This window comes from Bradyrhizobium sp. WYCCWR15520 (assembly GCF_056174665.1).
Genome location: NZ_JBWBWM010000015.1, coordinates 110,778 through 209,337 on the forward strand (window position 1 = coordinate 110,778; position 98,560 = coordinate 209,337).

General features: G+C 63.0%; 84 protein-coding genes and 1 pseudogene (1 of these 85 running past the window's edge). 39 read left to right on the plus strand and 46 right to left on the minus strand.

Going from position 1 to position 98,560, the window contains the following annotated elements:
- The 4 genes from AC0QUY_RS18845 to AC0QUY_RS18860 all read right to left on the minus strand — a co-directional run.
- Positions 1 to 329, minus strand: partial view of an HlyD family type I secretion periplasmic adaptor subunit gene (locus tag AC0QUY_RS18845; protein WP_475387969.1) — the beginning only. The gene continues 1,045 nt to the left of window position 1, outside the view; only the first 329 of its 1,374 coding nucleotides appear in the window; its start codon is at positions 327 to 329; its stop codon lies off the left edge, out of view.
- A gap of 176 nt (positions 330 to 505) precedes the next feature.
- Positions 506 to 2,302, minus strand: a complete 1,797-nt coding sequence (locus AC0QUY_RS18850; RefSeq protein ID WP_475387904.1) for a type I secretion system permease/ATPase — start codon at positions 2,300 to 2,302, stop codon at positions 506 to 508.
- Between the two features lie 118 nt (positions 2,303 to 2,420).
- The gene (locus AC0QUY_RS18855) at positions 2,421 to 2,933 is read right to left on the minus strand and encodes a hypothetical protein (protein ID WP_475387905.1); all 513 of its coding nucleotides are present in this window, start codon (positions 2,931 to 2,933) and stop codon (positions 2,421 to 2,423) included.
- 299 nt (positions 2,934 to 3,232) lie between these two features.
- A complete protein-coding gene (locus tag AC0QUY_RS18860; RefSeq protein ID WP_475387906.1) occupies positions 3,233 to 4,474 on the minus strand; it encodes a hypothetical protein in 1,242 nt (413 codons plus the stop codon).
- Between the two features lie 372 nt (positions 4,475 to 4,846).
- On the opposite strand from AC0QUY_RS18860, the gene AC0QUY_RS18865 reads away from it, so the two are divergent.
- From AC0QUY_RS18865 to AC0QUY_RS18875, 3 genes are read left to right on the plus strand one after another with little or no spacing between them, the layout of a single operon-like run.
- Positions 4,847 to 5,842: an NAD(P)H-dependent flavin oxidoreductase gene (locus tag AC0QUY_RS18865; protein ID WP_475387907.1), complete on the plus strand. Its 996-nt coding sequence runs from the start codon at positions 4,847 to 4,849 to the stop codon at positions 5,840 to 5,842.
- 33 nt (positions 5,843 to 5,875) lie between these two features.
- A complete protein-coding gene (locus AC0QUY_RS18870; protein ID WP_475387908.1) occupies positions 5,876 to 6,844 on the plus strand; it encodes a quinone oxidoreductase family protein in 969 nt (322 codons plus the stop codon).
- A gap of 3 nt (positions 6,845 to 6,847) precedes the next feature.
- A complete protein-coding gene (locus tag AC0QUY_RS18875; RefSeq protein ID WP_475387909.1) occupies positions 6,848 to 7,690 on the plus strand; it encodes an SMP-30/gluconolactonase/LRE family protein in 843 nt (280 codons plus the stop codon).
- A gap of 86 nt (positions 7,691 to 7,776) precedes the next feature.
- On the opposite strand, the gene AC0QUY_RS18880 is transcribed toward AC0QUY_RS18875, so the two are convergent.
- The 4 genes from AC0QUY_RS18880 to AC0QUY_RS18895 form a co-directional block, all read right to left on the minus strand.
- Positions 7,777 to 8,775, minus strand: a complete 999-nt coding sequence (locus tag AC0QUY_RS18880) for an aldo/keto reductase (RefSeq protein WP_475387910.1) — start codon at positions 8,773 to 8,775, stop codon at positions 7,777 to 7,779.
- 107 nt (positions 8,776 to 8,882) lie between these two features.
- Positions 8,883 to 9,701, minus strand: a complete 819-nt coding sequence (locus tag AC0QUY_RS18885) for a substrate-binding periplasmic protein (RefSeq protein WP_475387911.1) — start codon at positions 9,699 to 9,701, stop codon at positions 8,883 to 8,885.
- Complete coding sequence (locus AC0QUY_RS18890) at positions 9,694 to 10,053, minus strand: c-type cytochrome (RefSeq protein WP_475387912.1); 360 nt, start codon at positions 10,051 to 10,053, stop codon at positions 9,694 to 9,696. The genes AC0QUY_RS18885 and AC0QUY_RS18890 overlap by 8 nt, the downstream gene beginning before the upstream one ends.
- A 106-nt stretch (positions 10,054 to 10,159) precedes the next feature.
- The gene (locus AC0QUY_RS18895) at positions 10,160 to 11,899 is read right to left on the minus strand and encodes an outer membrane protein assembly factor BamB family protein (RefSeq protein WP_475387913.1); all 1,740 of its coding nucleotides are present in this window, start codon (positions 11,897 to 11,899) and stop codon (positions 10,160 to 10,162) included.
- Between the two features lie 614 nt (positions 11,900 to 12,513).
- On the opposite strand from AC0QUY_RS18895, the gene AC0QUY_RS18900 reads away from it, so the two are divergent.
- The 5 genes from AC0QUY_RS18900 (at position 12,514) to AC0QUY_RS18920 (ending at position 17,986) form a co-directional block, all read left to right on the plus strand.
- On the plus strand, positions 12,514 to 14,109 hold the full coding sequence (locus tag AC0QUY_RS18900) for an ABC transporter substrate-binding protein (protein WP_475387914.1): 1,596 nt from the start codon (positions 12,514 to 12,516) through the stop codon (positions 14,107 to 14,109).
- Positions 14,110 to 14,169: 60 nt separating this feature from the next.
- Positions 14,170 to 15,105, plus strand: coding sequence for an ABC transporter permease (locus AC0QUY_RS18905; protein WP_475387915.1), 936 nt, complete (start codon positions 14,170 to 14,172; stop codon positions 15,103 to 15,105).
- Positions 15,106 to 15,172: 67 nt separating this feature from the next.
- Complete coding sequence (locus AC0QUY_RS18910) at positions 15,173 to 15,994, plus strand: ABC transporter permease (protein WP_475387916.1); 822 nt, start codon at positions 15,173 to 15,175, stop codon at positions 15,992 to 15,994.
- Positions 15,991 to 16,971, plus strand: a complete 981-nt coding sequence (locus AC0QUY_RS18915; RefSeq protein WP_475387917.1) for an ABC transporter ATP-binding protein — start codon at positions 15,991 to 15,993, stop codon at positions 16,969 to 16,971. Before AC0QUY_RS18910 ends, AC0QUY_RS18915 begins: the two co-directional genes overlap by 4 nt.
- Complete coding sequence (locus AC0QUY_RS18920) at positions 16,964 to 17,986, plus strand: ABC transporter ATP-binding protein (RefSeq protein ID WP_475387918.1); 1,023 nt, start codon at positions 16,964 to 16,966, stop codon at positions 17,984 to 17,986. Before AC0QUY_RS18915 ends, AC0QUY_RS18920 begins: the two co-directional genes overlap by 8 nt.
- On the opposite strand, the gene AC0QUY_RS18925 is transcribed toward AC0QUY_RS18920, so the two are convergent.
- The 4 genes from AC0QUY_RS18925 to AC0QUY_RS18940 form a co-directional block, all read right to left on the minus strand.
- Positions 17,983 to 18,822, minus strand: a complete 840-nt coding sequence (locus tag AC0QUY_RS18925) for an amidohydrolase family protein (RefSeq protein WP_475387919.1) — start codon at positions 18,820 to 18,822, stop codon at positions 17,983 to 17,985. The two genes, AC0QUY_RS18920 and AC0QUY_RS18925, sit on opposite strands and share 4 nt — an antisense overlap.
- A gap of 204 nt (positions 18,823 to 19,026) precedes the next feature.
- Complete coding sequence (locus AC0QUY_RS18930; protein WP_475387920.1) at positions 19,027 to 19,872, minus strand: DnaJ domain-containing protein; 846 nt, start codon at positions 19,870 to 19,872, stop codon at positions 19,027 to 19,029.
- Between the two features lie 269 nt (positions 19,873 to 20,141).
- Complete coding sequence (locus AC0QUY_RS18935; protein WP_475387921.1) at positions 20,142 to 20,636, minus strand: hypothetical protein; 495 nt, start codon at positions 20,634 to 20,636, stop codon at positions 20,142 to 20,144.
- Positions 20,637 to 20,809: 173 nt separating this feature from the next.
- Positions 20,810 to 24,148 carry an AAA family ATPase gene (locus AC0QUY_RS18940; protein WP_475387970.1) on the minus strand — a complete coding sequence of 1,113 codons (3,339 nt, stop codon included), beginning with the start codon at positions 24,146 to 24,148 and terminating at the stop codon, positions 20,810 to 20,812.
- Between the two features lie 472 nt (positions 24,149 to 24,620).
- Here AC0QUY_RS18940 and AC0QUY_RS18945 point away from each other — a divergent pair, with 472 nt between their 5' ends.
- The 5 genes from AC0QUY_RS18945 to AC0QUY_RS18965 all read left to right on the plus strand — a co-directional run bounded on the left by AC0QUY_RS18945 (position 24,621) and on the right by AC0QUY_RS18965 (position 31,683).
- Positions 24,621 to 24,845, plus strand: coding sequence for a hypothetical protein (locus tag AC0QUY_RS18945; RefSeq protein ID WP_161853109.1), 225 nt, complete (start codon positions 24,621 to 24,623; stop codon positions 24,843 to 24,845).
- 697 nt (positions 24,846 to 25,542) lie between these two features.
- On the plus strand, positions 25,543 to 25,911 hold the full coding sequence (locus AC0QUY_RS18950; RefSeq protein ID WP_161853108.1) for a hypothetical protein: 369 nt from the start codon (positions 25,543 to 25,545) through the stop codon (positions 25,909 to 25,911).
- A 361-nt stretch (positions 25,912 to 26,272) separates the two neighbouring features.
- Positions 26,273 to 26,788: a Spy/CpxP family protein refolding chaperone gene (locus AC0QUY_RS18955; protein WP_161853107.1), complete on the plus strand. Its 516-nt coding sequence runs from the start codon at positions 26,273 to 26,275 to the stop codon at positions 26,786 to 26,788.
- A gap of 1,021 nt (positions 26,789 to 27,809) precedes the next feature.
- Complete coding sequence (locus AC0QUY_RS18960; protein WP_475387922.1) at positions 27,810 to 29,186, plus strand: cation diffusion facilitator family transporter; 1,377 nt, start codon at positions 27,810 to 27,812, stop codon at positions 29,184 to 29,186.
- Between the two features lie 193 nt (positions 29,187 to 29,379).
- Positions 29,380 to 31,683, plus strand: coding sequence for a sensor histidine kinase (locus AC0QUY_RS18965; protein WP_475387923.1), 2,304 nt, complete (start codon positions 29,380 to 29,382; stop codon positions 31,681 to 31,683).
- 6 nt (positions 31,684 to 31,689) lie between these two features.
- On the opposite strand, the gene AC0QUY_RS18970 is transcribed toward AC0QUY_RS18965, so the two are convergent.
- The 6 genes from AC0QUY_RS18970 to AC0QUY_RS18995 are packed head-to-tail and all read right to left on the minus strand — an operon-like array spanning position 31,690 to position 37,683.
- Positions 31,690 to 32,475: an ABC transporter permease gene (locus AC0QUY_RS18970; RefSeq protein WP_475387924.1), complete on the minus strand. Its 786-nt coding sequence runs from the start codon at positions 32,473 to 32,475 to the stop codon at positions 31,690 to 31,692.
- Positions 32,472 to 33,341: an ABC transporter permease gene (locus AC0QUY_RS18975; RefSeq protein WP_475387925.1), complete on the minus strand. Its 870-nt coding sequence runs from the start codon at positions 33,339 to 33,341 to the stop codon at positions 32,472 to 32,474. The genes AC0QUY_RS18970 and AC0QUY_RS18975 overlap by 4 nt, the downstream gene beginning before the upstream one ends.
- A 59-nt stretch (positions 33,342 to 33,400) precedes the next feature.
- Entirely contained in the window at positions 33,401 to 34,471 is a 1,071-nt protein-coding gene (locus tag AC0QUY_RS18980; protein WP_475387926.1) for an ABC transporter substrate-binding protein, read from the minus strand.
- Between the two features lie 37 nt (positions 34,472 to 34,508).
- Entirely contained in the window at positions 34,509 to 35,816 is a 1,308-nt protein-coding gene (locus tag AC0QUY_RS18985; RefSeq protein WP_475387927.1) for an NAD(P)/FAD-dependent oxidoreductase, read from the minus strand.
- Between the two features lie 19 nt (positions 35,817 to 35,835).
- A complete protein-coding gene (locus AC0QUY_RS18990; RefSeq protein WP_475387928.1) occupies positions 35,836 to 36,534 on the minus strand; it encodes an HAD family hydrolase in 699 nt (232 codons plus the stop codon).
- A 54-nt stretch (positions 36,535 to 36,588) separates the two neighbouring features.
- The gene (locus AC0QUY_RS18995; RefSeq protein WP_475387929.1) at positions 36,589 to 37,683 is read right to left on the minus strand and encodes an ABC transporter ATP-binding protein; all 1,095 of its coding nucleotides are present in this window, start codon (positions 37,681 to 37,683) and stop codon (positions 36,589 to 36,591) included.
- Between the two features lie 252 nt (positions 37,684 to 37,935).
- Between AC0QUY_RS18995 and AC0QUY_RS19000 the strand changes: the two genes are divergently transcribed.
- Positions 37,936 to 38,883 carry a LysR family transcriptional regulator gene (locus AC0QUY_RS19000; protein ID WP_475387930.1) on the plus strand — a complete coding sequence of 316 codons (948 nt, stop codon included), beginning with the start codon at positions 37,936 to 37,938 and terminating at the stop codon, positions 38,881 to 38,883.
- Between the two features lie 12 nt (positions 38,884 to 38,895).
- On the opposite strand, the gene AC0QUY_RS19005 is transcribed toward AC0QUY_RS19000, so the two are convergent.
- From AC0QUY_RS19005 to AC0QUY_RS19015, 3 genes are all read right to left on the minus strand, one after another.
- On the minus strand, positions 38,896 to 39,786 hold the full coding sequence (locus AC0QUY_RS19005; protein ID WP_475387931.1) for a LysR family transcriptional regulator: 891 nt from the start codon (positions 39,784 to 39,786) through the stop codon (positions 38,896 to 38,898).
- A 228-nt stretch (positions 39,787 to 40,014) separates the two neighbouring features.
- Positions 40,015 to 41,772 (minus strand): adenylate/guanylate cyclase domain-containing protein, encoded by a 1,758-nt coding sequence (locus AC0QUY_RS19010; RefSeq protein ID WP_475387932.1) that lies wholly within the window; start codon positions 41,770 to 41,772, stop codon positions 40,015 to 40,017.
- A gap of 52 nt (positions 41,773 to 41,824) precedes the next feature.
- Positions 41,825 to 42,772 carry an ABC transporter substrate-binding protein gene (locus tag AC0QUY_RS19015; RefSeq protein ID WP_475387933.1) on the minus strand — a complete coding sequence of 316 codons (948 nt, stop codon included), beginning with the start codon at positions 42,770 to 42,772 and terminating at the stop codon, positions 41,825 to 41,827.
- A 289-nt stretch (positions 42,773 to 43,061) separates the two neighbouring features.
- On the opposite strand from AC0QUY_RS19015, the gene AC0QUY_RS19020 reads away from it, so the two are divergent.
- Positions 43,062 to 43,910, plus strand: a complete 849-nt coding sequence (locus tag AC0QUY_RS19020; RefSeq protein WP_475387934.1) for a metal-dependent phosphohydrolase — start codon at positions 43,062 to 43,064, stop codon at positions 43,908 to 43,910.
- 33 nt (positions 43,911 to 43,943) lie between these two features.
- Here AC0QUY_RS19020 and AC0QUY_RS19025 read toward each other — a convergent pair whose 3' ends face one another.
- A complete protein-coding gene (locus tag AC0QUY_RS19025; RefSeq protein WP_475387935.1) occupies positions 43,944 to 45,593 on the minus strand; it encodes a winged helix-turn-helix domain-containing tetratricopeptide repeat protein in 1,650 nt (549 codons plus the stop codon).
- A gap of 173 nt (positions 45,594 to 45,766) precedes the next feature.
- Between AC0QUY_RS19025 and AC0QUY_RS19030 the strand changes: the two genes are divergently transcribed.
- Together AC0QUY_RS19030 and mddA are read left to right on the plus strand one after the other, a co-directional pair.
- The gene (locus AC0QUY_RS19030; RefSeq protein WP_161853100.1) at positions 45,767 to 46,090 is read left to right on the plus strand and encodes a hypothetical protein; all 324 of its coding nucleotides are present in this window, start codon (positions 45,767 to 45,769) and stop codon (positions 46,088 to 46,090) included.
- 47 nt (positions 46,091 to 46,137) lie between these two features.
- A complete protein-coding gene (gene mddA, locus AC0QUY_RS19035; RefSeq protein ID WP_475387936.1) occupies positions 46,138 to 46,920 on the plus strand; it encodes a methanethiol S-methyltransferase in 783 nt (260 codons plus the stop codon).
- Positions 46,921 to 47,223: 303 nt separating this feature from the next.
- On the opposite strand, the gene AC0QUY_RS19040 is transcribed toward mddA, so the two are convergent.
- A complete protein-coding gene (locus tag AC0QUY_RS19040) occupies positions 47,224 to 48,000 on the minus strand; it encodes a DUF4394 domain-containing protein (protein WP_161853099.1) in 777 nt (258 codons plus the stop codon).
- Between the two features lie 154 nt (positions 48,001 to 48,154).
- Between AC0QUY_RS19040 and AC0QUY_RS19045 the strand changes: the two genes are divergently transcribed.
- From AC0QUY_RS19045 to AC0QUY_RS19055, 3 genes are all read left to right on the plus strand, one after another.
- Positions 48,155 to 48,733, plus strand: coding sequence for a sigma-70 family RNA polymerase sigma factor (locus AC0QUY_RS19045; protein WP_161853098.1), 579 nt, complete (start codon positions 48,155 to 48,157; stop codon positions 48,731 to 48,733).
- Positions 48,730 to 49,482, plus strand: coding sequence for an anti-sigma factor (locus AC0QUY_RS19050; protein WP_161853097.1), 753 nt, complete (start codon positions 48,730 to 48,732; stop codon positions 49,480 to 49,482). The genes AC0QUY_RS19045 and AC0QUY_RS19050 overlap by 4 nt, the downstream gene beginning before the upstream one ends.
- Before the next feature lie 581 nt (positions 49,483 to 50,063).
- The gene (locus AC0QUY_RS19055; protein ID WP_161853096.1) at positions 50,064 to 50,285 is read left to right on the plus strand and encodes a hypothetical protein; all 222 of its coding nucleotides are present in this window, start codon (positions 50,064 to 50,066) and stop codon (positions 50,283 to 50,285) included.
- Positions 50,286 to 50,353: 68 nt separating this feature from the next.
- Here AC0QUY_RS19055 and AC0QUY_RS19060 read toward each other — a convergent pair whose 3' ends face one another.
- The 6 genes from AC0QUY_RS19060 to AC0QUY_RS19085 form a co-directional block, all read right to left on the minus strand.
- Positions 50,354 to 50,551, minus strand: coding sequence for a hypothetical protein (locus AC0QUY_RS19060; protein WP_161853095.1), 198 nt, complete (start codon positions 50,549 to 50,551; stop codon positions 50,354 to 50,356).
- A gap of 64 nt (positions 50,552 to 50,615) precedes the next feature.
- Positions 50,616 to 53,552 (minus strand): bifunctional [glutamine synthetase] adenylyltransferase/[glutamine synthetase]-adenylyl-L-tyrosine phosphorylase, encoded by a 2,937-nt coding sequence (locus AC0QUY_RS19065; RefSeq protein WP_475387937.1) that lies wholly within the window; start codon positions 53,550 to 53,552, stop codon positions 50,616 to 50,618.
- Entirely contained in the window at positions 53,549 to 55,015 is a 1,467-nt protein-coding gene (locus tag AC0QUY_RS19070) for a sensor histidine kinase (protein ID WP_475387938.1), read from the minus strand. Before AC0QUY_RS19070 ends, AC0QUY_RS19065 begins: the two co-directional genes overlap by 4 nt.
- Positions 54,999 to 55,679, minus strand: a complete 681-nt coding sequence (locus AC0QUY_RS19075) for a response regulator transcription factor (protein ID WP_161856509.1) — start codon at positions 55,677 to 55,679, stop codon at positions 54,999 to 55,001. The genes AC0QUY_RS19070 and AC0QUY_RS19075 overlap by 17 nt, the downstream gene beginning before the upstream one ends.
- Positions 55,680 to 55,952: 273 nt before the next feature.
- Positions 55,953 to 57,551: a Do family serine endopeptidase gene (locus AC0QUY_RS19080; protein ID WP_475387939.1), complete on the minus strand. Its 1,599-nt coding sequence runs from the start codon at positions 57,549 to 57,551 to the stop codon at positions 55,953 to 55,955.
- Between the two features lie 163 nt (positions 57,552 to 57,714).
- A complete protein-coding gene (locus tag AC0QUY_RS19085) occupies positions 57,715 to 58,599 on the minus strand; it encodes a LysR substrate-binding domain-containing protein (protein ID WP_475387940.1) in 885 nt (294 codons plus the stop codon).
- Positions 58,600 to 58,709: 110 nt separating this feature from the next.
- Here AC0QUY_RS19085 and AC0QUY_RS19090 point away from each other — a divergent pair, with 110 nt between their 5' ends.
- The 3 genes from AC0QUY_RS19090 to AC0QUY_RS19100 all read left to right on the plus strand — a co-directional run bounded on the left by AC0QUY_RS19090 (position 58,710) and on the right by AC0QUY_RS19100 (position 60,512).
- Positions 58,710 to 59,447, plus strand: a complete 738-nt coding sequence (locus tag AC0QUY_RS19090) for a TSUP family transporter (protein ID WP_475387941.1) — start codon at positions 58,710 to 58,712, stop codon at positions 59,445 to 59,447.
- 96 nt (positions 59,448 to 59,543) lie between these two features.
- Positions 59,544 to 59,984: a hypothetical protein gene (locus AC0QUY_RS19095; protein WP_475387942.1), complete on the plus strand. Its 441-nt coding sequence runs from the start codon at positions 59,544 to 59,546 to the stop codon at positions 59,982 to 59,984.
- A gap of 12 nt (positions 59,985 to 59,996) precedes the next feature.
- Entirely contained in the window at positions 59,997 to 60,512 is a 516-nt protein-coding gene (locus AC0QUY_RS19100; RefSeq protein ID WP_161853088.1) for an MAPEG family protein, read from the plus strand.
- 41 nt (positions 60,513 to 60,553) lie between these two features.
- Here the strand turns inward: AC0QUY_RS19100 and AC0QUY_RS19105 are convergent, their stop codons facing one another.
- From AC0QUY_RS19105 to ccmI, 5 genes are all read right to left on the minus strand, one after another.
- The gene (locus AC0QUY_RS19105; RefSeq protein ID WP_475387943.1) at positions 60,554 to 61,075 is read right to left on the minus strand and encodes a DUF1993 domain-containing protein; all 522 of its coding nucleotides are present in this window, start codon (positions 61,073 to 61,075) and stop codon (positions 60,554 to 60,556) included.
- A gap of 81 nt (positions 61,076 to 61,156) precedes the next feature.
- The gene (locus AC0QUY_RS19110; protein WP_475387944.1) at positions 61,157 to 61,657 is read right to left on the minus strand and encodes a cytochrome c-type biogenesis protein; all 501 of its coding nucleotides are present in this window, start codon (positions 61,655 to 61,657) and stop codon (positions 61,157 to 61,159) included.
- Positions 61,658 to 61,661: 4 nt separating this feature from the next.
- Positions 61,662 to 63,644, minus strand: a complete 1,983-nt coding sequence (locus tag AC0QUY_RS19115) for a heme lyase CcmF/NrfE family subunit (protein ID WP_475387945.1) — start codon at positions 63,642 to 63,644, stop codon at positions 61,662 to 61,664.
- Positions 63,641 to 64,132, minus strand: a complete 492-nt coding sequence (ccmE, locus tag AC0QUY_RS19120; protein ID WP_475387946.1) for a cytochrome c maturation protein CcmE — start codon at positions 64,130 to 64,132, stop codon at positions 63,641 to 63,643. Before ccmE ends, AC0QUY_RS19115 begins: the two co-directional genes overlap by 4 nt.
- Positions 64,133 to 64,172: 40 nt before the next feature.
- Positions 64,173 to 65,276, minus strand: coding sequence for a c-type cytochrome biogenesis protein CcmI (gene ccmI, locus AC0QUY_RS19125; protein WP_161853084.1), 1,104 nt, complete (start codon positions 65,274 to 65,276; stop codon positions 64,173 to 64,175).
- A 300-nt stretch (positions 65,277 to 65,576) separates the two neighbouring features.
- Here ccmI and exbB point away from each other — a divergent pair, with 300 nt between their 5' ends.
- Genes exbB through AC0QUY_RS19140 form a run of 3 tightly spaced genes read left to right on the plus strand, consistent with a single transcriptional unit; the run spans position 65,577 to position 67,587 of the window.
- Entirely contained in the window at positions 65,577 to 66,404 is an 828-nt protein-coding gene (exbB, locus tag AC0QUY_RS19130; RefSeq protein WP_161853083.1) for a tonB-system energizer ExbB, read from the plus strand.
- Between the two features lie 5 nt (positions 66,405 to 66,409).
- Positions 66,410 to 66,835, plus strand: coding sequence for a TonB system transport protein ExbD (gene exbD, locus AC0QUY_RS19135; RefSeq protein ID WP_161853082.1), 426 nt, complete (start codon positions 66,410 to 66,412; stop codon positions 66,833 to 66,835).
- Positions 66,832 to 67,587, plus strand: a complete 756-nt coding sequence (locus AC0QUY_RS19140) for an energy transducer TonB (protein WP_475387947.1) — start codon at positions 66,832 to 66,834, stop codon at positions 67,585 to 67,587. The genes exbD and AC0QUY_RS19140 overlap by 4 nt, the downstream gene beginning before the upstream one ends.
- 47 nt (positions 67,588 to 67,634) lie before the next feature.
- Here the strand turns inward: AC0QUY_RS19140 and AC0QUY_RS19145 are convergent, their stop codons facing one another.
- Complete coding sequence (locus AC0QUY_RS19145) at positions 67,635 to 70,805, minus strand: TonB-dependent receptor domain-containing protein (RefSeq protein WP_475387948.1); 3,171 nt, start codon at positions 70,803 to 70,805, stop codon at positions 67,635 to 67,637.
- A 220-nt stretch (positions 70,806 to 71,025) separates the two neighbouring features.
- On the opposite strand from AC0QUY_RS19145, the gene mntR reads away from it, so the two are divergent.
- A complete protein-coding gene (gene mntR / locus AC0QUY_RS19150) occupies positions 71,026 to 71,514 on the plus strand; it encodes a manganese-binding transcriptional regulator MntR (RefSeq protein WP_474416839.1) in 489 nt (162 codons plus the stop codon).
- Between the two features lie 22 nt (positions 71,515 to 71,536).
- On the opposite strand, the gene AC0QUY_RS19155 is transcribed toward mntR, so the two are convergent.
- The 4 genes from AC0QUY_RS19155 to AC0QUY_RS19170 form a co-directional block, all read right to left on the minus strand.
- The gene (locus tag AC0QUY_RS19155) at positions 71,537 to 72,943 is read right to left on the minus strand and encodes a hypothetical protein (RefSeq protein ID WP_475387949.1); all 1,407 of its coding nucleotides are present in this window, start codon (positions 72,941 to 72,943) and stop codon (positions 71,537 to 71,539) included.
- Positions 72,944 to 73,097: 154 nt separating this feature from the next.
- Positions 73,098 to 74,471, minus strand: coding sequence for a sensor histidine kinase (locus AC0QUY_RS19160; RefSeq protein ID WP_475387950.1), 1,374 nt, complete (start codon positions 74,469 to 74,471; stop codon positions 73,098 to 73,100).
- 98 nt (positions 74,472 to 74,569) lie between these two features.
- Positions 74,570 to 75,241, minus strand: coding sequence for a response regulator transcription factor (locus AC0QUY_RS19165; protein WP_475387951.1), 672 nt, complete (start codon positions 75,239 to 75,241; stop codon positions 74,570 to 74,572).
- Between the two features lie 235 nt (positions 75,242 to 75,476).
- Entirely contained in the window at positions 75,477 to 75,629 is a 153-nt protein-coding gene (locus tag AC0QUY_RS19170) for a hypothetical protein (protein ID WP_187399341.1), read from the minus strand.
- Positions 75,630 to 75,882: 253 nt separating this feature from the next.
- Here AC0QUY_RS19170 and ku point away from each other — a divergent pair, with 253 nt between their 5' ends.
- Both ku and AC0QUY_RS19180 read left to right on the plus strand, forming a co-directional pair.
- Positions 75,883 to 76,866, plus strand: coding sequence for a non-homologous end joining protein Ku (gene ku, locus AC0QUY_RS19175; RefSeq protein WP_475387952.1), 984 nt, complete (start codon positions 75,883 to 75,885; stop codon positions 76,864 to 76,866).
- Positions 76,867 to 76,902: 36 nt separating this feature from the next.
- Entirely contained in the window at positions 76,903 to 77,139 is a 237-nt protein-coding gene (locus AC0QUY_RS19180; RefSeq protein WP_475387953.1) for a hypothetical protein, read from the plus strand.
- 7 nt (positions 77,140 to 77,146) lie between these two features.
- On the opposite strand, the gene AC0QUY_RS19185 is transcribed toward AC0QUY_RS19180, so the two are convergent.
- Positions 77,147 to 77,344 (minus strand): hypothetical protein, encoded by a 198-nt coding sequence (locus tag AC0QUY_RS19185; protein WP_161853073.1) that lies wholly within the window; start codon positions 77,342 to 77,344, stop codon positions 77,147 to 77,149.
- 22 nt (positions 77,345 to 77,366) lie between these two features.
- Positions 77,367 to 77,531, minus strand: a complete 165-nt coding sequence (locus AC0QUY_RS19190) for a Flp family type IVb pilin (protein ID WP_161853072.1) — start codon at positions 77,529 to 77,531, stop codon at positions 77,367 to 77,369.
- Between the two features lie 217 nt (positions 77,532 to 77,748).
- On the opposite strand from AC0QUY_RS19190, the gene AC0QUY_RS19195 reads away from it, so the two are divergent.
- Complete coding sequence (locus tag AC0QUY_RS19195) at positions 77,749 to 77,916, plus strand: hypothetical protein (RefSeq protein WP_161853071.1); 168 nt, start codon at positions 77,749 to 77,751, stop codon at positions 77,914 to 77,916.
- 85 nt (positions 77,917 to 78,001) lie between these two features.
- On the opposite strand, the gene AC0QUY_RS19200 is transcribed toward AC0QUY_RS19195, so the two are convergent.
- The gene (locus AC0QUY_RS19200) at positions 78,002 to 79,597 is read right to left on the minus strand and encodes a porin (protein WP_475387954.1); all 1,596 of its coding nucleotides are present in this window, start codon (positions 79,595 to 79,597) and stop codon (positions 78,002 to 78,004) included.
- Between the two features lie 354 nt (positions 79,598 to 79,951).
- Here AC0QUY_RS19200 and AC0QUY_RS19205 point away from each other — a divergent pair, with 354 nt between their 5' ends.
- The 5 genes and pseudogenes from AC0QUY_RS19205 (at position 79,952) to AC0QUY_RS19225 (ending at position 88,822) form a co-directional block, all read left to right on the plus strand.
- Positions 79,952 to 81,586, plus strand: coding sequence for a thiamine pyrophosphate-requiring protein (locus AC0QUY_RS19205; RefSeq protein ID WP_161853069.1), 1,635 nt, complete (start codon positions 79,952 to 79,954; stop codon positions 81,584 to 81,586).
- 29 nt (positions 81,587 to 81,615) lie between these two features.
- Positions 81,616 to 82,330, plus strand: a pseudogene (locus AC0QUY_RS19210) (type 1 glutamine amidotransferase).
- A gap of 149 nt (positions 82,331 to 82,479) precedes the next feature.
- A complete protein-coding gene (locus AC0QUY_RS19215) occupies positions 82,480 to 87,186 on the plus strand; it encodes a GAF domain-containing protein (RefSeq protein WP_475387955.1) in 4,707 nt (1,568 codons plus the stop codon).
- Positions 87,187 to 87,188: 2 nt separating this feature from the next.
- Positions 87,189 to 87,578, plus strand: coding sequence for a response regulator (locus tag AC0QUY_RS19220; protein WP_475387956.1), 390 nt, complete (start codon positions 87,189 to 87,191; stop codon positions 87,576 to 87,578).
- The gene (locus tag AC0QUY_RS19225) at positions 87,575 to 88,822 is read left to right on the plus strand and encodes an adenylate/guanylate cyclase domain-containing protein (protein WP_475387957.1); all 1,248 of its coding nucleotides are present in this window, start codon (positions 87,575 to 87,577) and stop codon (positions 88,820 to 88,822) included. Before AC0QUY_RS19220 ends, AC0QUY_RS19225 begins: the two co-directional genes overlap by 4 nt.
- Before the next feature lie 10 nt (positions 88,823 to 88,832).
- On the opposite strand, the gene AC0QUY_RS19230 is transcribed toward AC0QUY_RS19225, so the two are convergent.
- Entirely contained in the window at positions 88,833 to 90,407 is a 1,575-nt protein-coding gene (locus tag AC0QUY_RS19230) for an MDR family MFS transporter (RefSeq protein ID WP_475387958.1), read from the minus strand.
- 162 nt (positions 90,408 to 90,569) lie between these two features.
- Complete coding sequence (locus tag AC0QUY_RS19235) at positions 90,570 to 91,085, minus strand: YcgN family cysteine cluster protein (protein ID WP_475387959.1); 516 nt, start codon at positions 91,083 to 91,085, stop codon at positions 90,570 to 90,572.
- Positions 91,086 to 91,378: 293 nt separating this feature from the next.
- Here AC0QUY_RS19235 and AC0QUY_RS19240 point away from each other — a divergent pair, with 293 nt between their 5' ends.
- The 3 genes from AC0QUY_RS19240 (at position 91,379) to AC0QUY_RS19250 (ending at position 95,006) form a co-directional block, all read left to right on the plus strand.
- On the plus strand, positions 91,379 to 93,664 hold the full coding sequence (locus AC0QUY_RS19240; RefSeq protein ID WP_475387960.1) for a transglycosylase domain-containing protein: 2,286 nt from the start codon (positions 91,379 to 91,381) through the stop codon (positions 93,662 to 93,664).
- Between the two features lie 152 nt (positions 93,665 to 93,816).
- The gene (locus AC0QUY_RS19245; RefSeq protein WP_475387961.1) at positions 93,817 to 94,395 is read left to right on the plus strand and encodes a DUF1214 domain-containing protein; all 579 of its coding nucleotides are present in this window, start codon (positions 93,817 to 93,819) and stop codon (positions 94,393 to 94,395) included.
- A complete protein-coding gene (locus AC0QUY_RS19250; RefSeq protein WP_161853060.1) occupies positions 94,392 to 95,006 on the plus strand; it encodes a DUF1254 domain-containing protein in 615 nt (204 codons plus the stop codon). The genes AC0QUY_RS19245 and AC0QUY_RS19250 overlap by 4 nt, the downstream gene beginning before the upstream one ends.
- 113 nt (positions 95,007 to 95,119) lie before the next feature.
- On the opposite strand, the gene thrS is transcribed toward AC0QUY_RS19250, so the two are convergent.
- The gene (thrS, locus tag AC0QUY_RS19255) at positions 95,120 to 96,322 is read right to left on the minus strand and encodes a threonine--tRNA ligase (RefSeq protein WP_475387962.1); all 1,203 of its coding nucleotides are present in this window, start codon (positions 96,320 to 96,322) and stop codon (positions 95,120 to 95,122) included.
- A gap of 264 nt (positions 96,323 to 96,586) precedes the next feature.
- A complete protein-coding gene (locus tag AC0QUY_RS19260) occupies positions 96,587 to 97,441 on the minus strand; it encodes an MBL fold metallo-hydrolase (RefSeq protein WP_475387963.1) in 855 nt (284 codons plus the stop codon).
- A gap of 92 nt (positions 97,442 to 97,533) precedes the next feature.
- Between AC0QUY_RS19260 and AC0QUY_RS19265 the strand changes: the two genes are divergently transcribed.
- Positions 97,534 to 98,394, plus strand: a complete 861-nt coding sequence (locus AC0QUY_RS19265; RefSeq protein ID WP_475387964.1) for a LysR family transcriptional regulator — start codon at positions 97,534 to 97,536, stop codon at positions 98,392 to 98,394.
- Positions 98,395 to 98,560: the final 166 nt, after the last annotated feature.

Here is a 98,560-nt window from a genome sequence, read left to right on the forward strand (position 1 = left end):
GTATCTTCCAGCGAGATCAGCGTTTGTCCGGCGCGGACCACGTCGCCATCCGCGACCAGAATTTCCCTGACGATGCCGCCCTCGAGATGTTGAATCGTCTTGCGGTTCGACTCGGATTCGACGGTGCCGACGGCGATCGCAGCGCTCTCGAGAGGCGCATAGGTTGACCAGATACCGAGGCCAACGACAAAGCCGAAAGCGAGCACGTTTCCTGTCCACGTGATACCGCGAAGCCTGTCGCGGAGCGCCGGCGGCGCCGATCTCAGCCACCGTGGGACCTTCCAGATCTCGGCGTGAGCGAATGCTGTCTTCAGACAATCCCGTCCCATTCGGGCAAAGTGGAAACGTTCGATGCGGATCCGGGTGACACCGCGAAGCCGGTCGCAGCGCGCCAGAGCCGATCTCAACCACCGTTGAACCTTACGAATGTCGAGGTGAGCGAATGAAATTCTCATGAGATCCCATTCCCCTCGGGCAAAGCGATCATGAGGATGTTTGCCGCGGATCACGGCAAGCTCGGCTGCGGCCAGGCGCCGGCGCCGCCTTCGTATGTCTGGTCGGAGCGACCCGGCACCGGATCGCGCGCAGCGACCTGGGGCCGGGCCAGGCACCTCTCAAAAATCTCCCTGCTGTCGCCGAATGCGCTGACAGCACCATCCTGCATGATGGCAATCTTGTCCGTTGCGCCGAGGATCCCGATCCGGTGGGTGATGATGATGACAGTCGTATTGGCCGCCTTCATCCATTCAATAGCGTCGAAAAGCATGCGCTCGCCGAGCGCGTCGAGGCTGGAGTTAGGCTCGTCGAGAACTACGAGGTGCGGATCGCCGAAAAACGCGCGTGCAAGGCCGAGGCGCAGGCGAAACCCGCGCGGCAGATTGGCGCCTCCGCCAACAACGACCGTATCGTATGCCTGCGGCAGCCGGATGATCGTCTCGTGAATGCCGGCCAGCTTTGCTGCTTCAATGACCTTCTGCAAATCGGCGTCGTCCAGCCGTCCAATGATGCCCTTTACGGTTTCTCCGAAGAGATCGATATCCTGCGGCAGATATCCAAGCCGCCGGCCGCCGCCCAAATCGCGCACGGATGAAATGTCGATGCCATCGAGCAGCACCGATCCTGCCGTTGGAGTGGAGATTCCGGCGATGATCTTGCCGAGCGTCGATTTGCCGGAACCCGATGGACCGATGATCCCAAGGCATTCACCTGGCGCGAGACGCAACGACACACCCTTCACGAACAGGTGGTGCGATCCAGGCAGGGCCGCGCCGACATTGTTGACGATGAGATCGCCCTTCGGTCTGTCCGGGAGAGTCCTGGCGCTCGCAGCCGGAGTGACCGCGGACATGACGTCGTTGAGCCGGCGATAAGCGGAAAGAGCCATCGCGAATGCCTTCCATCCCATGATCGCCCCTTCAATGGGCGGGAGCGCGCGTCCGAACAGCATGCTCGCGGCAAAGATGATGGCGGGACTTCTGCCCTGATCGAGAACGAGCCATGCGGCAGTGCCCATGATCACTACCTGCGTTAGCGCCCGCACCGGTTTGGAGATCAGCATGATGGTTTCGTTGCGGCGCTGAGCCACCTCTTGCTCGCTCCGCGCATCCTGCGCAGCCTGGCGGATCAGGCGCGCAGCGCCGTCGAGCATTCCCATGGCCCGGATCACGTGGAGGTTTCCGACGGCCGTGCCGAACCATCCCTGGCTCCTCGTCAGCGCAGCAGCCGATCGAGCCAGCGGGCCTTGTGTGAGCCGATCTCCGGCAAGCCCCAGACCAAGCAGGGACAACGCGCTCAGTGTGCCGATTACGCCCAGCAAGGGATGCACGAGGAAGAGAACGCCGAGGAAGAGCGGCGTCCAGAGCGCGTCAAACAGCGTCGAGCAGGCTCCGGACTGAGCGAACTGACGCAGGGTCGCAAGATCGCGATAGGCTTCGGCTGCCCGCGCCCGATCGGCGTCATGGGCGTATTTGAAGCACGCGGAGAGCGCCGCCGGATGGAGCTCTTCTTCAAGCCACTCGCCCATCCGGCCCAATGCAGCGCGGCGCAGTGCATCAAGCACGCCGCCAACCACGACGGCAAACGCAACGATCAGCGTCAGCATCAGGAGCGTAGCGCCGCTGCGACTCGCCAGGACGCGATCATAGATCTGAAGCAGATAGATCGAAGGCGCGAGAAGAAGGAGATTGTAGCTGCAGCTATACGCGAAAACGAGCCCGAGCGACCCCCCGCAGGCCCGCAAGGCCGCTTTCAACGGCGTCCGCGCTGGTGACATCGTTTGCAGGCGAAGCGGTGGCGTCAGCATTGCGTTCCCGCCAGAAATCTAAAGCCCGATCCTTACCGCCCCGTCGTCCGCCGACTTCGCTGGCGAAGTGAGAACCGGCAGCCCCCGCTGCCGGTTCTCTGCCCCTCGGAAACGTCGATCAGCCGTGTCCCATGTCTGAATCGTCGATATAGTAGGTCTCGTGACTGTTGAGCGAGTCGTTCAGGATATTGACGTCAACGTCACCACCTTTCGCGTAGTTTTCGTCTCCGCCTTCGCCGCCGATGCCGGCCCACACGTTCTGACTCATGTCCACCTTGAGGTAGTTTTCCTGATAGGCCTTCGTGTTGGCATCCACGTCGGATTTGTTGTGGCCGCTGTCCGATTCCTGATCGCCATTCGATACGGCTTTTCCACCCTCCGCTTTCGAATGTTTCTCCGCCTTCGCATTCGCGCCCCCGGCGTCCCAATAGGCCTTCTGATAAACGTGGTCGCCGGTCTTGACGTCGACGTCGGCGCCATCAGCCTTGTTGTACGGGTTGAACTCGATACTGGGCTTGCTGGTGATGTCGCCCTTGTTGACGCCGTCTCCACCGTTGCCTGCGCTGTTGCCGCCGGTCGAAATCTTGAACGCGATCGTGTCGGAAGGAAACGATGCCTTTGCCTTTGCCATGTCAGTCTCCCTGAGCTGGTTTGCACACTGTACGTCCCAATGTGGACGGCACGAGTTTTGGATTTCGATTCGGGATTGGTCTAGCCACCAAAGCTGATGGCATCCTTTTGCGAACCGTGTACGCCCGAAGTGCTATCCTAATCGCCGCCGAGCTCCGGTGAATTCCAATGCCGCCAGAAGTATTTTCAAGCGAAGCATGCCCTCGGACTTGATCCGTGGGTGGAGACCGTTCGCGTCAGGAAAACGTGGCAGATCGAAATCCGGATCGCCGTTTCGCTTCTATCGAAACGGAGAAGGCGCTAGGCCAGCAAGTGAAGGTCCGACAACAGGTGCATGGCGAAATCGCCGCCAAACGCGGTGTTGCCGTCGCCGCCGTCGCCGCCGATTCCAGCGATCTGGATCGTGCTCTGATCGAACTGGACATTATTGCTCTGATAAGCCTCGGCTGTTGAATTGTAGCCGGCGATCGCAATGTTGATCGGGGCGTAGATCGCCACATCGATGTCGACGAGGCTTCCGGAGAAATGGCCGTTGCCGCCGTTGCCAGCGCCGTTGTTGCCGGTCGCGATGACGTCAGAGCCGATCAGGTCGAAGATGGAAGAGAATATGTCCGCCGTTCCGCCGCTCGCATGATTGCCGTTCCCGCCATCACCCCCGACGCCGGCCATCTGAAAAGCGGATTGATCGAACACCACATTGTTTGTCTGTTCGGCGTTGGCCGTGGAATTGTATCCCGCCACCGCGATGTTGATCGGATAATACAACGCAAAGGACGCGTGAACGAGGCCCCCGTAAGCGTATCCGTCTCCGCCGTTGCCGGCCTGGTTATCCCCGCTCGCGATTACATTGGAGGCCATCCCGCCGTGACCGGACGCGACGCCTGCCCCGCCGATGGATTGGTGGGGCCCGTGACCAGTTCCGGAGACAGACACACCTCCACCGATCGCGGCATTGCCGTTCCCGCCATCACCCCCAACGCCGGCCATCTGAAACGCGGATTGATCGAGCACCACATTGTTTGCCTGATCGGCGTGGGCACTGGAATTATATCCCGCTACAGCAATGTTGATCGGGGCATAGACCGCGACAGGAGCATGCACCATTGCTCCGAAGAAGTAGCCATCGCCACCATTGCCCGCGCTGTTGTGACCGGTGGCGATGGCGCCAGGACCGGCGGACCCGAATGTGCCGACGCTTCCGCCCAGGGCGGCATTCCAATTGCCGCCATCACCGCCAACTCCCGCGATCTGGGTGGCGGACTGATCGAAATACGCGATATTCGTCTGATGCGCGAGGGCTGTCGCATGGCCGCCCGCCCACGCCACGTTGAGCGGCTCGAAACCGGCGTAGCTGCTATTGATCAGGCTCCCGGCAAAATAACCTTTGCCGCCATTGCCCGCGCTGTTATCTCCCGTGTGGATCGGGAAGTGTGGCAATGAATCCGCGGAAAGCCACCACGCGCCTGGCAAATCGTGCCCGAGCAGAGCCTTGCGGTCGAGGGGAACGCTGTAAACAGGGTCCGGTACGCTCCGATGATCCATGACTGTTGCCCTACCGAAATTGCTTCGCGCCGACCGGACGGACGCCTCCTGCACTCAAGAGAGAATGTCACCTCGGCAGGCTAAAAGCCGAGTCGTCAATTCGGACTGCAAACGTTCGGGCGATAGCCACGATATCGGTTACACCCGTTCGGGTGGGGATGTACCTTGCGTGAATACTGACATTTCCGCGGAAATACCGGTCTCCATCCGGAATGTTTCGCCCTGCGGAAACAAGTCTCCGCTTTTGCATGCTGGCGTTGCCCTGACCAACGCCCGCCCCCCGTAGACTTTTGCAGGGGGTGGCGGCATCCTGACGCTCGAAATCTCACAAATGACACGCGGATTCCCGCGGCGAGGAAACAGAGGGCAGACATGATCAAGACGCGATTCACCGAGCTCGTCGGCGTCGAACACCCGATCGTCCAGGGCGGCATGCAATGGGTCGGCCGCGCCGAGCTGGTGGCGGCCGTCGCCAATGCCGGCGCGCTCGGGCTGATCACCGCGCTGACGCAGCCGACGCCGGAAGATCTCACCCGCGAAATCGCGCGCTGCCGCGACCTGACCGACAAGCCGTTCGGCGTCAACCTCACCATCCTGCCCGCGATCAAGCCGCCGCCTTATGCCGAGTATCGCCAGGCCATCATCGAGGCCGGCATCAAGATCGTGGAAACCGCCGGCAACAAGCCGCAGGACCACGTCACCGAATTCAAGAAGCACCGCATCAAGGTCATCCACAAATGCACCAGCGTCCGCCACGCGCTGTCGGCGGAGCGGATGGGCGTCGATGCGATCTCGATCGACGGCTTTGAATGCGCCGGCCATCCCGGCGAGGACGACACCCCCGGCCTGATCCTGATCCCGGCCGCCGCCGACAAGGTCAAGATTCCGATGATCGCCTCCGGCGGCTTCGGCGATGGCCGCGGCCTGGTCGCCGCGCTGGCGCTCGGCGCCGAGGGCATCAACATGGGCACGCGCTTCATGTGCACCAAGGAAAGCCCGATCCACCAGCTCGTGAAGGAGCGTATCGTCGCCAATGACGAGCGCGAGACCGAGCTGATCTTCCGCACGATGCGCAACACCTCGCGCGTCGCCAAGAATGCGATCTCGACCAAGGTGGTCGCGATGGAGAAGGAAGGCGCCAAATTCGAGGACGTCCGCGAGCTCGTCGCCGGCGCCCGCGGCAAGATGGTCTACGCGACCGGCGATGCGGATGAAGGCATCTGGTCGGCCGGCCAGGTCCAGGGCCTGATCCACGACATTCCGACCTGCGCTGAACTGGTGTCGCGCATCATGCGCGATGCGGAAGCCATCATCCGCAGCCGGTTCGAAGGCATGTTGTCGGGGGCGCAGCGCCAGGCCGCCGAATAGGCAGTTTGTTCGCTCAATAACAGAGAAGAGCCCATGAAAGCCTATGTATATGGCGCCAACGGCGCCGAAATCACCGACGTCGCAAAACCGTCGCCGAAGGGCACGCAGGTCCTGGTCAAGGTCCAGGCCTGTGGCCTCAACCGTGCCGACCTCGGCATGACCAAGGGCCACGCGCATGGCTCTGCCGGCGGCGTCGGCACTGTGCTCGGCATGGAATGGGCGGGCGAAGTCGCCGAGCTCGGCCCCGACGCCAAGGGCGTCAAGGTCGGCGACAAGATCATGGGCTCGGGCGCGGCCGCGTTCGCCGAGTATACGCTGGCCGACCATCGCCGGCTGTTCCGCGCACCCTCGAACATGAACTTCGAGGAGGCCTGCACCCTCCCCGTCGCAATCACCACCATGCACAACGCCGTCGTCACCAACGGCGCGCTGCAGCCGGGCCAGAGCGTGCTGATCCAGGGCGCCAGTTCCGGCGTCGGGCTGATGGCTATGCAGATCGCGAAGTTCAAGGGCGCAAAGCTCGTGATCGGCTCCTCGACGGATGCGATGCGCCGCGGCCGCCTGAAGGAATTCGGCGCCGACCTCGCGGTGGATTCCAAGGATCCCGGCTGGGTCGATCAGGTGTTGCAAGCCACCGGCGGCGAAGGCGTCGATCTGATCGTCGATCAGGTCTCAGGTCCGGTCGCGAACCAGAATCTGAAAGCCACCAAGGTCAAGGGCCGCATCGTCAATGTCGGCCGGCTCGGCGGCACCCATGCCGATTTCAATTTCGACCTCCATGCCGCCCGCCGCATCCACTATATCGGCGTCACCTTCCGCACCCGCACCATCGAGGAAATCCGCGAGATCTTTGACGAGGTCCGGAAAGACATCTGGGGCGCCGTGGAATCGCGCAAGCTGCAACTGCCGATCGACAAGGTCTATCCGTTCGCCGAGATCGGAAAAGCGTTCGAGCACATGGAAGCCAACAAGCACCTCGGCAAGATCGTGGTGACATTGTAGCCGATGAACCTGCGCTGCGTGCTCGACGGCGGACGCTACTATGAAGGGCCGCGCTGGCATGCGGGCCGGCTCTGGTTCGTCGACTGCATGGAGCGCACGCTGCTCAGCCTCTCCCCGTCAGGCGAATGCGAGCAGCATGCGAAACTCGACGACGACACGCCGTGCGGCCTCGGCGTGCTGCCGGACGGCACGGTGCTCGTGCTGACGATGTTCCGCAAGCGCCTCTTGGCCCACCGCGACGGCGCGCTGTCGCTTTACGCCGATCTCTCGGGAATCGCGACCGGCACCATCGACGACATGATCGTCGATGGGCTCGGCCGTGCCTATGTCGGCGATCTCGGCTTCGATCTGCCGCCACCGCCCGATCGCGGCGCTCCCGGCCGCATCCTTCTGGTGACGCCCGACGGCGCGGTCCGCGTCGTGGCCGAAGGCTTGCGGTTTCCCAACGGCATCGCCGTCTCGGCCGATCACAACCGGCTCGTCGTGGCCGAGATGGATGGCGGGTGTCTCGCCGATTACGACATTGCTGCCGACGGCAGCCTGAAGCTGCGTGGGCGCTTCGGCAGCATGAAATCTCCCGATGGCATCTGCCTTGATCAGGAAGGCGCGGTGTGGGTCGCAGCCTTCGAGGAAGACGCCTTCATTCGCCTCGACGCCGAGGGGCACGAATTGCAGCGAATAGAAGTCCCCGGCCGCCGGGGGCTTGCCTGCGCGCTCGGCGGCGCTGAGCGAAAAACGCTGTTCTGCCTGAGCGCAGCGACATCGTACGAAGAACTGCAGCAACGCAAATCATCCGCGCGGATCGACGTGGTCGATGTAGACGTTCCGGGCGCCGGTTATCCCTGACGCCTTTCCCGGAATATCCGCAGGGCAGATTAGTCGCGTAGGATGGGTGGGGCGAAACGATACCCATCAATTCTCAATCGGCTCGATCATCGCGACTCGCCCGCAAACGCCCGCCTCAACTCCGACAGCCGATCGAGCGCCGCCTGCGGCAATGGGCCTTTTTCGGTCGCGGCGAGCGCGTCTTCGAATTGTTGTGGCGTCGCCATGCCGACGAGGATCGTGCCCATCGCCGGGTGCGACAGTGCAAACCGCGTCGCGGCTTCCGTCAGGCTGGCCGCAAACCCCTCCTCGATCAGCGGCATCAGGCGGCGCGCGCGATCGATGTCGGCATCGTAGCTCAGCGCCGAACCGATCGGCTCCGGCGCCGCGCCCGCAATCGGGTGACGCTCGGCCGAGCCCGACAGCGCGCCGCCAGCCAGTACACGAATGCCCACGACACCAACGCCGGCCGCCTGGGTCGAATCGAACAATTGTCCATAGTCCTGCGCCGGATAGTTTTGCGGCAATGCGTCGGCGGCAGACGGATTGAGCATGTTGTAGACGACCTGAGCGCTATCGAAGACGCGGGCATCAATCACCTGATGCAGTGCCGCCGTGTCGCCGAGAGCCGTCAACCCGAGAAAACGAATCTTCCCCTGCTCGCGCAGCCGCTCAAACGCCGACACTACGCCGTCGAGCACCTGCCGGACGCTCAGCGCCGGCCCGCCGCCTTTCTCGGTGATCGGATTGTGCAAATGAAAGATGTCGACCCGGTCAAGCCGCAGCCGTGTCAGACTGCCTTCGAGCGAAGTCCTTACGGCCTCATCAATCCGGCCAACGTCGGCGGGCGACAGCCGCACCTTGGTGCCGACGACCACATCAGCCGGTTTCAGCTTCTGCAAAATGCGGCCAAGGTTCTTTTCGGATTCGCCATCGCCATACTGCACCGCAGTGTCGAAGTAATTGACGCCGACGTCGATCGCCCGCGCAACCGTCCGCTCCTGGTCGACCGCATCGCCGCGCACCATCAATCCACCCACCGCGCCGCAGCCAAAACCCAGCACCGAGAGCTGCAGTCCCGTCCGCCCAAAGACCCGCGTTTGCATTGGTGTTTCCTCCGGCTGAGTGGGAGATTATGCAGGGACGAGCGGCCGTTGCTCAACCCTGATATTCAGATCGTGGGGCGGATTAGCCGGCGCGGCGATATCGCGTCCTACTGCGGAGGTCGCAGCTCGATGCCGTAGCGAGCATAGATCCGCGCGATGGTGCCATCAGCCAGCAGGGCGTCGATTGCCGCGTCGACACGCGCTCGCAGCTTGTCGTCGGGGCGAAGCAGCCCGGCGGCAATATTCCAGTTCAAATCCTGATCGTTGTCGAACGCCGGAATCAGGCGCAACGGCTTGTCGGCATGCTGCAGGTTGAACCAACCGACCGTCATCGGTGTGACGGCGGCAGCCTCGATCTCGCGATTGGCCAACGCTGCGACAATATCGTCCTCGTACCCGAACGGAGACGTGGCGGCGCCGCCCTTGGCGAGCGTCATGGAGACCAGCGAGCCGACCGGCACCCCGACCCGCTGATCGGAACCGAGACTTGCCAGCGACGACGCCGGCGAATCCCCCCGCACCGCGAGCACGACGCCGCTGCGATGATAGGGGCGCGATACCTGCACACCGCCGGCGGGCGGTGTATCCTTGCGGGCGATGACGTCGAGCACGAGGTCGCAATCGGCGCGGCGATACTGGATCGCACTGACCACCCACTCCCGCGTCAGCTTGACGCCGAGTTGCTCGGCAATTTTCTCGCCGAGTTCAATTTGGAATCCCTGGACCGGTCCGGTCTTGCTTGCAAACGGCAGCGCGTTGGGGCTGGCGCAGAGCGTCAACGCGCCGCGCTCGATGACGGCTTCCAGCGAGCGGGCATCCGCCGAAGCGCTCGAGAGCATCAGCAACGAGAGGCTTGCCGCGTATCTGATGAGGCTATATTGCAGTTTCCACGCTGCGGTCCGGCAATCGCCATGTGCTCTAGTCATCGAGGCCTCGAATGTAGGCCAGGATGGCGATGATCTGGCCGTCACTGAACACCCCGCCATACGCGGGCATGGCGCCCGCCTTACCCTTCTTGATACGCTCGATGATGTACTCGTCGCTACGCTCGGACTTCGACAGCTTCGGACCTTTGCCAGCATGGCGGCCGCCATCCACGTGACAAAAGCCGCAGGTGGTTGCGAACATTTTCCCGCCTTCGATGTCGTCCGGCGAGGCTTCGGCTTGCGGCAGCGGATTTGCAGCGCCCGCTGGGGTGGACTGTTGGGCAAACGAGGTGGTCGGCAGCCATGGCCAGACGATGGCCAGGGAAGCAACAATTACGAACGGTATTCGCATTCCAGTATCCGTATTGACCGCAAGAGCGGCAACGTATTGACCGCAAGGGCGGCAATTGACCGGCAAGGGCGGCAAGGAAGATGGATCCCTGCCGCCCACGCCATCGTCACTGTCTGAGCGCGAAGACAATCAGGGCACCGGTATTCTTCGTCATGCTCTTGAACGGCTCGCCAAAGAGCGCGACAAATTCGTCGCTTACCAGGGTTCCCCAGCCCGCCGGTACGGCGATGTACTGCTTGCCACCGGCCATGTAGCTGATGATGCCGGCATTATGCCCGATGCCGTTGTTGCGCGACCAGAGCTCTTCGCCGGTGTCCGCATTGTAGGCGTGCACGATGCCTTCGGCGTCGGGCACGAATACCAGATTGCCCGCAGTGGCGAGAACGCTGGCGAGCGGCGGGTACTTGTAGTTGATCTCCCACTTCTTTTCGCCGGTTACCGGGTCGCGGGCGCTAAGATGACCACGGGCCGGTCCGTCTGGAGGCGGCACAGGCTTGAACGTGGCGCCGATGTGGAGCTGGGCCATCGGCTCCAGGATCGGCGTAGTCTTCTCGACGGTTATCTCCATGCACCACTCCTGCCCGATCCGGTAGAAGAGCCCGTTCTTCGGGCTGTAGGCGCCAGAGTTCCAGCTGATGCCGCCCATGACTGCCGGGCACAATGGCGGGTCCGCCTTGCCTTCCGCGAGGTCGCGGCGACCGATCAGTTCGCCGGTCTTCGGATCGATGCTCTTGACGAAGTTGATGTTCTTTACCAGCTGCCAGACGTTCTCGATCTTGGCGTTGGAACGATCATAGACGAAGATGTGTCCGCCCTTGTTGGCGTGCACGACGAGCTTCTTGCCGCCCCGGTCGATCATGACGAACTCGCCGACGGAAGAGTCGAAGTCCCAGGCATCGTGCGGCAGCTCCTGGTGGTAGAATTTGAGCTTTCCAGTATCGGGATCGAGCGCGATGACCGACGTCGTATAGAGATTCTCTCCCGGCCGCGGTCCGCTCTTCTTCCAGTCCGCGCCCGCCCAGTCATAGAGCGGCGCCGGGTTGGCGGTGCCCCACCACACCGAATTGGTTTCCGGGTCATAGGTTCCGGGCATCCAGCCGCCGCCGCCGCCGGTCCGCCAGGAGTCACCGCCCCAGGTCTTCATGGCCTCTTCGGTCCCGGCCACCGTGAAGAACTCCCATTTCTTCGCTCCGGTCTTGCCTTCGACGCCGAAGATCGGTCCGCGATGGGGCCATTCGCCGCCCTGGGCGCCGATGATCACCTTGTCCTTGACCACCAGCGGCGCGCCGGTGAAGCCGACGGTCATCTTCTTGGAATCCAGCAGCTTCGTATCCCACACCGGCTTGCCGGTCTTCAGATCGAGCGCGATCAGCCGCCCATCGACCGTACCGACGTAGAGATTGCCGTGCCCGATGGCGATGCCGCGGTTGTACGGCGAGTGCGTCTGCTTGGAGACCAGGTCCTCGTCGAGTTCCGGCGCATAGGCCCAGATTGTCCTGCCGGTCGCGCCGTCCAGCGCATAGACGCGGCTGTATGAGCCCGAATAGTACAGCACGCCGTCAAGGGCCAGCGGCGTTGACTGAATGCCGCGGGTGGCACGCTCGGGAAAATGCATCCAGGCGACTTCGAGATTCTTGACGTTGCCGGTATTGATCTGGTCGAGGCCGCTGTAATGGTAGGACTTGTAGGTGCCGTGATAGGTCGGCCAGTCGTTCTGGGCCGCCTCGGCATTCAGGGCCGCCTCTTGCGGCTGCGTCGGCACTTGAGCGCGCGTTGGCGAGGCCGCGACCAGGGCAGCCGCCGCCAGCGCGGCACAGCCGACGACATATCGTTCATGGAAAATCATCTGCGTCCTCCCTTTGTAGTTTGTTTGTTGGGCCGAATTTTCTCGCGACCCTTGCAAGGGATACTCTGTTGTCAAAGCCTCATAGGGTCAGGAGTTAGAGCTAGATGGCGTGGACGGGCGGAACGACCGTCGTGAGGAGACGGCAGCACTTCTTGTCGCCTGGGTGAGAAGCGGGCAGCGGTTCGGGCGAAGGATTTGTTTTCGGGGAGTGCACTATTCAGTGCACGGCGGCACATGCGACCGTTGCGTGGGCCGGCCTGCCCCATGCTGCCTCTGGCGATGTCGGTGCGGTGCACCATGACATGTCCCTCGATGCAACCGCTATTAGTTGACCGGATTGTTGTTTTTTTGTGGAGCGCCCGTCGGTTGCGGCAACCTTGAGCTGCTCCGGCTACGGCGCGGGGCGGGCTGGCGTCTGGTCCGCCGTAGCGAGGCTGCCCACGACACCTCGGACCAGCACCACGGTCTACCTTTCCATGGTCGTCCAGGCCTCGCCTTGACGCTGCACAAGTATTGGTCCGATCGCCATCGACGCGAAACGAGGATCTTGCGCTCGACATGCTGCGAGTGGTCAACTCGCTGATCGGAATACTCGTGCACTGCGGGGGAGAACAATGATGTTCAAGAAGATTGCGATCGTGGCTGGTTTGGGACTGGCGCTCTCCGCCACGGCGGAAGCCCAGACACCGCGCAAGGGCGGAACCATTCGCATGACGGCGCCCTATGGCTCGAGTTTCACCAGCATGGACATTCATACGACACAGCGGGCCCAGGACGAGATAGTCGCCAAAGGTCTGCATCGGTCGCTCTACATTTGGGACTCCGCGGAGGGCAAACCGGTTCCGGAGCTTGCCAAGGAGGTCATGGTCTCCGGTGGAGGTCTTGTTCATACCTTCAAGCTGCGCGACGACGCTTATTTCCACCACGGTCGCAGGATGACGGCTGACGACGTCATCTGGAGCTTCAATCGCATCATGGACGGCACCAAGGCCTATCCCGGCGCGCGTTTTGTCCGCGTGATCGAGGGCGCGGCCGAGGTCGAGAAGGGGCAAGCCAAGGAAATCTCGGGCTTAAAGAAGATCGACGACTTCACGCTCGAAATGAAGCTGACCGAGAAAGTCGATCCAGGTTTCTATTTCTTCACCGCGCTGACCTCGGTCTATCCCGCTGATGAGGGTACCAAGGAAGGCTTCATCCAGAAACCGATCGGCCTTGGGCCATTCAAGTTTGTCGAGCACGTGCCGGGATCGCGCGTCGTCCTCGAGCGATGGGACCGGTTCTACAAGCCAGGCAAGCCGTATGCCGACAAGCTCATCGTCTCGATCATGGGCGAAGCCGCGGCGCGCGATGTCGCCTTCCGCAACAAGGAAATCGACACTTCGGTGCTCGGGCCGGCGCAGTATGTCGCCTATCAGGCCGACCCCAACCTCAAGGGTACTATCGCTGAAGTCGCCGAGGTCTTCACGCGTCACATGGGGATGAACCCGGCATTCAAGCCGTTCGCCGACAAGCGAGTCCGGCAGGCGATCAACCACGCGATCGATACCGACCTGATCATCAGCAAGCTGGTCAAGAACAAGGCCTATCGCGCCACGAGCTGGCTGCCTCTGACCCCGACCTCGCCGCTCTACGACAAGGCCATGAAGCCCTACGCCTTCGATCCCGCGAAAGCGAAGCAGTTGCTTGCGGACGCCGGCTATCCCACAGGCTTTGAATTCGAATGGACGACCAGTCAGAATGAAAGCTGGGGTCTGCCGATCGTCGAGGCCATTATCCCGATGCTGGACCGGGTGGGCATCAAGGTGAAGGTCAAGCAGGTCGAGACCGCGGTGCTGGCGGAGGCAATTAAGAAGGGCGACTTCCAGGCCTATGTCTATTCCATGGCGACAGGTCCGGATCCCCAGGCGGCGCTGAAATGCTTCCATTCATCGACACCGCAATCGGCCTGCAACTACACGGCCTTCAAGAACGCGGACTTCGACAAGATGATCGATGAGGCCGGGCAGACCGACGATTCCGCCAAGCGCGTCCAGCTGCTGCAAAAAGCCAATGCCCTGCTCTATGACGAAGCGCCGGTCTGGTTCTTCAACTACAACAAGGCGGTCATGGCGGTGCAGCCCTGGCTCAAGGGTGTTCAGTTGAATGCGACGGAACTGACCCATCAAAACGTCGAAGACCTCTGGGTCGATGAAACCTCGCCCGCGAAGTGACGCGCGCGCTCACCCTCCCTCCATCGCAAAAAACGATGGCGGGAGGGAGGAACAGTTCCAATGCTCGCCTTCCTGATCCGTCGAATCCTGCAAACCGTTCCGACCGTGCTGGCTGTGGTGCTGGTGATCTTTGTGCTGTTCAGCGTCGTTCCGGGCAGCATCGTATCGAGCATGAACGATGACGGCCGGGGTCCGACCGACCCGCAGGTCGTGGAGCGCATGAAAAAGCAGCTCGGACTCGACGATCCCGTCTACGTCCGCTTCGGCGCCTACATTGCCAAGCTCGCGACGGGGGATTTGGGGACGTCGTTCCGGACGCGCGAGCCGGTCACGACCATGCTCGCCAAGCGGATGGGGCCGACGCTGCAATTGATATTCGCCGCCATGACGTTTGCGATTGTGATCGGCGTACCGCTCGGCTTCATCGCAGCGCTAAAACCGGGCAGCATCGTCGACACGATCTCGATGGTCTTGGCGGTGTCGGGCCTTTCGATGGCCAAGTTCTGGCTGGGGCTGCTGCTGATGTACCTGTTCGCGTTGAAACTCGGCTGGCTGCCGAGTTTTGGCTATGGCGATGGGGGGCTCAAATATCTGATCCTGCCTGCGGTGACACTCGGCGTCTCGCCTATGGCGCTGCTGGCACGGACGACGCGCGCCGCGGTTCTCGAGATCATGACCGCCGATTTCGTTCGGACGGCGCGCTCGAAGGGCATGAGCGAGACCCGGGTCGTGAAGTGGCATGTGATGCGCAATGCTCTCGTCATCATTCTCACGACGATCGGCCTGCAATTCGGCGCGTTGATGGGCCAGGCGGTCGTGGTCGAGAAATTGTTCTCCTGGCCGGGCATCGGTTCGCTGCTCGTCGACAGTGTGCTGCAGCGCGACATTCCTGCCGTCCAAGGCTCTATTTTCGTTGTGGTGCTGTTCTTTCTCGCGACCAATATGTTGATTGACGTGCTCTATGGCGTGATCGATCCCAGGATCAGATACGCATGAGTGCCGGCCGGCTCTATCATGCCTGTGCGCGATTGACTGAACCGCCTGCCGCGGCCGGGCGACCGCGATGAAGCTCGGAGCCAGTCTCATCATCGGCGGGGCGTTGTTCGCGCTTGCAATCTTCGTCGGCCTGTTCGCGCCCTGGCTGGCGCATACGGATCCTGTCATGGATGCCAATCTCATGAATGCAGAAGAGCCGCCGAGCTGGGTCTGGTGGTTCGGCACCGATGCGCAGGGCCGCGACATTTACTCCCGCGTCGTGCACGGCGCGCGCATCTCGCTGACGGTCGGCATCGTCTCGCAGTTGGTCAACAGCGTCATCGGCGTGACGCTGGGCCTGACCGCGGGCTATTGGGGCGGCTGGTGGGACGACTTCGTCAACGGGCTGACCAACCTCATGCTCGCGATCCCCTCGCTGATCTTCGCGCTTGCCATCATGGCGGTGCTTGGACCCGGCCTGACCAGCCTGCTGATCGCGCTCGGGCTGACCAACTGGTCCTTTACCTGCCGGATCGCACGTGCCTCGACGCTATCGCTCAAGAGCCAGGGCTATGTGCAGGCCGCAAGGGTGCTCGGCTACGGCGATTTGCGCATCATGATCACACAGCTGCTGCCGAACATGCTCGGACCCATCATTGTGATCGGCACGCTGGGCATGGGCGGCGCGGTATTGGCCGAAGCCTCGCTTTCGTTCCTCGGCCTCGGAATCCGCCCGCCCTATCCAAGCTGGGGCAGCATGCTGTCAGAAGCCCGCGACCAGATCACAACGGCGCCGTGGCTCTCGATTTTCCCGGGCCTCGCGATATTCCTGACGGTGCTCGGCCTCAATCTGCTCGGCGATGGCTTGCGTGACATTCTCGATCCACAGTCGCGGAGCCGGCGCACATGACGGGCCCTCCCCTGATCGAAATCGAAGATCTGCGCATCGATCTCGATGTCGGATCGAGCCATGTTGCGGCGGTCGAGGATGTTTCGTTCCGCATCGATCGTGGCGAGACATTCGGCCTTGTCGGCGAATCCGGCAGCGGCAAGAGTATCACGGCGCTCGCGCTGATCGGCCTGTTGCGCCAGCCGCTTTCGATCGGCGCCGGCGCCATACGATTTGAGGGCCGGGAGATCCAGGGACTACCGGCGGCCGAGCAACGCGCGCTGCGCGGCCATCGCATCGCCATGATCTTCCAGGAGCCGATGACGGCGCTTAATCCGGTCTCGCCCGTCGGCCGGCAGATCGCCGAAATGTTCGTGCTGCACAAGGGCAAGAGCTGGCGGGAAGCAAACCAACTCGCCGTCGAGGCGCTCGCGAGCGTCCGCGTCCCTGCACCCGAGCGGCGGGTGCACGATTACCCGCACCAGCTTTCGGGCGGCATGCGTCAACGCGTGATGATCGCCATCGCACTCGCATGTGGGCCTGATCTTCTGATCGCCGATGAGCCGACAACCGCGCTCGACGTGACGGTGCAGGCGGAGATCATCGAGCTGATGCGGAATTTATGCGCCGAAAGAGGTACGGCTATTTTGATGATCAGCCACGATCTGGGCCTGGTTGCCAATGTCTGCCGCCGCGTCGCTGTCATGTACGCCGGTCGCATTGTCGAGGAGCGCGGCTCGGCCGATATCTTCCGCGCATGCGCGCATCCCTATACGCAGGGCCTGGTCGACTCGCTGCCCCGGTTGGGGAGTCGCGCAGCACTGGGCCGAACGCGGCTCAGGGAGATCGCGGGCGTCGTGCCGGCAATCGCGGATTTCCCGAGCGGCTGCCGGTTCAATCCGCGTTGCACGCGGGCGACCGACATTTGCCGGACCACCGCGCCGGAGACGACGTTGCTCGGTGCAGGCGGATTCGTCAGGTGCCATCACCATGCATGAGCCTGCGGGAAGATTTGGTGACGATGTCATCCTCAGCGTGGAGGATCTCGCGGTCCATTTTCCGGTTGGTGGCGGCTTGCTGGGCGGCGGTCGGCGGCTGTTGCGTGCGGTCGACGGCATCGATCTCGAACTGAAGCGCGGTGAATGCCTTGGTCTCGTTGGCGAATCCGGTTGTGGCAAATCCACTGTCGCGCTTTCGATACTTGGCCTGCAGATGCCGACGCGAGGCCGCATCGTGCTGGACGGGCAGGTCGTGACGGGCCGGCAATCGGGCGATCGAAAAGCGTTGGCCCGCATCGTGCAAATCGTGTTTCAGGATCCCTACGCCTCCCTCAATCCACGCCAGACCGTTCGTCGCACGCTTGAAGCCCCGCTGCGCCTGCATGGTGTGACGGCCAAAAGCGAGATCGAGGAACGCGTCGCGACGATGCTCAGGCACGTGGGCCTCCGGCCCGAACAAGCTGGCCGCTACCCGCATGAATTCTCGGGCGGCCAGCGTCAGCGCATCGGCATCGCTCGCGCGCTGATCCTCAATCCCAAAATTGTCATCTGCGACGAACCTGTATCGGCGCTGGATGTCTCTATCCGTGCCCAGATCATCAATCTTCTGCTGGAATTGAAGGATACTCTCGGCCTCTCCTACATCATGATCAGCCACGACCTCGGCGTTGTCGAGCACATGAGCGACAGGGTCGCCGTGATGTATCTCGGCCGCATTGTCGAAACAGGCGACTGGCGCGAAATCTTCGAACGGCCGGCGCACCCGTATACGCGAACCCTTATCGCCGCCATTCCCGATCCGCTACGCCATGCACCGCTCGCGACGACAAAGGGCGAGCTTCCCAATCCGCTAAGTCCGCCAGAGGGATGTGCGTTCAGTCCGCGCTGTCGTTACGCGGAAGCGGTGTGTCATCGTGAGCCTGTGCCGCCGCTTGAAACGCGGCCTGACGGGCACTCGGTCCGCTGCTGGCGAGCCGACGAGATTGCCGGTCAGACGGCGTTGGCCTCACACTAACCCTTCGGCGACCAGCCATAGGCCTTGGCGCAGGCGCCGCCCATCAGCATCGCCCGCTCGGTGTCGCTCAAGCGGCTCGTCTTGAGGAAGGGCTCGACGGCCTGCTCGTAATTGACGACGGCGAACGCGCGCGTCCAGTCCGTGCCCCACAGGCAGCGATCGAAACCCCAGGCATCGAACACGCGGGCCAGCGGGTCCCAGATATCGGGATAAGGATACGGCTCGCGCGACAGCGTGCAGGCACCGCTGACCTTGATCACGGCGTTCGGCCGCCTGGCGAGGTCCAGCACCTTCGGAAGGTCGGCCCACGGCTCAGGCGGCGCCGGCGGCACGCGTGGCTGCAGGATGCCGAGATGGTCGATGATGAAGCGCGTGTCTGGATGGCGATCGATCAGCACCCTGCCCGCGTCCAGATTGTCCCAGCACAGCAGGTTGACCGGAAAATCATGGCGAACCGCCGCGCGCGCGATCCGGTCGAGGCCGGGATCATCAGGCGCGCGCGCCGCCTCCTTCCTCAGCATGATGCGGATTCCGACCGCGCCCGGCGTCTTCTTCCATTCGGCGACGATTTCGGCCACGCCAGCATCATCAGGATCGACCGGCTTGACGATGGCGAGCCGGCCCGGATGCGCCCGCTGCACTTCCACGGCATAGCTGGCGTCGTAGCGGTACAACGAAAACGCCGAGATGAAGATCGCGCCGTCGACGCCAACCTTGTCCATCGCCGCCACCATCTCGTCCCCCGTGACGTGATCGGGCCAGTTCGGCACGGTGTGCCAGGGCCGCTTCGGACTGTTCGCCTCATAGGCATGAACCTGTGAATCGATGATCGGCATCGGCGCCTCCGCTGTTTAGCCGGCGATCTTGGACAATGCGGCCTGCCCATGTCCAGATGCCAGGGACGCGGCACAGCAATGCGCCGGGCGGCGCGCAGGCGTGGACCAGCGATGGAAGGCGGAAACACCATCCGCCATTCTGTTTGAGAAGCGCCGGCAGGTTACGAGAGAGCCGGTCATCGGGCCGCGCGCTGCGCAAACCCGTTAGCGCGCGCCGGCGTCGGAAACAGGCTTGCTTCTACTCAAGGCATCAATGCGCTTGGCTTCGGCCACATCGGAAAATGCACCCTTCTGATCGCCCATACGGTGCAGGACAATCCCGCGATCAACATAGCAGTCCGAACAAGCGGGATCCTGCTGGATCGCCAGATCGAAATTGGCCAAAGCGATGTACAGATCCCCGCTACGATATGCCGAGCTGCCTCGTTCTCGATAATATTTGACGTCTTTGGGCTTCGAGTCAGTAGTCGGGACAACATCTCTTGCAGCAGAAGCACTGCCTGTCGTCACCGCGGGTGAAACGCTGGCCACCTTGGTCGGCTCTTTGAGGTCCTGCGGATTCAGGTCCGCCCCGACATCTTCAGGCTTGTCGCCTGGGCTGGCTCGCTCCTGTGAAGATAGTTCGGTCGATCTGCCGGCGACTGTCTGCACTGGTTCGTACCTGGATATCTCAGTCACCGCTGCGGAAGCGAGCGGCAGCCTTTCCACAGGCTTAAGTAGCAGGTAGCCGCCGATAAACACTGTCGCCGCAACCGCACTCGCCATCGCGTCAACGCCGAGCCTGCGGATGGCGGCGGCGAAGGCACTGCGCTTTGGCTTCTGTCGCTGCTGCCGGCGCGCGGCCTCGAGCAGCCGATCATAGGCATCTCGTTGCCGTTGATCGCTCAGAATGGCGTTAGCACGCACGATCCGCCGAAACGTGTGTGCAGCTTCCGGATTACCGGGATTGAGGTCAGGATGGTTCGCCTTAACGGCCTTGCGAAATGCAACTCGCAAATCTTCCGCGTCGTCGTCCGGAAGTGCGCCAACAATATCGTAAAGAGTTTTCATAACTACTCTCTAAAAAATTAATACTCTTTCCTCCCCAGCAAAGCACAGTAAAATCGAATCCCACCGGCGAAAACGTGAAACGGCGGCACGGCAAAAGAACGACAAAATTAAGGACGAACGCCACACCATTGTCATCTGGAAGACACAGGGCTTACGCCTCGACAGTGGATGTTGAGCACAATCTAGAAGTGCGCGCCGCACCTGTGCACGGGTCATGCGAAGCGCAACCGACACGCAGTCGGCGGTGAGGCGCTGGCTACCCTGGGTTGCTACCGGACTGGCGTTCGCTGTCGAGCCGGCTCGATTTCGCACGTAGCTGACGCCTGCAGCAAGATCAGGCGGTCGCGCGCAGCCTTCTCTGCATCCTGATAGCACTGTCGCTCGTACTCGACCTTCAAGCGGGCCCACCGATCCGGATCCACAGTCTTCAGGTCGGATATTTTGAACTCGCAATCGGGCGCAGGCTGTGGGGAAAGCAGCGCCGGGTCCGGCCGCCGAATTCTTGGCTCCGAATATCGACGCTGTTCAGAGGGGCGGCGGGCGCGCACGACCGCACGGGTGGGAGACGCTTTGACTTCGCGCTGGGCTGGATTGAATTCACGCGGCGCGGGATTGCGCGCGCAACCGGCGACCGAGATCGAGAACAGGACAGCGCAGGCGGCCAGCAACTTTGGGGCGTGCGATTTCAAGCTGGCGGCATGCAGCCGCCCGGTTAGAAGCCCGCAAGAATCCTGAGCACGAAACGCTGCACCAGCGATCGCCATGACAATGCTTCCGTAGCAACGCGAGCCGTGTTGGAGCTGCCGATCAAAAATGAAATGCCGCGAGAAACGCGGCGATCATGAACGGAAAATTTGAATTGAACTCTAATAATTACGATGAATGAAACCTAAATCATCCGCGGTGGCGACCGGCTCGTTGATGACCGAAGGCGCCTTCAACTGATCTCGCCGAGCAAGGCCTTGGCCTTTCGCAGATCACTTGTGTCAAAGCCTTCGGTGAACCAATCGTAGATGGGCGCGAGAAGGTCGCGTGCCATTTTCCGTTTGCCCTGACAGTTCAAGAGCCGCGCCGAGCTGGTGGCCGCGCGCAATTCCCACGATTTTGCATGCTGCGCTCGCGCAATGGCCAGGGAATGCTCGAAATACGCTTGCGCCTTCGCCTCGTCCCGCTGCGGCCATCTGAGCGCGATTTCACCGGCGACACGATGAGCCTCAGCCTCGCACCATCTTTCCTTGGTTTCCCGCATCGCTGTCATTGCGTTGCCGATGCAGCGCCAGGCATCATCGAATTGGCCGGAATCCGCATGCGCAATTGCCAGCATGAACTCCTGCTCCGGCGTAAATATCGTCGATCCGGCCGACCGCCATAAATCAATACCCGTCGAGACGGTCTCGACCGCTTTCGCGGCTCCCGTGAGGGTCAGGATATAGCCCCGCCGCAACACGCCTTCCGCTTTCCGGAACGGAGCGCTCTTCTCCTCCGCCAGCGCGACAAGCTCTTTGAGATGCGTATTTGCCGCGTGGTAATTCCCGCAATAGGTATTAACAAGGATCGGAAAGTTCAGCGTAAACATCAACGTGGCCGCATGATCGATCTGGCGCGCTTCCATCAGCGCGCAGTCTGCGTCGTTCAGCGCAGCCTGGGGATAGCCGAGCAGCCATGAGGCCATTGAACGGAAGGCCAGGCACGTCACCCGCAGGTCCTGGCCAAATCGCGTCATCAATCGGCGGTGCTCGGCAGGACGATAGAGGGCGAGGGCTTCGTTGTAGTGCACCTTCGCCCCCACGAGGTCTCCCCTCAGCGCGAGCGTACTCGCCATGGTGCGGTGCCCGATCATGCGCGGCACCGCCGCCCCCTCGTTCTCGCCGAGCGCCAGAAACCGAGCCGCGAGCTCACGCGCAACGTCACCATTAAAGTTTATGAAATTGACGATCCACTGCCCAAAGAGGGTTGAGAGCAGCAACGAGGGGTCATCGAGAGACTCTCCAAGCTGTTCCGCTTGCTCGATAAACGCCCTCGCCTGCGCCACGGCAGTCTTGGTTTCGGGCGCGCCGTATCCCTTGACATGCATCAGCGTGTTCAAGAGCGCAACTTGCAGGATGATCTGCTCGCGCCGCAGGTCGGGCGTGCTGGGCAAGGTTGCTATTTGCGCCAGAGCCTGGTCAAGCTGTTCTGCTGCTTCGATCAGCGCCGAGCGCTCCTGTGACCGCTGTCCCGCCTTGCCCCACAGACGCGCTGACTTCTCGATCAGGTCGGCCTTTGTGTAGTGACGAGCGAGTAGTTCGGGCTGGCTATCGGCTATTTCCGGAAACTGGCTTTCAAGGATTTCGGCGATGCGCGCATGCAGCGCGCGCCTCGGCTCTCGCAGCAGCGTATTGTAGGCAACGTCCTGCACCAGCGCATGCTTGAACAGGTAGCTCGCATGCGGCGGGGTGCCGTGTCGAAACAGCAGACCCGCCGCAACGAGCCGTTCGAGGTCGGAGTCCAGTTCTTCCTTTGGCTTTCGCACAAGCGCAGCCAGCAACATCTGGGAAAATGCCCGGCCGATCGCCGCGCCGACCTGCGCGATGTCTTTCGCCGGGCCGAGCCGGTCGAGCCGCGACATCAGAGAAGCCTGCAGGCTCGCCGGAACCGCCACGACAGGCGTCGGCGTCCCCGCAAAGGTCCGCTGCACATCACTCTCGCCCTCAGCGTCCAGCACCGCTTTGGTCATCTCCTCGGCGAACAGTGGAATGCCGTCGGTGCGCTCGATAATGTCCTGGCGGATACCCACCGGCAGCGATCGGTTGCCGACGACTCCCTCGATCAGGAAATCGATGTCGCGCGGCGCCAGCCGATTGAGGGTCAACTCAGTCACGTGCGGCCGTCCAGTCAAGGGCGGGCTGAATTCCGGCCTGAAAGTAACGAGTATCAGGAGCCGGTGACTGACGGCCAGGTCCGCCGTCCGGGCGAATAGTTCGAGGCTGGTTGGATCGGCCCAATGCGCATCTTCGAAAATCACCAGCACGGGATTGATCCGCGCCAGCGCCTCGATTTGCGAAGCAAGAGCTTTCAGTGTTTGCTGACGACGGAGCTGCGGCTCGACTTCAACCGGAGGGTAGCGTCCATCGTTGGGCAGCGACAGCAGTTCGGCAAACAGCGCCGCATCCTGAGGTGGCGTGGAGCTTTGCGCCAGCAACGCGTCAAGCTTGTCCCTTTTTACTTGCTGGCTGTCATCGTGAGCAAAGCGAGCGGCGCGCAACATCTCGCCGATCACCGGATAGAGCGTGCTGTCGGTATGCTGCGGTGAGCAGAAGCAACGCACACGTATGTGCGGCTCGCGAGCAAGCTGTTCCAGCAGCGCGACGGTGAGCCGTGATTTGCCGATCCCCGCTTCACCGGAGAGCAGCACCACCTGACCTTCGCCACCCTTGGCCCGCTTCCATCGGCTCAGAAGCAGCTCCATTTCTTCATCACGACCGATCAGCGGCAGCAAGTCGCGGCTTTGGAGAGCGTGCGATCGGCTGGTCACCGCTGTCTTGCCTGCGACTTGCCAGGCAGCGACTGGTTTTGCCAATCCCTTGATCTCGACCTTACCGAGATCGAGATACTCGAACTGCGGTCCCGCGATCGTCTTTGTGCGGCCCGAGATAACAACACAGCCGGGCTCGGCGAGCGATTGCAGTCGGGCGGCAAGATTCGGCGTATCGCCGAGGATGCCATGCTCCTCGGAAATCGCGCTATCAGACATGTCACCGACAATCGCAACGCCAGTTGCAACGCCGACGCGCGCGCTCAACTTCTCTTTCGCCGGCAAGGCGGCAATCGCCTGCACCAGTGCGAGACTGGCCTGAACCGCGCGCTCCGCGTCGTCCTCGTGCGCGTGAGGATAGCCAAAACATACGACCGCGCCGTCCCCATGATGTCGCGCGACAAAGCCGTCGAAGCGGGCAACGGTTTCAGCAATGCAGCGCCGGTAGCCGGCGATGATTGCGCTGAAGTCTTCGGGATCCAGCCTCGCGGAAAGTTCAGTCGACCCGACCAGATCACAAAACAGTACGGTAAGCTGCCGGCGCTCGATCGGCCGCGCGTCACGCGCCGTCGTTGCCACCGCGTGAGACTCCACGCGTAATTTGGTCCCGCAGTCGCCGCAAAACCTGTTCAGGGCCGGGTTCGCCACGCCGCAGGTCGGACAACGCCGCACGACCGCCGCTCCGCACTGGCCACAGAATTTTCTTTGCTCCGGGACTTCGGCTGCGCAATTCGTGCAGTGCATCCGTACCTCAACGGACATCAATAACGCCAATACGATGCGTCGAAAGTCGAGCGACCCATATGATCTTGGTCACAACTCCGGGTCATCGGTCTCAGGGTTCCACAATGATTCTAAATCGGAAGCCAGCGTTTGGAGTTGACCATGTCAGGCCCACCTCTAAAGCGTGGCGGTGCTGCGAGATCGCAACGGGTGTTTTCGCAGGATGGGTAGAGAGCGCAGCGAAACCCATCGCCGGTGTGAACGGACGCATTGATTGATATCGCGGAGCCTGTCATCGGGCGCGCGTTCGCGCGACCCGTTGGCTCCCCATCCTACGAACCGCAACCGAACGACCTGCAGGTGCTCGTCATTCGTGCACGCGCCGGTGCGGTCGCGATACCGAAACGCAACAGGCGACCACAATCAGATCGCAGGATCAGAGTTGTAATGAAGGAACCAGCCAGACTCAGGTTAGATTCAGTGCGATTGAAACTTGGCTGGGGGCTGGACAATGCCATACTTCAATTTTGATCTCGTCATCGGTGCGGAGTTCAAATACCAGGGCGGTATGATCCTCGAGAATACGGAAAACGCGATCGATAAAGCTGAAAGCCTCGCGAGCGAGCTTCGTATCGTTCGTCCCGAGCTGTGTTCCACAGGATGCGCCGTGCGCGTCACCGACGGTGACAGTAACGAGCTCTACCGAACTCCGGTCGAGCTCGCCGGCCGCGGATGAAATCGTTCCGTCGCGCACGATGCGCGCGTTGAGCGCACGCGGCCGAATTAGTCTATAGCTCACGGCAAGGGCGCTAGTTGCGTTGGCAGCGATTTCTTGCCCACGGGGCAGCCCGTTGATCCCTTGGGCGGCTGAATCCGAGCTGAAGATTCCTCGAAATGGCTCGGATCAGATGCCCTCGGATCAGATGCCGACGACTCAGTCGCACGCATAAACTCGGCTACGACGGTATTCGATGACCATTCGACGTAACTAACAACGGCGAACGCAAGTGCGAGCAAGATGAGAAGCTCGACCACCACCGTGGCAGCCATTCCCCGCCAACTGATGTGGCTGTTGAACAAGGGCATCGCACCCTCCCGAAACCGGGTTTGCGAGGGCGTTAAATCAACTCGCGATTTCCAGATGTGAACCGCCTCACATATCACGCTCACTTGATGCCGCGACGGAACGACGGACGTCTTTTTGCGTGGGTCCGTCGCGCCATGCGTATGATTGGGGGAAGAGAAAGGTCAGGAGGTACCGGTAATAATACGGGCCGCTTGTGCGGTAGAACACCAACAGAAAAACAACAGTGGTGCTTAAATGAGCGGGTCGCTCAGAAAATGCGATTCCATTTTCCTATGAGTGTGGCCTGATTGGTTGCCGGAGAATTCGTGTGATTCGCGTTTGGTGACAGTCCAGAATGGAGGCTGCCATGAAAGCGTTCGGTCGCGTACTGACGGCATTCGGTCTTCTTGTCTTGTTTTCCTTTCAGGCTGACGCGCACGATCCGTCGATGCCCAACCACGAATGGTTCAACAAGCAGGAAATGAACGCCGCCGCTCGGAAGCGTCTCGGTGTTCCCTGGAAATCCTGCTGCGACAACGGCGACGTCTTCAAGACCCGCTTCAGGGTTGGCGAAGATCGCTCGGACCAGTGGCAGTACCTGAAAGACGGCGAGTGGAAAACCATCCCGCCCGACATCATAAAAGAAGAAGACACGCCTGATCGCGTCCCCGTGCTGTTCATTAACCGGCACACGGGAATCGAGCTTTGCTTCTTCCTACCGCGAGGAGGTCTTTGAACCCGCAGCGTGGAGGCTAATCCTACTGCGTCATGCCCCTTACGGTGCGGAGCGCGTCTCGAACCATGAGGCCGCAGGCGGGCCTGCATCCTTCGAGACGCCGCGGAGCCTGTCATCGGGCGCGCGTTTGCGCGACCCGTTGGCGGCTCCTCAGGATGAGGATTTGAATGGGTGTGACGCAGTAGAACTATCGGCGAGAGTTGATGTCCGCCGCCGAATACCGGCGCACGGGCGGACACACCGGTAGCTTGGTGTGCGCATCAAAGGACTTTCTCTTGTCCCTTGATTTGGATCAACGCGATTTCGCGGACGCGATCTCTGTTGCGCGATGCCTGGGGGCCATCTACCTAGGAGATCGCCGATGATCAAAATAGTAGTGGTTGGAGCAACTGCACTCTTCCTTACGGCATCGCCGATTGCCCACGCGCAAACTCCCTCTCCCGCGACTCCGGAACGGCTGAATATAGCCGACCGGAATTCGCTGACGGACTTGCGCATTGAACTGGTGAAGGCCGCGTTGCAGCTCACACCTGACCAGGAAAAATTATGGCCGCCTGTCGAGAGCGCCATTCGTGCCAGGGCGGAGGACCGGAAAGCCCGCGTTGCAAAAGTCTCGGAAACGGTGGGCAGACGGGTCGACCAGAACTCCATCGAGGTCATGCGCAATCGTGATCCCATCGCGTTCATGCAACGACGCTCGGAAGCTTTGGCTCAACGATCAGCCGATTTGGACAAGCTCGCCGAAGCGTGGCAGCCACTCTACAAGACGTTTAGCCCCGAACAGCGGCGGCACATGGCGGCCCTCGCGCTCTTTGTACTCCACGATATGAGCGAGGCCGTAGAACGGCGCCGTGCACAGCCCGACGAAGAGGACTGAAGCAAGGCAAGTCGAATAATGAGCTGCCGCATCGTGCGCGGAGCATATGCGGTTGACTGATTTCAAGCCTGGGCAAAGTCGGCTTTGGGTCAAGGGCCGACTTCCCCAGGCTTTTCTGTCTGCTTCTGCCTACGAAGGCGGAAGCCAGTGCGTAGGGCGCCTTAGTTCTGTTGGTGCAGAAGTCAGCAACCGGCCGTGCGGCTTTGTCCCGTTCGTTGACAAATATCCGGCGGGCGCAAAAATCGATTTTTCTCGAATAATCTATTTTCCATAACGACTTCAACGTGATTTGCCCCGTCCAGCCGTCGCATCAAAAATATTCCGCTTCGCCGCAGACCCAAATCACGCTTACAAATCCGGCCATCCCGTCCCGACAAGAGGGGCGTTGGCCATCGTCACGAACGTGGGGCGGGATGCGGTGGACGCGGCAGCGTCGGCGCGAGAGGCTGTTCGCGGGGCGGCTTTGGCCGTGAGCGGACACGGCGCGCAGGACGTACGGCGCTGAAGCGTACGGCAAAACCGTGTGGTCCTGACACCCGTGGCTGGTGCCAAGCTGCCGGTGGCGAGTTTGATCCGACCGGATCGATTGGCCATCAAGCCGGCAGCGATGGAGGCAAGAGGAATTCGTCTCCAGGGAGAGCTCGGCATAAGCCGTCAAACCATCGCGCAGGGAATGCCGGAGTGCCTCGGCTGTACCTGTATGCTCGTGTGCGTTTTCCTTTGCGCTATTTGCACACGAGACCGCGGGTGCAGCAAGCACCCGGCATTCCCTGCGCCCTCTTCTCTTTGGGCGAATGAATTTGCAAAGCTCGGGCTTAGCGCCGCGAGAATGCGGAGCTGTATTCAATGGTTGCCACGTCATTGCGAGCCAACCGGGCGCGCATTCGCGCGACCCGTTGGCTCGCAATGACGGTCTCCAAGCTCAGGTACAATTCGCAACAAATGCTCCTGCAAACGAGTTGCGATAGCGCCTGCAACCCCTGCCTTTCATGTTAAGTGCCCCCCTGCTAAACCGCCGGCCATGACCAGTCGCCCTACCCTCAAGACCAATGTCGCGGCGATCTCGATCTTCGCCAGCGCCGGCATGGCGGCGGCGAAATTTGCGGTCGGCATCGCGATCGGCTCGCTGGCGCTGATCTCCGAGGCGCTGCACTCCTCCGTCGACGTGATCGCGACCGTCATCACCTGGCTGGTGGTGCGGGTGTCCGACCAGCCGGCCGACGCGGAGCATCACTACGGCCATGGCAAGTTCGAGAGCCTGTCGGCGCTGTTTGTCATCGCGCTGCTCTATGTGCTCGCCGGCGGCATCCTGGTCGAATCCTGGAGCCGGCTGAGCGAGGGTGCGCCGCCGCCCACCCTTTCGGCGATTCCCTTCGTCGTGCTGGTGATCGATATCGCAGTGAATTTCTGGCGCGCGCGGGCGTTGCATCGCACGGCGCGCCAGACGCGGAGCCAGGCGCTGGCGGCGGATGCCCTGCATTTTGCCTCCGACGTGCTCGGCTCGATCGCCGTCATCATCGGCCTCGTGCTGACCGGCATCGGCTTTGCCTGGGGCGACTCGGTCGCGGCGATTGCGGTCGCCGTGATGATCTCGGTCCTCGGCCTGCGGCTCGGACGCTCCACCATCGAAACCCTGCTCGACCGCGCGCCGGAGGGCGCTTCGGAAAAGGCGACCGCCGCGATCCGCGCGGTACCGGGCGTGGTCGGCGTCGAACGCGTGCGCGTGCGTATGGTCGGGCCGACGCATTTCATCGACGCCATCGCCAAGGTGCCGCGCACCTATCCGATCGACCGCGTCGAGGCGATCAAGAAGTCCGCGCAGGCGGCCGTCAGCAAGGCGCTCGGCGACGCCGACCTCACCTTCACCGCGGTGCCGGTCGCGCGCGACAATGAGAGCGTGCGCGAGCGCGTCATGGTGATCGCCCGCAATTCCGGCCTCGCCGTCCACCATGTCACCGTGCACGATCTCGGCGAGAAGCTGATCGTCAGCCTCGACCTCGAAGTCGACGGCGACATGGAACTTTTGGCCGCGCACGACATCGCCCACGACCTCGAGCACAGCATCCGCGAAGATTTTGGCGAGGACGTCGAGGTCGATACCCACATCGAGCCGCTCGAGCCGGAGCTGCCGCACGGCACCGACGCCGCGCCCGGGCGCGTCGAAGAGATCAAGGCCGCGCTGATGCGCTTTGCCGGCAACGGCGCGATCCACGACATTCACAATGTGCGTGTGCGCGACACCGACGCCGGCGAAATCGTTAACTTCCATTGCCGCGCCGCGCGGTCGATGAGCGTCATCAAAGTGCACGAGAACGTCGACGAGATCGAGCGCGCGCTGCGCCGCGCGTTCCCGTCGATCAAGCGCGTGATCAGCCATGCCGAGCCGCCGCGCGCGTAGCTTTGCGGACCCGTTCCCGTTTCGGACTCGCCTCGGCGATGCCTTAATTTGCGTTGGACAAGATTTATTTCGAATTAACGAATCGTTGACTCTCGACAGCCCCAAAAAAGTGGATTCAAATCGTTCTGATTCGGAAGCTGTGTGGCGCGCTTCCGGTCAGTGTGCAAAAAGGCTTTCGGCGGGGGTCTACGGCATGGCGCGAGCGCACGCGGCGAACGCGTACGTTCAATCCGATTCGATCAAAGGATTGGCGCAATCGATCGCGAAACCTGCCTATCACCGGCTGCTCACCGCCGAGCCGGCGCTTCGTCGCGCCGTGCCGACGCTCATCATCGCCTTCCTCATCACCATCTGCCTCGGCGCCTTCGTTCAGGTGATCGACCAGAGCCGGCAGAAGCGCGCTGCGATGAAGCGCGACCTCTCTGCGCTCACCGATCTGCTCGCCGAGCGCCTCGACCGTGTTGCCGCGGTTCGGCAGGACCGCGCCCTCAATATCGAGCGGCTGCAGAGCCTGCTGCCCGACCTGATCCCGGCCTGGGGCGTTGCCTCTGGCCGCCATGTCATCATCACCGGCGCCGATCACCGGATCATGGCCCGCGTCCCGGTCGAGGGCGCCCTCGGCGGCAGCGACCGCGTCCTCGACGTCATCAGCACGGCACAACTGCTCGCCACGCCCGGCCAGCAGGGCGTCATCAACGACATGACGCTGCCGAACGGCAATGGCGCCATGGCGATTTCGAAGCTGATCAAATCGCTGCCGGGCCAGGTCATCGTCATCCAGGAAAAGAACGAGCCGCTGTGGGGTTCGGATGCCGCGCTGTCGGTAACGCTGTCGGCCACCACTGGCTTCGTCGTGCTGATCCTCGGCTTCGCCTTCCACTGGCAGTCGACCCGCGCCCGCGAGGGCGATCTCATCAACGATGCAGTGCGCGGCCGGATCGACACCGCGCTCAATCGCGGCCGCTGCGGCCTGTGGGACTGGGATCTCTCGCGCGGCCGGATCTTCTGGTCGGCATCGATGTTCACGATGCTCGGCCTCGATTCCCGCAACGATCTTCTCACCTTCGGCGAAGTCAACGCGCTGGTGAAGTCCGACGACATCGACCTGTTCGAGATTGCCGACCAGATGATCGCCGGCAAGCTCGACCACATCGACCAGTCGTTCCGCATGCAGCATACCGGCGGCCACTGGATCTGGCTGCGGGTGCGCTGCGAGCTCAGCCAGACCTTGGCCGACGGCGGGCTGCATTTGATCGGCATCGCGGTCGACATCACCGAGCAGAAGAGCCTCGCCGAAAAGACCGTGGAAGCCGATCTGCGGCTGCGCGACGCGATCGAGACCATCCCGGAAGCCTTCGTGCTGTGGGACGCGGAAGACCGCCTGGTGCTCTGCAACTCGCACTTCCAGCGCCTGCACAAATTGCCCGATACGGCGGTGACCCCCGGCACGTCGTATGAGACCGTGATCGAGGTCGGCAGCATGCCGGAAGTGCGCACCAGACTGCAGGAGACCGGCGCGCAAGCGCCGGGAGCGCGCACGTTCGAGGCGCAACTCGACGATGGAAGCTGGCTGCACATCTCCGAACGCCGCACCAAGGACGGCGGCTACGTCTCGGTCGGCACCGATATCACCCGCATCAAGGAGCACGAGCAGAAGCTGATCGAGAACGACGCCCGTCTGCGCGCCAACGTCATCGATCTGAAGCGCTCGCAGGCGGAGCTTGCCGACCTCGCCGAAAAATATTCGCGGGAGAAGAACCGCGCCGAGGAAGCCAACCAGGCCAAGTCGAAATTCCTCGCCAATATGAGCCACGAGCTGCGCACGCCGCTCAACGCCATCATCGGCTTCTCCGAGATCATGGGCAGCGGCATGTTCGGCGTGCTCGGCTCGGACAAGTATCAGGAGTACTGCCACGACATCCTGACATCAGGCAAATACCTGCTCGAGGTCATCAACGACATCCTCGACATGTCGAAGATCGAGGCCGGCCGCATGAAGCTCGACATGGAGCCGCTCGACCTGTCGAAGATCCTGGCGGAGTCGCTGCGCGTGGTCTCGGGCCGCGCCGAGGACAAGAACCTGACGCTGGACGCCGATATCGAACGCACCATCTCCGTCGTGGCCGATCGCCGCGCTGTCAAGCAGATCTTCGTCAACCTGCTCTCCAATGCCGTCAAGTTCACCCCCGACGACGGCAGGGTCACGGTGCGCAGCCACGTACTGCCCAACTCGATCGTGCTGATGATCGCCGATACCGGCATCGGCATCGCGACGGCCTCGCTGCAGCGGCTGGGCAAGCCGTTCGAGCAGGTCGAGAGCCAGCTCACCAAGACCTACCAGGGCTCAGGCCTTGGCCTTGCCATCGCCCGCTCGCTGACCAGCCTGCATGGCGGAACGATGCGGCTGCGCTCGAAGCTCGGCACCGGCACCGTGGTGCGCATCGTGCTGCCGCGCGAACCCGAGCAGCCGAAGGCAAAGAACCAGGTCGCTGCCTGACCCGTCTCACGCGCCCTTCTTTGACCGACTGGTCGCAACCAGCACCAGCATGAACGAAACCGCAGTCATCAGCGTGCTAATGGCGGCGATCGTCGGGTCGATCTCGTCGCGGAGCGCGGTGAACATCCGCTTGGTCAGCGGCTGATACTGGCCGCCGGAAATGAACAGCGCGACGATGGTCTCGTCCATCGCGGAGATGAAGGCGAAGATGCCGCCTGCGATCACGCTGGGCTTGATCTGCGGCAGCGTCACCACGAAGAAGCTGCGCAGCCTGTTCATGCCGAGGCTGCGCGCCACCATCTCCTGCGTGGCATCAAAACTCTGCAGCCCCGCCGCGACCGAGATGACGACATAGGGCAGGCCGAGCATGACATTGGCGAGCACGAGGCCGGTCATGGTCGCGGCCAGGCCGATCTTGGCGTAGACGAAGAAGATGCCGACCGCGGTGATGATGATCGGCACCACCAATGGCAGCAGCAAGGTCATATGGATCAGCCGCATGATACGCCATTTCGATTGGCTGATCGCGTAGGCCGCAGCAACCCCGAGCGGCGTCGCGATGACGACGGTCAGCACGGCGACCGTCAGCGTCACGCGGGTCGCCTGCATCCAGGCCGGATTGCCGACATACTCCTGATACCAGCGCAGCGACAGCGACGGCGGCGGGAAGGTCAGGAAACGCGCGGCCGAGAACGACATCGGCGCGATGATCAGGATCGGCAGAATGAGATAGAGCAGCACCAGCGCGCAGGTCACAACCAGGGCAATGCGGAATGGGCGGGACATCGTCATTTCTGCCCCAACACGCGATCGAGCGGAATGAAGCGGCTGACGGCGAAGAAGATTACGCCGACCGCGACCAGCAGCACGACGCCGACGGCGCTGGCGGCGCCCCACTGGTCGTAGAGTTCGACATTGCGGCTGACCAGCATCGATATCATGATGGTGCGGCCGCCCCCGAGCAACTCAGGCGTGATGTAGAAACCGAGGGTGAGCACAAAGACCAGTGTGCACCCCGCGAGCACCCCGGGCAGCGACAGCGGCAGGAATATCCGCCAGAAGGTAAGCACGGGTCCGGCGCCGAGGCTGGCGCCGGCCTGCATCAGGTCGCGCGGGATCTGCTGCATGGTGGCGTAGAGCGGCAGCACCATGAACGGCAGCAGGATGTGCAGGGTCGCAACGACGGTGCCGAAGGTATTATGGACCAGCGCCAGCGGCTCGTCGATCACGCCGGTCTGGCGCAGTACCTGATTGATGACGCCGGTCCGTTGCAACAGTGCAAGCCAGGCATAGGCGCGGACCAGCACGCTGGTCCAGAACGGCAGCACCACCAGCGCCAGGATGACGATGCCCCACCGTTTTGGCGCGACGCTCGCCGCATAGGCGATCGGATAACCAAGCAGCAGCGCCAGCACCGTCACCAGCAGGCTGATTTGAAACGTCAGGGCAAAGCTGCGCCAGTAGATGTCCTCGCTCCAGATCCGGCGGTAGTTCTCGAGCGTAAAACCGTTGTGATAGACCGATTGCCAGGCGAGCCAGCCGACCGGCAGCACGACCAATAGCAGGATCACGAGCAGCGCCGGCAGCGCCAGCGCCAGCATCAGGCGCTGTTCGCGGCGTTGGTGGAGTACCGAGAGGTCCTGCACGGGGCTGCTCATTGTGATTCCTGCGATGGCGCGGGCGCGCTGACGAGCTCCACGCCGGGTTGCTGGCGAAACTACTTCTGCATGAAGCCGACCCAGCGTTTCTCCGCGGCTTCGCCGGCCGGCGACGACCACCACGCGTAGGACATCAGCGCCTGCTTAGCCGCGTTCTCGGGCGCGCTCGGCAGTTGCGCGACACGCTCCGGCTTGATGACGCCGGTATCGAAAGCCTTCGGGTTGGCCGGACCGTAGTCGATATGCAGCGGCAGGTTGGCCTGGTGGACAGGATCCACCGCCTCGTTGAGGAAGCGGACCGCGGTCGCGAGGTTGGGCGCATCCTTGAGGATGCAGAGCGAGGTGCTCTGCAGGACGCCCTGATTGTAGGTGAAAGCGACCTTGGCGCCTTCTTTGGTCAGCGCGCTGACGCGGCCGTTCCAGGCCATCACCATGTCGACTTCCCCGTCATTGAGGAGCTGCGCCGATTGCGCGCCCGAAGTCCACCACACCGTGATGCTGGGCTTGATCTCCTCGAGCTTCTTGAAGGCACGGTCGACGTCCAGCGGATAGAGCTTGTCGGGCGCGACACCGTCGGCCATCAGCGCCGCCTCGAGCGTCGCGATCGGGTGATTGCGCAATGCGCGGCGGCCCGGGAATTTCTTCACGTCCCAGAAATCGGCCCAGCTATTGGGCGCTGCGCCTGCTGCAAACTTCTTCTGACTGTAGGCCAGCACGCTCGAATAGAATTCGTAGGCCACCGAGTAAGGGGAACGATAGGCCTCGGGCATCGCGGCGGCGTTCGGCAATCTCGAGAAATCCAGCTTCTCAAGCAGGCCCTGCTCGCCGCCGCGCAGGCAATAGCCGGTCGGCACGTCGACTACGTCCCAGGTCGGCTTGCCGCTGGCGACCTGCGATTTGATCGCGGGCCAGGCGTCGGGGATGCTGTCCTGGTTGATGGTGATGCCAAGCTTCTTGGCTGATGGATCCAGGATCGCGACGGTTTGCGCCTTCTGGTAGGCGCCGCCCTGGGAGACGAAGGTGATCTGGTCCGCATTGGCCGGAAGCGCCGACAGCGTCGCGAAGGTGCCAAAGCAAACACCAAGGGAAACACCGAGCAGTACGCGTCGGCAGCAAGATGCAATCATCATGTTCAACCCCTCTTGTTATGACCGGGCGTTGGAATTCCTAACGCCCAATCGCGTCCAGAAACTGGTACCAGCCGGCCACCGCGCGGACGGCCGGCTCGCGGAACGGATAGAATGGAATGGTCTTGAGACGACCAGCATCGAGCAGGCCGAGATCGACCTTCTCCCCTTGCACGAGGGCTGCGAGGTAGCGGCCCATCAGGCTCGACATCGCGACGCCGGCGCCGTTATAGCCGACTGAATAGAGGGTGCGATCATCGAGACGGCCGACATGTGGCACGGAATCGAGCGTCATCGCGACAAGTCCCGACCATTTGAACGCGAGCGGAGTATCCGCAAGCTCCGGGAAGATGCCGACCATTGCCTTGCGCAGCGCATCGAAGGCGCTTTCGGAATCCTGCTTGCCGAAGGCGCCACGTCCGCCGAAGATGACGCGGTCGTCAACCTTGCGGAACCAGCGCATCATGCGCTTGGTCTCGGTGTAAGTGCGCCCCGTCGGCATCAGGCTGCCGACGAGATTCGGCGACAATTTTTCGGTGGCGATGAGAGCGCTGCGGAACGGCACCAGCGTCCGCTGCACGCGCGCGGTGGCCGACGTCAAATCGGAATAGCTGTTGGTGGCGATGATCGCCTGGCGCGCCCGCACGACACCGGCAGGCGTTTCAGCCACGACACCGTCGCCGTCGCGACGGAGCGCGAGCACCGGGCTCTCCTGAAACACCGGCACGCCGCGTTGCGCCACGCGCCTGGCGAGGCCACTCAGATAGTTCAGCGGATGGATCCCGCCGGAACCCGGATTGAGCACCCCGCCAACAAAGACCCGCGATCCCGTCTCTTCGCGCACCTGATCGGCATCGAGGATACGAACCTCGGTGTCGCCCATCTCCCGCTTCATCCATTCGGCTTCGTCGATCGCAGCCCTCAGCGTCGCCTGATTGTGTGCGGCCTTGACCTGTCCGCTGCGCGTCAGCCGCGCACTCTCGATGCCGAATTCGGACACCAGTTCCTCGACCATGTCGACCGACTCATGCGCGATCTCGTACATGCGCCTGGCCATGGCGCGGCCATGGGCGGCGTCGATGTCGCGGAACGAGAGCCGGAATTTGGCGGTGATGACGCCGCCATTGCGGCCACTTGCGCCCCAGCCGGGATGATTGGCTTCGAGTACGACCGGCGCAAGACCGCTCTTCGCGATGTGATGCGCGGCCGACAGCCCGGTATAGCCCGCGCCGATGATGACGACATCGGCCTTTACCCCGCCGGCAAGCTTCGGAAAGGCAGGCAACAGCTCCGCTGTATCCGCCCAGAGCGAGGCGACCGGTGCCATTGGTGTCCAGACCTCTGCCATGTCAGCTGCCCTGCCCGTCTCAGCTTCCAACCGCGGCGTCGGCGAACGCCTTCATCGTGGCGAAATGGAAATCGGGCTTTGTGAGCTCCGGCACCTCCGGCGTGCCGCCAAAACCTTTCATGCCCTGGCGCCGCTCGATCCAGCAGACCTTGTAGCCAAGCTTGCGCGCGATACCGATGTCGTGATGCTGGCTCTGCGCCACGTGCAGGATTTCGGACTGCTTGTAGCCGAACGCCGATTGCCGACCCTTGTTGTAGGCGAAGAATTCCGGATTGGGTTTCGCAACGCCGGTGTCGTCGGCGCAGATGGTATCGTGGAAGGGATTGTCGAGCGCGTGGGCATAGCATGACAGCGCGACGCGATCCGCATTGGTCATGGCGACCAACCGGAACTTGGTGCGCAAGCGCTTCAGCGCTTCGACCGAATCCGAAAATGGCTGCCAGCGCAGCACTGCGAGCTGGAAGGCATCGCAGGCGGTATCGTCGGCCGGCAGCCCCAGTTCCTTGGCGAGATAGCGGTAGACATGAAACATCACTTCGCTCGACCGCTCCGGATGAGCGTCGCGGCCGCGCTTGTAAGACGCGAAGATCTGATCGTCGCTGAGCTCGGCCGCCTTTCGGCCGGAGATCCGACGCACGGCATCGAGCACGCCGGCTTCGAAATCGATCAAGGTGCCGACGACGTCGAAGGTGAGAACCTTGAAGCTATCATAGGACATTTTCATCTCTTGTTTGGTTGGTCTGGTATTGCACTCGGGTTTGATGATCGGCACTCATTCCCGCGCCTTCTCTTGTGCTTTGGGCACGACGATGGTGTCTTCGGGATGAAGGGTAACGGTGAGTTCGCCGCCGACGGGAGGTAACAGGCGCGAGGCCTGGTAATGGCTGGGCTGGCGCAGGCTCAAGCTGGTGCCGTCGGCCAGTTGCAGGAACACGCGCAGGCTTTCGCCCTGATAGACGATGTCGGTGACCTTGCCGGCGAGGCAGTTCAGCACCGCGTCCGCGGTCCCATTCGCAATCAGGAGTTTCTCGCTGTGCACCGCGAGCATCAGCGCCTCGCCGTCCGGAATTGCGCGCGCGCTTTTCAAGACCGTCGACCCGAGCGCCACGCTGCCGGCGTCGACGCGCCGAACCGGCAGCAAGCTCGCCTCGCCGATGAAGCTCGCCACGAAGGAGTCGGCGGGATGATCGTGCAGCCGTTCCGGGCGATCGATCTGGACCAGCCGCCCATCCTTGAGGATCGCAACACGGTCACTCATTGTCAGCGCCTCGCGCTGGTCGTGGGTGACGTAGATGATGGTGGCGCCGATCCGCTTGTGCAATTCGCGGAGTTCGATCTGCATCGCCTCCCGCAACTGCTTGTCGAGCGCCGACAGCGGTTCGTCCATCAGGATCAGGCGCGGTTCGAAGATCATGGCGCGCGCCAGCGCCACGCGCTGGCGCTGGCCGCCCGAGAGTTGGGCAATGCCGCGCGACTCGTAGCCCGATAGCCCGACCATCCCGAGCGCGGCGCGCACCCTCGCCGTCCAATCCGCCTTTGGAATCCGCCGCGCGCGCAGCGGAAAGGCGACGTTCTCGCCGACGCTCATGTGCGGGAACAGCGCGTAGTTCTGGAACACCACGCCGATGTTGCGCTTGTGCGGCGGCAGGAACGTCACGTCGCGGTCGCCGAAATGGATCGAGCCCGACGAGGGCTGAATGAAGCCGCCGAGGATGCCGAGCAGCGTGGTCTTGCCGGATCCGGACGGCCCAAGCAGGGACACGAATTCGCGCGGCGCGACGTTCAGGGTGACGTTGTCCAGTGCCCGGACCGCGTCATAGTTCTTGCTCGCGGCCCTGATGTCGACGCTCTCTCCGCCCTGGTCCAATGATCGACCCCGTTGCGTTGCCGAGGGCGCGCACCGATGCGCGCCATCGACGTCACCTGCGATGACGCAAGCGACGGTTGAAACCGGCATGATCTCGTCTTATAGACCGGGCACTTCAGGGCAGCTCCCGAGGCCGTCCCTGCTACGCCGGATTTTCAATCCCACCCGTCCTGGCAGGCTATCGGGCAAGCCAATCAGAGTTGGCCGGCAGGGGCAATTGCCAAATTCTCACCGTCGGCATAACATCAGGTTATGCCTGACCTCCGGCGGAAGCTGCCCTCGAGCCACGCGCTGTTCGTCTTTGACGCGGCGGCGCGCAACGGCAGCTTCACGGCGGCCGCCGCCGAACTGAACGTCACCCAGCCCGCGGTAAGCCGGATGCTCGGACAGTTCGAGGATTATCTCGGCGTTCGTCTGTTCGACCGAACAAATGGCCGCGCGGCCCTGACGGAAGAAGGCGAGATCCTCTATCGCCACGTATCGGATGGATTCCGCAGCATCGAAGGCGGCCTGATCGAGATCGACCGCCGCCGCAAGGGCACCGAGACGGTCACGCTCTCGGTCTCTTCGGCGTTCACCACCCATTGGCTGATGCCCCGCATCGACAAGCTGCAGCGCCAGTTTCCGACCGTCGATCTCCGCTTCCAGCTTATTTCCGGTCCGCTGCGCGGGCCCGTCGACAATGTCGATCTCGGCATGCGGTTTCGCGATCGATACGATCCCGAGCGAAACGGTTCGCTGGTGATGAAGGAAGTCATGCTGCCGATCTGCAGCCCGGCCTATCGCGACGCTGATAGCGCGGACGGGCCGATCGAGGCCAACACCATCATCCGCCTCGCCGATACGCCGGGCGACTGGGCGGCAGAATATCCGGTCTTTCTCACCAGGCGATCAGGCCCCGCCAAGTCGCTAAGTTTTTCCGACTATGCGGTGGTGGTGCAGGCGGCGTTGCTTGGGCAAGGCATTGCGCTCGGCTGGCTTACCGTCGCGGCGCACTGGCTGCTGACCGGCGCGTTGGTGCCGGCCTCGGAAACGCTGACCACGACACGGCGGCTTTGCGAACTCGTGCACCCGCACGATCGATCGATCCGGCCGGTGGTCGGTGAGATCCGCGACTGGATCATCGAGCAGATGCACAACGACATGGCCGCCATCGACCGCCTCTATCCGCGTTTGCGGCTGATGCCAGCGAGCTACTAGGCACAAGCGTAGTCATTCCAGCGTCGGCGCCACCTCGCGGGCGACCTGCACCAGCGCCGCGATCAGCGGCGTCATCGGGTCGCGCTGCGGGACCACGAGGCCGATGCTGTAGTCGACGACGGGATCGACGATCGGAATGCTGCGCACGGAGTCCGACAGCCCCAGCGTCTCAGCGAGCTTGGCGGGCATCACGCTCGCCCAGCGCCCGGTCTTCACATGCGTGTAGAGCACCAGCAGCGAGTTCGAGGTCAGCGTCGGCGTCGCCTCGGCGCCGACGGAGGCCAGCGCGCGATCGATAATGCGGCGGTTCTGCATGTCCGGCGTCAACAGGCACAGCGGCACCTGCCCGACCTCCTTCCAGCTGACCCGGTCGCGATCGCCGAACATGGCATCGGGCGCCGTCAGCAGGCGATAGCTCTCGTTGTAGAGCGGAATGGTGCGGACCTTGCCGATCGGCTCGTTCTCGATATAGGTCAGTCCGGCATCGACCTCGAGATTTTCCAACAGGCCCAGCACGTCGGCCGAGGTGCAGGACTGGATGCGAAAGCGCACGTCGGGATAGCGCGCGCGGTACGGCGTCGTGAGCTGCGCCACCATGCCGAGCACGGTCGGGATCGCGGCGATCCGGATCTCGCCGGAGAGCTTGTCCTTGAGGCTGTTGATCTCCTGCCGCATCGCCCGGGCATCGCCGACAATGCGCCGTGCCCAGTCGAGCGTGCGCTCGCCTTCCGGCGTGAAGCCCTGGAAGCGCGAGCCGCGCTGCACCAGCATGACGCCCAGGATCTCCTCGAGCTGCTTCAGGCTGGTCGACATGGTCGGCTGCGTGACGCCGCAAGCTTCCGCAGCCCGTCCGAAATGCCGCTCCTTGGCGAGCGCGAGCAGAAGTTCAAGCTTGTCGATCAAGGCATCATTCCCAGGAAGTTAAAGATCCGGTGGCAAGGGTCCCCCGCCCGGCTGCCACAAATAGCACGGGCGGGCGGGGGCCCATACTTCAAAAGCGGCGTCGGATGAGCATGTTGCGGGATCATTGGGCTATCAAATTGAGCCATTTCCAGCCGTTATCGTGCCGGCCTACGAGGATGGGTGGAGCGAAAGCGATACCCATCGCCATGCCGGCTGGCGTTGAAGCCGTTAGCTGACGAGATCCAACTCAGGCGATGTGTGACGCCGCATCGGGACTCCGGTCCGGACCACGGCGAAAACCTCGAGAGCATGATCGTAGCCCTTGATGGTCCGCTCTCCGATCGATGCAAGCGCGATACTGTCCCTGACATGCTCGGTGACAACCGGGTCCACCAGTATCTGCGCGTCATCAGCCAAATCGCAAAGCCGCGATGCAAGATTGACCACGTTTCCGATGGCTGTGTAGTCGAGGCGTTCGTGCCAGCCGAGCGTTCCGACGGTTGCAGGTCCCATCGCGATACCCACGCCGAATCCCATGGCGCAGCCAGCGGCGTTCCAGGCCCCGGCCAGGGACTGCACGGCAGCTTGCATGTCGATCGCAAGGCGAACGCCGCGCTGCGCCGGGTTCTGGCAAGCCACGGGCGCATTGACGAGGACCATCACGCCGTCACCGGCGAAGCGGATCAAGGTCGCCTCATGGCGGGCCGTGACGGTGCCGATGGCTTCATAGTACTGCCTCAGCACGGCCAGAATTGCATCGGGCTCGGCACGCGCGGTAAACGCGGTGAAGCCACGCAGATCGCCGAAAATCGCAACCACCTCCCGCCGCTGCGCATCCAACAGCCCCTGATCGGAGTGCTCAACCAGTTCAGCCACCTGTGGCGCCAGGAACTGTTTCAGGCGATTGATACGCTCGGACTTCTGCTGCGAGACCGCGAGTTCCTCCGCCATCTGGTTGAACCGGACCGCCAGTTGCTCCAGTTCGTCGCGGCTCTGGATCGTGATGCGATGGTCGAGTTGCCCCATCCCGATCCGTTCGACGCCGGCCTCCAGTTGTCGGATCGGTCCCCACATGCGGCACGCTCGCCAATAGGCCAGGACAAGCGCGAAGACGATTCCGAGGCCGATGAGTATCAGGGAACGCCAAAGCGCCGCGCGGATGGATTCGAACGCCTCCAGGACCGGCTGCTGGGCGATCACCGTCCAGCCCACGTTGGGGGCGCGCACCGAGAGTGCAACGACGGGCGTACCGTCCTCGCCTGTCGTGGTGACCGCGGATCCGTTCGCAGCGCTGACTTCTGACTCCAGCCGGTTGAAATCGGCTGCCCCGGCACCGCTGCGCAGCACCAGGCTGATGTCGGGGTGGGCGATCAGCCGTCCGGAATCGTCGACGACAAGCGCGTGGCCGGTGTCGCCGATCTTGATCGCCGCGATGATGTCCCAGATCAGTTTCAGGTTGATGTCGGCGACGACGACCCCGGCGGCCGCACGGTTTCCCGCCACCGCGATCCGCATGTAAGGCTCGGAATCGCGCCGATAGTGCACCGGGCCGTACCAGACCCGGTTGGCGCGTGCGCCGACAACGGCAGGATCGGCCGACATATCAGCGCCAGGGCCGGTTCGGTTCATGCTGACGCGGGAGACGAAAACGCGTTCGGTGCCGGTCGGGTCGATCAGCGAGAGCGAAACGATCGCCGGCACCTGCTGCAACAGACGCAGCCCGTCGATCCGGCGCCGGTCGTCCTCGCCCTGCGTCCAGGGAAACTGCACGACCCAGCCGAGCTGATCGCGAATTCCATCGGTGAAGGCCTGAATCCGATCGGCCGCCGAGCGGGCCTCGACCCGGAGAAGCTCATCCAGATCGAACCGATTGTCACGAAAGGCAAACCAGGCTTCGGTTGCCGAGCCGAGCAGCAGCGGCACCACCACTGCGACGAACAGCGTGGTGAAATACTTGGCGAACAGGGAGCGGCGCGGACGGATCACCGAAAGAACATCCAAGCAAAAGTGTTTCAAACCAATATGAGATATGCCCGATTCATTCGATCACCCTGTTGGCGCGAAACAGGACGGACGATTTGTCGAGGTCAATGCCGAGTTGTTCGGCCGTCCTGAGATTGACGACCAGTTCGAACTTCGTGGGTTGCACGACGGGAAGATTGGCCGGCTTCTCGCCGCGCAAGATCCGATCGGCGTAGGTCGCGAGCCCAAAATAGGTCGCGCGCTGGTTGGCCCCATAGCTCAGCATTCCGCCGGCCTCACAATATTCGCTCCAGCCGAACATCGACGGCAGCCGATGCGCGATGGCGAACTGGGCAATCTTGTTCCGATGTACCATCGTGAGAACGTCCGGGAACACCAGCAAGGCGTCCGCACGCGCCTCACCCGCCGCGGCAAGCCCGCTGTCCAGTTCGTTCGGACCGGCGAAGGGAACATAAACCGTTTCAATGCCCAGCTTGGTCGCGGCCTCCCTGGTCGCACGCCACTCCGATTGCTCTCCCGGATGGTTGCTGTTCGAAAACACGGCAAGCCTGCGCAGGGTCGGCACGACCTCCTTGAGCAACTCAACCCTCTTCCCCGCCAGTTCAAGCGACAGGAACGTCGAGCCGGTGAAATTGCCGCCGGGCTGACCAAGACTGCTGACGAGGCCCAACGCCACCGGATCACCGCTGAGGGCAAACAGGACGGGAATGTCCTTGACCTCCGTCAGCGCACGCGTCGCAGGACCGCTCGATACGGCAAGATCGATGTTGCCACGCCTCAGCTCGGCGACCACCTCGCGCAGCGCCTGGGGATTGCCGAAGTGAAGTTCGAGGGTGAGGTTCTTGCCCTCGATGTAACCGCGCGCCCGCAATCCCTCCCTGAACCCATCCAGAAACGGGTCGGGCTGGGATTGGATGGAAACCCAGAAAATACGATAAACTTTTGCCGAATCCTGAGCGAATGCGGTGACCGGCCAGGCCATCGCAGCACCCGCAAGCGCCATGAATTCTCGTCGTTTCATGCCGACGAATATGACCTGTATCGGCGCGCCGCGCTTAGAGCCCGTATGCAGATAATCTGAAGATAATCTTGATTTTGGCTTGGCAGGCGGTCGCAGCAAGCACTCCTGCCCAAATACGTCACGGCAGCTGACCCACCGTTATCAAACCCCAAGACTCCCTGTGGGCGGCATGAACGGGGCGATATCCGGCCTATCCAAACAAACGTGCTATGGTGCTGCACCGATACGCGAATGTTGCGCCGACACCACACAATCGAGATGGGGTGTTCAGATGATCACAATCCCGGAACTGGTTGCGCAGGCCCTGGGATCGTTCCTGGCCTCGGATACCAGAAGCAGATTCGGCTCCTCCCAGGCCCGGCTGGCTGAATATCTCCCCTATGCAGCCAGGCTCACATTGGAGTGCATCGGCAACAGCGACGCCCTGTATCACAACATCGAACACACCATGCTCGTGACCCTTGCCGGCCACGACATCCTCATGGGCCGGACGATGATGCGGACAACGACACCGGACGATTACACCAATTTCATCCTGGCGTGCCTCACCCACGACATCGGATATGTTCGCGGAATTGTCCAGGGAGATGACGGGGACTCCTATATCGCAGATCTCGGCGGCCGTACCATTCGCCTGCCACGCGGTTCATCCGATGCCGCGCTGGGGCCCTACCATGTGGACCGCTCGAAGCTGTTCGTCTTCGAGCGGTTCGACGCTACCGAAGAAGTCGATGCGAGCCGGATCGCCAGGGCAATCGAGTATACGCGATTTCCCTATGTTGATTCATCGTCAAACGACGAGCTGATTGAAGAAGAGGGCCTGTTGCTGCGCGCGGCCGACCTCATCGGGCAACTCGGCGACCCCAACTACCTGAAGAAAGCGAATGCCCTGTTCTACGAATTTCAAGAAGTCGGCATGAACAAAACGCTCGGCTACGAGACGCCGGCAGACGTCGTTTACAAATATCCGCAATTCTACTGGAACAACGTCGCTCCGCAGATCCAGACGGCAATACGCTATCTCAATGTCACCTCAAGTGGACGTCAATGGATCGCAAACCTGCACAGCAATGTTTTCCGGGCCGAGCGTGAAATGAACTTGTCCGGCCCGCAGCCGTGATCAAAATCTAGAATCATCGGAACGGAAGGGGCTCTAGGCCTTTGCAACACCGGCTACACGCAATCCTTCGACGAACCGATTGATGAAGCCCACATCATTGCAGAAGAAGAACTCCTGTCGCGCCGTTTCAGTGTTGTAGTTTGGCTTGCGTTGCAGCAGTTCCGTGGCCACCGATTCCGCCTGCGCCCGATCCCCGAGAAGTCCGAGCGACGCTGCAAGTGTCGCAAACGCCTGATAGGTAGCATTGGGCTGCCGTGTCGCCCGCCTCGCGAATTCGACCGCTATGTCATACTCGCCCAGGGAGAAGTGCGCCCACGAGCGGACATGGTGGAAAGCAGAAATATGGCTGTCGCGCGGACTAAGCATGATTGCCCGATCGAGCAGCGTCTCCGCCTCGATCTCCCGTCCGTACCACAGCATGTTGAATCCTTGGGCGAAATAGGCCTGCGCAAAGCTCGGATTGAGCTCCAGCGATACGTCGAGCGCCGCCAGCGCCTCGTCGTTCTGATGGGTCAGGCACAAAGCGCGTCCGAGCGCGCAGTGGCAGAAGCAATCGAGCTCGTCGAGCGCCACCGCATGGCGCCCCTGGCGCAACGCCGTTACCAGCCGCGCCGCGCGATCTTTCGGTTCGTCAATGAACGCGCGTTGAATATTGACGTAGCTGAGAGCGCCATGGCCGCGCGCAAAATTCGGATCGGCGGCAATCGCCCGCTGAAAATAGGTTTCGGCCGAGTCGAATCCCGGCGTGGTGAAGCGCCACAGATTCCATAAACCGCGCTGGTAGCAATCCCAGGCGTCCAGGCTTTCCGGCGCCTTGCGGGCAGCGAGCTGCTGCTCGACCTTCGACAGTTCGGGCTCGATCGTTGCGGCGATCTGCCTTGCCATCTCCTCCTGGATATCGAAAATATACTCCAGCTGCAGGTCGTATTTATCGGCCCACAATTGCTTTCCATCCGCAGCGCGGACGAGTTCCGCCGTTATCCGCACAGTATCGCGGTTCTTCCGAACGCTGCCGACCAACACATACCGGACGCCTAGCGACTCACCGATTTCGCGTGCATCCACCACACGTCCCTTGAACGCAATGGTCGAGTGTCGCGAGATGACCGAAAGCCACCGGTTACGGGCGAGAAGGCGAATGATGTCCTCCGTCAGCCCATAGCTGAAGTAGTCGTTCTCGGGGTCATCAGACATGTTTCCAAACGGCATCACGGCGATCGACGATCGCGTGACGGCCTCGGCCTTTACGGATTCCGAGACGATATCATCGAGGCGGGACACTTCGGCGGAAACCGAGACGCGGCCTGGAACGTTGCCCGGCACGTCTGGAACAAGCTGAGCCGCCTCCGCATCGGCTTTCGGCGCATCAATGGCCTGAACATCGCCGACAAACCGGAATCCCCGCTTATGCAATGTCCGAATAAAGAGCTGGTCGTTTCCGTTGTCGCCAAGCGCGCGCCGGGCGCCGTTGATGCGACTGGAGAGCGCGGCTTCGGAAACGATCCGACCATTCCAGACCGTCTCGATCAGCTCGTCCTTGCTGACGATCCGGTCATGGTTGCGCACGAGGTGAACGATGAGATCGAATACTTGGGGCTCGATATGCACGGCTTCGCCTAGCCGGCGCAGCTCATGCTGGCTGAGGTCGATTTCATACTCGGCAAACCGGTATTGCAATACCACCTCTGTTATTCCGACGCGAGGCAGATCCGCCACTATCAGGCGGTTCACGATACAAACTAAGTAAAAACAGTCACTTCCGGAGGAAAAACAAAGGTCTTCTCAAGGACTCCGTCAAGCGAGAACAGGAATCCCAATCTACAGACGGGTCAATCCTCGTTCAATCGGAGATGACCATGATTGGCCTGTTGCTCAATCCCACCAAGGGGGATGTTTCGCCAGAAGGCCTGTTGCCGCACGACGGCGCCATACGGACCCACGCACCGATCCAGGCAAGCCCTGTCGCTAGGCCTGTCGTCCTGCCCACGCGGCTGCGGGGCCTTCTCGACGGCTGGATGGCCGCCGCCATCGCCTACCGCGATCGGCAAGCCGCCTGGCTCGCAGCGCACCAGGCTGGAGATCGTGACTTGAAGAACAAGCGCATCTACCGCAGCCCGATCGACCCCGCCCTCGAGAGAGCCGCGCGGCGTCGCAAGCACAGACGCATCGAGCAGTCCTGACCAAAGCCATTGCCCGACGTCACCATTCCAAATCGAGGAGATTTCAAATGTCGATTACGATGCAAAATGGACCGAATGCGGCGTCTCCCGCCGTCGCCTCTCTTACAACGAGGCTGCTCACCCTTTGCTACGGCGGCATCGTCTACCTGATCTTCTTCGGCACGTTTCTCTACGCGGTCGGCTTCGTCTCGGGGTTTGTCGTACCCAAGACCGTCGATACTGGTTCGACGTCCTCGCTGACGACGGCCCTGCTGGTCAATTTGGTGCTGATGTCGATCTTCGCCGTGCAGCACAGCGGCATGGCGCGGCAGGGCTTCAAGAAGCTGTTCGCGCGCTTCGCGTCGCCTGCGATCGAACGCTCGACCTATGTGCTGCTGGCGAGCCTTTCGCTGATCCTGCTGTTCTGGCAATGGCAGCCGATGCCTGCGGTGGTCTGGAGTATCGAGAATCCAACTCTCGCCGGCGTCGTGACCTCAGGCGGTTTTGTAGGCTGGCTCATCGTGCTCTACAGCACCTTCCTGATCAGCCATTTCGAGCTGTTCGGATTGACGCAAGTGGTCTCGCATTTTGCCGGACGCGTAGTTGAGCCCATGAAGTTCAAGACGCCGGGGCTGTATCGCCTGATCCGGCATCCGATCTATCTCGGCTTCATCATCGCCTTCTGGTGCACGCCGACCATGACGCTGGGCCATCTGCTGTTCGCTGCAGTGACGACGGCCTACATTTTCGTCGGCATCTATCTCGAAGAGCGCGATCTGGTGGCGATGTTTGGCGATCAGTATCGGCGCTATCGCGAAAAGGTGGCGATGCTGGTGCCGGGCGTTTTCTGACCAACGGTTAAGCGTGCAAGACGCGCCCGTCACGGCATGCCTGACGGGCGCGTTCCATTGCGCAAATGTGACGATATCGGGCGTTAACTCCAATTCGCCCGCCATCAGCCCATAGGCATTGCCTATGCCCTTGTCTTGATTGCGTTTTGAAATCGCAACATGAGACAGCTTTATTGATATCCCGCGCGATTCCCCTACTCATCGGAGCGCACAACCTCTGATGAGAACGCGAACTCGCCGCAAATTCCGCCGGTCGCGCAAGCAACCGGCAGAGCCCAGGCGTCCGGAGATCGCAGCGGTCGGCTACATTCCCATGATGGCAATGTCCTTCACCGTGCCGTTGACGCCGGCGATCTTGGCGGCCTCGGTCGCCTTTCCGGTAGCGAGGTCTACGCTGTAGAGCGTGCCGCCAGCCATCAGCCAGGCCTCGTTCTTGCCGGCGCCATCGGACCAGATGTCAAACGCGACGGCATCCGCCTTGACCCCGAGCTTGCCGATCGCACCGAGCACGCCGTCATTCGGCGGCGCCTGCTTGATCAAGCCGCCGATGGTGCCGTCGATATCGAACAGCGCGGTCTCCTTTGCGCCCTTCACCGAATTGGTATAGGCGCCGGCGACGATGTTCGGCTTCTCGCCCTTGTGCATGTCGCTGTCGGCAAACTTGTGGTCGCCGTCCTTGGTCACCTTGCCGTCATCGACATTGGCCCGCAGATTCATCCCGTCCGCACCCATCACGCGCAGGCGATCCGCCACCGGATTGAAATCGACCGTCGCGGCCACGCCCTTGGCAAGCATGGTGTCGAGCTTCGATTTCATCGTGGCCTTGCCGTCCATTGCGATGGTCACAATGGTGCCATCGTCGACCAATCCATAGAGCAAGCCGTCGGCCGGACGCACGTCGATGCCGACCAATGCACCGGAAATGCCGGTTACCTTGACGGACCCGGTCGCCTTCTTCTGCGCGGTATCGACCATCGCAATGGTATCGCCGCCGATCAGGGCTGCGACCTGCGCGGCGTTGGCGGCTGCGGATGACAGCAATAATGCGGCCGAGGCGGCGAAAATCGAACGATAGTTCATCGGTGAGCTCCCTGTGTTGCTATGATCCTCTCGGGACCAACACAGCGGGTACCGGCGGGCGCGGCGAAACGGATGCAGCACACCGAAAATAATTTTCGGCACATGCATCCAAATGCCGCATCTCAAGGTAGAACAGCCATGCAAAGGCATAGACATGACCGGAAATGGCACCATCACCGCAAGCCCGCATGCTCCCGCCGTGCTCGATCGGGAGCGCGAGGCGCAGCTTGCCGCAGCCCTGGCGCGTTGTGCGGCCGGCGACCGCACCGCATTGCGCGTGATCTACGACAGCGAGGCGCCGCGCATGGTCGGCATCGCGCGCCGCATCCTGTTTCGGCAGGACCTTGCGGAAGAGGCCGTACACGACGCCTTTATCCGGATCTGGCGCGGCGCGGCAGGGTTCGATCCACGCCGCGGCAGCGCGCGCGGCTGGCTCTATGCGGTGGTGCGCAACCGGGCGCTGAGCATTCATCGCGACGAGCACCGCTATGAAGCATCGGATGAAAGCGCCGGGGATGTCGACTGCGAGGCCACCCTGTCGCGGCTGCCGGAGACCAGCGCGCTGCGCCGGTGTCTCGAGCAGATCGACCGCCCCCGCCGAGACGTGGTGGTGCTGGCCTATGTCCACGGCATGAGCCACGGCGAATTGGCGGGACGGCTCAAGGTTCCGCTCGGTACGGTCAAAAGCTGGGTACGGCGCAGCCTCTTTGCGTTGCAGGAGTGCATGGGATGAACCCGCACGACGCCGATAACGCCATGGCGGCCGATTACGTGATGGGCCTGCTTGACGGTGCCGAGCAAGCCGCCGCCGAACAGCGCATCGCGACCGACCAATCGTTTGCTCAGGCCGTCAGCGCGTGGCGGGAGCGGCTTGCGGACCTCGATCTCACGGCCGAGGAAACCCCACCGAGCCCGGCGCTTTGGCAACGCATCGCGGATGCAACCAAAATCGCGCCAATCGACGCCCTGCCCTCCGCACGCGCCGCGCTGCGTGGCGCCACATTGTGGGACAACATCCGGTTCTGGCGCGGCCTCGGTATCGGCAGCGCCTTCGCCGCGCTGTTTTTTGCGACGATCATGATCGGCGCATTGACAACGTCGCGTCACCTTCGCAACGACCTGATTGCGCTGGCGCAGAGTAAACCCGTCTACGTCGCCGTGCTGGTGAACGACGCGACCAAAGAGGCCGGAGCCATCGTCAACGCATTTTCGAATGGCCGCGTCGAGCTGATACCGTTACGGCCGATCGAGGTTCCCGCCGGCCGCACGCTACAGGTTTGGACCTTGTGGGATCGCGCGGTGGGCCCGAAATCGATCGGCCTCACCGGTCAGTCGCGCACGCTGCAGCTGAATTTGGAGTCGTTGCCGGAAACCGTGCAGGACCAATTGTTCGAGATCACGCTGGAGCCGGAAGGCGGCTCACCCATCGGACGGCCGACCGGCCCAATCCTGTTCAAGGGCAACGCGGCACGGGCCTTGTAGTCGCCCCAGAGGGAAAGTGCCGGCCGTCCGGTTTCAGCACCAGCCCTTTTTCCAGTGACCGGGCGGGCATCCACGGCCGCGCCAGCCGACTTTACGGCCGCGGCTCCAACCAAACGGACGATATCCGTGCCCGCGGCCCCACCCATGACCGCGGCCGTGCCCGCCCTTTACTTCGATCAGATCGCCCTTCACCAGCGAGTCCTGGATCAACGGATAGCCACCGGGCATTGCTGTCGCCGGGGGCACAAAGGCGATCGGTAGGGTAAGTGCGATTCCAAATAGCAGTTTGCGCATGGGCCATCCGCTCCAGAGTTGAACGTGCCGGTTTCAAGCGGGAAAAAGCGGCAATAGTTCCACGCGATTGGGGCGGACCGCCGACAAGCGCCATTTGCGCACCGTTCCCATCAATCGCAGTGACGCCATTTCTTCGTGCCGAACAAAAAAAATCGGGAACGACATCCATCGTCCGGCGTTACAGGTGTGAGCAGGTAGATCAGGAAGGAGAAATCCAACCAGAAATATCAGCTCAAAGCCCCGTCAGTTATTTTAGATAGCTGGCGGGGTTTTGTTTGGAGGGGTTCATGCCTTACGCGCTTTTCGATGGCGACAGGCAGATCGGCCCCGGCCTTCCGACCGAGGTGGAGGCCTGGAAGCAAGCGCTTCAGGCTGGCCTGATTTCCGATATTCCCGTTTCCGACGAAGCCGGCGGACAGGTTTTGCCGACGGGCTATCGCGTCAAGGAAACCAGGGAGCAAGGCTGCGCGCCGGATCCGGCCTGGAAGCTTCCGGACGAAATTTCCTGACGCCGTTTTTGCCGGCGCTGCGCCATCGTAGCCCGCATAGGATGGGTGGGAGCGGCCTCGACTGAGGCCTAACGCCCCTGCTTGACGAAGGTCAGGCCGCTCACGGTCAGCCGCTCTTCGCTGGTCTCCCCTTCGGCCACCAGCCCTTCCAGATGGGTTTCAAGTTCCGGCAGCTTGCGGTCGAAATCCGCGCCCAGGCCCATCAGTTCGCAGGTCTTCCTGATGCGCTCGATGGGTTTTTCGAAGATATTGATCTCGGTATGCATCCCAGCCTCCTGATCCGCGACAATTCCGAGCGGCCGTATGAGTTCCTCCGTAAGAAACCGGGCATTACCCTCCGCCCACCAGCGACTGGAACACCCGCCTCACCTCGCCCTGCGTCTCGCGCACCCGCGCCTCCAGCGTCGAGAAGTCGGGCGTGTCGCCCGCCCTTGCCATCACCCGCAACAAATTCTCGCCCGAGGTTTCCGGATTGAACTTGCCGACGACGCAAAGCCGGAGGATCTGCGTCAGGTCGTGATAGAGCCGCGCGGCCGAGCGCAGCGTCTCGGCGTCGGAGTGGGCCAGGACCCCGAGACGCGCGGCATTGTCGAGCACCTGCAGCGCGGAAACGCTGAGGATTTCGGGTTTTCCCGCGGCGTGAACGAGCTGCAGATACTGCGCGATGAAATCGATGTCGACGAGGCCGCCGGCGGCGAGCTTGAGATCCCAGATGTCGCCCTCGCCCTTTTCCGCCGCGATCGCCCGGCGCATGTCGGCCACGTCGCCGGCGGTAGAGGCTGCGTCGCGCGGCCGCGTCAGCACGCTGCGGATGACGCCTTCGATCTTGTCGCGAAACGCCGGCGTAGCCGAAATCACCCGCGCCCGCGTCAGCGCCATGTGCTCCCAGGTCCAGGCCTCGCGTTCCTGGTAGTCGGCGAATGACTCGATCCGCGACGCCACCGGCCCGGCGCGGCCCGACGGGCGCAGCCGCATGTCGACTTCATAGAGCACGCCGTAATTGGTCCGCGTCGTGAACGCCGAGATCAGCCGCTGGGTCAGCCGCGCGAAATATTGCGCGCCGTGCAGCGACCGTTCGCCGTCGGAATCCGGGTTATCAGCGTCGAAATCGTACAGCAGGATCAGGTCGAGATCGGAGGATGCCGTCATCTCGCGGCTGCCGAGTCGACCCATCGCAACAATCGCGGTTTCCTGCCCTTTGATGCGGCCGTACTGGCTGGCGAACTGGTCGGTGACGAGGCCGTGAACCGTATGCACGATGCCCTCGGCGACATCGGCAAAGGCGACGCTGGCCTGTTGCGCCGACACCGTGCCTGAGAGAATGCGCGTGCCGATCAAAAACAGGCTTTCCTGCCCGAACAGCCGCAGACGGTCGAGAAAGTCTTCGTAGGAATCTGCGTCCTTCAGCGTCGTTGCCAGCCGCGCCGACAACTCTTTCTGGTCCGGCATTGCCCCGAAGAAGCGCGGGTCGATCAACCCGTCCATGATCTGCGGCTGGCGCGCCAGCATGTCGCCGAGCCGCGGCGCCGCGCCGAGGATCAGCGCCACCAGCGCGACCAGATCGCGGTTCTGGCTCAGCAAGGAAATCAGCCGGCCGCCGCGCTGCAACGCGCCCAGAAAACGGTCGAACGCGGTCACGGCATCGTCGGGGTCTTCTGCATGCGCGAGGCCGTCGATCAGGCCGGGCACGAACTCGATGAAGGCGGCCTTGGTCGCCTCATTACGGAGCGCGCGGTAATTGCCTTCCATCCAGAGCTGCAGGGTGCCAGCCACCGCGACCGGCTTCTTGAAGCCGAGCGTCGTCAGATGATCGAGCAGGCGCGCATCCTCTGGCCCGGCGGCGTAATTGAGCTGCGGCAGCTTCACCGTGCCGGTCGGATCGCCCTCGAACAGCTTGCCGTAATGCCCCTGCACGATGTTGAGGTGGCCGAGCAGATCCTTGGCAAAGGCGGCGCGGCTCTGATAGCCGAAGAAGTGCGCGAAGCGCTCGATCGCTTCGGCATCTTCGGGCAACGCATGCGTCTGCTCGTCCGCGATCATCTGCAGCCGGTGTTCAACGCAGCGCAGGAATTCGTAAGCCGTCGTCAATTCGTCGCAGGCCTGAAAGGTGATCCAGTTGCTGGTCGCCAGCACCTGCAGCGCATGCAGCGTGGGACGCACCCGCAATTCCGGATGGCGGCCGCCGGCTATGAGCTGTTGCGTCTGCGCGAAAAACTCGATCTCGCGGATGCCGCCGCGGCCGACCTTGACGTTGTGGCCCTCGACGGAGATCTCGCTCTGGCCGCGATAGGTCTGCATCTGCCGCTTCATGTCGTGGACATCGGCGAGCGCGGCAAAATCCAGATGCTTGCGCCAGACGAATGGCGAGAGCTCCGCGATCAGCGCCTCGCCGGCCCCGGCGTCGCCGGCGCAAACGCGCGCCTTGATCATCGCGGCGCGTTCCCAGGTCCGCCCCTCCCGCTCGTAATAATGCAGCGCCGCCTCGGTCGAAATCGCGACCTGCGTCGACGCGGGATCCGGCCGCAGGCGTAGGTCGACGCGGAACACGTAGCCCTCGCCAGAGCGTTGCTGCAGCAGGCGAGCGAGCGCCTGCGTCACGCGCACGAAGAACGGCGCCGGCTCGATGTCTGCTGCCAGCGAGGTTGCGGCCGGATCGAAGAACACGATCAGGTCGATGTCGCTGGAATAGTTCAATTCGCTCGCGCCCATCTTGCCCATCGCGAGCACGATCAGCCCACTGCCCTCCTCCGGCCTGTCGTGATTGAGGGCGGTCATGCGGCCACGCGCGATCTCCTGACGCAGCAGGAAGCGCAGCGCCGTTTGCACGGAGACGGTTGCGAGCTCGGTCAGCGCCGCCGTTACCCGCATCACCGGCCAGACCCCGCCGATGTCGCACAGCGCGATCATCAGCGCCGCCTCCGACTTCATGTGGCGAAGCAGATGCATGACATCAGCCTCATCAGCGGCGGCGAGCACGTCGCACGAGGTTCCCTCGATCAGCGAGGCGAGGTGCTGTTCCGGATCGCAGGACAGGAGCCGGATCAGCCGCACGGCATCCGTGCGGACCAGGTCGAACAGATAGGGTGAGAACTCGACAATGCCGAGCAGGATGGCTCTGGCGAATGGGCGATCCAGCCACGCGCCGATCTCGGCCGATTGCTCCGGCTCCAGTTCGGCGAGCCAGTCTCCCAGGCGTTGTTCGGCGTTGCTGGTGGCCGGGATATGCGGCCCGCACACGAAACGCGCGGCCAAGGCGGAAGAATTCATGCCACCTTCTGTGGCACATCCGGCGTTTGGGCTGCAAGCCTGTCACCCGCGGCAGATAGCGCCGGAATCACCAGCGTCGCGGTCAGGCCGGGATGGGAATCCCCTAGCCTGAGTTCGCCACCATGCAGGGTCGCCACTGCGGACGCCAAACTCAAGCCAAGTCCGGAACCCGGCAGCGTCCGGCTCGCCTCGAGCCGCACGAAACGCTCCACCGCGTGCTTGCGATCGGCTTCGGGAATGCCGGGCCCATGGTCGGTGACGCTGAGCAGCACATGATTGGCCTCGCGCCGCGCCTCGATCAGGATCTCCCGCGTGCGCGCCGCAATGACGGGGTCCATTGGCTGCACCACCGGCGATGGCTTGCCGTATTTGATCGCGTTCTCGACCAGATTGGCGAGCGCCTGCCCGACCAGCTCGCGATTGCCGTGCAGCGGCGCGCTCGCGGTCTTGACGCGCAGGATCATGCCGTCGTCCTCGGCCAGCGGCTCATACAATTCGTGAATGCCCTTGGCGACGTCGGCCGCGTCGAAATCATCCATGTTGCCGCGCGCCTGCCCGGACTCGGCGCGCGCGATCATCAAGAGCGCGTTGAAGGTGCGGATCAGCCCGTCGGATTCCTCGATGGTGCGTTCCAGCGCCGCGCGATATTCAGCTTCGCTGCCGGAACTCGCCAGCGCCTCCTCGGCGCGGTTGCGCATGCGCGTCAGCGGTGTCTTCAAGTCATGGGCGATGTTATCGGAGACTTCCTTCAGGCCCATCATCAGCGCTTCGATGCGCTCCAGCATGGCGTTGAGGTTTTCCGCGAGGCGATCGAGCTCGTCGCCGCTGCGTCCGACCGGTAGACGCCCGGAAAGGTCGCCGGCCATGATGCGCCTTGTAGTGCCGGTCATGGCGTCGATCCGCTGCAGCACCCGCCGCGCCACGAAAATGCCGCCGCCGATGCCGAGCACGATGACGACCAGCAGCGACCATTGCGCGGCGTTGGCAACGATACCGAACAGACGCCGCCGCTCGTCCAGGTCGCGGCCGACCAGGAGACGAAAACCGTTGGTGAGTTCGGTGACCCGCACCAGCGCGCGATGATCCGCGGTGTCCTGCTCGTCGAGCCGGCGATAGGCGGTCTCGGACCAGCCGGTCGAGGCCATCACACCCGGCGACAGCGATCCGACATTGCCGCCGATCGCTTTCCCTTCAGGCGTGGTGACAAGATAGAGATTGGCGCCCGGCCGCAGCGCCCGGTTTTCGAGCGTCCAGACGAGGCCGCGCAGGCCGCGGCGCGTATAGATGTCGGTGATCTCGGCGGTTTCGACGTTCACCGTGGCGGTGATCTGCTCGTTGATCAGCCGCCGCGTGTTCCAGGCGAAATAGCCGAGCAGCGACGCTGCAAACAGCGCAAACAAAAACAGATAGACCAGCGTCAGCCGGAACGCCGTGGTGCGGATCAGCTTACCGAAGGCCGTCACGGATCATGTATCCGGCGCCGCGGATCGTGTGCAGCAAGGGCCGATCGAAACCCTTGTCGATCTTGGAGCGCAGCCTGGAAATATGCACATCGATGACGTTGGTCTGCGGATCGAAATGATAATCCCAGACGTTCTCCAGGAGCATGGTGCGGGTCACTACCTGGCCCGCATGCTTCATCAGATACTCGAGCAGGCGAAACTCGCGCGGCTGCAGCGTCAACTCATCCTTGCCGCGGGCAACGCGATGCGACAGACGGTCAAGCTCAAGATCGCCGACGCGATAAGTTGTTTCTTCCGCCGGGCCGACATTGCGGCGCGACAGCACTTCGACGCGTGCCTGCAATTCGGCGAAGGAATAGGGCTTTGGCAGATAGTCGTCGCCGCCGGCGCGCAGGCCCTTGATGCGGTCGTCGACCTGGCCGAGCGCGGAGAGGATCAGCACCGGCGTGCGGTTGCCCTTCTCGCGCAAGCTCCCGATCACGGAGAGGCCGTCGCGCTTGGGCAGCATGCGGTCGACGACGAGCACGTCGTAATCGCCGCCTTCGGCCATCGACAGGCCTTCCTCGCCATCGCTGGCGAGATCGGCAACGTGGCCGACTTCACGGAACGCCTTGACCAGATAGTCGGCGGACTCGCGGTCGTCTTCGATGATCAACAGGCGCATTTGCGGGGCAGTTGCGGTCACGGGAATGGCTTTCTCTCACCATGGCGCGGCCGCCCTGCACATGCAAGGCGGCCGCGGATGCTCGCGATCAAGTGAAAAAAGCGGGCGATGAGGCTGGGGGACCTCACCGCCCTTAGGCCCTTCCGACGGAGGGGGGCGTATTCCGCTGGAAGGTTGCCAGAGGGAGCGAGTTTTGGACCCGCTCCCCGGAAGGAGACGTCGGCGGGGGCGACGAATGCCGGCGAAACCCTCCATCTGGTATCTAGTCCTCGTTTAGCCCTTCGCCAGCGGCACCGCGACGAAACGCGACGAACCGCCGCTCTTCACGCGCATGAGAACGCTGTTCTTGTTCTCGGTGCGCGCAGCATCCAGCGCCTCGCGGACTTCGCCCGCAGTACCGACGCTCTTGCCGGCGACTTCGAGGATGACGTCGCCTTCCTTGAAGCCGCGCTCGGCCGCGGCGCTCTTCGGATCGACTTCGGTCACGACGACGCCTTCCTTGCCGGCGCCGGCCACGCTGTTGGCGGGGGCAACCGTCAGGCCGAGCCTCGGCACATCGGTTCCCTTGCTCTGGCTGCCCTTGTCTTCCTTGTCGGTCGAACCCTTGGCCTCGATCGTGTTCGGCAACTGGCCGAGCGTCAGGTTGACGACCTTGTCCTGGCCCTTCTGCAGCACGTTGAGCTTGACCGAGGCGCCCGGCGCGAGACCGCCGATGGTGCGGGCGAGTTCCTTGGCATCCTTGACCGGCTCACCATTGACAGCGGTGATCACGTCGCCGGACTGGATGCCGGCCTTGGCCGCCGGACCATTCGGCTGCGGTTCCGCCACCAGCGCGCCTTCCGCCTTCTTCATGCCGAGGCTGTCGGCAATGTCAGACGTCACCGGCTGGATCTGGACGCCGATCCAGCCGCGGCTGACCGAGCCCTTGTCCTTGAGCTGGGCGATTACGTTCTTGACCGTCGAAGCGGGGATCGAGAACGCGATGCCGACGCTGCCGCCGGACGGCGAATAGATCGCGGTGTTGACGCCCATCACTTCGCCATTGGTGTCGAACGCCGGACCGCCGGAGTTGCCCTTGTTCACGGGCGCATCGATCTGGATGAAGTCGTCATACGGGCCGTTGCCGATGTCGCGGCCGGAGGCCGAGACGATGCCGGCGGTCACGGTGCCACCGAGGCCGAACGGGTTACCGACCGCCAGCACCCAGTCGCCGATCCGCGGCTTGCTATCGGACAGCTTGGCGAACGGGAAATCCTTGCGGCCCTCGACCTTGATCAGCGCGAGGTCGGTGCGCGGATCGGTGCCGATCACGTTCGCGGTGTAGGTCTTGCCGTCGTCCATCGTGACCTCGACCTTGTCGGCGCCGTCGACCACGTGGTTGTTGGTCACGGCATAGCCGTCAGGCGAGATGAAGAAGCCGGAACCCTGACCCGTCACCGGGCCACGGCCACCGCGCGGACCGCCGCGCAGGCCAGGGGGCAAACCATCCGGACCGCCGAAGCGACGGAAGAAGCGCTCCATCGGCGAGCCCGGCTGGAACGGCGAGTCCTCGTCCTTGTTGGCGCTGTCGTCACCCTTCGAGGTCTTGGCGGCGATGTTGATCTTGACCGAAATCACCGACGGCTTCACGCGCTCGACAATGTCGGCAAAGCCGATCGGCCGTTCGACCTTGCGGACCTCGGTGTTGACCTGCGCATGCGCCGCGCTGGTGAAGACATCGACCGGGCCCTGCTGCGGCGAGAAGCCATAGACGGCGGCGCCGAGGCCGGCGACGACGGAAGCCATCAGCGCGAATTTGCGCGCCGAGAACAGAGAACGGCGCGGCGCGCCGTTGGTCGGTAGCGAGGAAAGATCGACGGGACGTTCGGTCATGTTTCTAAAATCTCCAGAGCCTGAATTTCGACGGTGCGGGGCTGGGCACCTGACAGGGCCTGAAGATGGTGTTTGCCGCCTTACCGCGCGCTGGCTGGGGGATTAAAATTTTGTAATGCGGCGGCTTATGGATGCGGCAGAATAGCGCGGGCAAATCAGCCGTTTAGCTCTGCGGCTTTTCCGTGAAATTGTGCCTCAGCCAGTCGCGGAAGGCGATCAGGCCGGGATCGGTCTCGCGGAACGGACGGTACACGAGATACCAGGCCCTGCCCTTCGGCACCGACAGCGAAAACGGCGCGACCAGACGTCCCATGGCGATGTCGTCTTCGACATAGGGGCGCAGGCCAATGGCCACGCCAACGCCGTCGAGCGCCGCCTGTAGCGCCATTCCGTAATTGGCAAAGCTCGGCCCCAATGCGCCACGACGCCGTTTCACGCCTGCGGCGGAAAGCCATAACGGCCAATCCTCCGGCGAATGAGTCACCTGCAGCAAGCTCTCCTGCATCAGGTCCGACGGCTTGCCGAGCCGCCGCGCAATCGACGCGGCGCATACCGGAAAAAGGTCGGCCGAAAACAGCGGCTCCGCCGACAGTTCCGGCCAGTCGCCACCGCCAAGAAGGATGCCGCAAGTCCAGTCGTCCTTGAACGGATTGATCGCGCCGCCGGTAGCGAGCCGCACCTCGATGTCGGGATGTGCGCGATAAAAGCTCGCAAGGCGCGGAATCATCCAGCGCGTCGCAAAGGATGGGCCGACACCGATCGTCAAAACCGGCGTGGTGCGCATCGCCGAAACCTGCGCGACGCTCGATGCAATCGAGTCAAATGCGCTCGTCAGATTTGGCTGCAGCGCCCTCGCCTGCGCAGTGAGCGCAAGGCCGTTGGGGAGCCGCTCGAACAACTGAAATCCGAGACGCGCTTCGAGCAGCCGCACCATGCGGCTGATCGCGGCCTGGGTAACGTTCAGCTCCTGGCCCGCAGCCACGAAGCTGCCATGGCGCGCCGCGGCCTCAAAGGCGCGCAGGCCGTTCAGCGAAGGCAGGCGGCGCATGGACATCCTCCGAGGCTAACTTTTACTTGGCCTATGGCTGAACTAAACGCGTTTGCGAAGCGGCTGTCAAACGCGCATGGAGCGGCATCGGATCTAACCGGACGACGCCCATGCTCAGCCTCCCGATCGCAGCCGGATTCGCCGCCGCCATTGTGTCGACCTCCTTCATCTCGGGTATTTTCGGGATGGCCGGAGGCATGATCCTGATGGGAATTCTGCTGGCTTTCATGCCTCTGGCGCCGGCCATGGTTCTGCACGGCCTCGTGCAGATAGCCTCGAACGGCTGGCGCGCCTGGCAGTGGCGCTCGCATATCGATTGGCGGATCGTTGCCCATTACGCCGGCGGCGCGGTGGTCGCAGCGGCTGTGGTCGGCGTCATGGCGCTCGTGGCGAGCAAGGCGGTAGCCCTAATTATTGTTGGCGTGAGCCCCTTGTTGGGGCTGCTGCTTCCCGGCCGGCTCACACCCGACATCGGAAAGCTCGGCCACGCGCATGGCTGCGGCGTCTTGTGCACCGTGCTGCAGCTTCTGGCCGGGGTCTCCGGCCCGATCCTGGACGTTTTCTTCGTGCGCTCGCAACTCAACAGCCGGCAACTTGTCGCCACCAAGGCCGCGGTGCAAGTGCTCGGGCACTTTCTGAAGGCCGTCTATTTCGGTCACCTGCTCGCCGGCGGCGAGGCCCTGTCGCTGATCGCGATCGTTGTGGCGATCCCGCTTGCGGTCGCCGGGACGCACCTCTCGCGGTTCGTGCTGGAGATCATCAGCGAAGCGCAGTTCCGTACCTGGTCGCGGTACGTGATCGGCGCGGTGTCCACCATCTATCTGATTCAAGGCGTGGTGCTGTTGTGACCCGCGCCGTGCACATTGACGGAAAGCCGGTGCTTTCTCTGCCGCTTCACCTCTCAGGTCTTCGTCGTCATGAGTGCTGTCACAGTGGAGATCCCAATGACTATCGCTATCCGACACATCCTCCTGCGCACCAATGCAGTGTTTCTCCTGGCAGCGTCCGCGGGCGGCTTTGCAAGCGACGTTCGTGGAATCTTCTTCGGCCTTGGGCCGATCGCGCGCGTCGTGGCCGAGGCCCCCTATGCCGGAATTGGGTTCATCGAGGCGCACGGACTGGCGTTCATCCTGGGTATCCTGATGTGGCGCGCACAGCCGGCACGCGGCTGGCACCTCGCGGCGGTCGCCATTCATGTCCTGCTGGGGACCGCCAATCTGGTATTTTGGCAGCTCTTCATTGCGGCCGACATGCTGCTGGTCGGTTATGTCACCACGGCAATGCATGGTCTGTTTGTCGTGCTGCAGATGTCTGCCGCGATCTCGGCCCGGATGCCGGACAGTCCTGCGGTTCGCGCCGATCCGATTTCGTCCGACTATCGATAGTGGAGACGCGCCATGACTTATGAACAAAAAACCGTTGCGGTCGGCGCCGGCAGCGGCGTCCTGACCATGGTGGCCGCAATCGCCGGCATCTCGATGATCTGGGCGGATACCTCGGCCCTTACCGATGTCGCCGGCCGGCTTGCCTATACCCTGAAGGCAAACGCCCTTGCCGCGATCCCGCTGATGGTCGGCACCATCACCGTCGCCAACAACCGCTTCCTCAGCGAAGCGATCGATCCGACGCTGCGCAAGGAGGATCAGGCAACGCTGATCAACGGACGTGTGCTCGACAACACGCTGCAGCAATATGTGCTGTTCGTGATCGGCACATTGGCCCTGAGCGTCAGTCTGGCGCCGGGCCAGATGAAAGTCATCGCTGCGGCGACCATCGTGTTCATCGTCGCTCGATTTGCATTCTGGATCGGCTACCGGATCCACCCGCTCTATCGGGCGTTCGGCATGGCGGCGACGATGTACCTCAATATCGGCATTCTCGCCTGGGCGGGCTGGAACATTCTGCGGGGATGAATGACGTCAATCTGATCTTCCGCAACCAACTCGCGCCGAGGTCACTTCTTCATCTTCATCCGGCCCATGAAATCCCGCTTGCCCAGCGGCACGCCGTTGGTGCGCAGGATGTCATAGGCGGTGGTGGCGTGGAAATAGAAGTTCGGCAGCGAGAACGACATCAGAAAGCCCTCCGCCGTGAAGGGCAGCTTGTGTTCGCCGAGATGAAAGACGACGTCGCGGCCACCGAGCGCGTTGACCGCCTCGGGTGTCCAGCCCTCCAGCGCCTCGCGGGTCTGCGCGACCAACCCCTGCAATCCGGCGTAGTCGTATGGCGTCTTGAATGCCGGCGGACGGAATTCTCCGCTCTGCACGCCCTCGATGGCGCCGCGCGAATGCTGGGCGACGGAGATGATCTGAAAGCGCAGTGGCAGCATGTCGGGCGCGAGCCGCGCCTCGACCATCGTTTCCGGGTCGATGTTGTTGTCACGAAAGTGCTTTAGACCACGCTCGAGGAAGCCGCCGACCGCACCGAGGGTCTGCAGATAATTCGCCACGCTGGCGTCGTAGAGTGAAAAGGCCATGTCCGGTTTTCTCCCAAGGCAATATTATTTTTCTAGCCAGGGGATTTCATAGCGGAAACCTGCCCGCCTGCAATGAGGCGGTCAGCTCTTCTTTTCCGATGTGGTCTCCGCCGCGATCAGGCGCTCCAGCCGGGCTTGCTCCTCTTCGCTCAATCTGAGCAAGGATGGATCGGTTGCATCAGATGATTGCGAGCGGCGGCGGCTGTAGAACCACAGCGCCAGTCCGCCGCCGGCCAGTGCCAGCGGCGGCAACAGCCACAGCAGCAGCGTATGCGGCGTAAGGCGCGGCTTCAGCAGCACGAACTCGCCGTAGCGGGCCACCAGAAAATCGATCACCTGGCTGTCGTTGTCGCCGCCTGCGATGCGCTCGCGCACCAGAAGCCGCAGGTCGCGCGCTAGCGGCGCGTCGGAATCGTCGATCGACTGGTTCTGGCACACCATGCAGCGCAGCTCGCGCGACAGGTTGCGTGCACGCGCTTCCTTGGCAGGGTCTGCCATGATCTCGTCGGGCTGCACGGCATAAGCGGCCGGCGTGGCTGACACCACCGCGACGAAAAATACGTAGGCGAGGAGGCGCTTCACCGACCTACTCCGCCGGGGCCAGCGCACGCGCGGCCTTGGCCGGCTTCGGCGCGCCGACCCGCAGCCGGCGATCCGACAGCGACAGCAGGCCGCCGAACGCCATCAGGACGGGCCCCCACCAGATCAGGAGCACCAGCGGCTTGTGATAGATGCGCACCGCAATGGCGCCGTCCGCATTGGTGTCGCCGAGCGAAACATAGAGCTGGCTGGCGCCGCGGGTCAGCAGCGCGGCCTCGGTAGTCGAGGAACCCCGCGTGGTGAAGTTGCGCTTCGACGGTGTCATCACCTGGAGCGTTTCGCCGTCACGGCTGACGGTGAACTGCGCAATCATTTCGCGGAAATTCGGTCCCTGCCGTTGCGTGATGTCGTCGAGCTTCAACTGATAGCCGGCGACGGTTGCGACATCGCGCGGCTTCATCGTGCCGATATATTCGCTATTCCAGGTGGTCTCGCAGACGATGCCGATCAGGGCGACGCCGAGGCCGGCATGGGCAAACGCCGTGCCCCAGGTTGCCCGCGGCAAGCCACGCGCACGGGCGATTGCGACCGCAAGGGGAGTGCGGAACAGTCCCGTACGCTCCGCGAGGTCGGTCAATGCGCCCGCGATGACGAAGACCGCAAGCCCGATCGCGAGCGGCGCGAGAGTTGCACCGCCAAAAGTCCATGCAAACAGCACCGCCACCGCGATCAAGGCCGCAATACCGGCTGCCATCAGCCGCTGCGCCGCGCCGAAGAGATCGCCGCGCTTCCATGCCAGCAGCGGACCGAACGGCACGGCAAGCAGCAGCGGCACGAACAGCGGCCCGAAGGTCAGGTTGAAGAACGGCGCGCCGACCGAGATCTTGTCGCCGGTCAGAACCTCGAGCGCCAGCGGATACAGCGTGCCGATGAAGACGGTCGCGCAGGCCGAGGTGAGAAAGAGATTGTTGAGCACCAGCGCGCCTTCGCGCGAGATCGGCGCGAACAGCCCGCCCTGCTTCAATGCCGACGCGCGCCATGCGTACAGCGAAAGACTGCCGCCGATGAACAGGCAGAGGATCAGCAGGATGAACACGCCGCGCGCCGGATCGGTCGCAAACGCATGTACGGAGGTCAAAACGCCGGAACGCACCAGGAAGGTTCCGAGCAGCGACAGCGAGAACGTCAGGATCGACAGCAGGATGGTCCAGACCTTCAGCGCGTTGCGCTTTTCCATCACGACCGCAGAATGCAGCAGCGCGGTGCCGGCGAGCCACGGCATCAGGGAAGCGTTCTCGACCGGATCCCAGAACCACCAGCCGCCCCAGCCGAGCTCGTAATAGGCCCAGTACGATCCCATCGCGATGCCGAGCGTGAGGAAGATCCACGCCAACAGCGTCCACGGCCGCACCCAGCGCGCCCAGGCCGCATCGATGCGGCCTTCGAGCAGAGCGGCGACGGCGAAGGAAAACGAAATCGAAAATCCGACATAGCCGAGATAGAGCATCGGCGGATGCACGGCGAGACCGATGTCCTGCAGCACCGGATTGAGATCGCGGCCCTCGATCGGAGGACTGGCGATGCGCAGGAACGGATTGGAGGTGGCCAGGATGAACAGGTAGAACGCGGCGGCAATCCAGCCCTGCACCGCCAGCACGTACGCCCTGAGGGACAACGGCAGATTGTTGCCGAAGGCGCCGACCAGACCTCCGAACAGCGCCAGGATCAACACCCACAGCAGCATCGATCCTTCGTGATTGCCCCACACGCCGGTGATCTTGTAGAGCAGCGGCTTCATCGAGTGCGAATTCTCGAACACGTTGACGACGGAGAAATCCGAGACGACATGCAGCATCGTCAGCGCCGCGAACGATGCGCCCACGAACAGCAATTGCGCCAGCGCGGTGGAACGCGCGACATTCATCAACGCATGATCGCCCCAGCGCGCGCCCAGTATCGGCACCGTGGACTGGATCAATGCCAGTCCCAGCGCCAGCACCAGCGCGTAATGCCCTGCTTCCGCGATCACTTCGAGGTACCTTGCACCGGCGCCGACGCTGCCGTGGCACCGGGCTTGGCGCCGTAATCGTCCTTCCAGTGCCCCTGCTTCTTCAGGGCGTCGGCGACATCCCTGGGCATGTAGGTTTCGTCATGTTTTGCCAACACGGTATCGGCCCTGAAGACCCCCGAGGCGTCGATCGCGCCTTCGGCGACGACGCCCTGCCCTTCTCGGAACAGGTCCGGCAAAATTCCCTTGTAGGCGACCGGAAGCGTGGCGCTGCCGTCGGCGACGGAAAAATTCACGGCGAGATTGTCCCCGCGTACCAGCGAGCCCGGCTGCACCAGGCCGCCAAGGCGGAACCGTTTGCCCGGCGGGATCTGCTTCTCCGCCGCCATCGTCGGCGTCGAGAAGAACACGATGGAATCGCGCATGGCGTTCAGCACCAGCGCCGCCGCAATCGCGAGCACCGCGAGCGAACCGCCGATCATGGTCAAACGCCGTTGCTTGCGCGTCATTTCCGTCCTCTGTCTTCCCTTGCGCGTCCCGCCGCCCTGTTCATCCATCAAGCCCGAGATTCTTCAGCCCCGCATTGAGCTGGCGCAAGCGTTCCGCATCGCCCGCGACCGCCTGCCGCGCCTCAAGGACCGCACTCGCCGCCTTGTCGCGTTCGCCCATCACCAGATAAGCCCGCACCAGGCGCAACCATCCCTCGACGTCGTCGCCGCTCTGCTTCAGCCGCGTCGCAAGCCGATCCACCATGCCACGGATCATCGCGCCACGGTCATCCTCATTCATGTCCTTGGCGGCCGCCATCGCATCGTTGGAAAGAGCCGGCGCGACAGATCCGCCGACCCGGGCCAGCGCCGCCTCCAGCAACGGGCGCCATGGCGCGTCGGCGGGCGACTTGGCGAGCAGGCCCCGCCAGATCGTCGCGGCGTCGCCCTTGCGGCCATCCTGTTCGGCGGCGAGCCCAAGGAAATAATTGGCCTTCGGATCGTCGGCGCTTTGCGCCACCGCGCGTTCGAATTCGGCCTTGGCCTCGGCCGTGACGACGCCACCCGCCGCGCCCGCAAGCGCCTCGCCGAGATCGGAGCGACGCTCGGCGCTGTCACCGGCATGGGTGATCGAATTGCGGTAGGCGCGGACCGCATCATCGTAACGGCCGAGCCGTGCCAGCACCGGCGCCAGCACGGTCCAGCCGCGGCCGTCGGTCGGGTTTTTCTCCAGATGCGCTTCGACCTGCGCCACCATATTGTCGAGCGGCTGGCTGGGGTCCGCGGTGCGGGTGCGCTCGGCGAGCGGAAAATCGCCGAGACGCGGCGATCCGACCGCGAGGTAGAACGTCACCGCTGCGATCGGTAGCCCCACCAGCGCCAGAATGGCCGAGCCACGGCGCAGGCCCAGGTTGGCACGCGCCGGCGGGCCGAGCTCTTCATCCGCGGCGGCGAGCAACCGGCGGCCAATTTCAACACGCGCGGCCTCGGCCTCGGACACGCCGATCAGACCCGCCGCGACATCGCGATCGATTTCGGCGAGTTGATCCCTGTAGACCGCCGCCTCGCTGCCGCCGGCCTGTGCAGAAGAGCCGCGGCTCAACGGCCAGAGCACGGCGAAGATCGCCGCGACGGTCATCAGCGCGAACACAAACCACAATGCCATCAAGCGGTTCCCGGACGGAACGGCATTCTTAGAATTGGACTAAGCGCCGTCGATGCGCCGCTTTACACCACCGGCAGCAAGCCCGGCAATTGACAATTGCGGCAGAAAATCCGGGGAACAGGGCATCATCAGTCGGGCCCGCTTCGCCGCAGGTCGGCACGGGCGAACGCCAGCTCGCTCAAATTGTACCTGAATGATCGCACAATTAAAGGCGGTGTCCTCTGTTAGTATTTACACCAAGTCGTAGGTGATGCTACAAAATGAGGTAAAGACATTAATTCCCCCCTTCAGAGGTCACCGATGCGAGCCTGGAATGCTTTTCGACGCGAACTTCGTCGCGGCGCCGCTCCGTTTCTCTCATTTCCGCTGTTGTTGCTCTGCTTTCCGGCCTCTGCCCAGGACGCAACGGAACGGACCGCGGTCGCAGCCGCGTTGCTCCCCCGGGATCTCAGCCCCTGGGGCATGTTCATGCAGGCCGACATCGTCGTCAAAGCGGTGATGGTCGGTCTGCTGTTCGCGACTGCGGTGACATGGACGGTGTGGCTCTCGAAGACCATCGAACTGATCAGAGCGCGGCGGCAAGCCGGCATCGCTTTGCGCGCACTCGCCAACGCCCGAAGCGTGGATGACGCCGTGCGGCAGATCCCCGAAGGCACGGTTGCCCAGTTGATCGACGGCGCCATGACCGAACTCAGACTGAGCACCGATCGAATGGACAAGGAAGGGATCAAGGTGAGGATCGCCTCCCGGCTGCAACAGATCGAGGCGGCGGCAAGCAGGCGAATCGCCCTCGGCACCGGCGTGCTTGCGACCATCGGATCGACCGGCCCGTTCGTCGGGCTGTTCGGAACGGTCTGGGGAATCATGAACAGCTTTATCGGGATCTCGAAATCGCAAACCACCAACCTTGCGGTGGTCGCGCCTGGAATCGCCGAGGCGCTGCTGGCGACGGCGCTCGGGCTGGTGGCGGCGATCCCAGCTGTCGTGATCTACAACCTGTTCGCCCGCCAGATCGCCTCATACCGCGCGCTGCTCGGAGACGGGTCGGCGGAAATCACACGGCTCGTCGGACGCGACCTCGACAGCGGCAACCTGCTCGTCCGGCGGCATCTCACGGCGGCGGAGTAGCAGCCATGGCCGCCAGTCTGAACCAGGGCAACGGCGACCTCTCCGAGGTCCATGAAATCAACGTGACGCCGTTCATCGACGTCATCCTCGTTCTGCTCATCATCTTCATGGTCGCAGCACCGCTCGCGACCGTCGATATCGCCGTCGATCTTCCGGCCTCGAACGCACAGCCGCAGCCCCGGCCGGACAAGCCGGTCTATCTGACGGTGAAGCCGGACCTCTCGCTTTCCGTCGGCAACGAAACCGTCGGCCGCAGCGCCCTGCCCGGCGTGCTCGATGCGAGCACCAGCGGCCAGAAGGACACCCGTATTTTCCTGCGCGCCGACAAGCTCGTTCCCTATGGTGAGGTGATGCAGGTCATGAACCTGTTACGCGCCGCCGGCTATCTGAAGGTCGCGCTGGTCGGCATGGAGCAAGCTTCACCGCTATGATGCAACTTGCGGCCGAAGATCGTTCCGACCTGCGACGATGGATGTTCAGCGGCCTCGCGGTGCTGTCGGTCTACGCCGGATTGACTGCCACGCTCGCCACCTGGCACTCCGCGGACGATACCGTGGCCGCCGAACCTTCGGGAGCGATCGTGGTCGATCTGGCGCCGCTGACCGCGGCACCGGCGACCACGCCGAGCGACATTGCGCCCGGTCCGGAACAGGTGATGTCGGAAGCGCAGCCGGTGGCGAAGCCTGCGGAAACGCCGCCCGACGAAACACCCGAATTGCCGCCCGCTCCCAATCCGGACGCCACCGTGGCGCTGCAGACCAAGCTGCAGCCGGACGTGACGCCGCAGCAGCAGGCGGCGGCCGCCACGACATCGGCACCGCAGGCGATCAACGAGCGGATCGCCCCGGTCGCCGTGGCGCCGAACCAGGGCGTGCCGAACGACAAGAATTCCGAAGCCGTGGTGACCTGGCGAACGCAGGTCCTCGCCCTGGTCGAAAAGAACAAGCGATACCCGGAGGCCGCTCGGTCGCGGCGCGAACAGGGAACGGCGCAAGTGTCGTTCACGCTCGATCGCAAGGGAATGGTTGTCGGTGGGCGCGTAACCCAAAGTTCGGGATCCAGCGCCCTTGACGAGGAAGCGCTCGCGCTTCTCAAGCGCGCGCAGCCTTTCCCTGCGCCGCCCGCAACGTTCCCCGGCGAATTCGTTGTCGTGAGGCAGCCGATCCGCTTCACCGTAAAATAGACGGCTGGCGGGCAGGACTGATCGTCTGCTCTCGGACTTCGCTGCGATTAGTCCGTGACGATCGCTCCGCTGAATTTGTAATTCACCCCGACCCTGACTGCATCGCTGGTCACGCGGGTGTTGGCGTCGAACGCCACCGCGGTGTTGGCTGCCACCGGCGGCGTCGAACGCACCGAACCGAAATCCATGTGCAGATATTCGAGCTTTGCGGTCCAGTTCCCCGTCAACCGCCTCTCGACGCCGGCGCCCACGGTCCAGCCTGCCCGATACAGGTGCCGATCCAGGGACGCCGTCGTCGCGACACCCGCGTTATCGAAGCCTGCGACGGACGTCGACGTCGTGATCCTGCCGAATGGAACACCCGCGGTGGCGTAGGCAAGCAGGTCCGGCGTCACGAGCGTTCCGACCCGGCCTCGAACCGAGGCGACCCATCCCAAACGATAGTCCAGATCTGCCCTCACGGTTGCGTCGAGCGGAGCCAGCGCCGCGTTGCAGACGTTACCGGGGCATGTGGCAGCGCTGCTTTCATGCTGATTGCGATACTCGAAATCCCCTTCGATGCCGGCCAGAATCCGGCCCGATATCCAGTTGTAGCCGGACTGGAGGCCGAAGCTCGCGGTATCCTGCGTAGCCGACAGGCGGTCTCCGGCAAGCGAAAGACCTGTAGCAGCGTCGTTGAAGGCCGCGTTGGTGACACCCTCACCCCTCAGATATCCGACATTGCCGCCGGCATAGATGCCTGCCCAATTCCAGCCGACATCGAGTGCGGGGCTCTTGTAGAAGCCAATGCCGGCCGGCCGGTTTGCCGTCCCGATCCAGGTGCCCGGAGGTCCACTCGGCCGATCAACACCGTATTTGACATTGAGAAACAGCTTGAAGCCCCGCCCGGGCTGCAGGATTTCATCCTTGTGGAATTGAACGGAGTTACGAATGTTGGCGTTGAGCAGATTGTCGCCGACCAGCCCGGTCGCGACCTCGACCGCGCCCCACGGCGAGTCCTTCCAGAACTTCCGATGTTCGATCTGCAGCTTGACCAAATCATATCCGGGAGTTGTCGTGTCGAACTGCGGAATGTCATTCTGCGCAAATGCATGCAGCCACCCCGCGCGGACAAACCAGTTGTCGTTGCGCCAGTAGACGCCGCCGCCCAGCCGCATCGGAGGAATGCGCGGCACGTTGCTGCCGTCGGTGAACGTCGCCCGCACCACATCATATTGGCCGTCGATACCAAGGGTGCCGTTGGCAAGTTGTGCGGCGTCCCATTGCCACGCCAGTTCGCCGCCGCGGAAGGTTGCGTCGCGCTGATCGTAATTGACCTGGATGTAATCGGTGCCGGTTCCACATGTTGCAAACGTCTCCTGGCAAAAGATGCCGGTGGCGCGCGAGAAAATGAACTTGTTGTACGACGTGTAGTAGGCATTGGCGGCGAACCTGAAATCGCCGTCTGTGCGCTTCAAGCCGATTTCCGCTGTCTGCGCGGTTTCAATGCCGAGGTTCGGATTGCCGATCTTGAACGTCTTCTCCGAACCGTCGGGCCCCTGGGCGAACAGTTCGAGAGCGCGCGGTGCACGCTCGATGCGCTGCAATGTCAGGCTTGCGACCAGCGAGAATGGAAGATCCTTGATGATGCCGAAACTGATGCTCTTCGGCATGAAGTCGAGTTTGGCGGCAGCCCTGCCCGGCTCGTTCGGCGGCGGGAGAAAGTTCGGCGGGAAGGTGAACGCCGTTCCGGCGACATCGACCCCCTCGATGCGCCCCGCCAACTGCGTGCGCAGCGTATCGGTGTGCCTGACCTCATTGAGGAAGTACGCTGCCGCCGTCCTTGTCTGGGCCGGAAGCAAGATCGCCTGCCCCGCCGTATCCAGTTGCTGGTAAGCGCCCTGCGCGCCGACGATGCTGGTCAGCGCCCCCAGCGGCGTGGCGAACGGCGCGAGTTCGAACTCGAGCTTGCCCTCGGTCTGCTTGTTCTTGAAGGTGGCGGTAATCTCCTGGAATCCGGTGGTGGCGAGAACAGTCTCGTCGTGCCGGTACTCCGAATATCCGGTCCAGTACCTGACGGCCGCCAGCGCGCTCGCGTCAGGACGATACTCGCCTTTGGAGCTGATCTTGGTTTGCTCGAGGTCGTTGTGCTGGCGCGCGTCCGCGGTCGCGATACCAGGGACGTAGTAGTCGCTGGTGAAGCGCGACACAGCGATGCCGGCATAACCGCCATCGAAAAGATAAGATCCGCCGATCGCCGCACCGGCACTCTTCGAACCCGAATTCGGCTGCTTGCCGTTGAAGGCAGGTGCGGGGTTCGGCGGCACGAGATAGGGGTAGCTCGGGATGCTATAATCGCCGGAAGACCGTCCGTAGATGTCGGCATGAACGGCGGCGTTGCGGCCGCCGGCATCCAGCAAAAGCCCGCTCTCCCATCCCCTGTTGACGCTTGTCACACCCGACCTCAGTTCGGCAGCCACTCCCCCGAGCGGCGCAGCAGTCGGAATCCGGTTGTTGTTGACGTCGACGACACCACCGACGGCTTGCGAGCCGAAACGGAGCGCACCCGGTCCGCGAACGACGTCGACCTTCTGGATGGCGAGAGGGTCGATCGGCACCGCGTGGTCCTGGGCGATGTCAGACACGTCGACCGCGCCGACGCCGTTCTCCTGGATACGAACCTTCGCGTCCGTCAGGCCGCGCAGAACGGGGCGCGACGATTCCGTGGCAAGGCCTGCAGACGTCGCGCCGGGCATGTTGGTGAACAGGCTGCCAAATCCACCATTGCTGCTGCCGGTCTGGACCTGATTGCTTCCGAGCGTCGACAGCGGGGCGAACGGCGGATTGAAGGGTGACGTCGGCGTGGTCGCTGGCGGCGGGCCTGGCGGTGGCGCCGCGACTGTTCTCGAAGCCCGACCAGGCTCGCTGCGCGTGGTCCGCCGTGCCGGCTTGGGCTGACGCCCCTCCACCGTCACTTGCGGCATGTCGATTTCCGCCGGCGCATTCGACGTCGTTGGCGGACCGGCCGCCGTGGCCGGTGCAGGCGGGGTTTGCGGCGGTGCCGACTCCGCCGAGGGCTGCCCCGCAGCCGGAGGTGCCGGAGCGGATGGTTCGGCTGCCGGCGCAACCTGCGGCGCCGTCGGCGCGGGCGCTGCCGTTTGCGGCAGCGCCGCGCTCTCGCTCAAACAAACCACGGCCAGTGCCGATGTGCCCAGAAGGGCCATTCGCGTCGCGCGCATATTCATCCCCAACCGATCGCGCTTCAGCAAACAGCCTCTGATAATGCCGCGACGTCAAAAACGTAGGTTAGGCTACATGTTAATGCTGAGCCATTAACTGTCAAGATGCTGCGAACGATTCGCAAATGCAGTGACGGCCTGTTGCTGATCGGCGACAGGCCGCCAACTTGCAATGTGGTCGGCACCACGCCATGGTCGCGCCTCGTCTGGATGGATTCGCCTGGAAGGTGCAGTGGTGCGCAAGCCCTCGACAGATCGGGCCAAACCGATGCAGCCTCTGCCTGCGGAACAGACGCAGGCGCGCCGCTTTGGCAAGGCGCGATCGGCGCGGTCGACGGCGGTTCTGGAAGATTACGTCGAACTGATCTCCGACCTCCTCGGAACGACCGGCGAAGCGCGTCCTACCGACATCGCGCGCAGGCTGGGCGTGTCGCACCCAACGGCGATCGACACCATTGCGCGATTGAAGCGCGAAGATCTGGTGACAGCCCGCCCCTATCGCGGGGTATTCCTGACCGAAAAGGGCGAGGCGCTCGCCAAGCGAGTCCGCACGCGTCACCGTCTGGTGGTTGATGTCCTGTTGGCGCTCGGCGTTCCCCAGGAAGCCGCTGAGGCTGACGCCGAGGGTATCGAACATCATGTTTCCGATGTGACCCTCAAGGCCTTCGCCGAATTTCTTCGCCATGCCAAGGATCGACGCAAGGCGTGACGCGATAGGATCGAAATGCTCCCTACCCGGCCTTGCTCGTCTTGCGCTCGCCGGTCATGGCATTTTCGGCCGCCCGGTTCATCAGTGACGCATAGTCATGGCCGAACAGGATTTCGCAGAAGCGGATTGCGGCCTTGGCCTGCATCTGCCGGTAGGCGCGCGCCTTGGTATCGCCACCGCGCAGCGTCTGCACCAGGCTCTCGGTGGAATGCTCGACGTAATGCTGCAGGTCGGAATAGGTCCGCAAGGTGACCTCGTTGATGGCGAGTTCGCTTGCATAGGTGCGGCACACCGCCACGAAGTCGATCAGGGCGGCGATCTCCTCGACCTCCGAGGCGTCGATCTTCGGCGCCGAGCCGATATCCTTGTCGGCGCGCTGGCGCAGGACGCGGCGGACGCGGCCGGGTACGCTCTCGATTTCCGACTGCAGGGAGTTGGAAATGTCGGCACGGATCGACGTGAGCTGACGGCCCCACGCGGAATCGTTGCGCAGATCGAGTTCGGTGCGCAGGCCCCGCACGCCGTCGTGCAGGACTTTCAGCTGGTCGCCGACATTATCGAAATGGCCGCGCCGGATGTCCGTACGCAGGCAGGCCGTGAGGAAGGAGAGATCGTGCAGCGCGATCGTGACGGCGATGCCATAGGGCGTGGCCGCCACGCGAATCTCGTCGTCGGAAGCCGCCATCTTGATCGCGAGACGGATGATCTGCCACGGCGCCGCCAGCCGCTGCATGATCAGCGACAGCGCGAACGGCAGCAATTGCGGCGTCTGCAACGAGGGGACGTTAAGCGCCGCCGTCACCATCTCGAGCTGGGAAGGCGTCAGCGCCCGCATCTGGCCGGGAAGCCTGCTGCCGAGCGTATCGATCGCCTCACGGGCCCGTAGCACTGCGCCGATCGACAGCAGGTCCTCGACGACGCTCGGCGCACCGATCCGCGAAAGCGCACGGTGCCGGTCGTCGCCCTGCACCGGGGTTGCGACCTGGACAATCGCTTCGGCCGCGGCGAGCTGAAACTTGCGGGTGGCGGCTCCGAGACCTGCGGTGGAGCCGCTCAGCCTGATCTCGTTGAGCGTCGTTTCGAACGCGCGCACGGCCTCGGGCGCGCCGTCGCGGCCCAGCCATTGCCAGACCGGCAGCAATGACGCGCGCCGGATCTGGCCGGCGCGCACTGGAAAATTACTTTCGACCAGAAACGGCTCGAGCGGACCGTACAACAGGCGCGCCGGATCGTCGGTCCGCGGGCGCGCCTCATCGTCTTCCTCGGTCCCGCGCACGACCTTGCGCAACTGCTCGAGCACGAAATTGGCGACGGCGAGGTCTTCCCCGCGCTCGATGGCGCGCTCGAACTCGCGCATCAGCAGCGCCTGCGATTGAGGCGGGAGCTGCGCAAGATAGTCCCTCAGCCGCTCGGTCGATGTCTGGCTCATTCGCCTGGTGTGGATATGCGTGTGTCATCCGGACGGCAAAACACGTCCGGCGTCGATCTTAGGAGGGGGCGCGTTAAGAAGGCGTTTAGGAATAATGAAATCGCCTCCGGGCAGTGCCGGGTACCGCCTTCAACCCTTCAGCCGGATGTCGCCTTCATATCCCAGGCAGTACCAGTTCCGCCCGCAGTCCTCCGATCGGGGCGTCGCCCAGGACAAGGCTGCCGCCATAGAGGCTGGCCAGATCGACCACGATCGAAAGCCCGAGCCCGGAACCCGGCTTGGATTCATCCAGCCGCTGGCCGCGCCGGGAGACCTGCGCGCGCTCAGCGGCAGACAATCCGCGGCCATCGTCATCGACGATGATCCGCAGCCGCGGTCCGCTGCCGGCCGAGGTCGGGGGCTCCGCCCGCACCTCGATGAAGACCTGCGAGACCGCCCATTTACAGGCATTGTCGACCAGGTTGCCGGCCATCTCCTCGAGATCCTGGCGCTCGCCACGGAACTTCGCTTGCGGGTCGGCCCTGACCGCGATGGTGATGGCGCGATCGCGATGGATCTTTTCCATGGTCCGTCGCAGCGCCTCGATGGCGGGCGCGACCTCGGTAACGGTGCCGACGATGGTGACGCGCGCGGCGATACGTGCGCGCTCGAGATGATGGGCGACCTGATCCCGCATCACATCGGCCTGCTCCAACACCTTGCTGGCAAAGGGATCTACCGCGTGGGCCGCAGCCTCATTGACGATGACGGAGAGCGGCGTCTTGATGGCGTGGGCGAGATTGCCGACATGGGTGCGCGCGCGCTCGACGATCTCGCGGTTGGCATCGATCAGCGCGTTGGTCTCGCGCGCCAGCGGCGCGATCTCGACGGGAAACTCGCCTTCCAGCCGTTCGGCGCGGCCGGAACGGATGTCGGCGATCGATTCCGAAATCCGCTTGAGCGGCGCCAGACCGAAACGGACCTGGAAGATCGTGGTCAGGAGCAGCACGATGCCGAGCGCTGCGAAGGTGCCGCCGAGATAATAGTCGAAGGCGCGGATTTCGTCGAAAATCTCGGAGGCGTCGCCCGCCACGCTGACCAGAAATTTGCCGTCGGCGCCGAGATCGACCGGCCGCTCGACGACCCGCAGACTCTGGCCCTCGGGCCCGTCGATATAGCCGAGACGGATGCCGGCGGGGGTCAGATCCGCGCCGATATCCTCGAGCTTCGGCAACTTCTTGTCCCACAGCGAACGCGACGCCTTCGTCTCGGCCTTCTCGTCGGTGCGGACGATCTGCCAGTACCAGCCGGACAGCGGCAGTTCGAACAGCGGCTCGCCGAGCGACTGGAACTGATGCTCCGGCGGCTCGTCGGGGGTTGCGACTTCGGCGATCAGGGTGCGGAGATAGAGGTTGATGCGACGGTCGAAGGCGCGCTCGGTCGCGTTGCGATAGACCGACGACAGGATCACGCCTGTTATGACCAGAATCACGACCACCCACGCGGTCGCCGACAGGAACAACCGCGTGGCGAGCGAGCTTCCGCGCATCAGAGCAAGATCCCGAAGAGCATATCCCAAGGCTCCGATCCGCCGGATCGGGGCCTGCTTTCGGATAAGATCATGCTCGAATAAAAGAGCAAGGCTCATCAGGTGCCGGGCGATGGCGGCGTCAGGAGATAGCCGAGCCCGCGCACGGTCTGGATGATGTCGACATCGAGCTTCTTGCGGATGCGGCCGACGAAAACCTCAATGGTGTTGGAGTCGCGGTCGAAGTCCTGGTCGTAGAGATGCTCGACCAGTTCGGTGCGCGACACCACGCGCCCGGTGTGATGCATCAGGTAGGCCAGCAGCCGGTACTCATGCGAGGTCATCTTGATCGGGTTACCGGAGACGCTGACGCGGCCGGTCCGCGTATCCAGCGACACCGGACCGCAGGTCAGTTCCGACTGCGCATGACCGGTGGAGCGGCGCAGCAGCGCGCGAATGCGCGCCAGCACCTCCTCGAGGTGGAACGGCTTTGCGACGTAATCGTCGGCGCCGGCGTCAAAACCCTGCACCTTGTCGCTCCAGCGGTCGCGGGCGGTGAGGATCAACACCGGCATCCCGCGGCCGTTACGGCGCCACGCCTCCAGCACCGAGATGCCGTCCATCTTGGGCAGCCCGATATCGAGCACGACGGCATCGTAGGGCTCGCTGTCGCCGAGATAATGCCCCTCCTCGCCGTCGAACGCGCGATCAACCACATAGCCGGCATCCGTCAAAGCCGTCGTAAGCTGACGGTTGAGATCCGGATCGTCCTCAACAACAAGCAGGCGCAAGCTGGCCTCCAAAAATGAGCCCTAGGATATCAGATCCCAAGATGAGGCCGACCCGCGTGAACGGGCCATGAACGGGGCACACGGTGCAATGTTACTTTTTCGTTATACGACCTTCGCAGCCGGGATCATGCCCTCAAACCGCAGGCCGAACGCCTAACATACCCGATCGAATGCCCCAAGCGCCCGGCAGGCGCTCGCGCGCGACAACTCTGCAAAAAAGGGCAGGCTTCAGCCCTTACGTCCGGAAGAATACGAACCAGACGATGCCCAGGATGAGAATTGCGAGCCCGGTCGAAACGGACAGCAGTGCGAGCACCGACGGTCCGGGTTCGGCCTGGCGCGCCTCGGTCGGGGTTTCGATGATCTGGCCATGTCGTTGCGTTGCCATGGTGACCTCTTCAAGTAAGTGCCTGTAAATGCCAGCGAATGCTTCGACACCGGCCGTTAAAGCAACGCTTGATCGGAGATGATGTTCCGGACTTCGGCGGTGCCCGATGGCAGCGTGCAAAGGTCGCAGGCCGGCGGCAGAACAGCGGTCCAACGGTTAACGCCGTTCCGCGATTCCCCGCTCCGGCATATTTGAGACGAGATGATCCGATGGTATCCTCGGCGGTTGTCTGTTGCGTTTTTCGGAGTAGCCCATGGCCCCCCGCGCCAATTGGAAGGGTTTTCTGCGCCTGTCGCTCGTGACCTGCCCGGTCGCGCTTTATCCGGCGACGTCGGATACCGAGAAGGTCTCGTTCAACCAGATCAACCGCAAGACCGGCCACCGCATCAAATACGCCAAGGTCGACGCCGAGACCGGCGAGGAAGTCGCCAACGACGACATCATGAAGGGCTACAAAGTCGACACCGACACCTACATCGAAGTGTCGAAGGACGAGCTTGACGATATCGCGCTGGAATCGACCCGCACCATCGAGATCGACGAATTCGTTCCGAAATCCGACATCGACGGCCGCTATCTGATCCGCCCCTATTATCTCGTGCCGGACGGCAAGGTCGGCCACGACGCGTTCGCGGTGATCCGCGAAACCATCCGCAACATGGACAAGGTCGCGATCGGGCGCGTGGTGCTGACCAACCGCGAGCACATCATCGCGCTGGAGCCGCTCGACAAGGGCCTGATGGGAACGCTGCTGCGCTACCCCTATGAAGTGCGCAGCGAGAAGGAATACTTCGAGGATATCCAGGACGTGAAGATCACCAAGGATATGCTCGATCTGGCGAAGCATATCGTCGAGCAGAAATCCGCTTCATTCGAGCCCGAGCAGTTCGAGGACCGCTACGAGCAGGCGCTGATCGACCTGATCAACCAGAAGCGCAACGGCCTGAGCACCAAGGCCAAGGCGGCGCCGAAGACCACCGGCAACGTCATCAACCTGATGGACGCGCTCAAGCGCAGCCTCGCCAGCGAAAAAGAAGCCGCCCCTGCCCGAGCCCAGGAAAAGGCCAAAGGCAAGAAGCCGAAGAAAGCCGCCGCCGGCCAGCGCGAGATGCTGTTGCCAATCAGCGGCAGCGGCAAGCGTGCCGCCAAGGAGACGGCCAAGGAAACGGTAAAGGAAGCGCCGAAGAAGGCGGAGAAGCCGGTACGTACCGCCGCCCGCACCAAGAAGGCCGGATGACCGGGTAAGGAGCGCGATAGCATCATCTAGCGCGCGATGCCGTGGTCGGCCCCATTCGATGATCCGATACCGCTTCGCGGCGGAGGCAGGCTGGCGACGCTGCAGCAGGCCGCCGACTACATCATGTCATTGCCGGAAAAAGTGCAGCACGAGGCGCATTGGCAGGTTGCGGTGGAAAATCTGATCAACGCGGCGGAGACCGGCGGCGGCTGGCTGATGTTCGCGCGGATCGCGATGCTGCGGGCGCTCAATGCTGACCGGAAAGACAAATAACGCCGGTTCAATCCCCGCCGCCGTCCCCGTCCCCGAGGTCCAGCCCGCCATCGCAACTGCCAGACGACCGGTCGTTGACCATCCAATCGATCAGCAGGGCTACGACCAATATCACGGAGAACACGCGCCACGGATTTTGCTGGACATAGGCCAGGATCGGCGGCCCCCAGGTCATCAACTGCGACCCCAACAACAGCTCGAGCATGATGCGGCTTGCGGTCTTGCCGCTACTTGATCGAGGTGCCGACGTCGGTGAATTTCGTGCTGAGCGCGCTGCCGACGCCGTTGACAGCGGTGACGATCACGATGCTGACACCGGCCGCAATGAGACAATATTCGATGGCGGTAGCACCCCGCTCATCGTCGAAAAATCGTGCAAGTAATCGACGCATAAAAAACTCCTGTCGACGCTCCCCGGAGGTCTCCCGCGCCATACTGGTTAAACTCTAGATTGGAACCGTTGAAGAGGCCTTGAGGAACAGCATGAACGATTGATTAAGGCAGACGAGGAAATCCGTGCCCCGGGATCGTACGGTACGGAAAATTTACCATCGATTGTCCGTCACCCGTCCATCGTCGCCTGATCGGCGTCCTGCGGAGTGAGCGCACATGGCGGCGCAGAAGCGCGAAACGGGAAAGAATTACATCGGGCTCCTGCACGAGGAGACCGAGGAGCAGCGCGTCGCCGAACTATCGCCGACCGCGACGTACCCTATTCTGGAGCAGATACTCAGCCTGGTGGCCGCGATGTTCAACCGCTGCGGCGAAGCGAGGTAGCTACCCCCGCCCTGCCGCGGCGCTAAACAAACGGACCGGGCAATGGCCCGGTCCGCAAGGTCGTTCTTTAGAAGTTGCGCTGCCTTTAGAAGTTACGCTGCGCGCGGAGCTGGAGTAGGACGGTGTCCTGGTCCTTGAACTCGTAGAGCGCGTTCGGCTTCGGAGCGGTCGCCGTGAACACCGACGAACCCGACATCTTCTGGTCAAGGTGGAACCACTGGACTTCGGCCGAGAACGTCAGGTTCTTGACCGGGGTCCAGCGGGTAACGATGCCGAGCTGCGAGACGTTGAAGTCGGGATTGCAGGTGTAGTTGCCCGCATTGTTTCCGTTCAACGCCTGTCCCGAATGGCTGGCGGCGAAGGCGGCGCAATAAGCACCCTTGGCCGTGGTGGTGCCGGCACCGAGCAGATTGTCATTGGCGCCGCCGTCATACCGGACCGCGGAGTAGCTGCCGAACAGGCTGGTCGACCAGTAGGGATCCCAGTTGTGATTGAACGCACCGCGGACGCCCCAGGCCGTCGTCAGGACGATACCGCCGGTACCGGCTGCGCCCGGCATATAGACGCCGTCGGTGGTCGCGCCGAAGCCGACGCTCTGGTAGCCGAAGCCGCTGCTGCCGAACATCGCAAAGTTCGGCGAGGTGCCGCTGGTGGCGATCACGTTCTTGGTCGTGCCCTTGGCGTAGGACGCGTCGATCTTGATGTCGTCGCCCGCACCGGTCGGCAGATTCTTGATCTGCAACGCCGCCATCACCGAGCCGCCCCACTTGGATTCGGGGTGGCCGCTGATTTCGGACAAGTTGTTCGGGACAGCGCCGGCTGCCAGCGTGTTGTACGAACCGCTGACCTCATGGGCCGCGGCCGAAACCTGAAAGAGACCCCAGGCCTGATCGATCCGGATCCTGCCGACGATGTCGGGAGCGTGCATCCCGGCATAGGCGTTCGATCCGGTTCCGTTGGCGCCGATCGCCGAGGGGATGCCCAGGTTGTAGACGGCGGTGCGGTTCCAGACCGTCGGATCGTCGAGACCGATCGAGGCCGATACGCCATTGCCGAACTCGGCGGTGTACTGGATGTTGTTGACGCCAGTGTCGGTGTTGTTGCCGCCGAGCAGGTTCGAATTGATGTTGCCCGGGAAGCCGTTCCAGGGCGTCGAATAGGCCGAGGAGGACTTACCGAAGGTGAAGCCGGCGAACTGGATGAAGAGGTACTCGACCGCCACATAGCCGCCGCCCGCGGTGGAGAGCAGCGCGCTATTCAGGCCAGCCTGCGATCCGACCGCAAGACCCGGGTTGGTCGATCCGAAGTTCTGGAACTGGAAGTCGCCCTGGCCGAAGGTGCGGACCACGCCGTACTCGGTCGCGGTGCGGGTATCGACGGTCAACGCCATACGGGAGCGGCTAAGGAAGTAATCGCGGTAGCGATTTTGCTGGCCGAGATCGCCGCTCCAGGCCGGCGCGCCGTGGGCGCCGCCGTTGAAAGTGGTGTCCACACGCAGATAACCGCCCAGCTTGATGCAGGTGTCGGTGCCCGGGATGTAGAAGAAGCCGGCGCCGTAAAGCGAACAGATCCGCACGTATTCGACTGCCTTGGCCTTGACCGGCAGATCGGCTGCCTGTGCGCTGCTCAGGGCCATCAGACCTGCCGCCGAGCCGAGAATGAGTGAACGCGCCGTAATCATTTAAGTCTCCTGTCCTGCGATTCATGCAGTTGCATGTGGAAGAGGTAATCCAAAAATTCTTACCGGGAATGACAAGGATGTGATGCCGCCTCACTTGGATCGCAGCTGTGATGTTTTCGCAACGCAGCGGGATCGAGCGACAGGCCAGGCGAAAGTTTTCATTCAGACAATCCGCATTCGCAGCAACAATATTCTCGCCCGGTGGACGGTCGATCCCGGCACGAAGTTACAAAACGCATATCAGCACTTCCGCGCGTAGGCGCCGCCCTCGCTTTACCGGGCTGGAAAATCCTGTTCCTACTGTTGCAAAGCGGCCGGACCAAACCGGCCTGCAATCAAGGGGGAGAGACCGTCATGAAGCTCGGTGCTGCCATCGCGGAAATCATGAAGCGGGAGGGAATCGAGATCCTCTGCGGCTATCCAGTCAATCATCTCATTGAATATGCGGCCAATGCCGACATCCGCCCGGTGATGGTGCGCCAGGAACGCATCGGCGTTCACATGGCGGACGCGATCTCGCGCGTCACCTCAGGCCGGTCGATCGGCGCGTTCTGCATGCAGCATGGGCCCGGCGCCGAGAACGCGATGGGCGGCGTGGCGCAATGCTACGGTGAATCCGTCCCCGTGCTGGTGCTGCCGATGGGCTATGCGCGCCGGCTTGCCAATATCGACCCGAATTTCAATTCCACCCAGGCGATGAAGGCGTTCTCGAAATCATCCGAGCCGATCAACATCGCGGCAGAAGTCTGCAACATCTTTCGAAGAGCATTCACCAAACTGAAGAACGGGCGCGGCGGGCCGGTGATCGTCGAAATCCCCGCCGACATGTGGAACGAGGAAGTGCCGGAACCCCTGAACTACACGCCGGTGCTGCGCACCCGCTACGGCGCCGATCCGGTCCATGTGAAGGAAGCGGCGGCCCTCCTCGTCCAGGCGAAGCGGCCGGTGATCTATGCCGGCCAGGGCGTGCACTACGCCAGGGCGTGGCCACAGCTCAAACGGCTGGCCGAGCGCCTAGCGATTCCCGTCACGACCAGCCTGGGCGGCAAATCGTCATTTCCGGAAACGCATCCGTTGTCGCTGGGATCGGGCGGCCTCGCCGTACCGCGCGCGGTGCCGAAATTTTTGGGCGAAGCCGACGTGATCTTCGGCATCGGTTGCTCGTTCACCGAGACGTCTTTCGGCATCGCCATGCCGAAGGGCAAGACAATCATTCATTCGACGCTCGATCCCAACCATCTCAACAAGGATGTCGAGGCCAAGGTCGGGCTGGTCGGCGACGCCGGCCTGGTGCTCGATGCCTTGCTGGAAGAGATTGGCAAGACGGTCACGTCGGATCGCGATGCGACGGCCGTTGTCGCCGAAATCGCCGCCTCCCACAAGGAATGGCTGGCGAAATGGATGCCGAAGCTGACCCATAACGACGCGCCGCTGAATCCCTACCGCGTGTTGTGGGACCTGCAGCACACCGTCGACATCAACAACACCATCATCACCCACGATGCGGGCAGCCCGCGCGACCAGCTGTCCCCGTTCTGGAAATCGGTCGAGCCGCTCTCCTATATCGGCTGGGGCAAGACCACGCAGCTCGGCTACGGCCTTGGGCTTGCGATGGGCGCCAAGCTGGCAAAGCCTGACAAGCTCTGCATCAATGTCTGGGGCGATGCCGCGATCGGCTTCACCGGCATGGATTTCGAGACCGCGGTCCGTGAGCGCATCCCGATCATGTCGATCCTGTTGAACAATTTCTCGATGGCGATCGAGTTGAAGGTGATGCCGATCTCGACAGAGAAATACCGCTCCACCGACATTTCCGGCGACTACGCCGCGATGGCCCGCGCCTTCGGCGGCTATGGCGAGCGGGTGTTGAGGCCGGAAGACATCATCCCGGCCATCAAGCGCGGCATTGCAAAGACGCAGGAAGGCGTCCCGGTGCTCTTGGAATTCATCACCAGCAAGGAGACCGAGGTGTCGAGGCCGGGGACCTGAGGCTGAAGCGACCGACCGGACAGTCACCGATGCCGCGCGTCACTATCATCGAAACCGGGCTCGTCAGCGCCAAGAATCGCGAACTTCACGGATCGTATCCGCAGATGTTCGAGCAGATGATCGGCGCCGCCGACTCCACCGTCACGTTCGAGACCGTCAGCATTGCTGCCGGCCAGCCGCTGCCGGATGTCGAAGGGCTGGCGGCGATCCTCATCACCGGCTCCCCGGCGGGCGTCTACGATCCCCTGGACTGGATCGCGCCGCTCGAGGATTTCGTGCGCACAGCCCACGACAATCAGGTGCCGATGGTCGGTGTCTGCTTCGGCCATCAATTGATCGCGCAGGCGCTGGGCGGCACGGTGCGCAAGTCGGAGAAGGGGGTGGGGTCTCGGGCGGCATGTCTACGACGTTGCGCCTGATAATGGCGTGATCGAAGGCATGCGCATCGCCCTCGCCGCCTCGCATCAGGATCAAGTCATCACGCCGCCGGCCGGCGCCAATACCATTCTGTCCTCGGATTTCACGCCGCATGCCGGGCTGCTCTACGCCGGCGGCACCACGCTCTCGGTGCAGCCGCACCCGGAATTCTCCGTAGGCTTTGCGCTGGCCTGCTGCGAGATGGCGCATGCCAAGGGCCATGCACCTGACAGCCTCGTCGCAGCCGCAAAGGCCTCGCTCGCCGAGCCCCTGGAAAACGCAGGGCTCGGAGGCGCGATCGCGCGCTTCCTGACGCGATCAAGGTGACGTGAGACGGGCGACCGCGCGAGAAAAGGCTGCCCTAAGACCTCCATGAGCGCTGGCTCTGACGCTTCCGGGATGAAATAATCCGACTGGAACAGCGGCGAGACGGCCCAATTGGCCCTGCTGATGCCCGAACGCAATGGATCGTTGGAATGGCGACGCTTCCCGAGGACAAGTCAGTCGCGATCGATGAGCTGGGGTCAGCCATCACCGAGATGGAGTCGCACCTCGAATCTGTTCGCGCCGAGCGCGACGAGGCGAAGGCGCGTCAGGTCGAGCTCGAAATCGAGAATGCGAATCTGCGTCGGGAACTGAACCTCGCGCGTGAGCAGCAGAAGGCTTCCGCCGGCATCCTCAGTGTCATCAGCAGTTCGGTAGCCGATACCAAACCGGTATTCGAAAGCATCCTCTCCAGCATCAAGCATCTTTTTGACAGCGAGGAGAGCCTGATTTTTCTCACCAGCGAAGAAGGCCCGTTGCAAATTGCGGCCGCGCGTGGCGCAAACGCCGAGGCGGCGCGCGAGCGGTTTCCGATTCCGATTGAAGGAACCGTAAGCGAGCTTGCGATTCGCGAGCGACGGCTGGTGCGCTCTGCCGACGTCCAGAACGATCCGGACATGCCGATCGACCTGCGCGAGACCGCTCGCAGGATCGGGCAAAACTATTCGATGGCCATTGCACCCATGCTCTGGGAAGACAAGGCAATCGGCACGGTTTTCGTGGGCCGCACCTCGATGGTGCCGTTTACGGACAGGGAGTGCGAACTGCTGAACAGTTTCGCCGATCAGGCCGTGATCGCCATCCAGAATGCGCGGCTGTTCGATGAGACGCGCGAAGCGCTTGAGCGGCAAACGGCGACCGCTGACATTCTGAAGGTCATCGCCTCCTCCCCTTCCGAAGTGCAGCCTGTCCTGGATGTCATCGTGAACAGCGCCGCCGAGCTGTTCGCACCGCACACCGCGGTAATCACGACACTGCAGGATGGCAAGCTGCATTGGCGAGCCATCGCAGCAAGCGGACCGAGTTTTGACCACGAAAAGGCCAGGTCCATCTACCCGATCCCGTTCGACCCGGACCGCTCCCCGTCATGCCGTGCAATCATGGAGCGCCGGATCATAGAGATTCCCGATATCGAAGCTCCCGGTACGCCAGAGTTGACCCGCCGGGTTGCGGCGGCCGGTGGCTTCCGAAGCGCGACATTTGTGCCCCTGATCCATCGGGGTGAAGGCATTGGAACCATCAATCTGACCACCCCGCAAGCGGGCTTCCGGCTGTCCGAGAAGCAGCTGACACTGGTCAGGACCTTTGCCGACCAAGCCGTGATCGCTATCCAGAATACGCGCCTGTTCAATGAGACCCGGGAGACGCTGGAGCGGCAGACCGCGACGGCGGATATCCTGAAGGTCATCGCAAGCTCGCCGTCAGACGTGCAACCCGTGTTCGAGGCCATCGCGTCGAGCGCCAAGACGCTGCTCGGCGCCTTCTCGACCACGGTGCTGCGTTTCATCGGCGACGAACTGCATCTTGTGGCCTACACGCCGACGGATCCCAAAGCCGACGAGGTTCTGCAATCGTCATTTCCGCGGCCCCTGGCCGAATTTCCCACATTTGCACTGGTCCGCAACGGGGAAACGATCCAGTTCCCGGACACCGAGGCCGATGACGTGCCCCCCGCCAACAAGGAGTTGGCTCGGCTGCGCGGCTTTCGTAGCGTGCTGTTCACCCCGCTGATGAACCAGGGCACCCCGGTTGGTATGATCAGCGTCACCCGCGCCGAGCCCGGCGCGTTTGCGACCCATCACGTGCAACTGTTGCAGACGTTTGCCGACCAGGCCGTGATCGCGATCGAGAACACGCGGCTGTTCAACGAGACGAAAGAAGCGCTGGAACGGCAGACCGCCACCGCCGACATCCTGAAAGTCATCGCCTCCTCACCCTCTGACGTGCAGCCGGTGTTCGACGCCATTGCGTATAGCGCCAACCGGTTGATCGGCGGCTTTTCAGCCGCTGTATTCCGCTACACCGATGGCAAGATTCATCTGGCCGCCTTTACACCGACCGACGCGGCCGGCGATGCCGTCCTGCAATCTGCGTTCCCGGTCCCGCTGGACAAGTTTCCGCCCTACCAATTGACGCGCAAGGGCGCGCCGGCGGAATTGCCTGATACCGAACTCGAGCCGGCGGCGCGCGACATTGCGCGGGCCCGCGGCTATCGCAGCATGCTGTTCGCGCCGCTGATGAATGACTGTGAGGCCGTCGGCATCATCACCGTCACCCGCGTCGCGTCCGGCCCGTTCGGCGAACAACACACCCGCTTGCTGCAGATGTTCGCCGACCAGGCCGTGATCGCGATCAAGAATGTCGGACTGTTCAACGAGGTACGGCAGCGCACCGAGGATTTGAGCGAGGCCCTGCAGCAGCAGACCGCCACCGCAGAGGTGCTAAAGGTGATCGCCTCATCGCCGACCGAGGTCAGACCGGCGCTGCAGGCGATTGTTGAGAGCGCCTGCAAGTTCTGCGACGCCTACGATGCCAACGTCCTGCTGAAGATCGGCAACGACTTGCATTTCAGCGCGCATCACGGACCCATTCCGACGGGCCAGGAGGCCCGCCCGATCAATCGGGACTGGGCAACGGGTCGTTCAGTCGTCGATCGTGTACCGGTGCAGGTGTCCGATTTCCAGGCGCCGGAGGCGGCCGAATTTCCCGAAGGGCAGCGGCAGTCGCGCGAACAGGGTCACCGCTGTACGCTGAGCGTACCGTTGTTGCGGGAGGGAGAAGCAATTGGCGCGATCGTGCTTCGCCGTCTGGAACCCGTCGCCTTCAGCGACAAGCAGATCGGCCTGTTGCAGACCTTTGCCGACCAGGCGGTAATCGCCATCGGTAACGTGCGGCTGTTTGAGGAGGTGCAGGCTAAGACGCGTGAGCTTTCCGAAGCCCTCACCTACCAGACCGGCAGCGCCAACATTCTGAAGGTAATCGCTTCCTCTCCAACCGACGTCGCGCCTGTCCTCACTGCCATCGTGGAAAGTGCCTGCGAGCTTTGCGACGCCAATGACGCCATCGTTTACCTGAAAGAAGGCGATCATCTTAGTTACGAAGCACATCATGGCCCAATACCCGTGGTTTTTGGCGAGAAACGCGCCATCAATCGCGACTATGTCGCCGGACGTTCGGTTGTTGACAGGACGCCGGTACATGTGCGCGACGTGTTTTCGGAGGAAGGCGCTGAGTTTCCGGAAGCGCGGGAATTGTCGCAAAGCCTAGGCATTCGCAGCATCCTATGCGCGCCGATGCTGCGCGAGAACGAAAGCATCGGCGCGATCCTGCTCAGGCGTACGGAGGTGCACCCGTTTACCGACAAACAGATCAGCCTGCTGCAGACCTTCGCCGACCAAGCCGTGATCGCCATCGGCAATGTCCGGCTATTTGAGGAGGTGCAGGCCAAGACGCGCGATCTGGAGGAATCGCTGCAGCAGCAGACCGCGACCGCGGATGTACTTAGGGTGATCAGCGCTTCGCCCGGAGAACTAGAGCCGGTGTTCCACGCCATGCTGGAAAACGCTGGACGACTCTGCGAGGCGAAATTTGCGATGCTGCGCTTATTGAAAGGCGACCAATTTCACGGCGTCGCCGCGTGGAATTTGCCTCCCGCCTTCAGCGAATTTCTTGCGCAGACTCCGATCCGCGTCGACCCCAAGCTTCCGCTGGGCCGCGTCGTCACTACAAAGCAGCCTGTTCACGTCCATGATGTCCTGCAGCATGAGGCCTACCTTGAGCGCTATCCGGGCATGATCGCCCTCGCGGAAATCGGCGGCGGCCGCACGCTGCTGCAGGTCCCCATGCTCAAGGAGGATCAACTCGTCGGAACGATCGGCCTCTATCGTCAGGAGGTCCGGCCGTTCACCGAAAAACAGATTGCTCTGGTGCAGAACTTTGCTGCCCAGGCCGTGATCGCGATCGAAAATGCTCGCCTGCTTAATGAACTCCGCCAACGCACCAGCGACCTGTCCCAATCGCTGGACGATCTCCGCACCGCGCAGAACCGCCTGGTGCAGACCGAAAAGCTTGCCTCGCTCGGCCAGCTCACCGCAGGCATTGCGCACGAGATCAAGAACCCACTCAACTTCGTCAACAATTTTGCCGCCCTTTCAGCCGAGTTGACCGAGGAGCTGCACGATGCGCTCGGGCAAGCCGAGGTAGGCGAGAAGATCCGCGCCGAAGTGGATGAGCTTACGGAACTCCTTAAGGGTAATCTTAAAAAAGTCGTGCAGCACGGCAAGCGTGCTGATTCCATCGTCAAGAACATGCTCTTGCATTCGCGCGAGGGCGGCGGCGAGCACCGGCTGTCTGACATCAATGCCCTGATCGACGAGAGCCTCAACCTTGCCTATCACGGCGCCCGCGCCGAGAAGCCCGGCTTCAATGTGACGCTGGAGCGCGACTTCGATCCCGCCGCGGGCCAGATCGACGTTTTCCCGCAAGAGATTACCCGCGTGTTCCTCAACTTGGTCTCCAACGGATTCCACGCCGTGACCAAGCGCAACAAGGAAGGCGGCGAGCCCGGCTTTGAGCCGAGGCTGCGGGCGAGCACGAAAAACCTGGGCGAAAGCGTCGAAATCCGCATCCGTGACAACGGCACCGGCATGCCGCCCGAGGTAAAGGAGAAGATGTTCAACCCCTTCTTCACCACCAAGCCGGCCGGCGAAGGCACCGGGTTGGGCCTATCCATGAGCCACGACATCATCGTGAAACAACATGGCGGCACAATTGACGTGGATACCCAGCCGGGCCATTTCACCGAATTCCGCATCTTGTTGCCGCGAACAAGCAATTTTGCAGAAAGGTCTAGAGGGTAGCCGTGAGTGTTCTGGTTCTAGTCGTCGATGACGAGCCCGACGTGGAAGTGTTGTTCCGCCAGCAATTTCGCCGCGACCTGCGCGCGCAGCGTTTCGTCATGGACTTCGCCAGTTCCGCGCCGGATGCGCTGGCGCGCGTCGGCTCCCCCACCGAGCATTCGCTGATCCTGATCCTGTCCGACATCAACATGCCCGGCATGACAGGGCTGGAGATGCTGCCGAAGGTGAAGGAAATGCGGCCCGAGGTGCCGGTCATCATGATCACGGCCTATGGCGATGCCGACACCAAGCGCAAGGCGCTCGAGAACGGCGCAACTGACCTTCTGACCAAACCGATCGACTTCGCGGCGCTGCGTCAGGAGATCGATGCCAGGCTCGAGCAAGCCGCATGACCGCAACCATCCTCGTGGTCGATGATGAGCCGGATCTGGAGGCGCTGATCCTTCAGAAATTCCGCCGGCAGGTTCGCGAGGGTTTGGTCAGCTTCATGTTCGCGCGTGACGGGCTCGAGGCGTTGCAATCGCTCGAAGCGCATCCGCACGTCGACCTCGTGGTCTCCGACATCAACATGCCGCGAATGGACGGCCTGTCGCTGCTCGCCAGGCTGCAGGAATCCGAAGACAAGAAATCGACCATTATCGTGTCGGCCTATGGCGACATGAGCAACATCCGCACTGCGATGAATCGCGGCGCATTCGACTTCGTGACCAAGCCGATCGATTTCGTCGATCTCGAAGCGACGATCGACAAGACCCTGCGGCACATCGAAATGCTGCGCGAGACGCGCCGCCGCCAGGCGGAAGCCGAGCGCGCCCATGCCTCGCTCTCCCGCTATTTCTCGCCCGAACTCGCCAAGCGGCTTGCGTCCAGCGTGGGCGACAGCATGGAGGTGGCCTGGCGCGACGTTGCGGTCATCTTCACCGACATAACCAGCTTTACCTCGCTCGTGGAGACTGCCCCGCCCGAACTCCTTGGAGAACTGCTCAACGAATATGTGGCCGGAATGACCGACGTCGTCTTCGCGCATGAGGGGACCGTGGCAAAGGTGATCGGCGATGCGATCGAGGTACTGTTCAATGCGCCCAGCGACCAGCCCGACTACGCAGCGCGCGCAGTCGCCTGCGCGGGCGAGCTCGACGCTTGGGCGGAGGCGTTTCGCGAACGGTGGAAGGCGAGAGGCGTGAATTTCGGCGCCACCCGCATCGGCGTTCACGCCGGTCCTGCGCTGGTCGGCAATTTCGGGGGCGGCCGTTTCTTCGACTACACTGCTTATGGCGACGCCATCAACACGGCGGCGAGGCTTGAAGCGGCGAACAAGATTCTCGGCACCCGGATCTGCGTCAGCGCGACAATTGCAAACGCTGCGGAGAATTTCAGGGGCCGACCGGTCGGCGACCTCGTGCTGCGTGGGCGCAGCGAACCGCTGCGCGCCTACGAGCCCTTATCGGCAGCGAGTTTTGGTGCGCCGGCGACAACGCTGTATGGCGAAGCTTTCGCCAAGCTTGAGGCTGGCGATAGCAGCGCAATGCCGGCCTTTGCCGCGCTTGTTGGCGCGCACGCCGAGGATCCTCTGGCCAATTTTCACCTGAAGCGGCTGCTCAACGGCGCGAAGGGTGTCCGTATGCAGCTTGAATAGCCAGGCAGCCCTACTCCGCCATCTCCGCCGGCGTCGAGGGGCCGGCCAGCGGCCGTTCCTCCATCGCGAGGATGCAAACCGCAGCCGTTGCGAGCAGCGCGGCGGCGGCGCCAAAGACATAGCGGAACGCGGTGATCATGTCGGCGACGGGAATGGCATTCGCCGGTCCCCGATGCTCGCCGAGCGAGATGCCCGCGCCCAGCGACATCAACAGGATCGCGCTGAAGGCAGCGACCGCGAACGACGACATCAGCGCGCGGAAGAAGTTCATCGCACCGGTGACGGTGCCGATTTGCGGGCGCGCCACCGAGTTCTGCAGCGAAACCACGCTGACCGGGAAAGTCGTGCCGAGCCCGAGCGCAAACAGCGACAAGACGATCAGCAAACCCCACAGCGGCAGCGTCGTCACGGTCAGCACGACGCCGAAGATGGTCGCCGTCAACGTTCCGGCAATCGCGACGCGCTTGTAGTGCTTGGCGCGCGCCATGGTCCGTCCGGCGATCGCCGCGCCACAGGTGGAGATCGCGGCGAGCGGGATCAGCGCCAGTCCCGCCTCGCTGGCCGTGAGATGGTAGACCACCTCGTAATACAACGGCAGATGCACGGTCAGCCCGGTGATGGCGCCCAGCGCGCAGGCGCCGGCCACGATGGCGTAAGGCACCACCGTTCCGCCCAGCAGCGACAGCGGCAGGAACGGCTCCTCGGCATTGCGCGCATGCCAGACAAAGGCGAACGCCAGCGCGACCGATGCGCCGATCATCGCCATGATCGCAGGCGACAGCCAGGCGTAACGGTTGCCGCCCCAGGTGAGCACCAGCATGACCACGACGGCGGCTGCCATCAGCAACAGCCCGCCAAGCCAGTCGACCTTGCGGCGGAGGTGGAAGACCGGGATCTTGCCCATCTTCGGCAGCAGCAGGAACAGCGCGCCGACGGCGAGCGGCACGTTGATCCAGAAGATCATCGACCAGTGCAGATGTTCGGCGAACACGCCGCCGAGCACGGGACCCATCAGGCCCGCCGCCATCCAGACGCCGCTGAAATAGGCCTGATATTTGCCGCGTTCGCGCGGGCTAACAACATCCGAAATCACGGTCTGCACGACCGGCATGATGCCGCCACCGCCCAGCCCCTGCAGGCCGCGCGCGACGATCAGGACCGCCATGTTCGGCGCCACCGCGCACAGGATCGATCCGGCGGTGAACAGCACCAGCGAAACGGTGATCATGACGCGGCGGCCATAGATGTCGCTCAGCGTGCCGAACACGGGGGCTACCGCCGTCGAGGCCAAAAGATAGGCCGTGATCACCCAGGACAGGTTGCTGACGTCATTGAACTGGCGGCCGATGGTCGGCAGCGCGGTCGCCACGATGGTCTGGTCGAGAGCGGCCAGGAACATCGTCAGCAGCAGACTCATCAGAATGGTGCGGACCTCGTCCTGACTCAGCGGCGCGGGCGGCGCGAGCGGCGGCGCATCGCTGACATCGATGACTTCGGTCGTGATGTCCGAAAGCTCGCGTTCAATACCTTCCGGCAATGTCGTTTGGTCGGCGGGCTCGCGGCCCAGCCGCTGGTGCTGGTTCATGTCGGACGTAATATTCTTCTGCGCGGCCAAAGCTGCCGAGATGGAATCGCCATATGCGATGCACTTTAGAGGGCAAATTTCCCCCGCGGCAGCACCTTGCGCGCATGGGAGCATCCCGCGCAGGGACCATCGCGTTTCCGTGAAGCGTTCAGGGATTTACGGTCAGGCTTTCGGCCGCTTCTTCAGCCGCGCCCGCTTCGGCAACAGTGCCGGCCATTGCACGATGTGATCCTCCAGATCCTCATCCGGGATCTCGTTCTCGGTGCCCTGCACCCGGCCGCGGACGGAAACTCCGGCTTCATGCACGGTGTTGGGATCACCCGAAATCAGCGGGTGCCACCAGTAGAGATCGCGCCCCTCGGCGACCAGCTTGTAGCCGCAGCTCGGCGGCAGCCAGTTCAGGGTGCGGACGTTCTCAGGCGTCAGGCGGACGCAATCCGGAACCTTGTCAGAACGGTTTTGGTAGTCCTTGCAGGCGCACAGCCCCGAATCCAGCAGCTTGCAGGAAACATGGGTGAAATAAATTTTCCCGGTGTCCTCGTCCTCGAGCTTTTCCAGGCAGCAGCGCGCGCAGCCATCGCACAGGCTTTCCCATTCGGCGTTGGACATCTCCTCCAACGTCTTGGTTTTCCAGAAGAATCCCTCCTGGGTCGAGGGTCGCTTGGGCGGCGCGGTCATGAAGTCGGTTGTTTCCGGGTCGGGTTCGGCTGTGGCACATCTAGTGGGTCCGGCAACCAGGGCGCAAGCGGGCCGGTTACGGGAGCAAAAAAGGTGGGACGGCGTTAGGGCTGACCACCAAAATGGTGAGCGGGAGCATTGGTTTATGGTCCCCGCTCGGATAGAACGAATGTGAGTCCCCAGGGCGCGAGAGCGAGCCGTAAAAGCGCCTTGGGTTTGCCGCAACATGAAAGCAAGACGTCTCGACAGCGCCCGCGCGGGTGCGTGAGCGTTTCGAACGACCAAGGGTCCCGGTGCGCCAAATCGTACCTCCTGATGTGAAGCAGAAGATCCGGAACTTCCTTCTGGATCTGGACGCACGTATCGACTCGACGCTGTTCTCGTCGGGCAAGGGCCTGCGCGAGCTGTACGAGCGCTATTCCACCTTCATGGACCGCTTCTATGTCGGCCGCTGGAAGCGCTGGGTCTTCATCGAGCCGTTTTCGGAGGCCGCCACCATCGGCCTCGGCGGCCTGATCCTGATGCTGGCGCTGGCGATCCCGGCGTTTCGCGAAACCGCCGACGATGACTGGCTGAAGAAGTCCGATCTGGCAGTGTCGTTCCTCGACCGTTACGGCAATCCGATCGGCAGCCGCGGCATCAAGCATAACGACTCGATCCCGCTGGAAGATTTTCCGGACAACCTGATCAAGGCGACGCTCGCTACCGAGGACCGCCGCTTCTACGATCATTTCGGCATCGACATCCCCGGCACCGCGCGCGCCCTCGTGACCAACGCGCAAGCTGGCGGCGTGCGCCAGGGCGGTTCGTCGATCACGCAGCAATTGGCGAAGAACCTGTTCCTCAGCAACGAGCGTACCATCGAGCGCAAGGTGAAGGAAGCGTTCCTGGCGATCTGGCTGGAGACGCGGCTGACCAAGAACGAGATCCTGAAACTCTATCTCGACCGCGCCTATATGGGCGGCGGCACCTTCGGCGTCGACGGCGCGGCGCATTTCTACTTCAACAAGTCGGCGCGCGACGTCACTCTGGCGGAATCGGCCATGCTCGCCGGCCTGTTCAAGGCGCCGACCAAATACGCCCCGCACATCAACCTGCCTGCCGCCCGCGCCCGCGCCAACATCGTGCTCGACAACCTTGTCGACGCCGGCTTCATGACCGAGGGCCAGGTGTTCGGCGCCCGCCGCAACCCGGCCTTCGCCGTCGATCGCCGCGACGAAAACTCGCCGAACTACTATCTCGACTACGCCTTTGAGGAAATGCGCAAGCTGGTCGATACCTTCCCGAAATCCTATACCGAGCGCGTGTTCGTGGTCCGCACCGCGATCGACATGAATGTGCAGCGTGCCGCCGAGGAAACGGTTGAAAACCAGCTCCGCCAGTTCGGCCGTGACTACCACGCGACTCAGGCTTCCGTCGTGGTCGCGGATCTCGACGGCGGCGTCCGCGCCATGGTTGGCGGCCGCGACTACGGGGCCAGCCAGTTCAACCGCGCGACCGACGCCTATCGACAGCCGGGTTCGTCGTTCAAGCCCTATGTCTACACCACCGCGCTTTTGAACGGGTACACCCCGAACTCGAAAGTGGTCGACGGCCCGGTCTGCATCGGCAACTGGTGCCCGCAGAACTATGGCCACAATTATTCCGGCTCGGTGACGCTGACCCAGGCGATCACCCGTTCGATCAACGTGGTGCCGGTGAAGCTCTCGATTGCGCTCGGCGGCAAGACGCCGAACCCTGCCAAGGCCGGCCGCGCCAAGATCACCGAGGTCGCGAGGAAGTTTGGCCTCACCGCCCCCCTGCCGGATACGCCGTCGATGCCCATCGGCTCGGACGAGGTCACCGTGCTCGAACACGCGGTCGCCTATGCGACCTTCCCGAACAAGGGCAAGGCGCCAAAACCTCACGCAGTGCTGGAAGTGCGCACCGGCGCCGGCGACCTGGTCTGGCGCTTCGACCGCGACGGCAAGAAGCCGGTGCAAGCCATCCCCGCCTCCGTCGCCGCCGACATGTCGGAAATGATGAGCCATGTCGTCAGCGAAGGCACCGCCCGCCGCGCCGCGATCGACGGCATCCCGACCGCGGGCAAGACCGGCACCACCAATGCCTACCGCGATGCCTGGTTCGTCGGCTTCACCGGCAACTTCACCTGCGCGGTCTGGTACGGCAACGACGACTATTCGCCGACCAACCGCATGACCGGCGGTTCGCTGCCGGCGCAAACTTGGCACGACATCATGGTCGTCGCGCATCAGGGCGTCGAGGTGAAGGAAATCCCTGGTATTGGCATGGGCACGAAGCTGCCGCAGCCCGCTTTGTCCGCCAACGCAGCGGCCAGCGGCGCGGCACGGGTGCTGGATACCAAGCCTGGACCGCCGCCGGTATTGACCAAGCGCGGCGCGGATATTCTGGTACGCGTCGAAAAGCTGCTCGACGAGGCCGGCAAGGCCGCGGGCAAGACCTCGTCCAACGACCAGAAGCAGCCGGCGAAGCCGGTCAATTCCGGGGCGCTGGCGTTTCCGGAGAATTATATCGCAGCCGCCGGCGACCAGCCTGCACCGGCGCAGCGGAAGAATTAATAGGCATGATCCGGCAGAACCTTAACCGGCTTTCCTCGGAACAGATGCGAAGCGCCTGTGCCGACATGCTCAAACAAAAAGATGCGCTTCAGGTTTCGAATGAAGCCGGTTCAAGCGGAATCTGATGCCGTGAGATTTCGGAGCACTGGCCCGTGCGGCTGATCTTCATCACCTTGCTGGCGTTGGCGCTTGCCACGGCCGTCGGCCTCGGCTCGACCTATATGACGGCGACGCGCGGCACCGATCTCGGCACGCTCACGATCGGCGCCTGGACCGCACGTCCCAAGGCCGGCACCTCCGAAATCGATCCCTACTCACGTGCCTCGATTGCCCGCAGCGGCGAATTGCCTGTAGGAACCGGCGACGGCATCGCCTTTACAGCCACTACCGACGACAAGAAGAAACCGCTCGACGGGCGCTGCGATGTCGTCGTCAGCGGGGTGACGCCGGCCGCCCGGTTCTGGACGCTGACGCTGTTCGACCGCAAGGGGCATCTGGTCGCCAACTCGCTGCAACGCTACGGCTTCACCAGCCAGGAAATCGTCCGCGGCTCCGATGGCGGGTTCGAGATCCGCGTAGCCGCGCGCTCCCGCGCCGGCAACTGGCTGCCGACCGGCGGCATCGAACGCTACGCGTTGATGCTGCGGCTGTACGATACGCCGGTTGGCGTTGCGACGCGGACGCAGCGGGACGCGCCGATGCCCTCGATATCCACGGTGAACTGCCCATGATCCGGCTGGTGTTCACCATCATTGCGGGCGTGCTGCTGGGCGGCGTGGTGCACCTCGTCAGCGTGCTGGCGCTGCCGCGGATTGCCACCCAGGACGCCTATTCGCGGCTGACGCCGATGACGAAGGAGAATGCCGTCACGGCGCTGCCGCTGGCCGAGCCCAACAATGCGCCGATGCCGTTCATGGACCCGGCCTTTGCGGTGGCGATCTGCCGCTACGACCTCAAGGATGGCCCGCTGAAACTCACGGTACCGGTCAGCCAGGCCTATACCTCGGTGTCGTTCTACACGCGCAACGAGGTCGCCTATTACGCCATCAACGACCGCTCCGCCGGCCGCAAGGTGATCGAGCTCGACCTGATGACGGAAGCGCAGCATTCCGAATTGCCGGAGGATGAGGAAGTCACCGCCGCCGACCGGCTGATCATCGACTCCCCGACCGTCACCGGGCTGATCGTGCTGAAGGCGCTGGCGCCGGAGCCCGGTCTGATGCCGCAGGCACAGGCCTCGCTCGCGGCATCGCGTTGCACGATCGAGACCGAGCCGCCACCGGCCAAGCAGCCCGAGCCGCCAGCGCCCGCACCACCCCCCGCGCCGCGCTCCAAGCGCTGATCAGGGGGTTCCTGACGAACGACAACTCCTAAGGTCACTGCGTCCGCGGGCGCTGCGCACGTCCGCTAGGGGTCCACTGATCGGAGCGCGCCTGAGGCTGGTTTTACAGGGCTTCAGCCACAAGGGCCGCCCGGCCGGGCCCTCGCCTGCAGGCGGGACACGGCCTCGGCCAGAGGAACGTCGGCCTGTGAGCCGTCGCGCTCGCGTAAGGTCACCCGGCCCTCCCTCATCTCGCGCCCGCCGACGATAGCCATCACCGGCACCGCCATTTCATGAGCCGCCACGATGCGCCGCGAAAGGGTATCGGCGCCGTCATAGGCAACGGCCCTGATCCCGGCATCCTCGAATGCTGCCAGCACGTCGGCGCCGTATCCGGCCTGGTCCTTCGAGATCGGCGCGACCGCGACCTGGTCCGGTGACAGCCAGAAGGGAAGCACGCCGTCATGGTGCTCGAGCAGGATCGCCATCATGCGGCCTAGCGATCCGAAGATAGCGTGGTGGATCATCAGGGGCCTCGCGCGGCTGCCGTCGGGGGCGACGTAGGACGCCTCGAGCCGCTGCGGCAGCACGCCATCGAGTTGCACCGTGCCGCACTGCCAGGATCGTCCCAGCCGGTCGCGAAGCGCGAATTCCAGCTTCGGTCCGTAGAACGCGCCTTCGCCGGCATTGATGTGAGGCACGAGGCCGCATTGCCGCGCGGCATCGCCGAGCTTGGCCTCCGACCAGTCCCACGTCGCATCGTCGCCGGCGCGCACCGCCGGACGCGTCGCCAGCCCCACCTCATAGTCGGGAAAACCGAGGTCTCGGTAGACCTCGCCCAGCAGGGCGATGAAGCGCGCGACTTCATCCTCCACGTCCTGCTCGTGGCAGAATACATGGGCGTCGTCCTGCTCGAAGGCGCGCGTCCGCATGATGCCGTGAAGCGAACCGGAAGGCTCATTGCGGTGGCAAGCACCGAACTCGGCATAGCGGATCGGAAGCTCCCGCCACGAGCGTAGCCCCTTGTTGAAGATCTGCACGTGGCAGGGGCACGACATCGGTTTCAGCGCCATCGCCAGCTCGCCATCGTCGACCCGGAACATATGCTCGCCGAACTTGTCCCAGTGGCCGCTGCGGCCCCAGAACTCCTGCGGCAGCAGCTGCGGCGTCCGCACCTCGGCATAGCCGGCGCGGCGCATCTTGAGTCGGAGATAGTCCTCCAGCATCCGGTAGATCGCGTAGCCGCGCGGATGCCAGAACACCATGCCCGGCGCATCTTCCTGAAGGTGCCAGAGCTTGAGCTGCACACCGAGATTTCTGTGGTCGAGATCGTCCATGGCTATTGTTCCTTGTGATGGGAAAAAGCGCAGACGGGGACCAGCAAAAACAGAAAAGGCCCCGTCCGTCGCCGGCGGGGCCTTTTCTGGTGAAGTACGCTTGTCTCTAGCGCGCGCAACCAGCAGGCGATCCGCCGTAAGCGGTCGCGGTGGTGGTCAGTGCGGCTGAAAGAAGCTTTTTCATGCGCCGTATATGGCGGTAAAACGCTCGGGCGTCAACGCCAGCCGCTTGGCATCGCGGAATATGGATGATGCGCCGGGACATCAACACGCTGTGGCGGATGGTCCGGCCTGGTGTTGACCGCAACGGCAGTTGTCGTAATCGATGGGATCGTGGCTGTTGAAGATGGTCACGGCATCGCCCTGATTTTTCTTGAGTGCTCGCAGCCGCTCCTGATTTTCAATGCGCATGGCGCGGTCCATGTCGGCGCGGCGCTGAAACAGACCGAGCACCAGCGGCATTCGCGGCGACGCCTGCATTTGGCCATGGAAGAAATAGGCATCGCCCGCGTGCAGCAGCCATTTGTCGCCACTCCGCACGGCGATGCCGCAATGACCGAGCGTATGGCCGTGTAGCGGGATCATCAGGATATCGGGCTCGCGGTCGCCAAGCGCGCGCACGCCTTTGAACCCGAACCAGTCCTCACCACCCTCCCCGTAGAATGCCCATTGCGGACCATGCTTCCACTGATCGGTGACGTAACGCCCCTTCGGTGCCGGTGCCGTCCGCGCCACCGCCATGTCGTGCTCGCGGCGATGGACGTGCACCCTGGCGTTCGGGAAATCCGGAATGCCGCCGGCATGATCGCGATCGAGATGCGTCAGCAACAGATGCCGCACGTCGTTGCGCGAATAGCCGAGCGCCTCCACTTGCCGGACGGCGGTCTCGGCCGGGTCGAGCCGCGGCGTCGTCTGCCGGACCCATTTCGGTCCGAGCCGCGGCGGGTTGGCGATATCGTCGAGACCGATACCGGTATCGACCAGCGCCAGTCCGTCATTGGTCTCGATCAGCAGGCAATGACAGACCATGCGGGCGCGCTGAAAAATGCTGCCGGTGCCATTCACCAGGCGCCGGCCGATCGGGCACATGGTGCCGGTGTTGAGATGATGGACGCGCATGATGGTGTCTCCACGAGGTCAGGTGCCTTGCTTGCCATCTGCAAATCGATAGGTAAAATATTGATATCTTATACTATCGATAGGATAGACCTATGGATATCCGCGAGCTCCGCTATTTCACGGCCGTGTTCAGGGAGCGCAACCTCACAGCGGCGGCCAAACGCTGCTTCATCTCGCAGCCCTCGATCTCGGCGGCGATCACCAATCTGGAGGCCGAACTTGGCACCGCGCTGTTCATCCGGCACAAGAAGGGTGTGGCGCCAACGGAAGCGGCCGAACAATTCCACACGGTGGCCCGCCGCATCATCGACGAAGCGGACGCCGCAAAAAACCTGTTCCGAAAATCGGCGAAGCGGAATTCGCTGACGCTCGGCCTGATGCGCACGCTCGATCGTCCCCGAACCATCGCGCTGCTGAAGCCGCTGACCGGAACGTCCGACGTTGCGCTCCGCCTCGTCGGCGTTGACGATACTGCGGACGCGCGGATCGTCTCCAAAAACCTGCTGCGCGAAGACGAGCATTTCGTTCCGCTCTGGGTCGAGCGCTACGTCGCAGCGCTGCCGCCATCGCATCCGCTGACGCTGAAGGAGCGGCTGCGCACGACGGATCTCGCCGGCGTCGCCATGGTCGATCGCTGCCATTGCGAACAGAGCGAATTCTTCGGCCGCGCCGCATCGGCGCCCCGCCAACCGGCGGCGATCGCCGAGTCGGAAGATTGGGCGATGGCACTGGTTGCCGCCGGCGTCGGAATTGCCATCGTTCCCGAAGGCGTGGCGCGGGCCAATTCAGATGTCGCCGTGCGCGAGATCGATGTCGACGTGAAGCGCGAAGTCGGCCTCGCCTACGGCGCGGCGCGGCCGCCTTCGGAGGTGCTGCAGAATTTCATCGCCAAACTGCAGGGGCAACGGCCCAAAGCTGGCCGCGCTAAATCGGCGGGCAAGACCGAGCGCTAGGGCGTGTACTCACCGGACGAGAGATGTTTGCTTTTGAGGCGATTCCGTTGAAAAAGGCGGCAGTAGTTTCGTCGTGAACGCCCGCTGTTCCGCGGACGAGTCGGCTTGATGAGGCTCACGCGGGCATCGGGATCAGCTTGGCCATCTTACGAAGGTTCTGAGCGGT

What these genes read in the sequence shown, in the direction of transcription:
- AC0QUY_RS19045 (WP_161853098.1), top strand. Translation starts at nt 48,155, where the DNA reads ATGACCGGAAATGGCACCATCACCGCAAGCCCGCATGCTCCCGCCGTG.
- AC0QUY_RS19090 (WP_475387941.1), top strand. Translation starts at nt 58,710, where the DNA reads ATGCTCAGCCTCCCGATCGCAGCCGGATTCGCCGCCGCCATTGTGTCG.
- AC0QUY_RS19020 (WP_475387934.1), top strand. Translation starts at nt 43,062, where the DNA reads ATGATCACAATCCCGGAACTGGTTGCGCAGGCCCTGGGATCGTTCCTG.
- AC0QUY_RS19215 (WP_475387955.1), top strand. Translation starts at nt 82,480, where the DNA reads ATGGCGACGCTTCCCGAGGACAAGTCAGTCGCGATCGATGAGCTGGGG.
- AC0QUY_RS19145 (WP_475387948.1), bottom strand. Translation starts at nt 70,805, where the DNA reads ATGCGCGCGACGCGAATGGCCCTTCTGGGCACATCGGCACTGGCCGTG.
- AC0QUY_RS18890 (WP_475387912.1), bottom strand. Translation starts at nt 10,053, where the DNA reads ATGCGAATACCGTTCGTAATTGTTGCTTCCCTGGCCATCGTCTGGCCA.
- AC0QUY_RS19000 (WP_475387930.1), top strand. Translation starts at nt 37,936, where the DNA reads ATGCCTGACCTCCGGCGGAAGCTGCCCTCGAGCCACGCGCTGTTCGTC.
- AC0QUY_RS19185 (WP_161853073.1), bottom strand. Translation starts at nt 77,344, where the DNA reads ATGCTCGAGCTGTTGTTGGGGTCGCAGTTGATGACCTGGGGGCCGCCG.
- AC0QUY_RS19085 (WP_475387940.1), bottom strand. Translation starts at nt 58,599, where the DNA reads ATGCGCCGCCTGCCTTCGCTGAACGGCCTGCGCGCCTTTGAGGCCGCG.
- ku (WP_475387952.1), top strand. Translation starts at nt 75,883, where the DNA reads ATGGCCCCCCGCGCCAATTGGAAGGGTTTTCTGCGCCTGTCGCTCGTG.
- AC0QUY_RS18965 (WP_475387923.1), top strand. Translation starts at nt 29,380, where the DNA reads ATGGCGCGAGCGCACGCGGCGAACGCGTACGTTCAATCCGATTCGATC.
- AC0QUY_RS19225 (WP_475387957.1), top strand. Translation starts at nt 87,575, where the DNA reads ATGACCGCAACCATCCTCGTGGTCGATGATGAGCCGGATCTGGAGGCG.
- AC0QUY_RS18975 (WP_475387925.1), bottom strand. Translation starts at nt 33,341, where the DNA reads ATGAGCAGCCCCGTGCAGGACCTCTCGGTACTCCACCAACGCCGCGAA.
- AC0QUY_RS19250 (WP_161853060.1), top strand. Translation starts at nt 94,392, where the DNA reads ATGATCCGGCTGGTGTTCACCATCATTGCGGGCGTGCTGCTGGGCGGC.
- AC0QUY_RS18875 (WP_475387909.1), top strand. Translation starts at nt 6,848, where the DNA reads ATGAACCTGCGCTGCGTGCTCGACGGCGGACGCTACTATGAAGGGCCG.
- AC0QUY_RS19205 (WP_161853069.1), top strand. Translation starts at nt 79,952, where the DNA reads ATGAAGCTCGGTGCTGCCATCGCGGAAATCATGAAGCGGGAGGGAATC.
- ccmE (WP_475387946.1), bottom strand. Translation starts at nt 64,132, where the DNA reads ATGACGCGCAAGCAACGGCGTTTGACCATGATCGGCGGTTCGCTCGCG.
- AC0QUY_RS19105 (WP_475387943.1), bottom strand. Translation starts at nt 61,075, where the DNA reads ATGGCCTTTTCACTCTACGACGCCAGCGTGGCGAATTATCTGCAGACC.
- AC0QUY_RS18985 (WP_475387927.1), bottom strand. Translation starts at nt 35,816, where the DNA reads ATGGCAGAGGTCTGGACACCAATGGCACCGGTCGCCTCGCTCTGGGCG.
- AC0QUY_RS18900 (WP_475387914.1), top strand. Translation starts at nt 12,514, where the DNA reads ATGATGTTCAAGAAGATTGCGATCGTGGCTGGTTTGGGACTGGCGCTC.
- AC0QUY_RS18850 (WP_475387904.1), bottom strand. Translation starts at nt 2,302, where the DNA reads ATGCTGACGCCACCGCTTCGCCTGCAAACGATGTCACCAGCGCGGACG.
- AC0QUY_RS19195 (WP_161853071.1), top strand. Translation starts at nt 77,749, where the DNA reads ATGGCGGCGCAGAAGCGCGAAACGGGAAAGAATTACATCGGGCTCCTG.
- AC0QUY_RS18990 (WP_475387928.1), bottom strand. Translation starts at nt 36,534, where the DNA reads ATGTCCTATGATAGCTTCAAGGTTCTCACCTTCGACGTCGTCGGCACC.
- AC0QUY_RS18940 (WP_475387970.1), bottom strand. Translation starts at nt 24,148, where the DNA reads ATGTCCGTTGAGGTACGGATGCACTGCACGAATTGCGCAGCCGAAGTC.
- AC0QUY_RS19060 (WP_161853095.1), bottom strand. Translation starts at nt 50,551, where the DNA reads ATGCATACCGAGATCAATATCTTCGAAAAACCCATCGAGCGCATCAGG.
- AC0QUY_RS18905 (WP_475387915.1), top strand. Translation starts at nt 14,170, where the DNA reads ATGCTCGCCTTCCTGATCCGTCGAATCCTGCAAACCGTTCCGACCGTG.
- AC0QUY_RS18925 (WP_475387919.1), bottom strand. Translation starts at nt 18,822, where the DNA reads ATGCCGATCATCGATTCACAGGTTCATGCCTATGAGGCGAACAGTCCG.
- AC0QUY_RS19155 (WP_475387949.1), bottom strand. Translation starts at nt 72,943, where the DNA reads ATGAGCCAGACATCGACCGAGCGGCTGAGGGACTATCTTGCGCAGCTC.
- AC0QUY_RS19050 (WP_161853097.1), top strand. Translation starts at nt 48,730, where the DNA reads ATGAACCCGCACGACGCCGATAACGCCATGGCGGCCGATTACGTGATG.
- AC0QUY_RS18865 (WP_475387907.1), top strand. Translation starts at nt 4,847, where the DNA reads ATGATCAAGACGCGATTCACCGAGCTCGTCGGCGTCGAACACCCGATC.
- AC0QUY_RS18970 (WP_475387924.1), bottom strand. Translation starts at nt 32,475, where the DNA reads ATGACGATGTCCCGCCCATTCCGCATTGCCCTGGTTGTGACCTGCGCG.
- AC0QUY_RS18930 (WP_475387920.1), bottom strand. Translation starts at nt 19,872, where the DNA reads ATGAAAACTCTTTACGATATTGTTGGCGCACTTCCGGACGACGACGCG.
- AC0QUY_RS18885 (WP_475387911.1), bottom strand. Translation starts at nt 9,701, where the DNA reads ATGACTAGAGCACATGGCGATTGCCGGACCGCAGCGTGGAAACTGCAA.
- AC0QUY_RS19075 (WP_161856509.1), bottom strand. Translation starts at nt 55,679, where the DNA reads ATGCGCCTGTTGATCATCGAAGACGACCGCGAGTCCGCCGACTATCTG.
- AC0QUY_RS19140 (WP_475387947.1), top strand. Translation starts at nt 66,832, where the DNA reads ATGATGCAACTTGCGGCCGAAGATCGTTCCGACCTGCGACGATGGATG.
- AC0QUY_RS19180 (WP_475387953.1), top strand. Translation starts at nt 76,903, where the DNA reads ATGCCGTGGTCGGCCCCATTCGATGATCCGATACCGCTTCGCGGCGGA.
- AC0QUY_RS19095 (WP_475387942.1), top strand. Translation starts at nt 59,544, where the DNA reads ATGACTATCGCTATCCGACACATCCTCCTGCGCACCAATGCAGTGTTT.
- AC0QUY_RS18880 (WP_475387910.1), bottom strand. Translation starts at nt 8,775, where the DNA reads ATGCAAACGCGGGTCTTTGGGCGGACGGGACTGCAGCTCTCGGTGCTG.
- AC0QUY_RS18915 (WP_475387917.1), top strand. Translation starts at nt 15,991, where the DNA reads ATGACGGGCCCTCCCCTGATCGAAATCGAAGATCTGCGCATCGATCTC.
- exbD (WP_161853082.1), top strand. Translation starts at nt 66,410, where the DNA reads ATGGCCGCCAGTCTGAACCAGGGCAACGGCGACCTCTCCGAGGTCCAT.
- AC0QUY_RS18935 (WP_475387921.1), bottom strand. Translation starts at nt 20,636, where the DNA reads ATGGCGATCGCTGGTGCAGCGTTTCGTGCTCAGGATTCTTGCGGGCTT.
- AC0QUY_RS19160 (WP_475387950.1), bottom strand. Translation starts at nt 74,471, where the DNA reads ATGCGCGGAAGCTCGCTCGCCACGCGGTTGTTCCTGTCGGCGACCGCG.
- AC0QUY_RS19200 (WP_475387954.1), bottom strand. Translation starts at nt 79,597, where the DNA reads ATGATTACGGCGCGTTCACTCATTCTCGGCTCGGCGGCAGGTCTGATG.
- AC0QUY_RS18955 (WP_161853107.1), top strand. Translation starts at nt 26,273, where the DNA reads ATGATCAAAATAGTAGTGGTTGGAGCAACTGCACTCTTCCTTACGGCA.
- AC0QUY_RS19080 (WP_475387939.1), bottom strand. Translation starts at nt 57,551, where the DNA reads ATGACCGAACGTCCCGTCGATCTTTCCTCGCTACCGACCAACGGCGCG.
- AC0QUY_RS18860 (WP_475387906.1), bottom strand. Translation starts at nt 4,474, where the DNA reads ATGGATCATCGGAGCGTACCGGACCCTGTTTACAGCGTTCCCCTCGAC.
- AC0QUY_RS19235 (WP_475387959.1), bottom strand. Translation starts at nt 91,085, where the DNA reads ATGACCGCGCCGCCCAAGCGACCCTCGACCCAGGAGGGATTCTTCTGG.
- exbB (WP_161853083.1), top strand. Translation starts at nt 65,577, where the DNA reads ATGCGAGCCTGGAATGCTTTTCGACGCGAACTTCGTCGCGGCGCCGCT.
- ccmI (WP_161853084.1), bottom strand. Translation starts at nt 65,276, where the DNA reads ATGGCATTGTGGTTTGTGTTCGCGCTGATGACCGTCGCGGCGATCTTC.
- AC0QUY_RS18950 (WP_161853108.1), top strand. Translation starts at nt 25,543, where the DNA reads ATGAAAGCGTTCGGTCGCGTACTGACGGCATTCGGTCTTCTTGTCTTG.
- AC0QUY_RS19015 (WP_475387933.1), bottom strand. Translation starts at nt 42,772, where the DNA reads ATGGCGCTTGCGGGTGCTGCGATGGCCTGGCCGGTCACCGCATTCGCT.
- AC0QUY_RS18895 (WP_475387913.1), bottom strand. Translation starts at nt 11,899, where the DNA reads ATGATTTTCCATGAACGATATGTCGTCGGCTGTGCCGCGCTGGCGGCG.
- AC0QUY_RS18960 (WP_475387922.1), top strand. Translation starts at nt 27,810, where the DNA reads ATGACCAGTCGCCCTACCCTCAAGACCAATGTCGCGGCGATCTCGATC.
- AC0QUY_RS19265 (WP_475387964.1), top strand. Translation starts at nt 97,534, where the DNA reads ATGGATATCCGCGAGCTCCGCTATTTCACGGCCGTGTTCAGGGAGCGC.
- AC0QUY_RS18910 (WP_475387916.1), top strand. Translation starts at nt 15,173, where the DNA reads ATGAAGCTCGGAGCCAGTCTCATCATCGGCGGGGCGTTGTTCGCGCTT.
- AC0QUY_RS19030 (WP_161853100.1), top strand. Translation starts at nt 45,767, where the DNA reads ATGATTGGCCTGTTGCTCAATCCCACCAAGGGGGATGTTTCGCCAGAA.
- AC0QUY_RS19170 (WP_187399341.1), bottom strand. Translation starts at nt 75,629, where the DNA reads ATGGCAACGCAACGACATGGCCAGATCATCGAAACCCCGACCGAGGCG.
- AC0QUY_RS19230 (WP_475387958.1), bottom strand. Translation starts at nt 90,407, where the DNA reads ATGAACCAGCACCAGCGGCTGGGCCGCGAGCCCGCCGACCAAACGACA.
- AC0QUY_RS18920 (WP_475387918.1), top strand. Translation starts at nt 16,964, where the DNA reads ATGCATGAGCCTGCGGGAAGATTTGGTGACGATGTCATCCTCAGCGTG.
- thrS (WP_475387962.1), bottom strand. Translation starts at nt 96,322, where the DNA reads ATGGACGATCTCGACCACAGAAATCTCGGTGTGCAGCTCAAGCTCTGG.
- AC0QUY_RS19065 (WP_475387937.1), bottom strand. Translation starts at nt 53,552, where the DNA reads ATGAATTCTTCCGCCTTGGCCGCGCGTTTCGTGTGCGGGCCGCATATC.
- AC0QUY_RS18980 (WP_475387926.1), bottom strand. Translation starts at nt 34,471, where the DNA reads ATGATGATTGCATCTTGCTGCCGACGCGTACTGCTCGGTGTTTCCCTT.
- mddA (WP_475387936.1), top strand. Translation starts at nt 46,138, where the DNA reads ATGTCGATTACGATGCAAAATGGACCGAATGCGGCGTCTCCCGCCGTC.
- AC0QUY_RS19055 (WP_161853096.1), top strand. Translation starts at nt 50,064, where the DNA reads ATGCCTTACGCGCTTTTCGATGGCGACAGGCAGATCGGCCCCGGCCTT.
- AC0QUY_RS19190 (WP_161853072.1), bottom strand. Translation starts at nt 77,531, where the DNA reads ATGCGTCGATTACTTGCACGATTTTTCGACGATGAGCGGGGTGCTACC.
- AC0QUY_RS18870 (WP_475387908.1), top strand. Translation starts at nt 5,876, where the DNA reads ATGAAAGCCTATGTATATGGCGCCAACGGCGCCGAAATCACCGACGTC.
- AC0QUY_RS18855 (WP_475387905.1), bottom strand. Translation starts at nt 2,933, where the DNA reads ATGGCAAAGGCAAAGGCATCGTTTCCTTCCGACACGATCGCGTTCAAG.
- AC0QUY_RS18945 (WP_161853109.1), top strand. Translation starts at nt 24,621, where the DNA reads ATGCCATACTTCAATTTTGATCTCGTCATCGGTGCGGAGTTCAAATAC.
- AC0QUY_RS19040 (WP_161853099.1), bottom strand. Translation starts at nt 48,000, where the DNA reads ATGAACTATCGTTCGATTTTCGCCGCCTCGGCCGCATTATTGCTGTCA.
- AC0QUY_RS19260 (WP_475387963.1), bottom strand. Translation starts at nt 97,441, where the DNA reads ATGCGCGTCCATCATCTCAACACCGGCACCATGTGCCCGATCGGCCGG.
- AC0QUY_RS19100 (WP_161853088.1), top strand. Translation starts at nt 59,997, where the DNA reads ATGACTTATGAACAAAAAACCGTTGCGGTCGGCGCCGGCAGCGGCGTC.